The organism is Mucilaginibacter sp. P19, from assembly GCF_050632265.1.
Taxonomy (GTDB): domain Bacteria; phylum Bacteroidota; class Bacteroidia; order Sphingobacteriales; family Sphingobacteriaceae; genus Mucilaginibacter; species Mucilaginibacter gossypii.
The window spans coordinates 2,537,549-2,652,625 of record NZ_CP192586.1; the positions used below are offsets into that span (position 1 = coordinate 2,537,549).

General features: G+C 43.3%; 119 protein-coding genes and 5 pseudogenes (2 of these 124 only partly in view). 87 read left to right on the plus strand and 37 right to left on the minus strand.

Going from position 1 to position 115,077, the window contains the following annotated elements:
• The 19 genes and pseudogenes from ACQ86K_RS12195 to ACQ86K_RS12285 form a co-directional block, all read left to right on the plus strand.
• Positions 1-645, plus strand: the 3' portion of a protein-coding gene (locus ACQ86K_RS12195; protein WP_157526476.1) for a relaxase/mobilization nuclease domain-containing protein. 612 nt of this gene lie to the left of the window's left edge; the window shows 645 of its 1,257 coding nt (coding positions 613-1,257); its start codon lies beyond the left edge, outside the window; it ends in the stop codon at positions 643-645.
• Between the two features lie 11 nt (positions 646-656).
• On the plus strand, positions 657-2,594 hold the full coding sequence (gene mobC / locus ACQ86K_RS12200; protein WP_157526475.1) for a conjugal transfer protein MobC: 1,938 nt from the start codon (positions 657-659) through the stop codon (positions 2,592-2,594).
• A 96-nt stretch (positions 2,595-2,690) separates the two neighbouring features.
• A complete protein-coding gene (locus ACQ86K_RS12205; protein ID WP_157526474.1) occupies positions 2,691-2,924 on the plus strand; it encodes a helix-turn-helix domain-containing protein in 234 nt (77 codons plus the stop codon).
• A gap of 258 nt (positions 2,925-3,182) precedes the next feature.
• A pseudogene (locus ACQ86K_RS12210) lies at positions 3,183-3,930 on the plus strand (RteC domain-containing protein).
• 150 nt (positions 3,931-4,080) lie between these two features.
• Positions 4,081-4,611 carry a hypothetical protein gene (locus ACQ86K_RS12215; RefSeq protein WP_431200446.1) on the plus strand — a complete coding sequence of 177 codons (531 nt, stop codon included), beginning with the start codon at positions 4,081-4,083 and terminating at the stop codon, positions 4,609-4,611.
• Positions 4,612-4,644: 33 nt separating this feature from the next.
• Positions 4,645-4,983, plus strand: coding sequence for a DUF4134 domain-containing protein (locus ACQ86K_RS12220; RefSeq protein WP_157526471.1), 339 nt, complete (start codon positions 4,645-4,647; stop codon positions 4,981-4,983).
• Positions 4,984-4,993: 10 nt separating this feature from the next.
• Positions 4,994-5,308 (plus strand): DUF4133 domain-containing protein, encoded by a 315-nt coding sequence (locus ACQ86K_RS12225; RefSeq protein WP_157526470.1) that lies wholly within the window; start codon positions 4,994-4,996, stop codon positions 5,306-5,308.
• A gap of 2 nt (positions 5,309-5,310) precedes the next feature.
• The gene (locus tag ACQ86K_RS12230; protein ID WP_157526469.1) at positions 5,311-7,800 is read left to right on the plus strand and encodes a TraG family conjugative transposon ATPase; all 2,490 of its coding nucleotides are present in this window, start codon (positions 5,311-5,313) and stop codon (positions 7,798-7,800) included.
• Positions 7,801-7,816: 16 nt separating this feature from the next.
• Positions 7,817-8,194 (plus strand): hypothetical protein, encoded by a 378-nt coding sequence (locus ACQ86K_RS12235; RefSeq protein WP_157526468.1) that lies wholly within the window; start codon positions 7,817-7,819, stop codon positions 8,192-8,194.
• Positions 8,195-8,311: 117 nt separating this feature from the next.
• The gene (locus tag ACQ86K_RS12240) at positions 8,312-8,935 is read left to right on the plus strand and encodes a conjugal transfer protein TraI (RefSeq protein ID WP_431200447.1); all 624 of its coding nucleotides are present in this window, start codon (positions 8,312-8,314) and stop codon (positions 8,933-8,935) included.
• Positions 8,922-9,614 (plus strand): hypothetical protein, encoded by a 693-nt coding sequence (locus tag ACQ86K_RS12245; protein WP_157526466.1) that lies wholly within the window; start codon positions 8,922-8,924, stop codon positions 9,612-9,614. Before ACQ86K_RS12240 ends, ACQ86K_RS12245 begins: the two co-directional genes overlap by 14 nt.
• Before the next feature lie 11 nt (positions 9,615-9,625).
• Positions 9,626-10,273, plus strand: coding sequence for a TerB family tellurite resistance protein (locus ACQ86K_RS12250; RefSeq protein ID WP_157526465.1), 648 nt, complete (start codon positions 9,626-9,628; stop codon positions 10,271-10,273).
• Between the two features lie 10 nt (positions 10,274-10,283).
• A complete protein-coding gene (gene traJ, locus ACQ86K_RS12255; protein ID WP_157526464.1) occupies positions 10,284-11,501 on the plus strand; it encodes a conjugative transposon protein TraJ in 1,218 nt (405 codons plus the stop codon).
• A gap of 24 nt (positions 11,502-11,525) precedes the next feature.
• Positions 11,526-12,140 (plus strand): conjugative transposon protein TraK, encoded by a 615-nt coding sequence (gene traK, locus ACQ86K_RS12260; protein WP_157526463.1) that lies wholly within the window; start codon positions 11,526-11,528, stop codon positions 12,138-12,140.
• Between the two features lie 5 nt (positions 12,141-12,145).
• Positions 12,146-12,481: a hypothetical protein gene (locus tag ACQ86K_RS12265; protein ID WP_431200448.1), complete on the plus strand. Its 336-nt coding sequence runs from the start codon at positions 12,146-12,148 to the stop codon at positions 12,479-12,481.
• Positions 12,478-13,749, plus strand: a complete 1,272-nt coding sequence (gene traM, locus ACQ86K_RS12270) for a conjugative transposon protein TraM (RefSeq protein ID WP_157526461.1) — start codon at positions 12,478-12,480, stop codon at positions 13,747-13,749. Before ACQ86K_RS12265 ends, traM begins: the two co-directional genes overlap by 4 nt.
• Positions 13,750-13,760: 11 nt before the next feature.
• Positions 13,761-14,594 (plus strand): DUF4138 domain-containing protein, encoded by an 834-nt coding sequence (locus tag ACQ86K_RS12275; RefSeq protein ID WP_157526460.1) that lies wholly within the window; start codon positions 13,761-13,763, stop codon positions 14,592-14,594.
• A gap of 103 nt (positions 14,595-14,697) precedes the next feature.
• Positions 14,698-15,393 (plus strand): hypothetical protein, encoded by a 696-nt coding sequence (locus ACQ86K_RS12280; protein ID WP_431200449.1) that lies wholly within the window; start codon positions 14,698-14,700, stop codon positions 15,391-15,393.
• Between the two features lie 61 nt (positions 15,394-15,454).
• Positions 15,455-15,940 carry a hypothetical protein gene (locus ACQ86K_RS12285; RefSeq protein WP_166583903.1) on the plus strand — a complete coding sequence of 162 codons (486 nt, stop codon included), beginning with the start codon at positions 15,455-15,457 and terminating at the stop codon, positions 15,938-15,940.
• Here the strand turns inward: ACQ86K_RS12285 and ACQ86K_RS12290 are convergent.
• Together ACQ86K_RS12290 and ACQ86K_RS12295 are read right to left on the minus strand one after the other, a co-directional pair.
• The gene (locus tag ACQ86K_RS12290; protein WP_166583904.1) at positions 15,927-16,193 is read right to left on the minus strand and encodes a hypothetical protein; all 267 of its coding nucleotides are present in this window, start codon (positions 16,191-16,193) and stop codon (positions 15,927-15,929) included. The genes ACQ86K_RS12285 and ACQ86K_RS12290 overlap by 14 nt on opposite strands.
• A gap of 7 nt (positions 16,194-16,200) precedes the next feature.
• Positions 16,201-16,620: a helix-turn-helix transcriptional regulator gene (locus ACQ86K_RS12295; RefSeq protein ID WP_157526456.1), complete on the minus strand. Its 420-nt coding sequence runs from the start codon at positions 16,618-16,620 to the stop codon at positions 16,201-16,203.
• A 179-nt stretch (positions 16,621-16,799) separates the two neighbouring features.
• Here ACQ86K_RS12295 and ACQ86K_RS12300 point away from each other — a divergent pair, with 179 nt between their 5' ends.
• The 3 genes from ACQ86K_RS12300 to ACQ86K_RS12310 all read left to right on the plus strand — a co-directional run bounded on the left by ACQ86K_RS12300 (position 16,800) and on the right by ACQ86K_RS12310 (position 19,143).
• On the plus strand, positions 16,800-17,318 hold the full coding sequence (locus ACQ86K_RS12300) for a hypothetical protein (protein WP_431200450.1): 519 nt from the start codon (positions 16,800-16,802) through the stop codon (positions 17,316-17,318).
• Positions 17,269-18,255: a HEPN domain-containing protein gene (locus tag ACQ86K_RS12305; protein ID WP_431200451.1), complete on the plus strand. Its 987-nt coding sequence runs from the start codon at positions 17,269-17,271 to the stop codon at positions 18,253-18,255. The genes ACQ86K_RS12300 and ACQ86K_RS12305 overlap by 50 nt, the downstream gene beginning before the upstream one ends.
• A gap of 231 nt (positions 18,256-18,486) precedes the next feature.
• A complete protein-coding gene (locus ACQ86K_RS12310; RefSeq protein ID WP_157526452.1) occupies positions 18,487-19,143 on the plus strand; it encodes a hypothetical protein in 657 nt (218 codons plus the stop codon).
• Between the two features lie 300 nt (positions 19,144-19,443).
• Here the strand turns inward: ACQ86K_RS12310 and ACQ86K_RS12315 are convergent, their stop codons facing one another.
• Positions 19,444-20,163: a hypothetical protein gene (locus ACQ86K_RS12315; protein WP_157526450.1), complete on the minus strand. Its 720-nt coding sequence runs from the start codon at positions 20,161-20,163 to the stop codon at positions 19,444-19,446.
• 606 nt (positions 20,164-20,769) lie between these two features.
• On the opposite strand from ACQ86K_RS12315, the gene ACQ86K_RS12320 reads away from it, so the two are divergent.
• The 3 genes from ACQ86K_RS12320 to ACQ86K_RS12330 all read left to right on the plus strand — a co-directional run bounded on the left by ACQ86K_RS12320 (position 20,770) and on the right by ACQ86K_RS12330 (position 22,954).
• Positions 20,770-21,504 carry a hypothetical protein gene (locus ACQ86K_RS12320; RefSeq protein WP_431200452.1) on the plus strand — a complete coding sequence of 245 codons (735 nt, stop codon included), beginning with the start codon at positions 20,770-20,772 and terminating at the stop codon, positions 21,502-21,504.
• A 210-nt stretch (positions 21,505-21,714) separates the two neighbouring features.
• The gene (locus ACQ86K_RS12325; protein WP_166583813.1) at positions 21,715-21,882 is read left to right on the plus strand and encodes a hypothetical protein; all 168 of its coding nucleotides are present in this window, start codon (positions 21,715-21,717) and stop codon (positions 21,880-21,882) included.
• A 4-nt stretch (positions 21,883-21,886) separates the two neighbouring features.
• A complete protein-coding gene (locus ACQ86K_RS12330) occupies positions 21,887-22,954 on the plus strand; it encodes a DUF932 domain-containing protein (RefSeq protein WP_157526446.1) in 1,068 nt (355 codons plus the stop codon).
• A gap of 302 nt (positions 22,955-23,256) precedes the next feature.
• Here ACQ86K_RS12330 and ACQ86K_RS12335 read toward each other — a convergent pair whose 3' ends face one another.
• The gene (locus ACQ86K_RS12335; protein WP_157526444.1) at positions 23,257-23,811 is read right to left on the minus strand and encodes a hypothetical protein; all 555 of its coding nucleotides are present in this window, start codon (positions 23,809-23,811) and stop codon (positions 23,257-23,259) included.
• 11 nt (positions 23,812-23,822) lie between these two features.
• Positions 23,823-24,029 (minus strand): hypothetical protein, encoded by a 207-nt coding sequence (locus ACQ86K_RS12340; RefSeq protein WP_431200453.1) that lies wholly within the window; start codon positions 24,027-24,029, stop codon positions 23,823-23,825.
• A 332-nt stretch (positions 24,030-24,361) separates the two neighbouring features.
• Here ACQ86K_RS12340 and ACQ86K_RS12345 point away from each other — a divergent pair, with 332 nt between their 5' ends.
• The 6 genes from ACQ86K_RS12345 to ACQ86K_RS12370 are packed head-to-tail and all read left to right on the plus strand — an operon-like array spanning position 24,362 to position 32,935.
• Positions 24,362-24,682, plus strand: coding sequence for a DUF6660 family protein (locus tag ACQ86K_RS12345; protein ID WP_157526440.1), 321 nt, complete (start codon positions 24,362-24,364; stop codon positions 24,680-24,682).
• A 44-nt stretch (positions 24,683-24,726) separates the two neighbouring features.
• Entirely contained in the window at positions 24,727-27,978 is a 3,252-nt protein-coding gene (locus ACQ86K_RS12350; protein ID WP_431200454.1) for an efflux RND transporter permease subunit, read from the plus strand.
• Complete coding sequence (locus ACQ86K_RS12355; protein ID WP_431200455.1) at positions 27,950-29,158, plus strand: TolC family protein; 1,209 nt, start codon at positions 27,950-27,952, stop codon at positions 29,156-29,158. The genes ACQ86K_RS12350 and ACQ86K_RS12355 overlap by 29 nt, the downstream gene beginning before the upstream one ends.
• Positions 29,155-30,405, plus strand: a complete 1,251-nt coding sequence (locus tag ACQ86K_RS12360) for an efflux RND transporter periplasmic adaptor subunit (RefSeq protein ID WP_157526436.1) — start codon at positions 29,155-29,157, stop codon at positions 30,403-30,405. The genes ACQ86K_RS12355 and ACQ86K_RS12360 overlap by 4 nt, the downstream gene beginning before the upstream one ends.
• A gap of 48 nt (positions 30,406-30,453) precedes the next feature.
• A complete protein-coding gene (locus ACQ86K_RS12365; protein WP_157526434.1) occupies positions 30,454-30,888 on the plus strand; it encodes an RNA polymerase sigma factor in 435 nt (144 codons plus the stop codon).
• A gap of 10 nt (positions 30,889-30,898) precedes the next feature.
• A complete protein-coding gene (locus tag ACQ86K_RS12370; RefSeq protein WP_183549007.1) occupies positions 30,899-32,935 on the plus strand; it encodes a heavy metal translocating P-type ATPase in 2,037 nt (678 codons plus the stop codon).
• A gap of 59 nt (positions 32,936-32,994) precedes the next feature.
• Here the strand turns inward: ACQ86K_RS12370 and ACQ86K_RS12375 are convergent, their stop codons facing one another.
• Complete coding sequence (locus ACQ86K_RS12375; protein WP_157526432.1) at positions 32,995-33,714, minus strand: TylF/MycF/NovP-related O-methyltransferase; 720 nt, start codon at positions 33,712-33,714, stop codon at positions 32,995-32,997.
• Between the two features lie 174 nt (positions 33,715-33,888).
• On the opposite strand from ACQ86K_RS12375, the gene ACQ86K_RS12380 reads away from it, so the two are divergent.
• The 26 genes from ACQ86K_RS12380 (at position 33,889) to ACQ86K_RS12505 (ending at position 59,412) form a co-directional block, all read left to right on the plus strand.
• Complete coding sequence (locus ACQ86K_RS12380; RefSeq protein ID WP_157526430.1) at positions 33,889-36,123, plus strand: heavy metal translocating P-type ATPase; 2,235 nt, start codon at positions 33,889-33,891, stop codon at positions 36,121-36,123.
• A 10-nt stretch (positions 36,124-36,133) separates the two neighbouring features.
• Complete coding sequence (locus ACQ86K_RS12385) at positions 36,134-36,349, plus strand: heavy-metal-associated domain-containing protein (RefSeq protein ID WP_157526428.1); 216 nt, start codon at positions 36,134-36,136, stop codon at positions 36,347-36,349.
• A gap of 105 nt (positions 36,350-36,454) precedes the next feature.
• A complete protein-coding gene (locus tag ACQ86K_RS12390; RefSeq protein WP_157526426.1) occupies positions 36,455-36,928 on the plus strand; it encodes a hypothetical protein in 474 nt (157 codons plus the stop codon).
• 111 nt (positions 36,929-37,039) lie between these two features.
• Positions 37,040-37,561 (plus strand): helix-turn-helix domain-containing protein, encoded by a 522-nt coding sequence (locus tag ACQ86K_RS12395; RefSeq protein WP_431200456.1) that lies wholly within the window; start codon positions 37,040-37,042, stop codon positions 37,559-37,561.
• 322 nt (positions 37,562-37,883) lie between these two features.
• Entirely contained in the window at positions 37,884-40,319 is a 2,436-nt protein-coding gene (locus ACQ86K_RS12400) for a multicopper oxidase domain-containing protein (RefSeq protein ID WP_431200457.1), read from the plus strand.
• A 36-nt stretch (positions 40,320-40,355) separates the two neighbouring features.
• The gene (locus ACQ86K_RS12405) at positions 40,356-41,021 is read left to right on the plus strand and encodes a DUF305 domain-containing protein (protein WP_157526420.1); all 666 of its coding nucleotides are present in this window, start codon (positions 40,356-40,358) and stop codon (positions 41,019-41,021) included.
• Between the two features lie 27 nt (positions 41,022-41,048).
• Entirely contained in the window at positions 41,049-41,666 is a 618-nt protein-coding gene (locus tag ACQ86K_RS12410) for a DUF305 domain-containing protein (protein ID WP_157526418.1), read from the plus strand.
• 206 nt (positions 41,667-41,872) lie between these two features.
• On the plus strand, positions 41,873-42,040 hold the full coding sequence (locus ACQ86K_RS12415; RefSeq protein ID WP_243749164.1) for a four-helix bundle copper-binding protein: 168 nt from the start codon (positions 41,873-41,875) through the stop codon (positions 42,038-42,040).
• A gap of 105 nt (positions 42,041-42,145) precedes the next feature.
• The gene (locus tag ACQ86K_RS12420; protein WP_431200846.1) at positions 42,146-42,565 is read left to right on the plus strand and encodes a DUF305 domain-containing protein; all 420 of its coding nucleotides are present in this window, start codon (positions 42,146-42,148) and stop codon (positions 42,563-42,565) included.
• 138 nt (positions 42,566-42,703) lie between these two features.
• Positions 42,704-43,285 carry a hypothetical protein gene (locus ACQ86K_RS12425; protein ID WP_431200458.1) on the plus strand — a complete coding sequence of 194 codons (582 nt, stop codon included), beginning with the start codon at positions 42,704-42,706 and terminating at the stop codon, positions 43,283-43,285.
• On the plus strand, positions 43,263-43,592 hold the full coding sequence (locus ACQ86K_RS12430; protein ID WP_431200459.1) for a hypothetical protein: 330 nt from the start codon (positions 43,263-43,265) through the stop codon (positions 43,590-43,592). The genes ACQ86K_RS12425 and ACQ86K_RS12430 overlap by 23 nt, the downstream gene beginning before the upstream one ends.
• 32 nt (positions 43,593-43,624) lie before the next feature.
• Positions 43,625-43,951, plus strand: a complete 327-nt coding sequence (locus ACQ86K_RS12435) for a hypothetical protein (protein ID WP_431200460.1) — start codon at positions 43,625-43,627, stop codon at positions 43,949-43,951.
• 108 nt (positions 43,952-44,059) lie between these two features.
• On the plus strand, positions 44,060-44,437 hold the full coding sequence (locus tag ACQ86K_RS12440; protein WP_183549009.1) for a hypothetical protein: 378 nt from the start codon (positions 44,060-44,062) through the stop codon (positions 44,435-44,437).
• 72 nt (positions 44,438-44,509) lie between these two features.
• Complete coding sequence (locus tag ACQ86K_RS12445; RefSeq protein WP_157526409.1) at positions 44,510-45,010, plus strand: DUF3347 domain-containing protein; 501 nt, start codon at positions 44,510-44,512, stop codon at positions 45,008-45,010.
• Between the two features lie 72 nt (positions 45,011-45,082).
• Positions 45,083-45,664, plus strand: a complete 582-nt coding sequence (locus ACQ86K_RS12450) for a DUF3347 domain-containing protein (protein WP_157526407.1) — start codon at positions 45,083-45,085, stop codon at positions 45,662-45,664.
• A 6-nt stretch (positions 45,665-45,670) separates the two neighbouring features.
• Entirely contained in the window at positions 45,671-45,955 is a 285-nt protein-coding gene (locus tag ACQ86K_RS12455) for a heme-binding domain-containing protein (protein ID WP_431200461.1), read from the plus strand.
• On the plus strand, positions 45,939-46,127 hold the full coding sequence (locus ACQ86K_RS12460) for a heme-binding domain-containing protein (protein WP_431200462.1): 189 nt from the start codon (positions 45,939-45,941) through the stop codon (positions 46,125-46,127). The genes ACQ86K_RS12455 and ACQ86K_RS12460 overlap by 17 nt, the downstream gene beginning before the upstream one ends.
• Positions 46,128-46,137: 10 nt before the next feature.
• Positions 46,138-48,891, plus strand: coding sequence for a multicopper oxidase domain-containing protein (locus tag ACQ86K_RS12465; protein WP_166584879.1), 2,754 nt, complete (start codon positions 46,138-46,140; stop codon positions 48,889-48,891).
• Between the two features lie 12 nt (positions 48,892-48,903).
• A complete protein-coding gene (locus ACQ86K_RS12470; RefSeq protein ID WP_243749165.1) occupies positions 48,904-51,003 on the plus strand; it encodes a heavy metal translocating P-type ATPase in 2,100 nt (699 codons plus the stop codon).
• 904 nt (positions 51,004-51,907) lie between these two features.
• A complete protein-coding gene (locus ACQ86K_RS12475) occupies positions 51,908-52,171 on the plus strand; it encodes a hypothetical protein (RefSeq protein WP_166584880.1) in 264 nt (87 codons plus the stop codon).
• Between the two features lie 121 nt (positions 52,172-52,292).
• Positions 52,293-52,541 (plus strand): heavy metal-binding domain-containing protein, encoded by a 249-nt coding sequence (locus ACQ86K_RS12480; protein ID WP_157526397.1) that lies wholly within the window; start codon positions 52,293-52,295, stop codon positions 52,539-52,541.
• 49 nt (positions 52,542-52,590) lie between these two features.
• Positions 52,591-53,865, plus strand: coding sequence for an efflux RND transporter permease subunit (locus ACQ86K_RS12485; RefSeq protein WP_157526395.1), 1,275 nt, complete (start codon positions 52,591-52,593; stop codon positions 53,863-53,865).
• Positions 53,862-55,754: an efflux RND transporter permease subunit gene (locus tag ACQ86K_RS12490; protein WP_157526393.1), complete on the plus strand. Its 1,893-nt coding sequence runs from the start codon at positions 53,862-53,864 to the stop codon at positions 55,752-55,754. The genes ACQ86K_RS12485 and ACQ86K_RS12490 overlap by 4 nt, the downstream gene beginning before the upstream one ends.
• A complete protein-coding gene (locus tag ACQ86K_RS12495) occupies positions 55,754-56,977 on the plus strand; it encodes a TolC family protein (protein WP_157526391.1) in 1,224 nt (407 codons plus the stop codon). The genes ACQ86K_RS12490 and ACQ86K_RS12495 overlap by 1 nt, the downstream gene beginning before the upstream one ends.
• Positions 56,952-58,211 carry an HlyD family efflux transporter periplasmic adaptor subunit gene (locus ACQ86K_RS12500; RefSeq protein WP_157526389.1) on the plus strand — a complete coding sequence of 420 codons (1,260 nt, stop codon included), beginning with the start codon at positions 56,952-56,954 and terminating at the stop codon, positions 58,209-58,211. Before ACQ86K_RS12495 ends, ACQ86K_RS12500 begins: the two co-directional genes overlap by 26 nt.
• Positions 58,204-59,412 (plus strand): efflux RND transporter periplasmic adaptor subunit, encoded by a 1,209-nt coding sequence (locus tag ACQ86K_RS12505; RefSeq protein ID WP_157526387.1) that lies wholly within the window; start codon positions 58,204-58,206, stop codon positions 59,410-59,412. Before ACQ86K_RS12500 ends, ACQ86K_RS12505 begins: the two co-directional genes overlap by 8 nt.
• A gap of 8 nt (positions 59,413-59,420) precedes the next feature.
• On the opposite strand, the gene ACQ86K_RS12510 is transcribed toward ACQ86K_RS12505, so the two are convergent.
• From ACQ86K_RS12510 to ACQ86K_RS12545, 8 genes and pseudogenes are all read right to left on the minus strand, one after another.
• Positions 59,421-60,065, minus strand: a complete 645-nt coding sequence (locus ACQ86K_RS12510) for a metallophosphoesterase family protein (protein WP_157526385.1) — start codon at positions 60,063-60,065, stop codon at positions 59,421-59,423.
• Position 60,066: 1 nt separating this feature from the next.
• Positions 60,067-60,825: a metallophosphoesterase family protein gene (locus tag ACQ86K_RS12515; protein ID WP_157526383.1), complete on the minus strand. Its 759-nt coding sequence runs from the start codon at positions 60,823-60,825 to the stop codon at positions 60,067-60,069.
• Complete coding sequence (gene arsB, locus ACQ86K_RS12520) at positions 60,822-61,904, minus strand: ACR3 family arsenite efflux transporter (RefSeq protein ID WP_157526381.1); 1,083 nt, start codon at positions 61,902-61,904, stop codon at positions 60,822-60,824. Before arsB ends, ACQ86K_RS12515 begins: the two co-directional genes overlap by 4 nt.
• Positions 61,905-61,947: 43 nt before the next feature.
• Entirely contained in the window at positions 61,948-62,574 is a 627-nt protein-coding gene (locus tag ACQ86K_RS12525) for a hypothetical protein (RefSeq protein ID WP_157526379.1), read from the minus strand.
• A gap of 63 nt (positions 62,575-62,637) precedes the next feature.
• The gene (locus tag ACQ86K_RS12530) at positions 62,638-63,060 is read right to left on the minus strand and encodes an arsenate reductase ArsC (protein WP_157526377.1); all 423 of its coding nucleotides are present in this window, start codon (positions 63,058-63,060) and stop codon (positions 62,638-62,640) included.
• Positions 63,057-63,482, minus strand: a complete 426-nt coding sequence (gene arsN2, locus ACQ86K_RS12535; RefSeq protein ID WP_157526375.1) for an arsenic resistance N-acetyltransferase ArsN2 — start codon at positions 63,480-63,482, stop codon at positions 63,057-63,059. Before arsN2 ends, ACQ86K_RS12530 begins: the two co-directional genes overlap by 4 nt.
• A gap of 10 nt (positions 63,483-63,492) precedes the next feature.
• The gene (locus ACQ86K_RS12540) at positions 63,493-64,065 is read right to left on the minus strand and encodes a DUF6428 family protein (RefSeq protein WP_157526373.1); all 573 of its coding nucleotides are present in this window, start codon (positions 64,063-64,065) and stop codon (positions 63,493-63,495) included.
• 70 nt (positions 64,066-64,135) lie between these two features.
• A pseudogene (locus tag ACQ86K_RS12545) lies at positions 64,136-64,448 on the minus strand (ArsR/SmtB family transcription factor).
• A gap of 85 nt (positions 64,449-64,533) precedes the next feature.
• Between ACQ86K_RS12545 and ACQ86K_RS12550 the strand changes: the two are divergent.
• Together ACQ86K_RS12550 and ACQ86K_RS12555 are read left to right on the plus strand one after the other, a co-directional pair.
• Entirely contained in the window at positions 64,534-65,157 is a 624-nt protein-coding gene (locus ACQ86K_RS12550; RefSeq protein WP_157526369.1) for an ankyrin repeat domain-containing protein, read from the plus strand.
• Between the two features lie 3 nt (positions 65,158-65,160).
• Positions 65,161-65,568, plus strand: a complete 408-nt coding sequence (locus tag ACQ86K_RS12555; RefSeq protein WP_431200463.1) for a bleomycin resistance protein — start codon at positions 65,161-65,163, stop codon at positions 65,566-65,568.
• 6 nt (positions 65,569-65,574) lie between these two features.
• On the opposite strand, the gene ACQ86K_RS12560 is transcribed toward ACQ86K_RS12555, so the two are convergent.
• The 3 genes from ACQ86K_RS12560 to ACQ86K_RS12570 are packed head-to-tail and all read right to left on the minus strand — an operon-like array spanning position 65,575 to position 66,760.
• Complete coding sequence (locus ACQ86K_RS12560; protein ID WP_166584882.1) at positions 65,575-65,790, minus strand: GDCCVxC domain-containing (seleno)protein; 216 nt, start codon at positions 65,788-65,790, stop codon at positions 65,575-65,577.
• 2 nt (positions 65,791-65,792) lie between these two features.
• Positions 65,793-66,395, minus strand: a complete 603-nt coding sequence (gene merTP / locus ACQ86K_RS12565) for a mercuric transport protein MerTP (protein WP_157526365.1) — start codon at positions 66,393-66,395, stop codon at positions 65,793-65,795.
• Entirely contained in the window at positions 66,392-66,760 is a 369-nt protein-coding gene (locus ACQ86K_RS12570) for an ArsR/SmtB family transcription factor (RefSeq protein WP_157526583.1), read from the minus strand. The genes merTP and ACQ86K_RS12570 overlap by 4 nt, the downstream gene beginning before the upstream one ends.
• 796 nt (positions 66,761-67,556) lie before the next feature.
• On the opposite strand from ACQ86K_RS12570, the gene ACQ86K_RS12575 reads away from it, so the two are divergent.
• The 4 genes from ACQ86K_RS12575 (at position 67,557) to ACQ86K_RS12590 (ending at position 71,181) form a co-directional block, all read left to right on the plus strand.
• Complete coding sequence (locus tag ACQ86K_RS12575; RefSeq protein ID WP_091170556.1) at positions 67,557-67,877, plus strand: hypothetical protein; 321 nt, start codon at positions 67,557-67,559, stop codon at positions 67,875-67,877.
• A gap of 152 nt (positions 67,878-68,029) precedes the next feature.
• Positions 68,030-68,758, plus strand: a complete 729-nt coding sequence (locus ACQ86K_RS12580; RefSeq protein ID WP_091170560.1) for a hypothetical protein — start codon at positions 68,030-68,032, stop codon at positions 68,756-68,758.
• Between the two features lie 177 nt (positions 68,759-68,935).
• Entirely contained in the window at positions 68,936-70,186 is a 1,251-nt protein-coding gene (locus ACQ86K_RS12585; RefSeq protein ID WP_431200464.1) for a hypothetical protein, read from the plus strand.
• Positions 70,135-71,181, plus strand: coding sequence for a sensor histidine kinase (locus ACQ86K_RS12590; RefSeq protein ID WP_431200465.1), 1,047 nt, complete (start codon positions 70,135-70,137; stop codon positions 71,179-71,181). The genes ACQ86K_RS12585 and ACQ86K_RS12590 overlap by 52 nt, the downstream gene beginning before the upstream one ends.
• 307 nt (positions 71,182-71,488) lie before the next feature.
• Here ACQ86K_RS12590 and ACQ86K_RS12595 read toward each other — a convergent pair whose 3' ends face one another.
• From ACQ86K_RS12595 to ACQ86K_RS12630, 8 genes and pseudogenes are all read right to left on the minus strand, one after another.
• Positions 71,489-72,949 carry a hypothetical protein gene (locus ACQ86K_RS12595; protein WP_091170566.1) on the minus strand — a complete coding sequence of 487 codons (1,461 nt, stop codon included), beginning with the start codon at positions 72,947-72,949 and terminating at the stop codon, positions 71,489-71,491.
• A 146-nt stretch (positions 72,950-73,095) separates the two neighbouring features.
• Positions 73,096-74,235 carry an MFS transporter gene (locus ACQ86K_RS12600; protein WP_431200466.1) on the minus strand — a complete coding sequence of 380 codons (1,140 nt, stop codon included), beginning with the start codon at positions 74,233-74,235 and terminating at the stop codon, positions 73,096-73,098.
• Positions 74,236-74,245: 10 nt separating this feature from the next.
• On the minus strand, positions 74,246-75,484 hold the full coding sequence (locus ACQ86K_RS12605; RefSeq protein ID WP_431200467.1) for a thiamine pyrophosphate-dependent enzyme: 1,239 nt from the start codon (positions 75,482-75,484) through the stop codon (positions 74,246-74,248).
• Between the two features lie 32 nt (positions 75,485-75,516).
• A complete protein-coding gene (locus ACQ86K_RS12610; protein ID WP_431200468.1) occupies positions 75,517-75,984 on the minus strand; it encodes a thiamine pyrophosphate-binding protein in 468 nt (155 codons plus the stop codon).
• A gap of 385 nt (positions 75,985-76,369) precedes the next feature.
• Complete coding sequence (locus ACQ86K_RS12615; RefSeq protein WP_091170571.1) at positions 76,370-76,741, minus strand: DUF1634 domain-containing protein; 372 nt, start codon at positions 76,739-76,741, stop codon at positions 76,370-76,372.
• Positions 76,742-77,578, minus strand: a complete 837-nt coding sequence (locus ACQ86K_RS12620; RefSeq protein ID WP_091170574.1) for a sulfite exporter TauE/SafE family protein — start codon at positions 77,576-77,578, stop codon at positions 76,742-76,744.
• A 145-nt stretch (positions 77,579-77,723) separates the two neighbouring features.
• The gene (locus ACQ86K_RS12625) at positions 77,724-77,924 is read right to left on the minus strand and encodes a hypothetical protein (protein ID WP_091170577.1); all 201 of its coding nucleotides are present in this window, start codon (positions 77,922-77,924) and stop codon (positions 77,724-77,726) included.
• A gap of 245 nt (positions 77,925-78,169) precedes the next feature.
• Positions 78,170-79,131: pseudogene (locus tag ACQ86K_RS12630) on the minus strand (SLAC1 anion channel family protein).
• Between the two features lie 434 nt (positions 79,132-79,565).
• Here ACQ86K_RS12630 and ACQ86K_RS12635 point away from each other — a divergent pair.
• Positions 79,566-80,354, plus strand: coding sequence for an alpha/beta hydrolase (locus ACQ86K_RS12635; protein ID WP_091170583.1), 789 nt, complete (start codon positions 79,566-79,568; stop codon positions 80,352-80,354).
• A gap of 59 nt (positions 80,355-80,413) precedes the next feature.
• On the opposite strand, the pseudogene ACQ86K_RS12640 reads toward ACQ86K_RS12635, so the two are convergent.
• The 6 genes and pseudogenes from ACQ86K_RS12640 to ACQ86K_RS12665 form a co-directional block, all read right to left on the minus strand.
• Positions 80,414-81,268, minus strand: a pseudogene (locus tag ACQ86K_RS12640) (SDR family NAD(P)-dependent oxidoreductase).
• Positions 81,269-81,489: 221 nt separating this feature from the next.
• A complete protein-coding gene (locus ACQ86K_RS12645) occupies positions 81,490-81,957 on the minus strand; it encodes a Crp/Fnr family transcriptional regulator (RefSeq protein ID WP_431200469.1) in 468 nt (155 codons plus the stop codon).
• 276 nt (positions 81,958-82,233) lie between these two features.
• Positions 82,234-82,569, minus strand: coding sequence for a putative quinol monooxygenase (locus ACQ86K_RS12650; RefSeq protein WP_091170590.1), 336 nt, complete (start codon positions 82,567-82,569; stop codon positions 82,234-82,236).
• A gap of 40 nt (positions 82,570-82,609) precedes the next feature.
• Positions 82,610-83,050, minus strand: coding sequence for a nuclear transport factor 2 family protein (locus ACQ86K_RS12655; protein ID WP_091170594.1), 441 nt, complete (start codon positions 83,048-83,050; stop codon positions 82,610-82,612).
• A gap of 191 nt (positions 83,051-83,241) precedes the next feature.
• Entirely contained in the window at positions 83,242-84,030 is a 789-nt protein-coding gene (locus tag ACQ86K_RS12660) for an SDR family NAD(P)-dependent oxidoreductase (RefSeq protein ID WP_091170598.1), read from the minus strand.
• Positions 84,031-84,084: 54 nt separating this feature from the next.
• Positions 84,085-84,498, minus strand: coding sequence for a nuclear transport factor 2 family protein (locus tag ACQ86K_RS12665; protein ID WP_091170602.1), 414 nt, complete (start codon positions 84,496-84,498; stop codon positions 84,085-84,087).
• A gap of 520 nt (positions 84,499-85,018) precedes the next feature.
• Between ACQ86K_RS12665 and ACQ86K_RS12670 the strand changes: the two genes are divergently transcribed.
• From ACQ86K_RS12670 to ACQ86K_RS12720, 11 genes and pseudogenes are all read left to right on the plus strand, one after another.
• Positions 85,019-85,327, plus strand: coding sequence for a carboxymuconolactone decarboxylase family protein (locus tag ACQ86K_RS12670; RefSeq protein ID WP_431200470.1), 309 nt, complete (start codon positions 85,019-85,021; stop codon positions 85,325-85,327).
• Positions 85,302-85,559 (plus strand): hypothetical protein, encoded by a 258-nt coding sequence (locus ACQ86K_RS12675; protein WP_431200471.1) that lies wholly within the window; start codon positions 85,302-85,304, stop codon positions 85,557-85,559. Before ACQ86K_RS12670 ends, ACQ86K_RS12675 begins: the two co-directional genes overlap by 26 nt.
• A gap of 80 nt (positions 85,560-85,639) precedes the next feature.
• Positions 85,640-86,599 carry an MBL fold metallo-hydrolase gene (locus ACQ86K_RS12680; RefSeq protein WP_091170610.1) on the plus strand — a complete coding sequence of 320 codons (960 nt, stop codon included), beginning with the start codon at positions 85,640-85,642 and terminating at the stop codon, positions 86,597-86,599.
• 210 nt (positions 86,600-86,809) lie between these two features.
• Positions 86,810-87,154: a DUF983 domain-containing protein gene (locus tag ACQ86K_RS12685; RefSeq protein WP_369596631.1), complete on the plus strand. Its 345-nt coding sequence runs from the start codon at positions 86,810-86,812 to the stop codon at positions 87,152-87,154.
• A gap of 89 nt (positions 87,155-87,243) precedes the next feature.
• Positions 87,244-87,745, plus strand: a pseudogene (locus ACQ86K_RS12690) (DUF417 family protein).
• The gene (locus ACQ86K_RS12695; protein ID WP_091170620.1) at positions 87,723-88,214 is read left to right on the plus strand and encodes a DUF302 domain-containing protein; all 492 of its coding nucleotides are present in this window, start codon (positions 87,723-87,725) and stop codon (positions 88,212-88,214) included. Before ACQ86K_RS12690 ends, ACQ86K_RS12695 begins: the two are co-directional and overlap by 23 nt.
• 523 nt (positions 88,215-88,737) lie before the next feature.
• A complete protein-coding gene (locus ACQ86K_RS12700; RefSeq protein WP_091170624.1) occupies positions 88,738-89,022 on the plus strand; it encodes a sigma 54-interacting transcriptional regulator in 285 nt (94 codons plus the stop codon).
• A gap of 243 nt (positions 89,023-89,265) precedes the next feature.
• On the plus strand, positions 89,266-91,716 hold the full coding sequence (locus ACQ86K_RS12705; protein WP_091170628.1) for a tetratricopeptide repeat-containing sensor histidine kinase: 2,451 nt from the start codon (positions 89,266-89,268) through the stop codon (positions 91,714-91,716).
• 1,060 nt (positions 91,717-92,776) lie between these two features.
• Positions 92,777-95,557, plus strand: a complete 2,781-nt coding sequence (locus ACQ86K_RS12710; RefSeq protein ID WP_218134467.1) for a sigma 54-interacting transcriptional regulator — start codon at positions 92,777-92,779, stop codon at positions 95,555-95,557.
• A 120-nt stretch (positions 95,558-95,677) separates the two neighbouring features.
• Positions 95,678-96,682 carry a sigma-54-dependent transcriptional regulator gene (locus tag ACQ86K_RS12715; protein ID WP_431200472.1) on the plus strand — a complete coding sequence of 335 codons (1,005 nt, stop codon included), beginning with the start codon at positions 95,678-95,680 and terminating at the stop codon, positions 96,680-96,682.
• Complete coding sequence (locus ACQ86K_RS12720) at positions 96,679-97,032, plus strand: hypothetical protein (protein ID WP_431200473.1); 354 nt, start codon at positions 96,679-96,681, stop codon at positions 97,030-97,032. Before ACQ86K_RS12715 ends, ACQ86K_RS12720 begins: the two co-directional genes overlap by 4 nt.
• 68 nt (positions 97,033-97,100) lie before the next feature.
• Here ACQ86K_RS12720 and ACQ86K_RS12725 read toward each other — a convergent pair whose 3' ends face one another.
• Entirely contained in the window at positions 97,101-98,252 is a 1,152-nt protein-coding gene (locus tag ACQ86K_RS12725) for an MFS transporter (RefSeq protein WP_431200474.1), read from the minus strand.
• Here ACQ86K_RS12725 and ACQ86K_RS12730 point away from each other — a divergent pair.
• Complete coding sequence (locus ACQ86K_RS12730; protein WP_431200992.1) at positions 98,223-98,348, plus strand: hypothetical protein; 126 nt, start codon at positions 98,223-98,225, stop codon at positions 98,346-98,348. The two genes, ACQ86K_RS12725 and ACQ86K_RS12730, sit on opposite strands and share 30 nt — an antisense overlap.
• Positions 98,349-98,392: 44 nt before the next feature.
• Here ACQ86K_RS12730 and ACQ86K_RS12735 read toward each other — a convergent pair whose 3' ends face one another.
• The gene (locus ACQ86K_RS12735) at positions 98,393-98,656 is read right to left on the minus strand and encodes a hypothetical protein (RefSeq protein ID WP_431200475.1); all 264 of its coding nucleotides are present in this window, start codon (positions 98,654-98,656) and stop codon (positions 98,393-98,395) included.
• A 174-nt stretch (positions 98,657-98,830) separates the two neighbouring features.
• On the opposite strand from ACQ86K_RS12735, the gene ACQ86K_RS12740 reads away from it, so the two are divergent.
• Genes ACQ86K_RS12740 through ACQ86K_RS12750 form a run of 3 tightly spaced genes read left to right on the plus strand, consistent with a single transcriptional unit; the run spans position 98,831 to position 101,395 of the window.
• Positions 98,831-99,892: an alpha/beta hydrolase gene (locus ACQ86K_RS12740; protein ID WP_431200476.1), complete on the plus strand. Its 1,062-nt coding sequence runs from the start codon at positions 98,831-98,833 to the stop codon at positions 99,890-99,892.
• A 26-nt stretch (positions 99,893-99,918) separates the two neighbouring features.
• Complete coding sequence (locus ACQ86K_RS12745; RefSeq protein ID WP_256337477.1) at positions 99,919-100,977, plus strand: alpha/beta hydrolase; 1,059 nt, start codon at positions 99,919-99,921, stop codon at positions 100,975-100,977.
• Positions 100,978-100,996: 19 nt separating this feature from the next.
• Positions 100,997-101,395, plus strand: coding sequence for a hypothetical protein (locus ACQ86K_RS12750; protein ID WP_091170646.1), 399 nt, complete (start codon positions 100,997-100,999; stop codon positions 101,393-101,395).
• Between the two features lie 188 nt (positions 101,396-101,583).
• On the opposite strand, the gene ACQ86K_RS12755 is transcribed toward ACQ86K_RS12750, so the two are convergent.
• The 3 genes from ACQ86K_RS12755 to ACQ86K_RS12765 form a co-directional block, all read right to left on the minus strand.
• Positions 101,584-102,210: a sensor histidine kinase gene (locus tag ACQ86K_RS12755; RefSeq protein WP_431200477.1), complete on the minus strand. Its 627-nt coding sequence runs from the start codon at positions 102,208-102,210 to the stop codon at positions 101,584-101,586.
• A gap of 204 nt (positions 102,211-102,414) precedes the next feature.
• A complete protein-coding gene (locus tag ACQ86K_RS12760; RefSeq protein ID WP_431200478.1) occupies positions 102,415-103,668 on the minus strand; it encodes a hypothetical protein in 1,254 nt (417 codons plus the stop codon).
• Between the two features lie 292 nt (positions 103,669-103,960).
• Positions 103,961-104,215 carry a hypothetical protein gene (locus tag ACQ86K_RS12765; protein ID WP_431200479.1) on the minus strand — a complete coding sequence of 85 codons (255 nt, stop codon included), beginning with the start codon at positions 104,213-104,215 and terminating at the stop codon, positions 103,961-103,963.
• An 875-nt stretch (positions 104,216-105,090) separates the two neighbouring features.
• On the opposite strand from ACQ86K_RS12765, the gene ACQ86K_RS12770 reads away from it, so the two are divergent.
• The 6 genes from ACQ86K_RS12770 to ACQ86K_RS12795 all read left to right on the plus strand — a co-directional run bounded on the left by ACQ86K_RS12770 (position 105,091) and on the right by ACQ86K_RS12795 (position 109,905).
• A complete protein-coding gene (locus ACQ86K_RS12770; protein WP_091170655.1) occupies positions 105,091-105,840 on the plus strand; it encodes a hypothetical protein in 750 nt (249 codons plus the stop codon).
• Positions 105,841-105,872: 32 nt separating this feature from the next.
• Positions 105,873-106,346, plus strand: coding sequence for an HNH endonuclease (locus tag ACQ86K_RS12775; RefSeq protein ID WP_431200480.1), 474 nt, complete (start codon positions 105,873-105,875; stop codon positions 106,344-106,346).
• Positions 106,347-106,476: 130 nt separating this feature from the next.
• A complete protein-coding gene (locus tag ACQ86K_RS12780) occupies positions 106,477-106,860 on the plus strand; it encodes a hypothetical protein (RefSeq protein ID WP_431200481.1) in 384 nt (127 codons plus the stop codon).
• Between the two features lie 213 nt (positions 106,861-107,073).
• A complete protein-coding gene (locus tag ACQ86K_RS12785) occupies positions 107,074-107,520 on the plus strand; it encodes a hypothetical protein (RefSeq protein ID WP_431200482.1) in 447 nt (148 codons plus the stop codon).
• Between the two features lies 1 nt (position 107,521).
• Positions 107,522-108,223, plus strand: coding sequence for a tetratricopeptide repeat protein (locus tag ACQ86K_RS12790; RefSeq protein WP_431200483.1), 702 nt, complete (start codon positions 107,522-107,524; stop codon positions 108,221-108,223).
• A gap of 11 nt (positions 108,224-108,234) precedes the next feature.
• On the plus strand, positions 108,235-109,905 hold the full coding sequence (locus ACQ86K_RS12795; RefSeq protein ID WP_091170671.1) for a hypothetical protein: 1,671 nt from the start codon (positions 108,235-108,237) through the stop codon (positions 109,903-109,905).
• A 21-nt stretch (positions 109,906-109,926) separates the two neighbouring features.
• Here the strand turns inward: ACQ86K_RS12795 and ACQ86K_RS12800 are convergent, their stop codons facing one another.
• A complete protein-coding gene (locus ACQ86K_RS12800) occupies positions 109,927-112,569 on the minus strand; it encodes a KAP family P-loop NTPase fold protein (RefSeq protein ID WP_431200484.1) in 2,643 nt (880 codons plus the stop codon).
• 194 nt (positions 112,570-112,763) lie between these two features.
• On the opposite strand from ACQ86K_RS12800, the gene ACQ86K_RS12805 reads away from it, so the two are divergent.
• Entirely contained in the window at positions 112,764-113,417 is a 654-nt protein-coding gene (locus ACQ86K_RS12805) for an SIR2 family protein (protein WP_431200485.1), read from the plus strand.
• A 47-nt stretch (positions 113,418-113,464) separates the two neighbouring features.
• On the plus strand, positions 113,465-115,077 hold the 5' portion of the coding sequence (locus ACQ86K_RS12810; protein WP_431200486.1) for a hypothetical protein. It continues 871 nt past the right edge of the window; only the first 1,613 of its 2,484 coding nucleotides appear in the window; it begins with the start codon at positions 113,465-113,467; its stop codon lies off the right edge, out of view.

Genomic DNA, 115,077 nt, shown 5'->3' on the forward strand with positions numbered 1-115,077 from the left:
TTAAATCAATACAATATCACCGCTGATCGTGGGTCAAAAGACTCAAGAATGTATGAAAAAAACGGTTTGGTTTATTGGGTGTTGGATGGAAAAGGCAACAGACTTGGGGTACCAATTAAGGCCAGCAGCATCTACGGCAAGCCTACTTTAAAGCACCTTGAGGATCGTTTCCGGCTAAATGAGGTGCTTCGCAAACCCTTGAAAGAGCGCCTAAAGACTGTACTTGACAAAGCCTTATTAACGCCGGTTTCAAAAGCGGCGTTTCAAAAGAAGTTAAAAGCGGATGGTATCCAGGTCATTTTCCGGCAGAATGAAGAAGGCCGTTTGTACGGGATAACCTTCGTCGATCACCAATCGAAAGCGGTGTTTAACGGTAGTGATTTAGGTAAAAATTACAGCGCAGCTGCGCTGATGAACTGGTTCCGAAATGATGAAATAAACCGTAGCGAAACCGTTTCGGCAAGAGAAACCAACAATAGAAATGCTCCTGGTTTTGCTGACAAATTTTCAGGCTCAAACCCAACAGGTGGTGATAGCGATTCACTGCTAAACATATTATTCAAAGAAGAACAACAGGATATGGCCGCACTCGGCAGACTGCAACAAAATAAGCGCAAGAAGAGAAGAAAAGGTAACTCACTTTAAAATATACCATTATGCAAACAGGTGAAAACGAACAAGCCCTTAGAAAGATTATTGACTTTACCAGGCTTTTAAGCATTGCTATTTTAATAGTCCATTTTTATTTAAGCTGTTACCCGGCTTTTCAGATCTTAGGTTTAACCAAACCTTTTGTAAATCATATTTTATTGCCGCTATCAAAAATGGTAGTTTTTGCCAAAGTGCTTTATGCTAAACTGGCGGCACTCTTGCTATTAATGATCTCCCTTGTAGGCAGCAAGGGGAAAAAGGATGAATCCATTAAAGCCAGCAGAATAATGATTTATTGTCTAACAGGCTTGATCTTTTATTTCATCAGTTCGCTATTCCTCACCCTTCGTTATCCGGCAACGACTATAGCATTATTGTACATAGGCGTTACTGCTATTGGTTATATGCTCCTGTTGTCAGGTGTGAGCTTGCTTTTCAGGATGCTTAAACTAAACTTAGGTAAGGATATCTTTAATAAAGAAAACGAATCGTTTCCACAGGAAGAGCGGCTATTAGAAAATGAATACTCAATCAACTTACCGGCAGTTTATAATCTGAAAGGTAAGAGCCGCAATAGCTGGATCAATATTATTAACCCTTTCAGAGGTACGCTGATCGGCGGCAGCCCAGGCGCTGGTAAGTCTTATTTTGTTATCCGTCACATCATCACCCAGCATATTGAAAAGGGATTTACCATGTTAGTTTATGATTTTAAATATGATGATCTAACAAAGATTGTCTACAATGCGCTGCTTAAATACGGCCACTTATATAAAGTGAAGCCTACGCAATACGTCATTAATTTGGAGAATATTATGCACCGGGCTAATCCCTTAGAACCGCATACAATGATCGATATAACTGACGCGATAGATTCAAGCCGCACGATCATGCTTGGCCTTAACCGCGAGTGGATAAAGAAACAAGGCGATTTCTTCGTTGAATCTCCGATCAACTTTATTACAGCGATCATGTGGTTTTTAAAGAAATATGAAGATGGGCGCTATTGCACATTGCCCCATGTGATCGAGTTGGCTCAGGTAGACTATAAAGATCTTTTTGAGGTATTACTTCAGGAACCCGAAATTGAAGTACTCATTAACCCATTTGTTTCGGCCTGGCAAAATGAAGCGTATGAGCAGTTGGAAGGACAGGTAGCAAGTGCCAAGATCAGCCTGGCCCGTTTGTCATCACCGCAGTTATATTATGTCTTGAGCGGCAATGATTTTTCGTTAGATATCAATAATCCGGATGAACCAAAAGTAGTGTGCCTGGCCAACAACCCGCAAAAATCACAAGTTTACGGAGCTGTATTATCTTTATACATTAACAGGATAAACAAGCTGGTTAACCGAAAAAATCAGCAAAAGTGCAGTATGATCTTTGATGAGTTCCCTACTATTTATTTCAATGGCATTGACAATCTCATCGCTACCGCCCGTTCCAACAAAGTCGCTGTTACCTTAGCCGTTCAGGATTACAGCCAGCTTAAAAAAGATTATGGCCGTGAACAGGCAGAAGTTATTTTAAATATTGTCGGTAATGTTGTTTTCGGACAGGTAACGGGAGATACTGCCAAGCAATTATCCGAACGCTTTGGCAAGATCAATCAGGAAAAGGAAAGTATTTCCATCAATAGCCAGGATACTTCCATTAGCAGATCAACGCAATTGGACTATGCGATACCTGCATCAAAGATATCGGGTTTATCTTCCGGTGAGTTTGTAGGAATGGTCGCAGATGACCCAGATAACAAGATCGAGTTAAAGACCTTTCATAACGCGATTCAGAACGATCATTGCGCCATACGCGAAGAAGAAGCAGCTTATCAGCCTATCCCTAAAGTGCGTGATGTTGACCAGGCAGAAGTTTTATTGGCCTACCATCAAATCAAGCAGGATATTAAATTATTGGTTGATAGCGTGTTAAGTAACCTATGTTGAATGAGGAAATAATTTCGCTTAATATTTATAAGCAAGAATAATACAACGCATCCGTTGTACTGATTTCAAACGCTTTATTTTTCTTTTATACTTCCGATGAATAAGGAAGTATTATTAAAAGACCTGGGTGAAAAGATCCGCATTGTCCGCAAGGATAAGGGGATCACGCAGGTACAACTTGCCCACTCCATCGGAAAAGACCAGCAATCAATTCAGCGCTTAGAAACAGGAAACATAAATCCTTCTTATATTTACCTACAGGAAATAGCAGAAGGCTTAAATATGAGCTTGTTAGATCTCCTAAGCCAGGAATTGCCTGCAAAAGCCTGATTAAAGAACTTTCCTGATTATTTAAATTATTGCAGACGCAGTAAAGCTTCGCTGTACATATTTAATCTCGTCCAATTAATCTTAAGCTGATTGAAAGATACTGACTAATTACTTACCGATCTAAACCTTACTATTACGATGAGAACATTTGCAGAGCGCTTCTACAGTGCTTTAGAGAACCAGTTAAATGAAGTTTCCATTAACGGCGATTCCTTAGCCGATCAGTACAAGACCTCCATAATGCTTTGCAAAAAGGCAATGGCCAAATTAAAGAACTACATATCCAGCTATGCCTTCGAAAACAAAGAAGATGAAATTTATTTCTTCAAAGTGCTAAAGCCACAGTTTTACAGCAAATACATCTTCTTTATCAATGTATATAACTTCATCATGCAGAAACCAACCGGCGGTGACGAGATCGTGAAGGAATACATAAACTACGAATTGACCGACCTGAAAAGGTTTTTCGACCATAATCATTCTTTTTATCAATATTATCGTTCAGGATCTACACAAATGGATGAGATCTACTTTACACGGGGCGGTTTTGACGTCCACGTTGAATTAGAAGATTTTGAGGAAGATGAGGTTTATTCAACCAGCCACGATTATAAGTTATCAAAGATCATCGCTAACGAAAAATATCAGGATTTTTAAATCTGGAATTGCAGAAGCTTATTGAACATAATGAAGAACCAACTCCAATGGCCCTTGAATTACCGTTAACCTGGACATTCAACAAAACGGATCTGATTGAATTGATCTATGCCCTTGTTGCTTTGGGCGTTTTCAATAACGGCAATACGGAAATTAAAACCGTAGTCAGTTTTTTCAAACGGCATTCCACGTCGATCTTGGCCAGTATTATCATAAGTACACCGACATTACCAGACGAAAGAAAGATCGTACCGCTTTCTTAGATAAATTGAAACTTGCTCTATTGCGTAGAATTGAAGATAAATTAGATGAAGACGGATCTTTTCAGCAAAAGATCAAATTTGGCTAATCTGTAATGTGCAGTTTTACCGCAGTTTAACAAGTTTAAAATAAAAATAACACCTACCTTATACATGAGGTGTGAAAAAATAATTTGCACTACTCCAACCTTTGCTTTCAGAATCGCCGCATGGTGCGGTGAGGATTAAAGCAAAGCAATATGTTGTCCTCTATTTCTTGGCAGCACTATCTCGCCGCCGTCGTTATCATTACTGTTTCCTATTACCTGTATATAGTGCTCAGGTATTACCAAAAGGAAATAGGTAATCTATTTAATCGCAAGCCACAAACCTCTAATTTCTTTTCCGGAGTTCAAGCACCTGCTTATGCTGTTATGGGCCAGGCCAAACCGGACAGTGGCGTAACCATCGGCGAAACACAAAACTTACCCTTTACAGACGTTCTGCCGGACGATCTTATTGAAGCCGTTACCAAGTCAACTGATTTGGTCAGCAATCAAAATGACCCTTCATCAGAATTAGTATCAGAAGCGGGAAACCTGATTGAAGCCTATAAAGACGTTGACAATAAACAGGAGTTTATCACACTCATTGGAATTTTAGTCGGCTCTTATAAACGGTTTCAGGAGCAAATAGACCTTCCGGCTGCACTTAGCCGTGTAGTGGAAATTTCCAAAGACAAATTAAAATTCACAGTTGCTTTATCAGACTTTCAAAACATCTGGGCGTAGGCAACATATCCCTTAACATCAAATTCAAATATTATGAAATCTCAAAAAACACACTTCCGCTCTGCGGTCGTAAACTTTCTCAGGCACACTTTGGCTACCATCACCTTGTTGATTATCAGCCTAAGCCTTTACGCACAGGATGGTAATTCAGGCATTACCGCTGCTACCACCCAGGTTAAAAGTTATTTCACTACTGGAACCAGCTTAATGTATGCTATCGGTGCCATAGTCGGGCTCGTAGGGGCTATCAAGGTATTCAAGAAGTGGAATGACGGTGAACACGATACCGGCAAAGTCGCTTCAAGCTGGTTTGGCAGCTGTATCTTTTTAGTAGTAGTTGCTACCGTATTGAAATCATTTTTCGGGGTATAAAATTCATATCATGGCATTATATCAAATCAACAAGGGAATTAATAAGCCTATCGAGTTTAAAGGATTGAAGGCACAGTACATCGGCTACCTGGCAGTTGGATTGGTGTTGTTGCTGATTGTGTTTGCTGTTATGTATATCGTTGGGGTTCCGGTAATATCATGTATTATCATTATCTCCGTATTAGGCAGCGGACTATTTTATCAGGTATTCAAACTAAGCCATAAATATGGCGAGCATGGCTTGATGAAGAAAGCAGCTAAAAGGTATTTGCCAAACCATTTAAAGTTTACTACACGAAATATCTTCTTAAAACTAAAGAAATAATCATGGCATCACATAGCAAAGCGGAACAGGTATTCCCTGTCTATAAGGTCGAGCACAACTGCATGGTGTCCGCAAACGGCGATCTTACCATTGGTTATAAAGTAAACCTGCCGGAGATCTTTACTTTGTCAAATGAGGAATATCTTGCATTTCACGAAGTAATTATAAAAGCGTTAAAACTGCTGCCTAAAAACACCGTGTTTCATAAGCAGGACTGGTTTGTGGGTGACCAATACGAAGCTGTTTTCGCGAAGGAAGGCCATCAGCAGGTTAAAACCTTTCTTTCTCATTCCAGTGAACGCTATTTCCATGAACGCGAGTTTTTGCATCATCACTGCCACATTTTTCTCACTAAAAAGCCGGATAAGTTTAAGCAGTATTCCAGCGCGGTTAGTTCCTTGATGCGTAAACGCATCGTGCCGGCACAAACAACCTGCGAGGAATTATTCAGGGACTTTCAGGATAGCGCAGGACAATTTGTAAGAGTGTTAGAAGATAGCGGCTTAATCTCTCTTTCACGGCTAAATGATGATGAATTAGCCGGTACATTGCAAAGAGCAGGAGTTTTAGAACAGTATTGCTTTTTGCTTAATCAAAACGAAGCGCCGGTATTAAAGGATATTCATATTCAGGACGAGATCAGGATCGGCGACAACCACTGTCAGCTTTATACTTTAAGCGATGCGGAAGACCTGCCGCCGTTATGCGGGCCGAGGATCACCTATGATAAATACAGTACAGATAAAACGAAGTTCAGCACCGGCTTCGCCACGCCTATAGGCACCTTGCTGAAATGCAACCATCTGTATAACCAATATATCTTTATAGGTGACAGTCTGCAAACGATCAAAAAACTGGAAGCAAAGAAATTGCGCTTACAATCGCTTTCAGCTTATTCACGGGAAAATGCCATTGGCAGGGATGCAACCCACGACTTTTTGAACGAAGCGATCAGTCAGCAGCGCTTACCGGTGAAAGCACATTTCAATGTTTTAGCCTGGACTGATAACCCTGCGCTTCTAAAGGACCTTAAAAACAAGGTCAGTTCCTCACTCGCTCAAATGGATGCACAGCCTAAGCAGGAAACCGACGGAGCCGCTCAAATTTGGTGGGCAGGCTTGCCAGGCAACGAGGCCGCTTTTCCAATGAATGACACTTTTGATACCTTTGTTGAACAGGCAACCTGTTTCTTAAATCTCGAAACAAATTATCAGTCAAGTATCAGCCCTTGCGGTATTCGCTTAGGTGACCGCTTATCAGGTAAGCCGGTGCATGTAGATATCAGCGATGACCCCATGACGAAGGGTATTACTACTAATCGCAACAAATTCATTTTAGGCCCATCGGGCAGCGGTAAATCGTTCTTTACTAATCACCTGTTGCGTAGCTATTTTGAACAAGGATCGCACGTGGTTTTGGTAGATGTGGGACATAGCTATCAGGGACTTTGCGAATTTGTCGGCGGTTACTATTTTACTTATACGGAACACGAGCCGATCAGCTTCAATCCGTTTTACATTGCAGACGGTGACGTTTTGGATACAGAAAAAAGGGAAAGTATTAAAGCTATGATTTTGGCTTTATGGAAGAAGGAAGATGAGGGCGTACAGCGGTCAGAATATGTGGCTATATCAGATGCTTTGTACCATTACTACGAGAAATTAAAACAAGAGCCCGAAATATTCCCCTGCTTTGACAGCTTCTATGAATTTCTTAATGGTGAATTTCATGAAACTATGAAGCAATCAAAAGTGAAGGATGAACGTTTTGATATAGATAACATGCTTTTTGTATTGAAACCATACTATAAAGGTGGTGAATACGCTTACCTCCTGAATGCTAAAGAAAACCTCGATCTTTTGCAAAGGCGGTTTATTGTCTTCGAGCTGGACAATATCAAAGACCATCCTATTTTATTCCCGGTAGTTACTTTAATAATCATGGAAACGTTTGTGTCCAAAATGCGCAAGCTTGGAAAAGATGTTCGCAAAATGATCTTGATTGAGGAAGCCTGGAAAGCCATTGCGCGTGAAGGGATGGCCGAGTATATTAAATACCTCTTTAAAACGGTACGTAAATATTTTGGTGAAGCATTGGTTGTCACCCAGGATATTGAAGATATTATCAGCTCGCCTGTGGTTAAACAAGCCATCATCAATAACAGCGACTGCAAGATCTTACTTGACCAGCGGAAGTATCAGAATGACTTTCCAAAAATTCAGCAGCTATTAGGGATTACCGATAAAGAAACGGCGCTTATTATGAGCATGAACCGGAATAATGACGAAAACTTGAAATATAAAGAAGTATTCATTAGTCTAAACGGCCAGCTTTCCAAAGTTTACCGCACGGAAGTAAGCCGCGAAGAATATTGGACTTACACAACCGAATCTTCGGAAAAAGCAAAAGTCCATGCTTACACTAAAAAATATGGAAGTGTTAAGCTTGCCATAGCCGCCATTGTCAGGGAAGAATTAGAAAAAGCAGCATAAACTAAAAACCATAATTATGAAAGCATTAATCATTTTGTTAGCAGTCGTCTTAGTATTTTCAATGGGCTGCAACAGTTCTAACAAGGGCAGTGAGGATATTGAAGGTACCTATGTGACACATTTTCAAAATGAGTATAATATCACTGACGATACTTTGATAGTTTCAGCGGTTAAATCTTCCGACAAAACGTATGATGTAGTAAGACAGACCGGATTTAATAAAATCAGAAATGGTAAGCCGCTACCAAAGGAATTTAAAAAGGTCCAATGGGTATCATCTTATAATACAGACAAGCAAGCTTTACAAGAAACTGATTTGGGCCGACAAATAAGTGTTTTACCAGACCGACATAAGTTGAAGCTTGGAGCATCTGAGTACACGAAAATAAAATAATCACTTCTATTTATTGGCGCTTAAATATTCGATCAAACGACCGGACAGGGAGGTTATATGAAAAAATTTAAAGTTATATACGTGTGTATTGTATTCATAATCATCAATTTGACTTGGGTGAATACCGTAAAGGCACAGTTCGTAATTGGCGAAGTAATAAAGCTTACGGTTACCAAAGTAATAAAGGCGATTGACCTGAAAGTACAGCGTATGCAGAATAAAACAATCTGGTTGCAAAACGCGCAAAAGGTCATTGAAAATCAAATGTCCAAAACGAGGTTAACAGAAATATCTGGTTGGACGGAGCAGCAAAGGCAATTATACAGTAGTTACTATACAGAATTAGGAAACATTAAAGCGACCATATCTAAATATCAGCGGATAAAGGATATTACTTTAAAACAAGCTGCCCTGGTCAGTGAATATAAAAAAGCCTGGGGCCTGTTTCGACAGGATAGTCACTTCAACCCCCAGGAAATCAATTACATGCAGCGTGTGTACACCGGCATATTAGATGCAAGTGTCAAAAACCTCGACGAGATCATGCTGGTCGTTAGCCCTGCTAAAACACAAATGACAGATGAGCAGCGCCTGGAATTGATTAACAAGGCCAGCGATCATTTAGACGAAAATTACAATGACTTGCACCAGTTCAATAACCAGGGCATTCAATTAAGCCTGCAACGCAGCAAAGATTTAAGCGATACCCAATCAATTAAAAAGCTTTATGGAATCAATTAATCAAATGAAGTTCCGGGCGGATCAGATCCGGCGCAAAAGCAAAAAGTTATTGGCGTTCACAGTAATGACATTAGCCGCTTCTGCACTGGCAACTACCGTTAGGGCACAAACCTTTGCTGAATGGTTCAGGCAAAAAAGCACACAAAAGAAATATCTGTTACAGCAGATAGCCGCTTTGCAGGTTTATGCCGCCTACTATAAAGTGGGCAACAATATCGCCCATAACGGCCTAAGCTCCATCACCGGCTATCTGCAATCCGAGAATGGTTTACACACCACCTATTATAATAACTTGACTAATGTCAGCCCTGTAGTTAAGAACAACAAACAGGTAAGCGATATACTGCAATGGCAAAAAGATATTTTAAAACGGATGACTTCGCTGGAAAAAACGGCCAACCTTAACGGCGGCGAGAAAAAGTACATCATCCAAGTTAAAACCGCTCTATTCAAAGATTGCGACCAGCAGATCACGGAACTACAAAACGTGGTGACGGATAGCAAACTAAAGATGAGTGACGAAGAACGGCTCAAGCATATCGGCGTTATACATACCGCTATGCAAAATAATTACCGCTTTGCTTCAGCCTTTGCCGACCAGGTAAAAGTTTATGCCGTGCACCGCGTACAAGAAAACAATAATGTGATTTCGGAAAAGAAGATTTACGGGGTCCAATAACATAAAGAAGTATGAAAAAGGATTTAAAGCATATGGTAGTTATACTCGTATTGTTCGTTTGCCTTGGTTCGGCAAAGCTTGCAAACGCCCAGGCACAGGAAATGCAGCAGCTAATTTTGGACATTGAAAAGCTTACTCAGCTTAAAGGCATTTTAAGTGATATGAAAACGGGCTACCAAATTTATCAGCAAGGTTATGGTAGTATTTCCCAGTTGTCAAAAGGAAATTTTGATTTGCACAGCGTTTACCTGAATGGGTTACTCTCGATAAACCCGACGGTGAAGGATTATGGCCGGGTTGCTGATATTATCACACAACAAGCCAGCCTGTTGAGCGAATACAAAAGTGCTTACAAGCAGTTTAAGCAAAGCGGCTTATTCAGTGCCAGCGAGTTGACGTACATGAGCAATGTATATGGTCAGCTGGTCAATCAAAGCCTTCAAAATCTCGACGATCTGACAAATGTCCTTACCGCAGGCAAGCTGCGTATGTCCGATGATGAAAGAATGCGGGCGATAGACCGGATCTACGCCAGTAGTTCTGATAAGTTACAATTTCTCCGGCATTTCAACCGGCAGGGCGTTTTACTGAATATCCAGCGCAGCAAGGACGCAGGCGACAACCGAACGATGAAACAGCTCTATGGTATAAATAACTAATCCCAATTTTATGAAAAAGAAGATTTATTTAACCGCAATTCTTGCGGTAACGGGGATAGCTTTTCCTTTATTTTCCAAAGCAGATGGGCTTGCAACTGATATACAGGGCCTGCAAGGCACCTTAAACGGCGTCTACAACGATATGCTGCCGATGTGCAGCCAACTAATCGGCGTTGGCAGAGCAATAGCCGGATTTGGTGCCTTATGGTATATCGGCAGCCGGGTTTGGCGGCAGATAGCCAGTGCAGAGCCGATAGACTTTTACCCGCTCATGCGGCCATTCGCTTTGGGTTTAGCTATCCTGTTATTTCCGACGGTCATCGCTATCATCAACGGTATCATGTCGCCTACTGTAAGCGCCACGGGTGGCATGGTGCAAAATTCAGATGCTGCCATTGCAGCATTACTGAAAGCAAAAGAAGCGGCAGTAGAAAAAACGGACACCTGGCAGATGTATGTTGGTGCTGATGGTGATGGCGACCGCGATAAATGGTATAAATACACGCATCCAGAAGATAAAGATGGAAGTGGTGAAGGAATGCTGGCCAGTGTGGGAAACGATGTGAAATTTGCCATGTCTAAAGCATCCTATAATTTCCGCAATTCGGTAAAGCAATGGATGTCTGAAGTGCTGCAGGTGTTATACGAAGCAGCGGCCTTGTGCATTAATACGATTCGCACATTCTACCTGATCATCCTTGCCATATTAGGGCCTATTGTTTTTGGCTTAGCCGTCTTCGATGGTTTTCAGCACACGTTAACCGTGTGGCTGGCTAAATATATTAATGTATTTCTATGGCTGCCGGTTGCCAATATTTTTGGTGCTATCATCGGTAAGGTGCAGGAAAATATGCTGAAACTTGATATTAGCCAGGTCCAAAATGCCGGTGATACTTTCTTTAGTTCAACCGATACAGCCTATCTCATTTTCTTAATTATTGGTATCATCGGTTATTTCACTGTTCCAAGCGTAGCTAATTATATCGTCAATGCAGGTGGAGGAAATGGATTGCTCCAAAAGGTCAATAGTATCGTGAGCAGTACCGGTCAGTCGGTTGTGGGTGCCGCTTCAGGAGGTAGCAATATGTCTGCGGATAGTTTCGGTAATCAGCGCTCAAATACCAGCCAAAGCATGGCGGCCAGCGCCGTATCAAAGCCTTATTTCCAGGATAAAGGCAGTAACCCAAATAATGGACGGGCGAGCAAGATCGATCCGCAGCAAGCCTAATTACTCACCTATAAATTCAAAATTATGTTTACTCATCTCAAAAATATTGAAACTGCTTTTAAGCACATCAAACTCTTCAGCTATTTCCTGATAGCAGCCTGCACCACCATATCCTGTTTCGCACTTTACAAAAGTTATCAGGCAGCAAATATTGCCGGCAGTCACATTTACATATTGGCAAACGGTAAGGCGCTGGAAGCTTTTGCAGCCGACCGGAAAGATAATATCCCTGTGGAAGCAAGGGATCATATCCGGATGTTCCACCATTATTTTTTCACGCTTGACCCCGATGAAAAGGTGATCGATGGCAATATCGGTAAAGCACTATACCTCGCTGATGAGAGTGCGAAAAATCAATACAATGATTTAAAGGAAAAGAGCTATTACAACAATCTGATTTCTGGTAATATCAGCCAGCAGGTTACAGTGGATAGCATCCAGCTGGATATTAATCAGTATCCCTATTACTTCAAATGCTTTGCGACGCAAAAGCTGATCCGCTCCACTTCAACCGCAAACCGAAGCCTGATCACCCAGGGATACTTGCGCAATGTAGCCAGGTCAGACAATAACCCGCATGGTTTCCTGATCCTGCATTGGGAAACCTTAGCGAACAGGGATACCACCATTCAACATTAAAAGCTATGAATTTATCAAACAGTAAAGCGTCAGCGCACTTGAGCGACAAGGTTGCAGCTTCGTTGGCAAAGAGAATTATCAATATCCAACTCTATTTTTCGGCCAGGCTTAATAAGTGGTTTAATGCTTATTCGTTACGGCAAAAGAAACAGATCGCGATTGCAATCGCGCTGCTAACGTCCATCATATTGATCAGCAGTTCGTTTTGCAGCTTTTATACTATTCCCAAATTAACACAAAACTATACCTCTGCCCATATCGGGCGGGCGTCAGAGTTTCCCGACCCCCATTTCATTAAACGTCAATTAACAGATTCATTAACTAAAAAAAGTAAATCATGAATGCAGCATTAAACAGCGGCCAATTGCCGCAGCATACTCCTGAATTTTTGAAGGAGCGCAAATTTTTGGTCATCATGCCCCTGCTGATCATCCCATTTTTAACGATGGCTTTTTGGGCATTAGGCGGCGGTAAGCAGTCGGCATCTGCCTATGAAAATTCCAATGTCCAGGGGCTAAACGCCACACTTCCGCAGGCGCAGTTCAAAGATCAAAAAGCCCAGGACAAAATGGGAATTTACCAAACAGTTAAGACAGATTCCGCGAGTTCAGCCAATAGCGGTGTTAGTGAAAGTTTTGTTAAATCGATGGGACTGGATGCGGCTAAAGCCGGGCATTCTGATTCGGCTACCCAACGTTCGACCGCTAACCTTACAGGTGGCCCAACGGTAGCAGATGTAAACGAAGCAAAAATCCAGGCGAAGCTTGCCGCTATCAACCAGCAAATTAACCAGCCTGAACCCGCGAATTACGGCGGCGGCGCATCATCGCCCCAATCCGCCGCCGATGTGAAGCGCCTCGAATTGATGATGAAAGCAATGAATGGCAGTGGCGGCGGCAATGATCCTGAAATGAAGCAGCTAACTCAGATGCTGCAACAAATTAATGATATACAAAATCCAGGTAATGTAAATAGCAGGCTGCGCAATCAATCTATGAAAAATCACGGTCGTGTGTATGCGGTAATGGCAGCGAACAACGATGACGACGACAATACCCCAACTGAAAAAATGCAGGTGAACTACGCTTCTTACGACGGAGGCGGTAAAGCGAAAAAGCACCGTTCCGCTACAGCTGAAGCTGGAAACACCATCCAGGCAGTTGTGCATGAGGATCAAACGCTGGTTAGCGGCGCGGTGATCAAATTAAGGCTGTTGGATGGCATTTATGTGAACGGCAAAATGATTCCAAAGGGAAGTTTTGTCTATGGAACCTGCGCTTTAAACAATGAACGCCTGGATATCAAGATTGCCAGTATTCGCTATCTCAATAACATCCTGCCCGTAGCACTTACAGTTTATGATTTGGACGGTATGGAAGGGCTATATGTTCCAGGATCAATCGGCAGAGACGCTGCAAAGAACGGCGTTGGAGATGCGGTTCAATCTATGCAGCTGATGTCAATGGATCAGTCTGTTGGTACACAAGCCGCCAGTGCAGGTGTGGAAGCCGCAAAGGGCTTATTCAACCACAAGGTAAAACAGATCAAAGTCAAAGTAAAGGCCGGTTACGAAGTCCTTTTAAAGGATAGTAACGACCGGGATAATTAAATAAAAATGCCATGAAAAAATCGTTCATTATCTTCATTCTTGGTGCGTGGGGAACAGTTTCCTACGCGCAGGATACGGCTTATGTGAGCCGTGACAAAACCACAGCTTTATTCTTTAAGTCTGCGGTTAAAATTATCAGCAAATCAACTCCGGATTTCGATCTGACACAGAAAGAAGATGCGCTGATTACCATTAAAGCACGCAATACCGACTTTTCACCCACCCGCATCAACGTCCAGGATGTGAGCACGGCAAAAATTTATCACATCCCGGTAGAATATTCTTATGGACGGGCAGGAAGACGGATTGAAGTTGATGGCGCAGCTCCTATGACTGTTAGGGTGATTAAAAGTGCCGAATTTAATTACAACGCAGTCCTTTCACAATTAGCCGCAGGTAAGCGAAAAGATGTGGTAGATCACGAAAAAACGGGAGGCGTTAAAGCCTGGGTCGATGAACTATCGCTTGCCGGTAACCGGATTTTCTTTAGGCTGGATATTCGTAACAAATCCAACCTTCCCTACGAAATTGATTTTGTGCGGTTTTACATCAGGGACTTAAAAGCCGTCGCCAGGATGGCAACGCACGAACAGGAAATTGTACCCTTAATTACAACACTGCATAAAAAGACTTCCATTGGTCATAAACAGGAGATCGCGAAAGTTTTCGGTTTTCACCGTTTCTCGCTTTCAGAAGACCAGGCGCTGAATGTTGAATTATACGAGCGGAACGGTAACCGTCACCTTTACCTCCAAATCAAACAAAAGGATCTGGACGATTTGAAAACAATAACGCCGGCAGTGCAGCAGCCGGTTAATGCAATAGCTGCAAATACAATTAATTAACCATTTTTTTCATTTTTAATCATTACGTTATGAATACTCAAAATGCTGAATTTCTAAAAAAAGTCTCCTAAATCTGGGATTTGGAGACAAACTAAACGCTGAATTGGACAGGCAAATCGCCGCCAAAGCGCCCGAGTTTAAGTTAGGGCTGCAACACGAGTTTAACCAAAAAACGGTTGACTACACATTACACTTTAAGGCCGGTGATAACCAGGATATGTATTTCTTTAATAAATACGACGCGACGGTTAACCACAAGGATGATCCTGCCAAGAATTCAGATCAAACCTTTTTTATCAATAAAGGCAGCGGCATCACCGCCAAAGAAGCTTTTAATTTGATGGAGGGCCGCGCCGTTCACAAACAGCTTTACAATTTAGAAGGTCAAAAATACCAGGCCTGGTTAACCCTTGATGATAAGAACCTAACCGACAATGGCAACAAAAAGATCAAGCATTACCATGAAAATTATGGCTATGATGTAGAAAAGGTTATTGCGGGTAAGGGTATCAAAGAATTGGAAGACCCGAAAGCAAAGGAGGAACTTTTGTACTCTCTGAAAAAAGGCAACGCCCAGCAGGTGACCGTTAGCGGTGAAGAAGGCGATAAAAAGTATTTCATCGCAGCTAACCCGCAATTCAAAACCGTTGACCTTTTCGATCACCAAATGAAGAAAATAAAACGGGAGGAATTGCTACAGACCGAACAGAAGCCGGTTAGGAATTTGAAACAACGTGAGCAGCAAAAGGAGGATGCTCCTGCAAAAAAGCAGTCGCGTAAAAGCAAAATGAGTGTTTAACATGTTTAGGCAACAGGTCAACAATGACCTGTTGCTAATATTTATTTATTCAAACTTTACTATGAAAACATTGGATGAGGCACAAAATGTATTATTGAACGTATCAGACAAGCAATGGCTAAAACTGGTTGAAATGCTTACATATGGCGTGTTAGAACTGAATTCCCGCACCTTGGAAAAAGTAGAGATCAAGTACAGCGTCGGCCATTATCCGGCAATGCTTTTTCGATTAACGACCATTTTAAATGATTCAGCTGATGGTAACCTTTCACCGCAGGTATCTGGGTTTCGGTTTGCCTTCGACCAGGACATTGATGATGATGTATATATAGAACCCCTTAGTTCAGACGGCTTTTGGGAAGACTATCTGGATAAAGAAGGCATTACACATGTGTTTGCCAGTAACGAAGTTGGAATAAGAAAGCTTTATCGTTTTATTAACGATGAACTGCATTTGTGGGATGATGTGCTTTTCCCTGGTGTCGAAAAGCCTGTGGAAGATACTTGGCGAACGTTGCTTGAACTTAATCCGCTTACTGATCAATAAAATGCTTGGTATATAAGTTAATTATATCTCTCTTAAGCTCTAATGGAAGATCATAACCTTCTTTCCAAATCAACTTGCCTGTAGGCACATCCTCCGGACTGGCTTGTATAATGTCGCAGCCTTCTAACACGTCTTCAATAGCATGAATGTCAAGATATGGTTCATACCTGATTTCCATCGCTTTCAGTTCGGGATCTGCAACGAGACTGAACATTCTTTCTCTGTATGGCTTTGAATACTGCTCCGCTGTCATAATCTTATCAGTTGTTTTTGCTTTTAAGAATTTCTACTTTTTCACGTTCGCTTGCGAGAAGTTGCTCGTAAAGCTTTTTATTTTCTTCATAAACCTCGATCAGTTTGTCTATAGGATTAAAAGTGGGATTATAATTTACAGCATTTAACATAGACGTATCGTTAAATGTATTTGAGATAATGTTGACTGCTTTCTCCTCGTCGAAGTTTTTGATTGCTTCAACAGGTACTTTTAGTATTGCAGCTACCTGAGCGAGAATATCCTCTTCAATGAGCTCTTTCCCTTCCAGTAATGATACTCTTTTTTGGCTCCAATCGTCACCTAAGGCTAAAGCCAGTGCTTCTTGTTTCAAGCCAAGCATTTCTCTAAAACGCTTAACATTGCGTCCTTGGTGAATACTTTTTTGCGAATCGGTAGCTGTGCTCATGATAGAAATGGTTGTTTAAGCAAATGTATGAAAATTTGAAATCTGAAATTACTTGTTTCTACTGGCTTATACAAGGATAAATTATGCCTCACTTTTTCTTCGTTAGAAATGATAAGAATAGCATAGAAATACACCCGTGCCGTCCTTTGTAATGCCGTCAACAATGCCGGTCCAATATCATGGGCACTTATCTGGGTAATATCGCGCCGTGGGAGCAATATCCTAAACATCTTCGTTTCGAAGAAATCATGAATCCGTTAAAGGTAGTTATTGATTTTTTTAGCTCCGGATGGCCGAAGGATCATCGGGAAGATCTGAAAGAGTGGCGCTATTTTGTCCTGAATGATAAGGTTTTCAAGGATAGACATGGTTCCGGTCACATTTTATTCATATACGATCAAAACATGCAATTGATTGAGGCTTTGCATTTATTATTACTAAAATTTAAGGATAGGTGGCCGCGTTTGGAAGACGTAACAAAAGAACAGATCACACAAGAAAGTAATGATTGGGTCTATTTCCCAAAGAACTTATCACAAAGCGAGCTGGCTAACCCATATAAGGCTATAAAGAAATGCTTTAAAAAGATCAGCCCACAGGAATATCGCGATTATCTGCATGAATGGCTTCACACAGCGCTATATAACAATGCTGCTGACGAGAACATTATCGGCAAGCGAGATCATCGACGTTTATGATAATATCCGTAAGCTCTATTCTGCGGCATGGCTCATTCATCAGCGTGAAACTAACGAAGCTATTACGCACAAATCTTGGGGGAAGAATAAAGATAAACAGTTGACCAATGCAGAAGACTTGACGCCTTTAAAAGACCTCAATCCAAAACTAAGCGAGGAACAAGAGGCGGTTGTTGATAAAATAAAGAACCTGATCATTGAAAGAATACCGGGTGTGAACTTGATCTACTTGATTGGTAAGAATGCAAAACCTTCCATTTACTATCTTTTGATATTAATAGACGATAGCGAAAAGGCGGTTGAACATGAAGTAGCTAACAAGATTGAAGATAACTGCCGTTTCCTGGGGACAGTATTTGCTATTGTTCATAAAAGATCTTCCACGAAGAAAGGATTAGATAATGATAAACGTTTCTGGCATAACACACTTTACAAAAGCATTAATTTGTATAAGGCACCGGAAGCAGAATTGTTGAACGCAAAAGCTATTGAGGATCACGTGTGGATTGAAAAAGCTCAAAAAGACTGGGATCGCTGGGGTCTACAAGGTAAAGAATTCATGAAAGGCGCGATCAGGTATATTGAAGATAACAATTGCACATTAGCGCTTTTTTCTTTACATCAAGCTACCGAGAGCTCGCTGATAGGAATCATCCATGGCATTACAGGCTACCGCCTTACTACACATAACCTTCCACGGATGATCAAAATAACGTTGCTATTTACAGACGAAATAAAGCGATCGCTGCAACTTAATACTACCGAAGGTTTACAGCTTTTCAATTTACTCCAATTGGGCTATTCTGAAACAAGGTATAAGAGTGACTTTGAACCGGATGAAGGTTCCGTAAAGCTACTAAAGGATAGAGTTGCCTTGGTAATGGATAAGATTGAACAAGTTTATCAGCAATTTATTAAATGCAAAACCAGTTCTTAATAATAGCCAAATAGTAGCAAGCGGCAAAGATTTTCTTATGCCGCCTTGCTTCCTTCCTTCCTTAATATCCGAGCACCGCTAAGCACCCAAAGTAGCAAGGCGGGCATATTTATGTCCGCCTGAGCTGCTGAGGTTAATTCGTTTGAGATATTGAACTCCCGCTAACATGCAAATTGCAAACGATTTTGACATAGAATTCACAGCTTCTAAAATTAATACCTGGTTTATAAAATGAAAACTTCTAAATATACGCCCTGGGAGCATGCCGTCGCCAATCTTGACTTTTACAAATTACTCCAATATCCGTTCGAGCCTATTACCGACTTTTTCGAATCAGCTACTCCCATCAGACATCTTCAGTATTTGCGAAATTGGAGATATTGCTCACTTACCGCTGATTATCAATTTCATCAGGATGAAGGTCCAGGTAAACTTGTTGGGATCTATTCCATGTATACCCGATTGCTAGAAATGCTTTACTTACTTACAGGCGAAAGATTGTATTACCGGAGTCTATATGGCACAGCAAAATTCGAGGGATTTACACCGGCACCAGATCTTGATGATGAAGAGCAATATTGGTTATGGTTTCCCGATAACCTCGACCGACAGTGGCTATTAACGCCTTATGATCTGTTAATGAAAATTTTCGACAAGCACCCGCTGCCATTACTGAAGTCGAACCTTTTGATAGTGCTTGAAATGGCCCTTTCCAAATATCAGATCTCAAAGCATCTTTCAAGCAGACAAATAAATAATTTATTTGATGTCCTGGAAAAAATATGCTCAATAGCTTGGCTGATCAATCAACGTGATGCTGATAATTGGTATACTAAAGACGGGCCGGCACCTGATGACGGTATTGACGAGGATATGGTTGTGCGATAGATGGTCTAAATTGTTCATTGAAACGCTGACAACCTTAAGATTAACCATGCTCTAATAAGAGGTAAGCGTCAATATTGAGGCGCTAAATGTTAATTCAAGTCAAGCAGAACTGGTTAAAAAAACCATTTTCTAATGGCTTGTATTTCTTTTTATTACAAATGGAAATTGGCAGCATGTCATCCTACAATTCCTTAAAATAAAAGGCGCTGACAATTACTTGTCAACGCCTCCATATCAGGTGTGTTCCTTAATTACTTTTTCTTAACGGTCGTGCTCGCAGTAGTTGTTGGACGAACCGTGTTAGGATTTACGCCTTCCCTTATCATTTGAGTTGGTGGAGGTGTTGGTTTTTTTACTTCTGCCATTGCAATGTGTTTTAATATTTAAACGTTCAACAGTGTCTTTATATTTTATGTTCAGGTTAACCGGTATGACCGAATCGATCTTAACCCTTTGAACCTTATCTTTCCCTTTATTGACCCCAAAATCAATGCCAAATGGAATGATTAACAAACTTAATGCAATTAAGGCATAAATCATATACTGGTGGCATTGAAATCGCTGGAAAATTTTAGACTTATTGTTTTTTTGATTGATCCCTGCACTCTTGATCAGTTCTTGCAGCAGATAGGCATCAAATTCTTTTTTTGCTTCAGCGATGCTACCGGCTAACGTGCTATTGGGCTGCGACTGATAAAAATTAACTAAACCTTGGTAGTAAGCGTCCAAAACATCTGTGTCATTCAGGTAAGCGTAATCATAACCGTTGTGGAAATCTGAAAACGCGCGTATCAGATGATATATTGATTTACCCAATAAACATATAGATACAACACTAATGACAATAAAGCTTATAGATAAGAACTTGTTGTCGCTGAAATCAAAATTTGTCGAGGCAAAGTACAAACCGGCCAACAATGCAGTGAGAATACCTATAGGAGTAGACAACGAGGTATTGATCTCGTTTTTACGGTCAAGCGTCTTGTCATATTGGTCCTTATAAAATGCTTCCTGCTCCATATCGCTGTGTTGGCGGTAATACAAATATAAATAATTATCAATTTAAGACCGATTTTAGTATCAGTCCCATGTCTAACATTAAGTACTCATTAAATTTCAGCAATATGTCTTTGCCATGCAAACCAACGTTCTACAGATAATAATTCAGTGCTATTTCAAATACCTGGCTGTCCCTCCGGCCAGGCTTTCCACTCTATCTTTTCCGGGAAAAGGATGCCGCTGCAATCCTTGACAGTTGACTTCCTGAAGGCTGATTGGTATCATATCCGCTGCTGCATTTTTGCTGCGCGGCAAAAGCATTCGCTGTTGCTATAACTACTGCCAATTCCAATTAAGCGCATCATTCAGGACTTCACTTGTTTACCCGCTGCGCTGGGAAAAGCTGCGCTTGCCTTCTCTCTGCACTTATTTTCCTGCTAAAATATCAACTGCTTTCAGGTGCTATTTTCCAAAGAAAACGGACAAAAGCGGCGTCAAGATCGGTCAGCCCGTTCGTACGAACGCATAATGTCCTCCGCTGCGCTGCGGCCACCCTTCGGGACTTATAGTTCTCCCGCCCAGGCTTTGCGACCGCCTTTTTGACTTTCTTTTTTACCGTTTTTTCTTTTGAAAAATAGCTTTTCAGGGAAAGTCTTCGGGAAAAAAGGGAAACGAAAAACAAATTTTTTAACCCTTTTAAATCATTTAAAAAATGAAAACAGCAGAAAAAATGCAAACGGTGTACAAGGTACAGCAGCAAAAAACAACCAATCAGTTAACCGTATTGAAAACCGCCCAAGCCTGACAGGAAAGGAAGCCAAACAAGATGAAACCGCTAAAGATCAAAAACCTGCGCAAACTCCGCAAGCTGAGAAAACCAACCCTGCCGAGGCAACGACCAGTAGCCCCGCTACAGTGGATAACCAACCCGCTAACGTTGCGCCATTTACCACAGGACACGGATTAGACGAAGCCCCAAAGAGCGAACCGGCCAAAGCGGAAGAACCAAAAGCCGAACCCGCCAAAGTGGAAGAGGTGAAAGCGGAGCCAAAAAAATTCGCTTTGAACTTAGAGCAAACTTTGAAATCGGTGGAGGGCTTACACCGCCTAAGCATTCAGCGTATTACCCTGTTATCCCGCATTAAGTTACTGGAAGATTTTGAGGTAAAACTGATCGAGGAAAACGACGAACTGGAAAACAATCCTTATCAGGGTTGCAAGCTGATTATCAAAGACGATAAAGGCCGGGAGTTTGTCACCAATACGCCAAACCTTATCCGCATGGTTTCCCAATTCATTTTTGATGCCTGCCATGAAAAACTGGCCGAGATCGAAGCAAACATCATTTTCCCCAATGCTTAAACAAATTATGCTCCCATCCCGAAAGCTATCGGGATGGTGAGCATTTTTTTATGGTTTCACAAAAAACAGCAAATCGGATGTACGAGCAATTTATAGAGTTAACCAACCAAATATTTTGGGATGGTTACGCCGAAACTTTAGCGCAGGAAAACCCCGCACGGTTTCAATTAGAATTAAGCGATTTTATGAATATATACCAATTTTAAAGCGATGGAGGATAAGATCTTTTTACTGGTGAAAGTCACCATTAAAACCGCGCATACGAGCATTCACGATGCAATACAGGAACTGCAAACCAAAACGGTTTTGCAGGTAAGCAGTACGCCGAACGTGGAAGTATTACAAACAAAAATTATTGAACTGAACACTAAAAAATAACATCATGGCACATCAAATAAATTTCAATCAGAAAACAGGCAAAAACAGCTTTATGAGTGTTAAGGAAAAAGCCTGGCACGGGTTAGGGCAAATCATAGACCGTTACCCAACTAGTAGCGAAGCCATACAGCACGCAGGTTTAGATTATATTGTAGAAAAACGCCCTTTGTTTACTTATGATACCGAAAACCATTTAGGCGATCCCGACAACGATATTATTATTCCCGAAATAGAGGTTCCTAATTTTTTTGCTACGGTTCGGGCCGATACCGAACAGGTTTTAGGGGTTGTCGGTAACGATTATGAAGTGGTACAAAACCGTGATGCGTTTTCGTTCTTTGATGCGATCGTAGGCGGTGGCGATGGTATTTTATACGAAACGGCGGGGGCATTGGGTAACGGCGAGCGGGTTTTTATAACTGCTAAATTGCCTGATTATATTCGGGTAGGTGTAAAGGACTGGATAGAACAGTATTTGTTTTTAACCACTACTCACGATGGTTTAGGAAGCATTACCGCAGCTTTTACGCCTGTTAGGATAGTTTGCAACAATACGCTAAACGCAGCGATGAATAATCATTCAGGGGCGATTAAAATCCGTCATACCGCCTCTGCTACCGAACGGCTAAAACAGGCACATACTTTAATGGGCATTAGTAAATCTTTAGGCGGCGAAATGGAGGGCTTATTTAATCAATGGGCTAAAGTACGTATCACAGATGCCGAGGTGAAAAAATTGATACAGATTGCAATGGCACCTAACAAAGAGGTTTTGGAAAACTTAGCCGGGGGCAAATTAGACCTGCTATCTACACACTACACTAACATTGTAGATAATGTTTATGAATATGCTTTAGGAAGTCAGACCCAGCAAATGGAAACGACCGCAGGAACTGTTTTTGGTGCATATAACAGCGTTACGGGTTATTTCCAAAATGTGCGCGGTTTTAAAAGTGATGAAGCCAAATTTAAATCCATCATGGACGGTACAGCGAAACAACGGGCACAAACCGCCTTTAATCTGTGTCGGGATTTTGCGACACAGGGAAGCGAAGCATTGATTTATAATTAATTGTTAGGGGGAGCAATCCCCCTTGTTTCTAAAATTGCCCGGCGGCGGGCTATCGCCCGCCCGAAGAACGCCCCCTGTTTTCATAGTGTTAAATGATTTTCGGTGAAAACAGGGTGCGCCTTGATTTACCATAAACCGACCTGAAATATCATTCATTTATTTTCCATCAAAAATTGTAGATTGCCACCCTTAATGGCAGGCATCCTTGCTTGCCTTGTGATAAGGTTTAGGTTGAAAGTCCCTTGCAGCGAGTGTTAAGGGACTTTTGTTATAAACCGCATTTTTTGATGAATCATTCAAACTTAGGCTCCAAGTTTTTCAAATAATTGCGAACATAGTGTTTGCAGGAGGCTGAGAAGGGGCTCTAACAAAAAGCGCTGGTATTCTTGAATGTCTTTATTACCATGAACCATATTGTTTCTGACTGCATATATGATTTTTAGGATTGCCATTATTTTAACGTCTGAAGATTCGGATTTTAACCCGAGAAGCAGTTCTTTATCTCGTTCTGATTTAGAATTTCCAGCCCGGTCAAGCACGATGTTAAAATAACCTTCTTCAATGATCCATATTAAAGAATGAATATCTTTTTCATTACCCCATTCCAAAAATTGGTTGTAAATATTTTCTTCCCCTAAATACTGTGCTACAAGATCAGTTGCTTTATGATTGTCATCGTCTTTAGCCCTTAATTTAACATTTTGCTTTGCAAGTGAAGCCGGGACTTCATTATACAGCATGTTATATCCGGTATAGGTTGTCGAATATTTATCATACAATCCGCTAATCGTATCGACATTATAACCGTCCGCTTTCTGGCGATGGTTGTTATATTTCTGTATTAACTCCTCAGTCATCGTTCGATTTACTACTGCTTAATCTTTTCCAGTTGTTGTAAGTTATTTAGCGCTACCTTTTGTGTCTTACCATTGGAAAAGTTAGTGAACAAAAACGCCGAGCCATCGAAGCCATCCTGAAACGAGCCAGTAAATCCTTCGCCTGTTTCGATCATTAGATAAATCAGATCACCAAACTGGAGGTGCAATTTTTGAAAATATATTTGGTCTATATACATGATTGAAGATACTAAACAATATGTTGTATAACGGTTTAAAAGAAAAAGGAAAAAAGAAAGCATAATAAATTACCCGCAATAAGGCAAATGGAAACGGAATAAGTCCCGTAGGGCGAGCGCGCCGCGCTAAGAAGGCGGCTCGTTATGCCGTAGTCTTTTGCGGATATATGAATTCTACGAATTGCGGGTAAAGCTTTGCTGTACTTTTTTTGTTTTAACCTGACCACACTTCTCTTGGTGTTCTATGCCCCTTAACAGGTTTAACATAAATTAACATTTCTATGAAGTTTAATTTTGTAATAATTGACCTGTAAATCATATGTTTGTATCAAATGAAGTATGTAGGAATCATATTCAGCGTTTACATGACCTTACTGGCAGTGTTGCCATGCAGGGACAGTGACGACTTTGGGGATATGGTGAAATCTTATACTACTTTTACTAAAAGCCATTCAGGTGACGAAAAAGCAGGCAAAGAAACCTGCACGCCGTTCTGCACCTGTTCCTGCTGTTCTACTGTTCGGACGCTAACACCCTACCATCACGTGGGGAGCGTTTTCATACAAGAAGTTAAAAAAACTTTCGGTGAGCCGACAGTTCCGGCGCTTCTTGAACAATCCATTTCTATCTGGCAGCCGCCTCAGATCGGTTAATACATTCGCTTCAATTTTGTTCGTGATGGGATAGCGTCTGCGCTATGCCACAAGCACGTTTACGTATTAACCATAAATCCATGTTTGATAAGATCATTGCGTTCTCGATCAGCAATAAGCTGGTCGTAGGGGCATTTATAATATTATTAGTAGCGGCCGGTATTTTTTCGCTTACACGCCTGCCAATTGATGCACAGCCTGACATTACCAATAACCAGGTTCAAATTATTACCCAGGCACCTACTTTGGGCGCTCAGGAAGTGGAGCAATATATTACCGCGCCGATAGAACTGGCGATTGCCAACGTGCCTAAAGTAATTGAAAAACGGTCAATTTCCCGTTCCGGACTGTCGGTGATAACGGTAGTATTTGAGGACAATGCAGATATCTATTGGGCGAGGCAGCAGATCAGCGAAGGTTTAAAGGAAGCTGAAAGTCAGATTCCCAAAGACACCGGCGAACCTATGTTGGCACCTATCACGACCGGCCTCGGGGAGATCTACCAGTATGTCATACATACAAAACCCGGCTATGAAAACAAATATTCCGCTACAGACCTGCGTACCATGCAGGATTGGATCGTCCGCAGACAACTGGCCGGAACCCCTGGAATTGCCGAAATCAGCGGTTGGGGCGGCTATGTGAAGCAATACGAGATCGCTATTGACAACGAAAGGCTGAACAGCCTTAATATTACGATCAGCGATATTTATACTGCACTTGAAAAGAATAACCAAAACACAGGTGGATCGTACATTGAACAGCGAAGTAACGCCTATTTTATCAGGGGGCTGGGTCAGGTTAAAACACTGGATGATATTGAACATATCGTGGTTAAGAACCGTGAAGATGCACCTGTGGTTATCGGTGATATTGCCAAGGTGCAATATGGCAGTGCTAACCGCTATGGCGCAGTTACCCGTAACGGACAAGGCGAAGTCGTTGCCGGTGTCGCCCTGATGCTAAAAGGTGAGAATTTCAGTGATGTTATCGAGCGCGTTAAGGAACGCATGGCCCAGGTACAAAAGTCATTGCCCGAGGGTGTGGTCATTGAGCCGTTCATTGACCGTACGGAACTTGTTGGCAGGGCTATGGGTACGGTAGAACGGAACCTTATAGAAGGCGGCCTTATCGTCGTTTTTGTATTGGTCCTGCTGTTGGGTAACTGGCGTGCAGGTTTAGTAGTTGCTTCCGTTATTCCCCTGGCCATGCTGTTCGCCGTAACGCTGATGTATCTCTTTGGGGTATCCGGAAATTTGATGAGCCTGGGTGCAATTGACTTTGGACTGATCGTGGATGGGGCGGTTATTATTGTCGAAGCCATCGTTCACCGGATCACAGAAAGCAACCGCTTCGCAGGCAAAGAAACACTTGATCAATCTGAAATGGATGGCGAAGTTTACGAAGCAGCATCCAAGATCAGGGACAGCGCCGCTTTTGGCGAGATCATCATCCTTATCGTTTATCTGCCGCTTTTCGCACTGGTAGGTATCGAAGGAAAGATGTTCCGGCCAATGGCAGAAACGGTAGCTTTCGCCATCCTGGGTGCTTTTATCCTTTCGCTGACCTATGTGCCTATGGCAAGTGCCTTATTTTTAAGTAAGAAAACCCACCATAAGCGGAATATTTCTGACCGGCTGGTTGATGCCATGCACCGCATTTATACGCCGGCGTTAAACGCCGTGCTGAAGGCTAAAAAGTTTACCGTTTTTTTGTCTGTCGTTTTATTAGCCATCGCCCTGTGGGCTTTTGCTAAAATGGGCGGTGAGTTCATCCCGACTTTAGAAGAAGGTGATCTGACGGTTGAAATTGCCATGATGCAAGGCACCTCACTATCGCAGGTAGTGCAGACCTTTGGAAAAGCAGAGAAGCTCTTAAAGCAGAAGTTCCCGGAGATCAAGCAGGCAGTAACCCGTATAGGAAGCGCGGAAGTGCCTACAGACCCGATGCCGTTCGAGCGTGGTGATATGATGCTATCTATGAAACCGAAAGATGAATGGACTTCTGCCGGTGATCGCGCTGAAATAATGGAGAAGATCGAAGAAACACTAAAAGATATTCCCGGCATTAATGTAGAAGTTACCCAACCTATGCAGATGCGATTCAATGAGCTGATGACAGGTATACGGCAGGATGTTGCCATTAAAATTTTTGGCGATGATCTGGACGTATTGGCTTCCCAGGCGTATCAAACTGCAAAACTGATCAGCGGCGTTAAGGGGGTAAGTGAACCAATGGTAGAAAAGGTAAGCGGCTTGCCCCAGGTAGCGGTTGTTTATGACCGCCATAAGATCGCCCAATATGGTTTGAACATTGAAGATGTCAACACGGCGTTAAGTACCGCTTTTGCCGGTCGGGTGGCTGGTGCGGTGTTCGAGGGTGAGAAACGTTTTGAGATCGTTTTGCGCCTAAGCCGTGAACTGCGTTCCGATATAGTGAACATCGAAAACCTTTATATCCCGCTTCCAAGCGGCAGCAAGGTTCCGTTAAGCCAGGTGGCATCGATCAGAACCGAGGATGCACCCTCACAGATCAGCCGTGAGGATGGTAAACGCCGGATCTACGTTGGCTTTAACGTCCGCGGCCGTGATGTGGAAAGTACGGTTAAGGAGATACAGGAGCTCTTAAATCAAAAATTAAAAATGCCTGCCGGTTATTACACGACCTATGGCGGACAGTTCCAAAATTTGCAGGAAGCCAAAGGCCGTTTAGCTATAGCTGTGCCGGTAGCACTGCTGCTGATCCTCGTGTTGCTGTATTTTACCTTCCGTTCCGTTAGAGAGACCCTCCTGATCTTTTCTGCCGTACCGCTATCAGCAATTGGTGGTGTTGCTGCCTTGTACTTACGAGGAATGCCTTTTAGTATCAGCGCAGGCGTCGGTTTTATCGCCCTTTTTGGTGTTGCCGTTTTGAACGGGATCGTTCTGATCGGTTATTTCAACCAGCTTCAAGCTGAAGGCATTACCGATATCATCGAGCGTGTAAAGAAAGGAACGCAGGTCAGGTTAAGGCCCGTGTTGATGACGGCCTCTGTAGCTTCGTTAGGTTTCCTGCCGATGGCTATATCGTCTACCGCTGGTGCCGAAGTGCAAAGGCCCTTGGCAACGGTTGTGATCGGCGGGCTAATATCAGCGACCTTGCTTACCTTACTGGTTCTTCCGGTGCTTTATATTCTTTTTACCAAAAATCATCCGCCAAAAACAGACAAGACAATGCCATTATCACCCAAGATCGGAGCTATCTTATTGTTTCTTACAGGCAGCTTAATTGCTTCTGTCGGTCAACGCGCAGAGTGATAAACCGCTTACCTTATCAGAGAGCATTGAGACCGCAATCCGAAATAATCCGCAATTGCGCAGAGCAACGCTGGAGATCGGTCAGAACCGAACTTTACAAGGTACGGCATTCGACCCCGCCAAAACCGACATCACCCTTACACAAGACCCTACATCCGGTGGGAATATCGATAATAGTTTGGGGATCACCCAAAGCTTTGCTTTTCCGACCGTTTACAGCGCTCAGGCAAAAGTACTCAAAGCACAGACCGCATTGAGCGAACGCTCAAAAGCTATTACCGAAAACGAAGTCGTCAAACAGGTCACAGCAGCCTATTACGAGGTTCAATATGCGCAGAATAAGTTACGGCAGCTTACCAGCCAGGATAGCTTATATAAACGCTTTTCAGAGCGGGCGGCTTTGCGCTATAAAACAGGTGAAACCTCCTACCTTGAACAGCTTTCGGCTACGAACGCTTACAAAGAGATCAGCGTTTCCAGGCGACAGGCGGAAGCGGATGTACTGATCGGCAGGCAGGAATTACAGCAGTTATTGAGCATTAACTATTTGCCTGCAATAACTGATGGGCCTTTAGAAAAGCTTTCTTTTATTGCTGCCGATAGTATTGTGACCAGCAATCACCCACAAGTAGCTTATTATGAACAACGAAATGCTTTAGCTGATGCACAACTGAAAGCGGAAAAAAGCCGTTATTTCCCTGACCTGACCATTGGTTATCGCCAACAACTTTTAGTCGGCGCGTTTAATCCTGCCAATATCAGCCGCAACTATTTTCCCGGCACCAGGGTTGGTGGTTTTGAAGTCGGTGTTTCGGTGCCATTATTTTTCGGTGCTCAAAAGAGCAGGGTTAAAGCCGCCCAGGTGGGACAGCAGATCGCTCAGGCTGAACAGCAGAACGCCAGCCTTTTACTCAACAAGCAATATAATCAGGCACTGCAGCAACTCGCTAAATATGAGGCGGCAGTCCGCTATTACGACGAAGGTGGTTTAAAGCAGGCAGCCGAGCAAATACGGATCGCCCAGTTTGCTTATAGCAAGGGTGAGATCGGCTATGTCGAATTTATTCAGAATATGACACAGGCCATGAACATCCGCCTGTCCTATCTTTCAGCACTTCGTGATTACAACCAGGCGGTTATTGAACTTACTTACCTCACTACAACATCGAAATCAAAATGAGACTATTCCGTTTAAAAAAATATAAAACAGCGTTCGCGCTGACACTTGTCGCAACTATCATTTTGGCGTCCTGCACACAGCAACCCAAGACAGAAGAAAAAGAAGCAGCGGAGAAGGAAAAACCTAAAAACAAAACTGTCGGTATAACCATTTCTCGAAGCCAGTTGGATGCCGTTGGTATTCAATTAGGCTATTTGGAGCAAAAGAATTTAAAGTCGGTCGTTAAGGCCAGCGGCCAGTTGGAGGTGCCACCACAGAATAAAGCAGAAGTTACCTTGCTGATGGGCGGCGTTGTCAATCAGGTGTTCGTTCTGGAAGGACAGCATGTCAACAAAGGTCAAAAATTGGCTGCTATAGAAAATAACCAACTGATCCAATTACAGCAGGATTATATGGCTGCACAAAGCAGTCTGATGTATGCTACCAAAGAATATGAACGGCAAAAAGAACTGAATGAGGCAAACGCCGGTACGGGAAAGGTGTATCAGCAATCACAAAGCGCGTTACAGACCGAACAAGCTAAGGTAGCTGCATTAAGCCGTCAGCTTCGGCAGGTAGGCGTAAGTCCTGAGAGTGCATCACATGGCCGTTTTATCACACAGATTCCGGTATACGCGCCGATCAGCGGTACTATCGGGAAGATCGTTATTCAGACCGGCTCTTATGCCGAACCTGCAAGACCGCTGATGAACATCATTGATAACTCAAAAGTGCATTGCGATTTGGTCGTGTATGAAAAAGACCTGTTTAAGGTTAAGGCTGGTCAGCATGTTTATTTCACCTTGACCAACCAGAATAACAGGGAGATCACAGGAAAGATCTACGGGGTGAACCAATCTTTCGAAAATGAAAGCAAGGCGATCATCGCCCATGCAGTGATCGAACAGGCTGCCAAAAGTAATCTTATCCAGGGAATGTATGTCTCCGCCTTAATTGACGTTGGCCAGCAATTGGCGACTGCCGTTCCAACTGAAGCCGTCATAAAAACCGGTGGTAAGGAATATATCTATTACTTAGTCAAGGTAATGGAGAAAGATAAAGACGAAACCGCAAAGGATAAAGACGATAAGCCAAAGCCGGGAAGAAAGTATGTGTTTGAAAAAGCAGAGGTCGTGACGGGCGTAACGGACCTGGGCTATACCGAAGTCAGGCTGGTGACGTCGCTGCCAAAAGATGTGAAGATCGTAACAAAGGGTGCCTTTTATATCCTTTCATCAGAAAGCGCCACAGGGGAAGACGAAGAATAGAATTGAACTTAAAAACGCAGGCAATTAGTCTGCACGAAGGAAAAGATCATGGAAACGATTGTAATTGCAGATGATGTCATATTGAAGGATTTAGTAAACGAGAAAACACGCCGGAAGGCTTTCGGCCAGTTGCTCGCTAAATATCAGCAGCAGATTTACTTCTTTATCCGTCACCAGGGCCTGGATCACGAGGATACTGACGAGGTCACACAGGACGTATTTCTGACGATCTATAGAAACGTTAGTGCATTAAAACTATTGGATGAACTCGACTGGATCATCTACGGGTTCGCAGCGGAAGCCTGTAAGAAGTATTTTAAATTGAAGCCCCTGGAAGAATGGCTCCCAACAATGACCGCTCACCTGAAACAAAAAGGTTTCAGTTTTAAGAACATCGCATTCAGGCTCGAATTACCGCTAAAAGAGGTCAAGTACGCTTATCATACGTTCCTGTCGAAACAAACAGCGGTGCAAAACGCTTAACTACCATATCATGAAAGAAGAACAAGAAAACCAGGTACGGCAAGAACAATTCAAATCGGATGAACATTTAGCCAATACCTCGGGCGCTGAAAAAGAGGCCCATGAGGCTGACCAACATGCCGCGTCTGAACACGATCATGATGACGAAGATGAATCTTTAGATCTTACGAAAGCACCGGCAGAGGAAGAAACCTGGCTGAGCCATTGGCCGCTGCTTACCGCGCTGCTTATTTTGATCGTCATGCTGACGCTCGAATATGGGTTTAAGTACCAACCGCCATTTCCCGTCAATCTGATCATTTTTTTGATTGCATTCGGGTTGGCTGGCTACAATGTTTTGGCTATGGCCTGGCGCAAGGCAAAGCATTTTGATTTTTTCAATGAGTTTTTCTTAATGAGCGTAGCGACCATCGGTGCTTTCAGCATTGGTTCCTACAGTGAGGGCGTTGCCGTAATGGTTTTCTATTCCATAGGCGAATGGTTTCAGGATGCTGCCGTGAATAAAGCAAAGAAAAGCATTAAGGCGTTGTTGGATATCAGGCCGGATAAGGTAACTGTTATGCGTGGCGGTAAGCCAACTGAAACAGACCCGAAAACTGTTAAGGTGGATGAGGTCATTCAAGTGAAAGCAGGTGAAAAAGTTGCGCTGGATGGTGAACTTTATTCAGATGCCGCCAGTTTCAACACCGCAGCCTTGACCGGTGAGAGTAAACCGGATACTAAACGTAAGGGCGAAAAGGTACTTGCGGGTATGATCAATTTGGACAAAGTGAGCGAGGTACAGGTCAAGGCGCTGTTTAAAGACAGTAAGCTCAGCCAGATACTGGAAATGGTGCAGGATGCGACCGCCCGTAAATCTCAAACGCAGCTTTTTATCAGCCGCTTTGCTAAAATTTATACACCGATAGTCTTTGCACTGGCCTTGTTGGTATGCTTTGCACCCTACTTTTTTACAGACCCTTATAACTTTCATCAATGGTTTTATCGGGCATTGGTGTTTTTAGTGATCAGCTGCCCTTGTGCGCTGGTGGTTTCCATCCCATTGGGCTATTTTGGAGGCATTGGGCTGGCTTCAAGAAATGGTATTTTATTCAAAGGCTCGAACTTCCTGGACGTAATGACCAAGATCAACACCGTCATTATGGACAAGACCGGCACACTTACTAAAGGCGTGTTTAAAGTACAGGAAGTTGTTACCGAGAATTTTGATAAGAATGAACTGATCAGAACCGCCGCTGCTATCGAAGCCAATTCTACACACCCTATTGCCAAAGCCGTCGTTGAATATGCAGGTCAGCAGGAAGGTCAATTAAAGGCAGAAAACGTCGAAGAAATATCAGGTCATGGTTTGAAGGGAACAGTTAACGGCAAAACGGTACTTGCCGGGAATGCCAAGCTGCTCAAAAAGTTTAATATAAGTTATCCTGCTGACGTAGATAATTTGGTTGACACCGTTGTGGTACTGGCCGTTGATGATAAATATGCGGGTTATATCACGATTGCTGACGAAATTAAGGAAGATGCAAAAGAGGCAATTGAGCGAATGCATGCTTTAAAATTGCAGACCGTCATGTTATCAGGGGACAAACAGGCGGTAGTAGATAAAGTTGCTAAGGCACTTGGCATCGATAAAGCTTTTGGTGATCTGTTACCAGACGGAAAAGTGGAAAAAGTACAAGGGTTCAAAAATGCGGGCAGTCGTATCGCTTTTGTCGGTGATGGAGTGAATGATGCGCCGGTAGTTGCGCTTGCTGATGCCGGCATTGCGATGGGCGGCTTAGGCAGTGATGCGACGATAGAGACAGCGGATATTGTAATTCAGAACGATCAGCCTTCTAAACTTACCTCCGCGATTGAGATCGGCAGGATTACTAAACGGATCGTATGGCAAAACATAACCATTGCCATGGTGGTAAAGGTCATCGTTTTGGTTCTTGGTGCTGGTGGTGTCGCTAATCTGTGGGAAGCAGTGATCGCAGATGTAGGTGTCGCTTTGCTGGCCATTTTAAATGCGGTGCGGATTCAGCGGATGACGTTGCATGAGTGAATGCAGGCGAACAAAGCAAAGTTTCACAGCGCTATTGGCGTTCGCTTAAAGTTCTTTCTTTAAGCCTTTCGGAAATAGGCATGGTTATATTGGTTACCCCAGAGGCAAACGATCTTTTCCGGCTTGTCCGCAAAAAATTCATCATAGGCCAATTTAACACCGGGATTGATATCAAGGCCTTCAGCACCTGCTTCGGCATCATAATAATCCATCAGGATACAAATAGCATTCTTGCTCATGCGTGGATAAATGCTTTCGAAACAATGGAGCATCACCGCTTTGTGTTCCAACTTGTCGCCACCAAAACCGCAATCAATATGAACAAACGCGATCTCCGCAGGTAACTCGTTCGGTAACGTGGTTTTAAAATCACCCTTATGAACAATGGGCTGCTTCAGTTTGGCCTTTTCAAAATTGGCTTTCAGTTGTTCCTCAACACTTCCTTTAACAGTGAAGGTGGCGAAAAAGCTGTCGTACAAATGAAGCTGTTTTGAAGAAGCGTTTAATTCAATCACTTTTTCAAAAATAAGCGCGCATTGACCTGTGAAGCAACCTAACTCTACAACATCACCCGCAACTCCGTTGAAGATCACGGAATCTAATAAGTGATAATAATTGATGCGCTGTTCAGGCGTATTCATATCTACATTGGTATCCAATTGTTTAACCTGGTAACCGGTACGCATGAACCGCAGTCCTTTGTTAACGAAATCTACCAACGCTGACCGTTTCAATTCATTTACGGCATACGGCTGTTTGACCAGGAAGTAATTGTCCATGAGGTTATAAGTTTACAAGGTGTTTAGACAATAGTTTAAACTATCAACCAATATTCAATAATAGTAAAATTGTGGCAAACGCTGAAACTTAAACGGTATTCTGTAAAATTTCCGCATAATCCTGTAACGCAAATTTTCGGTGGCCCCGTAATTTTGTACCATAAATAAAGAATAATGGCAGCGCAATCGATCACCACAATTACTTTTCCCGTTACCGGCATGACCTGTGCAGGCTGCGCATCAAGCGTTGAATCAATGCTCGGCGCACAAAACGGTGTTGAGCAAGCGGCTGTGAACTTTGCAACGCAAACCGTAAAGGTCGAATTTCACCCTGAAATCGTTGCACCAGAAGTGTTAAAACGTTCATTACAGTCGGTAGGTTACGACCTGCTCATAGATACAGCTAACGGTAAAGAACAGCAGGAACAAATCCGGGAAACTCACTACCGTGCATTAAAGAGAAATATCCTATGGGCTGGTGCCCTTACCTTACCCGTAGTGATCATCGGTATGTTCTATATGGACATGCCTTATGCCAATTACATCATGTTATTGCTGACCGCGCCCGTGCTTTTTGTTGCAGGACGTAACTTTTTTATCGGGGCCTGGAAACAGGCAAAGCATGGACGCGCCAATATGGATACGCTGGTAGCTATGAGTACGGGCATTGCTTTCCTTTTCAGCGTCTTCAATACCGTTTACCCGGATTTCTGGCACAGGCAGGCCTTGCACCCGCATGTATATTACGAGGCGGCCTCGGTTGTCATTGTCTTTATCATGCTGGGAAAATTGCTCGAAGAACGGGCAAAATCCAACACGTCTTCCGCTATCAAAAAGCTAATCGGACTCCAGCCAAAGACTGTTTTACTGATCACTCCGGCAGGTGAAAAGGTTATGCCGGTAGAAGAAGTCAGGGTTGGTGACTTGTTGCTGGTACGCCCTGGTGAAAAGATCCCCGTCGATGGTACGGTACAGGAGGGTCATTCCTATGTCGATGAAAGCATGATCAGTGGCGAACCTGTCGCTGTAGCAAAGCAAAGCGGCGACCCGGTTTTCGCGGGCACGATCAATCAAAAAGGCAGTTTTCAGTTCCGTGCTGAAAAAGTCGGCAGTGAAACGCTCCTCGGACAGATCATTAACCTTGTACAGGAGGCGCAGGGCTCTAAAGCGCCGGTTCAAAAACTGGTCGATAAAATTGCAGGTATATTCGTGCCGGTCGTAATGCTGATCGCGCTGATAACATTAGGTGCCTGGCTGCTATTCGGCGGTCAGCAAGCCTTAACGCAAGGGCTTTTGGCAATGGTGACGGTGCTGGTGATCGCCTGTCCTTGTGCGCTTGGCCTGGCTACGCCCACCGCTGTAATGGTCGGTATTGGCAAGGGCGCTGAAAATGGCATCCTGATCAAAGACGCGGAAGCACTTGAAATCGGTTATCAGGTGAATGCAGTCGTGCTGGATAAGACAGGGACGATCACGGAAGGCAAACCAGTAGTAACAGACCTGATCTGGGCGAATCAGGCGGCTGGTAAAGAAAATCCCTTAGCTGCAATACTGTTATCACTCGAACAGCAATCGGAACATCCACTTGCGACAGCAGTTGTAGCCTACTTAAAGGAGCAAAACACGGGAACTGTAGCGTCGAACTATTTTCACAGTCTCACCGGTCAGGGAATTGAAGGCATGTTCGACGGACAGCCGTTCTATGCCGGTAACCTGAAACTCGTAGATTCCTGTAAAACCAACTTGCCTGATGAACTTCGTGTTGCGGCAGAAGCACTATCTGGTTGGGGTAAAACGGTCATCTATTTCGCTTCACATCTTTCTGTACTGGCGATTGTTGCCCTGCAAGACCGGGTGAAAATTACTTCTGCCCAAGCGATTGCCGAATTACAAGGCAGTGGTATCACGGTCTATATGCTCACCGGTGACCACGCGGTTACTGCTGCACATATCGGTAAAGAGGCCGGTATCACTGAAATTATTGCAGGTGCTTTACCGGCCGACAAAGCGGAGTTTGTGAAGACCTTGCAAAGCCAGGGCAAAATAGTCGCGATGGTAGGTGATGGCATCAATGACAGCCAGGCGCTGGCACAGGCTAACCTTTCTATAGCAATGGGCCATGGTTCGGACATCGCCATGGATGTAGCTAAGATCACGCTCGTCTCTTCCGATCTCTTACAGATACCCAAAGCACTTAAACTGTCCCGGCTCACTGTTCGTACAATTCGGCAAAATCTGTTCTGGGCATTTATCTATAACCTCATCGGCATTCCGCTGGCTGCCGGCATATTGTATCCGTTCAACGGCTTCCTGCTTAATCCCATGATCGCGGGTGCAGCTATGGCCCTTAGTTCTGTATCGGTGGTCAGCAACAGCCTTCGGCTTAAATATTCAAAAATTAACATATAGCATAAAAACAATGGAAACTCTAAAATTCAAGACCACCATCAAATGTGGTGGCTGCATAGCAACGGTAACCCCGGTACTTAATAATTTGGACGGCGTACAAAAATGGGAGGTCGATACGGCTAACCCTGATAAGGTACTGACTGTAGATACAAATAAAGGTTTGAATCCTAATGAAGTGATTAGCGCATTGAAGGCCAAAGGCTTTCAGGCAGAAGTCATCAAATAAACCGATATTTGTAAGAGCCGCACTGAAAGGCAGGAATAGCGCTTTGACTATTAAGAAAAAACGGTAGCTTTTAAACAAATGTAACTTTTTTGTGTATCTAATATAATGAGAAAATTCGGTGCCTTCGGCTTGGCTGCGTTTTACCTGTTGCTGACAACGGGTATGTTCGTATGCCTGGTTCACTGCGGTGCCGAATTTTTATTGGAAAAGTCGGGCCACGAATTAACGGCGCTTGCGCTTGATGACCATATGGGCGATGGCCACGATGAAGAATCTCTTGCCGGACATGATAGCGACCATCATGAGGACAAAGAACATGGACACAAAAAATCTTGTGGTGAAGGTAAAGATTGCAGTTGCTGTAACCAGCACGGCAATTATGTGATCAAAGAAAACTCTTCCGCTTCGCTGGAATTTCAACTGAGCGCATTACAGGTCGCCGTGATTTTTTTACCTTATGATTCAGCAGCGCCTGTTCGGGGCATTTATGAGGCTAAAGTATCCTGGTTAAACGCCACGGGGCCGCCGCGGTCGGCTGTACAGCCTTTATTTCTTAAATACCGTTCTCTTCTGATCTGATTCAAGCATTGCCGCATTTCTGCGGCCTGAAGTAGTATTGCCTTCACTTTCTTTAGCTTGAATTAAAACATGACATTATATATTAAAAATATGGTTTGCGACCGCTGCATTATGGTCGTTAAACAACAACTGGAAAATTTAGGTTTCCGCGTCACTGCAATTGCTCTAGGCAGCGCGGATGTACAGCCTGAGCCGGATGCCGTTCAATTAAGTGCTGTTTCCTCCGCTCTGAAGCTGCTTGGCTTCGAACTGATTGACAATGAAAAAGACCGCGTTGTGCAGCGCATCAAAGACCTGATCATTGAAAAGGTCCATCACAGCGACCTTGCCGACAATCGCCTTAGTTTTTCAGATTACCTGTCCGATCAGGTTCATAAGGATTATACCTACCTCAGCCGGATGTTCTCGGAATCCGAGGATACCACCATAGAAAAATTCATTATTCAGCAAAAGATCGAAAAAGTGAAAGAACTGCTGGAGTACGGTGAACTCAACATGAATGAGATCGCCTGGAAAATGGGCTACAGCAGCAGCGCCCATTTGTCCACACAGTTCAAAACCATAACCGGGTTAACGCCGAGCCAGTATAAATCCTCCGATCAGCTGCCCAGAAAATCATTAGATAAGGTATAAAGCATTTGTTATGAAAAACCTGAAGACAGTACTCCTAATAAGTTATCTCTGCGTGACTTTGGTTGCCCATGCCCAACAACATGAAATGCCCGGTATGAACATGAATTCATCGCAGAAAAATCAGCCTGAAAAATCAAAAATTTCGCAAACAAACCCGAAAACGAAAGCGAGTACGGCGCAAAAGCGATCGAGGAAAAGAACGGCGAACAGGAAAGGTGTGGGTAGCATGATTGGAATGAAAATGAACCATTCCGATAGTGGTATAATGCCCGGAAGAAAAATGCCGGAAAAGTCCGCTGCAAATAGCATGCAAAATATGGACATGTCTGAGCCAGCACATGGAATGAGTATGGGAACAGGCAGCATGCCGGGCATGAAGATGACCGCACAGCCGGCGAATCCAGGCGATACCATTAAAAGTACGTCATCCACACTAAATGATCACCTTATTCATGCAGGCAAACGGGTATATTATGATCTTAATATCGGCGATACCATAGTTAACTACACCGGTAAGCGCGTCAAAGCCCTGGCTATTAACGGCCAGATACCAGGCCCTGTTTTAAGATTTACGGAAGGTGACACGGCTTATATCCGTATCCATAACCACCGAAAAACTACAACATCTATCCACTGGCACGGCTTGCTCGTACCCAATAAATACGATGGCGTACCTTACATCAGTACCGTGCCCATAGAACCAGGCACGACGTTTACGAACGTCATACCCATCCGTCAGACCGGTACCTACTGGTATCATACTCACACCGAGTTAGACGAGCAGGCTGGCCTATACGGCCCTATTGTGATACAGCCGCAGGTTCGCAAAGATAATTACCCGGAACAGGTCTTTATGTTGTCCGATTGGACCGATTACCGGCCAAAAGAGGTTTTAAGAATGCTTAAGCGGGGCAGCGACTGGTTCTCTATCCAGCGGGGCAGCGTACTGAGCTATGGCGGAGCTATAGAAAAGGGTTACCTGAGCGACAAATTGAAGCTGGACTGGATGCGTATGCCAGCGATGGACCTTGTGGATGTAAAATATGACCGTTTTCTGGCCAACGGGCAAGGCAATCAGGATTTTACACGGTTCAAGGCTGGGGAAACCGTGAAGATGCGCATCATTAATGGTTCAGCGTCCAGTTACTTCTGGCTTAATTATGCAGGCGGGTCAATGACCGTGATAGCTGCGGATGGCTTAGCTGTAAAGCCAGTTCAGGTCGATAAAATTTTAATTGGAACAGCTGAGACTTATGACGTGCTCATTAAGATACCTGCCTCCGGTAAATATGAATTCCGGGCCACGGCGCAGGATATTACCGGAAAAGTTTCGGCATGGTTTGGTAGCGGCAAAGAATTTAAAACCACGGACATTCCAAAAGTGCCCTATTACCGGTTTACCCATACTTTCAATCAAATGATGGGCATGATGAATATGCCCATGAACTCCGTTCCGAATTCCAAAGTAAAAAACGACGGTCTCGAGTTTTCAAAAAGTGATGGGATGATGAAGATGGGAAATATGAAGATGAATGGACAAGATCCCAGTCGTCAAAATATGCAGAAAATGAACATGCCCGGAATGAAGATGGATCAAATGTCCGGAATGGCCTCCGATAGTTCAAAGAATGGAAAGCAAGATAAGGAAAAAACGCCGGGTATGGCCATGCAGCCGGGAATGGACGATATGAACATGGGTGGGATGGCTATGAAAATGAAAGATGATGGGAAAGGAACGCCTATGGGGCCCGGCCAATCCATGCTGCTGGGTTTAGGCGGGAAAGGAAAAATTCTAAGCTATGATATGCTGGAGGCTAATTCTACTACAGCCATTGAAGGAAAACACACTGTTCGAACCTATCATTTATATCTTACTGGCAGCATGCTACGTTACACCTGGTTTATCAATAATAAACCGCTATCAGAAGCAGACAGGTTACTAATCAGGAAAGGAGAAATTGTCCGCTTTGTGTTTCATAATACGACGATGATGGAACACCCGATGCACCTGCACGGACATTTTTTTCGTGTACTGAATGCTAAAGGCGATTCCGCACCACTTAAACATACGGTGAGTATTGAACCGATGAAGGTACAAACGATAGAGTATCTGGCCGACGAAGCACACGACTGGTTTTTCCATTGCCACACACTTTATCACATGATGTCAGGTATGGCAAGGGTGGTACGTTATGAAGATTCGCCAAGTAACCCTGATGTAGCGAAATATCAGCCGAACAACCCGGTAATTAATGATGACCGGCAGTTTTACACCTGGGCGCAGCTGTCCTTTCATTCTCAGACCAACACCGGAAGCATCTTTGTCTCCAATACCCGTTATGAGTTCAATGCAAACTACCGTGCGAGCTACGATGGAAGATACGAATTTGAACCGCGCGCGGAACGTTACCTGGATAACCCGCAATACCTTGCGGCTTATATCGGTGGAAGCTTTGAAAAAAACACGAAGGGTGGCCGGTTCACACAGTATAGTGAAAATAGTGCAGTTGTAGGCTTAAGATACTTGTTGCCGCTATTTATACAAACGGATGCACGCGTCAGCTCAAAAGGAAAGTTCCGATTTGCTTTGAGCAGGGAAGACATCCCGCTTTCCAGCAGGCTTTATCTTGGTGCGTCTTATAATACTGACAAGGAATTCCAAATGGATACGCGGTATGTGCTCACCAAATATTTTGCGTTATCACTCAGTTACGATAACCAGTACGGCTTTGGAGGGGGCCTTACTGTCATTTACTAATTCAAACGCATTAAATTTTAATAATCAATAATATCTATGAAAACATCAATTGTAATGATTCCACTTTTTGCGCTAGGCGCAACAGGAATGAACGCCGAAATGGCAATGAACGGCCGATTAATGAGCAGCCACTACTATCCAACGACGGATGTATCAATGTTAGCTCAAATGCAAGGCGACCCGCTTATGGAAGCAATGAATAAAATGATGAAGGAGATGCATGCTCAGCAGATGAAGGGTAATATCGACCTTGATTTTGCAACTATGCTCAGAATTCACCACATGGGCGCAATTGACATGGCCAAGGTGGAAGTGCAGCAGGGTAAAGATGCCGTAATGAAAAGTTTGGCACAAAAAATAGTGGACGCGCAAACTAAGGAGGTTACAGAGCTTGATCAATTAATCCCTACCCTACAAAGCGGAAATAAAAATTATGATCCGGCCAATAAAAATTCAGGTGCGGGTAAGGCTATGAGTGACAATATGATGGCGATGATGAAAACTGGGAACATGTCCATGTCTTCCATAGATCATGAATTTGCAGATATGATGACCAAGCACCACAAAGACGGGTTGATAATGGCGAAAAGCATCTTAGCAAATGCAAAAAATGGCAAGCTCCGATCGATGGCTCAAAAATCCATTCCTGAACAAACCAGTGATATCAGTAAAATGGAACATTGGATGCAATCACATAAATAAATAAGGGGATAACTAAAAACTGAAACCATGAAAAACGTAATAAAATTGACCTGGCTACTGGTTATCGCAGGCTTTTTTGCTGCCTGTACGAAAGACAACAATGAAATCAAAATTCAGAATCACGATCAGGATCAGATGATGAGCATTATGCATCAAATGATGTCGAAAATGGATACCATGAAGATGACGAAAGATCCCGACAACGATTTTGCTATGATGATGCGCATGCACCATCAGGGCGCAATTGATATGGCCAATCTCGAACTGAAAAGTGGCAGCGATGCAACAATGAAACAAATGGCCCAATCTATTATGACCAGCCAACAAGCAGAAATAACGCAGCTTACCGCCTTTCTCGCCTCACATCCACCTCATACCAACGATCCTGATTTTGATACCATGCAGATGGATAACATGAAAAAAGCAGGAAAACAGGCGGATTTGCAGATCATAAACGGGGACATCGACCACGACTTTGCTATTCTAATGATCGGCCACCATCAAAGTGCAATTGAAAACGCTCGTCTCGAACTTCTGCATGGGCAGGAACAGCGTATGAAAACGATGGCTACCAATATTATCGATGCACAAATGAAGGAAATAGATCAGTTCCAGGACTGGCTATTGGCCAGGGGCAATAAATAATGTAATTCACTAAGTTTATAACTATAAAACAAATGATTATGTCACATCAAAAATTTCAGGATTGTATCGATGAGTGTGTTGCCTGTGCAGTGGCTTGCAGCCATTGTGCAACTTCATGCCTTCAGGAAGAGGATATTAAGATGATGTCCCGTTGTATCCAATTGGATTTAGAATGCGCGGCAATATGCCGGGCTGCAGCAGAGGTCATGAGTTTGGGAAGCGGGTTCAGTGCACACTTGTGCAGGGTCTGTGCAGATGTTTGTAAAGCGTGCGGAGATGAATGCGCCAAGCACGATATGGAGCATTGTCAGGCTTGTGCGGAAGCTTGCCGCAAATGCGCCGAAGCTTGTGAGGAGATGGCAACTGCCGCTTAATCAACAAATTCAGCCATTGCCCCGTTTCGGGGCAATGGCTATTTAATTCTTTAATCAAAATTTACCAAAAAATGGAAAAAGGAAATTATAAAAAATCTCGTCTTGATGCTGTTGGCATCCTACATCGTCATGTACGCCATCATGTACCTGGACGATGACCAAATTGACCATATTTATCTTAATATGACGCGGTTTTATATGACGCTCATCATGATCAGCGCGATGGCTCTCATCATGCTTGCCATGATGCGGATGATGTACCAGAATAAAAAGCTCAATGCGATCATTGTTATTTCCAGCGTCGCTGTTTTTGGGTTAGCACTGACAGGCGTTCGTACACAGGCCGGTATTGGTGACGTACAATACATGAAAGGGATGATCCCGCACCATTCCATTGCCATTATGACCAGTAAACATGCCAACATCAAAGATCCGGAAGTGAAAAAACTATCCCGTGACATTATTGATGCACAGGAAAAGGAGATTGCTGAAATGAAGCAGATTCTAAGTAGAATGGAAAAATAAATATCCGCAAAGGAAATTATCAATAGGAATATGAGTCGAGTGAAGAAAACATTGGTCTGGCTTTTTAAAGTGCTTTTCGTAAAAAAATGCTGTAGATAACATCTTCTCGCTTTTATAGTATATTAGTTTTTTTAATACATGAGCGATCACTTATTATCTATAATTCATCAGTATAAAAATGATCAGGAATCAGTTTACAATACCTGGTTTATCAATAATGAAGAACGCTTAAAAGCCTTCCGCTCGATCCGGCGGGGTGTATTGCAAGTGATCGAAGACATCAAAAGCAAGCGTTTCGGGAACGATTTTAAAGGCAGTTCCCTGGAATTTGTGCTGTCCTGCATTACGGAACAAAAGCAGGTTTTCGAGGGCGCTTCGCATCCCTTTTACTGGAAGCCCAAATTGAGAATTCCTGATATCTACGAAAATCAGTCGAATAAGATCGCTTTCGGGCAATTCCTGGAAAATTGCATCCATGCAAAAAATGAAGAGCAGGTGGTTAAAGAGATTGAAAAATTGGATGCGCTTAAGATCAAAGGCCTGGGGCCTGCGGTAGCGAGTATCCTGTATTTCCTGCACCCCACCTGGATACCGCCGTTCAATACCGCGATCATCAATGGGTTCAATTACCTTTTTAAGGACAAAAAAATTAGGCAGTTGGGGCGAATACCTGAAGATCAGGGAGGTCATTATGGACATGAACCGCCAACATTGCAATGAATTATCGCTTGACACCGGTGCGTTCTCTGGATTGCTATTTGAGATCGGCACCCAAAAACTGCTTTTAGGAAAAGATGAATACCTTTCAGAGACCGAGCGTAACCGGTTGGAAAAACTCATTGAAAAACGTCATAAAGAAAAGCGTGCGGAAACTGCCGATGAACATCTTCACAATGAAATGCAGTTCCATCTGCTAAAGATCGGGCATGCACTCGGCTACGATGTGATCGCCGCCTCTAACGACCGCTCTAAAGAGTGGAACGGAAATAAGTTCACCTTTATTTCGCTGGCCAACTTCCCCCGTTAGTTTTGGACAAAGAGGTACTGAACACCGTTAAGTTGATCGACGTTCTTTGGTTCCAAAAAGGCACCCCTAAAGTCATCGCCGCGTTTGAAGTGGAGAAAAGCACAAGTATCTATTCCGGGATACTGCGGCTGACCGATCTGAGTTGCAGCCTGAATAGCAAGGAGGAAGTATTATATCTCGTGGTGCCTGACCAACGCGAAAAAGATGTTGTTATGCAGCTTACCAGGCCATCGATCCGGCAAGGGAATATGGAAATGAAATACATTTGCTTTTCTGACCTTCGGCAGCATTGTGACGCGCTGTGCAAATTTGGCGACGATCATTCCATTATGCAGAAGATTGCAAAGGAAGCAGTGTAATGTTCGTAGCCTATAAAATATTGACGGAATTATATAAATGTTATTGCTAATGGTTTTTTAGTTTTGTATAGGATGAAAAGTAAAGCGCTTTTGTTACTCTTTATATTTATGCTGAATACCGTTGCCGGGTTTAGCTGCGCTTTACATATGTCCCACGATAACCATCACGAAGCTGTCGAAAGTCATGAACACCATCATGCTGCCGTTAAACACACGCATCGTCAACTGCTTCCCGGACAAACTACGATAGGCACTGATGAACCTTGCTGCCAAAGCGCGGTAAATAACTTTATTTCATTGGCCAAGCTTGTCCCGTCGACCGACCACCTGGTCTTAAAAGCGCCACTGTTATATACCAGCGACAACCTCATATTTTCGTTGGTGCCTGATCCTGGCGTTATTATTATACCCCGTATCGTTATTGACGAGCGACAGCGTCCCCCGACAAGAAATATTTATATCATTCATCGCAGCCTGTTGATCTGATTACGATTAAGTTTAAACCGTTACATGGCGTAGCCATGCCCGAATTTTATACTTTATTTTAATTCTCAGATCATGAAAAAGACATTTTTACTGGTTGCCTTCATTGCAACTGCGTTTACACAACAACTTTTTGCCCAGGATGCGAAAACATCATCCCTTTCTTCTTTATTGTCCTCTTATTACGGCGTCAAAGACGCGCTTGTCACCTCAAACAGCCCGGACGCAGCCACTCATGCTACCGAGTTCCTGAAAGCGATCAATGGGGTCGATATGAAGACGCTGGACAAGCCGGAGATGGACACTTTTATGCTTTTACAGGAAAAGCTTGCCTTTGATGCGCGGCATATTTCGGAGAGCAAGGATATCGCCCATCAGCGGGAACACTTTGCCAATTTCTCGTTGAACTTCTTCAAACTGGCAAAAGCAGTAAAATTATCGGATAAGCCGGTTTATTATGCTTATTGCCCGATGAAGAAAAGCTATTGGCTTTCTGCTGAAGCTGCGATCAAGAACCCATACTACGGAAACCAAATGCTCACCTGTGGCAAGGTTACCGAAACCCTTAATAAATAAGTTTATCCATAAAGCTTAACCGGCAAATGTTGATCATTTGCCGGTCATTGCTCATTACAAAATTTAGACATCATGAAAAATTTAATCATAGTTAGCTTAGCCATCACCGCAGTTTCATTCACAGCTTGCAATAACAATAAATCCACATCAACCTCCACGGCTACTGATTCAACCAAAACGGCAAATACGCCAGGACAATCCGCTACTTCTTCAAAGCCTGCTACAGCGGTAAATGGCCTCGTTGGCAGTTATTTGGAATTGAAAAATGCGCTGGCGCAAGACAACAGTAAGGACGCTGCAACGGCTGGTAAAGCCCTCGCTGATGGTTTTGGAAAGTTTGATAAGTCCGCACTTTCAGCCACCCAGAAAAAATCTTTCGAGGACATTGCCGACGACGCGCATGAAATGGCCGAGCACATTGGCGAAAGCGCGGGAAAACTGCCGCATCAGCGTGAACACTTTGATATGCTGAGCAAAGATATGTATGATCTGGTCAAGCTTTTCGGTGCGGGACGGTCATTATTCGTCGATCATTGCCCCATGTATAATGATAAAAAAGGGGCGATCTGGCTAAGTGAAAGTAAAGAGATCAAAAACCCCTATATGGGTTCAGGCATGTCAACCTGCGGAAATGTGAAGGAAGAATTAAAATAAATGACCATGAACAGGACGGTTAAGATCATCGGATCAGGGGCGCTGCTGCTTGCTGCTATGCAATTTTTCCCGCGCGACCATAACCAAGGAAAAGCTCCTGCCGGTAAAACGATGGCAGAGGTTATCCAGGTTCCATCAAACGCTCAGGTCATATTGAAACGGTCATGTTATGATTGTCATAGCGATCATACCAACTATCCCTGGTACGCGCAACTGCAGCCAGTCCGATATATACTGGATGGTCATATCAGGCGCGGCAAAGATGAACTGAATTTTGACAGAATTCGGTGATTACGCTGCCAGGCGGCAGCGAAGCCGCATAAGGGCAATCGGCGAAAGCCTGGAGGAAGGCGCTATGCCCTTGGGTTCCTATACAATGATACACCGTGATGCAATACTTACAAAAGAAGATAAGGCAACGTTGCTGAATTGGGCTAAAGAGACCAGCAGCACACTGCCGTAAAAGTTAAAAGATGAAAAATATAACACTTATGGTGCTGATACTTTTATTCGGGCAGATAGCGAAGGCTCAAACCGATATGCAGGGTATGCCGGGAATGCAGAAACAGCAGCAGGTCACTTATACCTGCCCTATGCATCCGGAAATCCATGACGCAAAACCTGGTAATTGCCCCAAATGCGGCATGAAGCTGGTTAAAGAAAAACCAAAGGCAGTTGCCCCAAAGACAGCCGCTAAAAACATGACACTAAAGGGAAAAAACCTGAAGGCGGATAACAAGCCGATGGAAAAAGCGCCTGCGGCAAGTGCTGTCAGTTATACATGCCCGATGCATCCTGATATTCATTCGGCCCAACCAGGCAACTGCCCCAAGTGCGGGATGAAACTGGTCAAAGAGCAACCAAAAGCTATGAATATGTCTGGACTGAACATGCCCGCAACGGACAGTGCGAAAACAGGTGGAAAAATGGAGGGTATGAAGATGGATGGTATGAAAATGAGCAGCGGACCGGCCGATATTCAAGCTGCAAAAGACCATTTAGGGTCTATCAAAACCATTAGCGCTAAATATCCGCCCCGTACGGTTCGGTATGACCTTTTTATAGCCGACACTACCGTTACCTATGGTGGAAAACCAAAGCGTGCCATTGCCGTAAACGGCAGTATTCCCATGCCGACATTGACATTTACGGAAGGCGATACTGCGGAAATCTATGTTCACAACAAACTGAAAGAAGAAACCTCGCTGCACTGGCACGGACTGTTTCTACCCAACCGTTACGACGGAGTGCCTAACATGACCCAGATGCCGATCAAGCCGGGTGAAACGCATTTATATAAGTTTCCCATCAAACAACATGGCACCCATTGGTATCACAGTCATACCGGTTTACAGGAACAGATCGGCATGTACGGTGCATTTATCATGAATAAACGCCAGGAATGGGACATTCCGACCATTCCGCTGGTATTAAGTGACTGGACGAATATGAATCCCAAGGAGGTTCAGCGGAGCCTTCATGCCGCTACGGATTGGTTCGCCATCAAAAAGGGAACAACGCAAAGCTACCTCGAAGCGATAAGATCAGGCAACTTCAAAACGAAGGTTGCCAATGAATGGAAGCGTATGACCGCCATGGATGTGAGCGATGTATACTATGATAATTTTCTCATCAATGGAAAAAATCAAAATGAACAACCACAATTCAAAGCCGGTGATAAAGTGAGATTGCGCATCGCCAACGGTGGTGCTTCCTCTTATTTTTGGTTGAAGTATGCAGGTGGTAAAATGACCGTGGTTGCAACGGATGGCAATGACGTAGCGCCTGTTGAAGTCGACCGGCTGATCGTTGCAGTTTCCGAAACCTACGATGTGGTGGTGACCATACCGGAAAATAAAAGCTATGAATTCCTGGTCACCCCCGAAGACCGTACGAAGTCCGCGTCACTTTGGCTGGGCAAAGGCGATAAAGTTTATGCCGGTAAAATGCCAAAGCTGAAATACTTTGCCGGTATGAAAATGATGAATGATATGATGGACATGAATGGTAATATGGTACAGATGGATGGCATGACCATGCAAAACCAGATCATGGATATGAACACCGTCATGTACCCGGAGATTACCGGCGAGGAAAAACCAGCCGCTAAAAAAACAAAAGCTACCATGGCTGGAATGCAAATGGCAAATGACCAAAGCATGTCAGGCATGAATATGGCCGCTGAAAACCCGGACATCGTAACATTGAATTATAACATGCTTCGCGACCCTGGAAAGACCAGCTTGCCTGCGGGGCCGTGGCGGGAGCTAAAGTTTGACCTGACAGGAAATATGAACCGTTATGTCTGGACACTGGATAATAAGACGGTATCCGAGTCTGATAAGATCCTGATCAAAAAAGGCGAGAACCTGCGGATCATCCTCTACAATAATAGCATGATGCGGCACCCGATGCACCTGCACGGACATGACTTCAGGGTGCTCAACGGGCAGGGCGAGAATGCTCCTATGAAGAATGTCCTTGACATTATGCCGATGGAGAGGGACACGATAGAATTTGCGGCCAATGAGCCTGGTGGTGACTGGTTCTTCCACTGCCATATCCTTTACCACATGATGAGCGGCATGGGACGCGTATTCAGCTATGAGAACTCCCCGCCGAATCCTGATGTGCCTGATCCGAAGCTGGCGCAGCGCAAGCTCTTTTGGGACGACCAGATGCCACACCTAATGGGAAAAGTCGGATTGGAAAGCAACGGAACAGACGGACAGGTAATGCTGGGCAGTACACGCTGGAAAGCGATGACCATGTGGCATCTTGGCACGGATGCCATGATGGGTTACGAAAGTGAAACGACGGTGGGCCGTTATATCGGACGGAACCAATGGCTTTTTCCATATGTTGGTTTTGATTATCACTACAAGAAGTTTAACCCAGATGAAAAAAATATTTTTGGCAGCGATTATAAGAACCTGTTCGGTCAGGTGAGCAACAAGGAAAACCGCCACACGGTAGTCGCGGGTGTTGCCTATACCTTGCCCATGTTATTTGTGGCGGACATGCGGATTGACGGGAACGGCAAACTGCGTTTCCAGTTAGGACGTGAAGACATTCCGGTTGCGCAACGGCTGCGTATGTCATTAATGATCAACACGGATAAAGAGTATTCAGCAGGATTTCGGTATATTCTAACTAAATACTTTTCATTATCCACGCACTATGACAGTGATATGGGTCTCGGCGGGGGTTTGACGTTAACTTATTAAAACATTAGAGGAATGGAAAATCAACACGATCATCACGCCATGACAGGGCACCAACAACCTGCCCGTACACAGGCAAATTATAACGCTGAAGCTGGATCAATGGATCATGGTAAAATGCTTAAAGGTCATGGTCCAAATATGGGAATGGCTGGTCATGATCATCATGCGATGATGATCGCTGATTTTAGAAAGCGTTTTTATGTGGTACTGGTATTGACGGTTCCGGTGATGTTACTGTCTATGCAAATTCAGCAATGGCTGCATTTGGATTTTCGGTTCGGCGGCTCAGGCTACCTGCTTTTTGGCTTGTCAAGCATCGTTTTCCTTTACGGCGGCTGGCCATTTTTGAGTGGGTGGTTTAATGAATTAAAGGCTAAAAACCCCGGCATGATGACCCTGATCGGCTTTGCCATAACAGTAGCCTACATTTACAGCGCGGCAACGGTTTTCGGATTGAAAGGAATGGACTTCTTTTGGGAACTTACCACGCTGATCCTGATCATGCTGCTCGGGCACTGGATCGAGATGCGGTCGGTAGCGGGAGCTTCCAGGGAATTGGAGCTTTTAGTGCAACTCATGCCGGCAGAGGCGCACTTAATTAAAGGCAAAGACACGACCGAGATTAAAACAGAAACCTTAAAGACAGGAGACCTGATCCTGATCAAGCCAGGTGAAAAAATTCCCGCCGACGGGATTATCGAGGATGGCGAAAGCTATCTGAATGAATCCATGCTTACCGGTGAGGCTACACCCGTACAGAAAACTAAAGGACAGGACGTGATTGCCGGGTCGGTCAATGGCAACGGCTCTTTAAAGGTTAAAGTCACGCATAGCGGCGCAGATTCATATCTGTCCAAAGTAATAACCCTGGTCAAAAATGCACAGGACGCCAAATCAAACACCCAACTGCTGGCTGATAAGGCCGCCAAATGGCTAACCGTCATCGCCCTTATTGCGGGGCTTAGTACCTTTGCTTTTTGGCTTGCGGATGGCAAAGATCTGGCTTTTGCTATGGAAAGAATGGTAACAGTGATCGTGATCTGTTGTCCACATGCTCTGGGTCTCGCCGTGCCGCTTGTGGTAGCCAAGTCTACTTCGCTTTCTGCCCAGCACGGGTTGTTGATCAAAAACCGTACAGCATTTGAAAACTCCCGCAAGATCAGCACCATTGTTTTTGATAAAACAGGTACGCTGACCGTTGGAAAATTCGAGGTAGCCCGGGTGGTTGTTATAGATCATCAAAGTAATGACAAAAAGCAAAATGAAAACGAACTGTTGCGAACCGTAGCAGCGCTGGAACAAAATTCAGAACACCCGATTGCCACCGGAATCCTCGCCGAAATAAAAAAACGTTCATTAAGCATTCCCGAAGTAAAAGATTTTAAGGCGATCACCGGTCAGGGTATTGAGGCGTTGGTAGAAGGCAAGCAACTCAAAGTCGTCAGCCCCGGCTATTTAAAAGAACACGAATTTTCCGAACCTGAAGACTTTGTCGCTAACGGTAACGAAACAGTTGTCTTTGTCATCATCAATGAGATATTATATGGTTATATCGCATTATCGGATACCATTCGCCCGGAATCAGCTGACGCCATACAGACGCTGCATAACAATGGCATTAAATCATTGCTGTTAACAGGAGATAACCAAATGGTGGCGGAAAGCGTGAGCAACCAGTTAAAAATGGATGGTTTTTTTGCTGAAGTTCTGCCACATCAGAAGCTGGATAAAATCAAAGAATTGCAGCAAAAAGGTGAGTTTGTTGCCATGACGGGCGATGGCGTAAATGACGCCCCCGCGCTGGCGCAGGCAGATATTGGGATAGCCGTAGGCTCCGGCAGTGACATTGCAGCGGAAACTGCAGGTATTGTTTTGGTTAACAGTAATCCAAAGGATATTGTTAGCCTGATATTATTCGGAAAAGCGACTTATCGTAAAATGATTCAAAACCTGGCCTGGGCTACGGGTTATAATGTGGTCGCATTGCCGCTGGCGGCAGGCGTGCTGTATAATCAGGGGATTGTTTTGAGCCCGGCAGTGGGAGCCGTATTAATGACGGTCAGCACGGTTGTTGTGGCTATTAATGCCAGCTTGTTAAAAGTAAAGACTTAGTACAATACGATATAAATTTTTGTCCGAATAGTATAAAATAATAAAAGCGTACTTCCTTACCTTGTCGCAGTAATAACGTGAAATTTATTGCACTATCTTTAAAAAATAAAAGTTTAACACATAATGAAAGCGATCGCTGTTTTCCTCACCGTATGTATCTTGTTGGTATCCCCAATGTCGCGGATGGCAAATACTTTGCATACTCAGGTACATGCGTCCTGCTACAAAAAAAGTGCGTACAAGGCTTGCGGTAAGCATCAAAAGCAGGCTTCAGATAACAGTTGTTCCAAAGGTACCTGTAATGCAATGCTATCTTGCAGTGCCTGCGGGTTTAGGATTATTCAATCTGTTTCCCTTTCACCAGCAATCATTGATTTGCACGATCAGACTACCCGGTTTTTTGCTTTAGGTGAATTATCGGATTACCAGGACAACGACTGGAACCCGCCGAAAGTTTAATAGTTAAATCCGAACCCTGTTAATCTTAGATTGACAAATCGTTTAATTATTAATCTTAAATATTCAAATCATGAAAAAGTTTCTTTTCATCACGATGGTGATGCTATTATCTGTTATATCGATTACTTATGCCAATACTCCTTGCTGCAACAGCAAATTCACCTGTTCTAAATGCGCAAAAGGCTGCGGGCCAAACTGCAAGGATTATTGCAGTAAAACCTGTAAGGATTCCGGGGAATGCAAGACTAAATGTAAAGTGTAACTAAACCAAGAGCCGCCCCTTAGCCGGGCGGCTCTTGTTACCTGCCTTTAATTAAATAAAAAATTGTAATTTCGATTTGTGAAACGTACCGCACTCATATTTTTAACGGCGATTTATCTTTTATCCCTTGTGGGTATCGGAATAAGTCGTTTTTATTGCTGCGGTAAACTTGCTGGCATAACATTGACCCTTGCTTCAGCCGATCATTCAGATAAGGATAACTGCTGCAAACATGAAAGCAAAAGTTTTAAAATAAAGGATAGCCATGTGTCGGTGAACGCCACGGTGCTAAACCCAATCACACCGGCTATATTGCCGGAGCCTGCTTACGGGATTGCAGTTAACATCCTTTCGGAATCAGCCATTCGTACCGGTTACCAGGCGAACGCTCCTCCGGGAGACCCTGATATACCCATCTATACCCTCAACTGCGCCTACAGGATTTGACCTGTACTTTTCATAGCCATACAATCCTGTACCGGCTATAATTCAATTAGAATCCATCTTAATTCATAATTAACGCATTGGCTTTGCCTGTGCTATTTATTCATTTTCAATTTTTTAACACATGAAAAAAGTAATGCTGATGGCTGTTGCCATCCTGTTTTCTGCCACGACCGTTTTTGCTTCCAATGGCACCAATGCTGTTTCAGACACGACTAAAACTAAAAAGGTAAAGCCTGCCCCAAAAGTGCAGTACACCTGCACCATGCACCCGGAAGTGCTGAGTGATAAACCCGGCAAATGCCCGAAATGTGGTATGACCCTGGTTAAAAAGACCGATAAAAAGAAACCGGCAGAAAAAATGAAAATGTAATTCATTCAACCCTCCGCTGTTTGGCGGAGGGTTGATTAAAGCAATTAAGATGATAAACCAATTGATCAGCCTGTCCTTAAAAAACAGGTATATCGTACTGCTGATCGCCATTGCCCTGTTTGCGTGGGGGGCTTATGCGGTCAAACAAAATCCGATTGACGCCATACCCGACCTGTCGGACAACCAGGTGATCGTTTTTACCGAATGGCAAGGGCGCAGCCCGCAGATCATGGAAGACCAGGTAACCTATCCGTTGGTTAGTAACCTGCAAGGTATCCCAAAAGTAAAAGCCATTCGTGCGACCTCTATGTTCGGGATGAGCTTTGTGTACATCGTTTTTGAGGATAAAGCCGATGTGTACTGGGCGCGTAGCCGGGTATTGGAAAGACTAAACTACGCACAGCGTTTATTGCCGGAAGGCATTACACCCACATTGGGGCCGGATGGCACAGGCGTCGGCCATGTGCTTTGGTACACGCTCGACGCCAAAGGCATGGATCTGGGCGAACAGCGCGCCCTACAGGACTGGTATGTGAAATTAGGCCTGCAAACCGTATCCGGTGTAAGCGAAGTGGCCTCTTTTGGCGGCTTTGAAAAGCAATACCAGGTCAGCATCGATCCGCACAAGCTGAATTATTACAACATATCCTTAGCGCAGGTGCTTAAAGCGGTTAAAAGCAATAACAATGATGTGGGCGGGCGTAAGTTTGAAATGAACGGCACCGGCTATATCGTTCGCGGCCTGGGCTATATTAAAAGCTTAGCGGATGTCGAGAACATGCCTATCGGTGTGATCAATGCTATACCAGTTAAGATCAAAGATGTGGCCACCGTTCAAATGGGCGGCGATGAACGTCTGGGTATCTTTGACCGGAATGGCGACGGAGAAGCCGTAGGTGGTATCGTCGTGATGCGCTATGGTGAAAATGCCGACAAAGTTATCCATGCCGTTAAGGATAAGATGGCCGATATTCAAAAAGGCTTGCCTGCGGGTGTAACGTTCAAGATCGCTTATGACCGCAGCGAACTCATTGAAAGCGCGGTTAATTCAGTGAAACATACGCTGATAGAAGAAATGGTCACCGTATCCATTATTGTCATCCTGTTCCTATTTAGCTGGCGAAGCGCTTTAAGTATCATTATTCAGATACCCATTACCATTGCTGCCAGCTTCATTTTGTTAAACTTCTTTGGTATCAGTTCTAATATTATGTCCTTAACAGGTATCGCTTTAGCTATCGGGGTTATCGTGGATAATGGCATCGTCATGGTCGAAAACTCGCACCGGAATTTATCCATCGCCCAACAACAAGAAAAATCATGACCACAGCAGAAAGAATAAAGATCATTGAAGCCTCCTGCAAGCAGGTTGGCCGTGGCGTGTTTTTCTCTACGCTCATCATCGTCGCGTCCTTCCTGCCGGTTTTTTTACTGGAGGGACAGGAAGGCAAATTGTTCGGCCCTTTAGCCTGGACAAAAACATTTATACTGGCCATTGACGCCATACTTGCAGTGACATTAGCGCCTGTTCTCATCTCTTTCTTTCTGAAAGGGAAGTTAAGGACGGACGACCATAACCCGCTGAACCGTGGCCTGGAAAGGGTTTATCGCCCGGTACTGGATTGGTGCGTGACCTGGCGTAAAACAACCATAGGTATCAATATCATTGCTTTAGTAATTAGCATACCCTTATTGCTTTCTTTAGGCAGCGAGTTTATGCCGCCACTGGATGAGGGAACGATCCTCTTTATGCCGGTTACCCAGCCGGACGTCTCCAATGCCCAGGCCAAACAGGTTTTACAGGTACAGGACAAGATCATTAAAAGCGTACCTGAAGTTGCTAACGTTTTGGGCAAAGCCGGGCGGGCGAATACCGCTACCGATAATTCACCGATCAGCATGACAGAAACCATTATCCTGTTGAAACCAAGGGAAGCATGGCGAAAAGGGATTAAGAAGGAAGATATTATTAATGAGCTGAATGCCAAACTGCAAATTCCCGGTGTGGTGAACGGCTGGACACAGCCTATCATCAACCGTATCAATATGTTGTCTACGGGTATCCGCACGGATGTGGGGCTAAAAGTTTACGGCCAGAACCTGGACACCATCAACACACTTGCAAATCAGATGAAGCAGGCTTTGAACGGCTTGAACGGCGTCAAAGACCTCTATGTTGACCCGATAACCGGCGGCAAATACCTGGATATCCAGGTCAATAAAGAAGCAATCGGTCGTTACGGTTTAAGCGCGGATGATGTCAATGAAGTCGTGGAAAGCGCCATAGGCGGCATGAACCTGACCAGGACAATTGAAGGCAGGCAGCGATTTAGCGTCAATGTCCGCTTTGCGCAGGATTACCGCAACAACCTGGATGCTATCAAACGCACGCTCGTACAAACGTCCGGCTATGGCCCCATACCACTATCATCCGTGGCGGATATCAGGATCAGCAATGGCCCGGCCATGATCCAATCGGAAAATGCTTTATTACGGGGCACCGTATTGTTTAACGTACGTGACCGTGACCTGGGCAGTACCGTCAAAGAAGCCCAGGACAGGTTGAATGCGATGGTTAAAACTTTACCAAAGGGCTATTATATCGAATGGAGCGGCCAGTATGAGAATTTGATCCGGGCAGAGCATACCTTGAAGCTGATACTGCCGATTGTCCTCCTTATCATTTTTGCCTGCCTGTACTTTGCTTTCCATTCTATCCGGGAAGCATTTTTTAGCCTGATCTCCATTCCTTTTGCCCTCATTGGCGGGGCTTATATGGTTTACTTCTTCGGCGTGCATTTATCTGTCGCAGTTGCGGTTGGCTTTATCGCCTTGTTTGGCATCGCTGTAGAAACGGGCATCGTGATGGTCATATACCTGAACGATGCCATGCAACAAATGGTCGCCCTGAAGGGCAACAGTAAAGAAACGATCACTAAATCTGATTTAAGGGAATATGTGATGAACGGCGCAGTAAAACGCCTGCGGCCAAAATTGATGACCGTTTGCGTGGCGTTATTTGGTTTAGTACCGGTGCTGTGGGCAACCGGGACAGGCAGCGATGTCATGTTACCCATCGTATTGCCGATGATCGGCGGGGTATTAACTTCTTCCACACATATCTTGCTCGTCACACCGCTTATCTTTTTGATGGTAAAGGAATATGAGTTGAAGAAATATGGCAAACTGGAAGTATTGGAGGTAAAGGAATAATGAAAAAGTATTATATTATATTAACGGCGTTGTTAGGTCTGGCCGGCTTTGCACAAGCACAGCGCTTCCCTTTAGACAGCGTGACCGCCCGTGTAAGCACCAACCCGGCCTTGCAGGCTTATGATGCCAAAGGCAGCGCACAGAATGCTTATGCTACGGGGGCAAGGAGTTTGGATGCCCCTAAGATCAGCGCAGGCCAGTACCAGGTGCCTTACCAGCTGAACCCCAGCGGCGGCTCATTTATGGTACAGGCAGAGCAAATGTTTACCAACCCGGCCAAGCTAAAAGCCAAAGAAGATTATATGAAAGGCCAGTCCCAGGTAACGGCAGCCGATAAGGGCTTTCTCAAAAATCAACTCATTTCCCAGGCCAAACAATACTATTATGAACGCGTGGTTTTGGAAAAGAAACTGGCCCTGTTACAGCACACCAAAGAATTACTGGATTATATGCTCAAAGATGCCAATATCCGGCTAACCTATAGCAAGGAGAAGCTGCCGAACATCTATAAGGCCAAGGCAGAGCTTTTTCAACTGGACAACGTCCGTGAGCAGTTGACCAACGATATCAGCCAGAAGAATATCATGCTCAATACCTTGATGAACCGGGATAAACAAGCCGCTTTTTCGGTGGACACTACTATCATTTTAAAAGATTACGAAACCATCATAACGGACACCGCCCGCCTTGCTGCCGGCCGGAGCGATATTAAAGGGATCAACCGCAATATTGACCTGCAACAATTAAATGCAAAAATGGAGTATGCCAAACGCAAACCCGATTTTGGCATTCAGGCGGGACATATGCAAAGTTACGGCGGGTTTGCGAATCAATATATTTTAATGGGTACCGTAACCATTCCAATTGTGCCCTGGGCAGCTAAGGAATACAAAGCGAACCTTAAAGGTATCCGCTATGAGGTGGAGGAACTGCAACAGAAAAAACTGGATATCCTCAACCAGGCACAAGGTCAACTCGCGGCATTAAGAACGGATATGGGCAGCAAAAAAAGGCAGTTGAAAAACTATGAACAGAACATCATACCCGCTTTGCAAAATAGCTATAAAACGGCACTGCTGGCCTATGACCAAAATACAGGCGATCTCCCGTCGGTTTTAGATGGTATCAAAAGCCTGCAAACCGTACGCATGGAGGCTTTAGACCGATTACAGGAATTGTTAACGTTACAGGTAGCTTATGAAAGGGAATATGAAAGCAATTAAAATCCTCCTGATCGCTTTTGTGGCCGTCATGAGCGCCTGCACGAATCCAAAAACGACTGCTGTCGCGAACCAGGCAAAAAGCGAAGTCAAATACACCTGCCCGATGCACCCGCAGGTACTCGAAGATCATCCCGGTAGTTGCCCGATCTGCGGCATGACGCTGGTTAAAAAATCTGGACAGGCCAGTGAAGGTGCCGGCATTAGTTTAAATACCGTGCTTCAACCGGTCAATTCTACGGTCGTTTCTTCGGTTAAGACGATTACACCCGAGCAAAAAGAAGTACCAACCACAATTTCGGCGGACGGTTACCTTGATTTTGATACGCGGACGTTCAATAATATCGCCTCTCGCTTTTCAGGGCGCATTGAAAAGCTTTACATCAAATATGCCTTTCAGGAAATCCACCAAGGTCAGCGCATTTTCGACATTTACAGCCCGGAAATGGTAACGGCTCAACAAGACCTGCTCTACCTCAGCAAAAATTCACCTGCGGAAACAGCCTTGCTGAATGCAGCCAAACAAAAGCTATTGTTACAGGGCATGACCTATGAACAGGTGAAGCAGGTCATAAAAAGCGGTAAGCCGTATTACAGCCTGCCGGTTTACAGTCCTTATGAAGGCCATGTACATGATATGCCGCATGGCCAGATGGGCAGCACGGCAGATACGCGCCCAGTAACGGAGTTTGCTAATAACCTGCCTTTAGCCATCAAGGAGGGCATGTATGTCCAAAAGGGGCAAACCTTGTTCAATGTGGTTAACCCGCATCAGTTATGGGCGATCATCAAAATTGACCCTTCGGATATGGCGGCTTTAAAATTGAACCAGCCGGTTAAGATCACGTTACCCGATCTGCCGGGCAAAAAGATCAGCTGCAAGGTGAACTTCATTGAACCTGTTCTACAGAATGGAGATAAGACGACAAGCATCAGGGTTTACCTCGACAACATGGATCACAATCTAAAAGTAAACAGCCTACTTAAAGCCGAAATCCAAACCGGGCGGACTAACGGCTTGTGGATACCGCGTTCTGCTGTTATTGATCTGGGCCGGACACAGATCGTATGGCTGAAACAAGGAGCAGCATATCAGGCAATTCAGGTAAGCACCGGTGCGATAACTAACAATCAAATACAAGTGACAAAAGGTTTAACTGCTACTGATACCTTGGCAGCAAACGCCCAATATTTAACCGACAGCGAAAGCTTTATTAAAACGGAAAGTCATGACTAAATTGAAAATTTTATTGCTGCTCTTAATTTTAGTAGCGACTGCGTGCAAGCAAAAACCGCAGCAAGTAGTTCAGCAGCAAACCAAAGCTTATTATACCTGTTCCATGCACCCCCAGATACATGAGGATCATCCTGGTAATTGCCCGGTTTGCGGCATGAAACTGATCAAAGTGGAACTTACCGGCTCAGGTAACACCGCATCAGATAAACTCACCCTGACAGCAACGCAGATTGAATTGGCCGGAATCCGAACCGATACCGTGCGCGAACAAAATACAGGTAATGAAAAAACGCTCACTGGCACAGTAACCACTAATGAAAACACAGCTGCCGAATTGAGTGCAAGAATAGCGGGCCGGGTACAGCAGCTATTCGTAAGAACCGTTGGAGAAAAAGTCGACGTCGGGCAACCCGTGTATGCTTTATATAGCGAGGATTTGCAGGAAGCGGAAAAGGAATACCTGTTGGCTAAACAGCAGCAAAAGCTTTTACATAATCCTGATGTAGACTACCTACAACTGATCAGCGCCGCTGAAAATAAACTCAAATTATGGGGTTTAACCGCCGCACAGATCAATAAGCTGGCCGCTTCAAACAAAGTAGCTGCTACAACCACCGTATTAAGTCAAGTCAGTGGAACTGTAAGCGAAATAGCGGTGCACGAGGGAGATTATGTGACTGAGGGGATGATGGTATTGAAAACTCAGGCATTGAACAGCTTATGGGTGGAAGCCCAGTTATACGCCGGTGAGGCCGGGAGCTATAAATTAAATGATCGGGTAAGCGTCTCCTTTCCTGATCTGAATGGACAAGTAATCAATGGCAAGGTAGCGTTCATTAACCCTGAATTATCGGATGCGTCCAAAGTTGATCTGATCCGCGTCAGCATTCCTAATCCACAGGGGCTGATCCGGCCGGGTATGCTGGCTTATATTTCACTTGGTGGTAATGGTGCACGTTCGTTAGCTGTTCCGACATCTGCGGTATTAAGTGACGGCAAAGGCAGTAAGGTATGGGTAAAAAATGCAGAAGGCAGCTTTTCACCAAGGATGATTAAACCTGGCCAAGCCAATCAAAACTATGTGCAAGTGCTATCCGGCTTAGATGCAGGTGCCATTGTCGTTACCAATGGAGCCTATTTATTGAACAGCGAAGCGACCTTCAAGAACGGGAATGATAACATGGCTGGCATGAAAATGTAAGTCGATCTCTAATAAGCTTTTCGTAACCTGTCCGCCAACTCGTCCGGTAAGGGGCTTGCTTCAACAGCGTTAGCGGCTCTTTCTATATCGTACGCAAATCTGATAAATTCAACCTTGATACTGTCTTCTATAGTTAATAGCACGTAACAACCGTCGGGGTTGCCATCTTTGGGTTTGCCGACCGAGCCGATATTAACGACATGTTTTTCGCCAATGATCCGGTGGTATGGTAAGTGCGAATGGCCTACGCAAAGCACATCGGCTTTTGCTTCACTCATCATCCCCAGCACATAGCTTTCATCCAGGTCTTCGAGTACGTATTCATTAATGCTACGAATGCTACCGTGTGCCAGTACAATATTCACGTTTGAATATTCGAGCCTGATATGAGCCGGTAACGTATTTAGGTAAGCGCGGTTATCAGACGACACCAATTCATAGGCATGCCCTTTTATTTTTTGGTCGTGATTGCCTGCTAAAGTAGCGATACCACGATTACGTATTTGCGCAATGACTTCATTCGGCCAGATGTTATAACCAATCATATCGCCTAAGCAATAAACCGCATCAACTTTACGGCTACCCAGGTCGGTCAAAAACGCTTCAAATGCCGGTAGGTTGGCGTGTATATCTGAAAAAAGTGCAATCCTCATCTTAACCGTTCTTTAACATGTCTGCGTACTCGTTAGGTAGGGGGCTATCCTCAACCGCTTTCGCTGCTTTTTCAATATCATAATCAAAGCGGATAAACTCAACCTGGATGCTATCCTTAGTTGTTTTAGAACTATGCTCGTTGATATGCAATAACACATAACCGCCACGCGGGTCTTTATCTTTCGGCTTACCTACGGAACCGATATTGATAGCGTGATAAAACTGGTCATTCGCTGTCAGTATTCGGTGGTATGGCTGATGGGTATGGCCAAAGCATAGCACGTCCGCATCCGCAGTTTCCATAATGCGCAGCATGCTCTTTTCGTCCCGGTCTTCAAACAAGTACTCGTTCACTTTACGGGGACTGCCATGTACGAACATTACATTAAGCTTGTCGCCATTCAGTTGGTATTCTAACCTGATATGTGCTGGCAGTGTACGCAAATAAGCGCGCTGTTCATCTTTTATAACTTCGTTGGTATAAGCGATTGATACTTTACCTAAAGCCTTCTCCTCGTCTGTTTTATAGGCGCAGCCACAATCATCGCTATGTCTGCCGATACCAAAGTCGTAATTACCGGTTATGCACGGAATATTACGCTTACGTATTTCATCGATCACTTCGTTTGGCCAGATATTATAACCTACCAAATCACCGAGGCAATAAATGGCATCAGGTTGTTGTTTTTCTACGTCGGCAAAGAACGCCTCCAGCGCAGGCAGGTTGGCGTGTATATCAGAGAAAAGGGCTATTTTCATTTAGCTACAGATAATGGTTTGTTATAATATTTCTTACGGAAGTAAAAGGCCAGGTTCACTAAAGCGATCAGGGCAGGTACTTCAACGAGCGGGCCGATCACGCCAGCAAAAGCTTCACCTGAATTGATACCGAACACGCCGATGGCTACGGCAATAGCCAGTTCAAAGTTATTGCCGGTTGCCGTAAAGGCGATAGATGTAGAACGCGAGTAATCCGCACCGAACGACTTGCCAATAAAAAAGCTCAGCACGAACATAATCGTAAAGTAGATCACGAGCGGTAATGCTATACGAAGCACATCAAAAGGGATCTGCACGATCAGGTTACCTTTCAAACTGAACATCACAACGATGGTGAACAGCAAAGCAATCAGGGTGATCGGTGAGATAAAAGGCACATATTTGGTTTGGAACCATTCTTCACCTTTTAGTTTGATCAGCGTATAACGGCTGATGACACCCGCAGCGAAAGGGATGCCCAGGTAGATACCGACGCTTTTGGCGATCTCCCCAATTGTAATATTCACAGCCAAACCTTTCAGGCCGAACAATGGCGGTAATACCGTAATAAACAAGTACGCATAAACGCTATACAATAGCACCTGGAAGATACTGTTTAAAGCGATAAGGCCAGCAGCATATTCACGGTTACCTTCGGCTAGTTCATTCCAAACCACCACCATCGCAATACAGCGGGCAAGGCCGATCAGGATCAACCCAACCATATAGGCAGGATGGTCGCGCAGCAAAGTGATAGCCAGAACAAACATAAGAACCGGCCCAATGATCCAGTTGAGGATAAGTGATGCGCTCAATACTTTGGTGTCTTTAAACACTTCGCCCATGTTCTCGTATTTCACTTTTGCCAGTGGCGGATACATCATCAGGATGAGACCAATAGCCAAAGGAATATTGGTCGTTCCGCTGGAAAACGAATTGATGAAAGTGGACGACGAGGGAATGAAATAACCTACGGCTACCCCAATGGCCATGGCCAGGAATATCCAAAGCGTTAGATAGCTATCGAGGAAACTTAGTTTTTTACGTTCGGCCACCGGGGCACAATTGTTTGCTGACATAATTGATTGCGTATATCGGGTTTTAATGTGAATTGAATATTAATTATTTCCAGTTTTCTTTGAATTTAGAAGCGGCAAAAAGCATTTCTGCGGTCACCAATTTAGCCTGTGCCTCGTATTGTTCATCAGTTGCATCCGCAGCCAATGGCGCATATTGTAATTTCACCGCAAACTTATCTTTGCTGGCCAGCAGCGATGCCGAACTTTCCTGCGCCAGTACGTGAATAACTTGCGGATTAGATGCTGTAGTTTCTAATGTTACCGAACCGCCCTGGTCGTTGTATTTGATTTCATTGCCGTTTACTTTAAAGCCAAGTTTTGCCAATGCGGGTGCAACTTTCGCAGAGGTTGCCGAACCTGCCAAGACAATCTTAACATCGTTTATACCGTAAGAAGCCAGTGCTGCTTTTAATACCGCCATCGCTACAGGCGCACTAAAACCGTCATCGCCCAAAAATTCCACGATCACCGGCTGTTTCCGGGCCCTGGTCGTTATTCCCAACTGTTGTATGCCACCAAGTACATCCTGACGATCATAAGTGACAGCGTTACTCTTTTTGAGCAGTTTGAATGACTGTGCCAGTTCTGGAAAAACAGGTTCACCCACAGGGGCGAAAGCGGAACTTACTACCAGTAAAGCCGCTAAAAATACAAAGGAAAATTGTTTCATGATTTAGTTTTTAAGATTAATTGGTTTATTGCTATTTAACGATAGAATTGGTTAAAAAAACAGTTAGTTAACGTGTTCATTTACAAAGTCAGCAGCATAAACTTTGATCATATCCCTCACACGGCGAAACTCATTTATTACTTGTTCGGGTGTGCCGGTTGCTTTGGCCGGATCAGGAAAATTCTCATGGAAACGTTCTACCTTGCCGGGAAAGAACGGACAAGCTTCGTTCGCATTATCACAAACGGTGATCACCTGATCGAATGAGATAGCCTGATACTCATCCACGTGATTAGAGGTATGCCCGGAAATATCGATATGATCCTCAGCCATTACTTGCACAGCTTTGGGATTGACACCATGTGTTTCGATACCCGCACTGTAAACGTTGGCTTTATCGCCTGCAAAGTAACGAAGGTAACCTTCAGCTAACTGACTGCGGCAGCTGTTACCGGTGCAAAGCACTAATATATTTTTCTTGCTCATAATGTTTTTTTCATCACTATTGCCGACACCGGACAAACATGGCTAAATTCAGTTGATTGCTGTATTTCTTGGGGCACTTCGACCCTCGTTATTCGAACAAAGCCTTTCCGTTCAAAGTAATCAGGCGCGGTTTCCGTTAAGAGGTACAAAGCCGATAAGCCTTTAAGTTTACTCACTTTATCCAGCCGTGCCAGCACTTTGGCTGCTATCCCTGTTCCGCGATAGTCTGATTGGGTGGCTAAAGACCGAAGCAAGCCGAACTTCCCGTAAACTTCAACGCCACCAACTCCTACGACTGAACCATCTTGAATGGCTACGATAAAGTTGTCGAGTGTTTTTGGCAGATCTGCTACTGGCAGATTTTCAGCTGCCAGCAGTTCGATCACTTTATCTTTATAGGGTTGGGCCTCGTCGAGTATCATCTTTAATTTATTAGCAGCAGCCGCCACCTGGTGTGCAGCAAGCTTCAGCAGGAGCAGCAGCGAGGTTCACTAATTGTATTTTCGGTTTTTCGGCAACGGCAGGTGCACAGCATTCTTCACCGTTATCGTTCGTACCACAACTGCCACCACGGCTTATTGCTTTGCATTGTACTGCATCTGGGCGCAGGTCAACTGTTAAAGCGTTGCCATCAATGATCATTTCATTAGGAAACATCTGGCGGGTATCAAATTCGGAATTGCCGAATTCAATCTTCACCGTACCGTTCGGATTAAGCGGCAGCATTTTTTCAACAATATCAACGATTGATAAGGCCTTAGCAACTTTCATGGAGCGTAGCTGTTGCTCGCCTTCAGGAACCCATAGCTGGACGATGATCTCTGTCCAGGCATTCATTACACCACCACAGTCAACGGATGTAATCGGCGCTTGCTTAATTTCGGTGATATGGTAGGCCGCATCAACTAATTTGCCTTCTGCGTATTGAAATTGCAGGTCAAGATCAGGATGCTGTAATAAGGTATCTTTAAAGGTTTTCCAGTTAATCGCTTCTGCTTTATTCATGGCTTTCTATTTATTTAATATTGTAATATTACGATGGATGTATTCAAATTTTTTTAACAGCAGGTCGCTTTCACATCAAAGGCGGAAAAAAACTGCCCATCTGTTCTTTTAGCTCGTTCCAAACCGGTGGATTAATACAGTAACAAACGCTAACGCCTTCAATGGTGCCTTGTATCAAACCGGCGTTCTTCAGTTCTTTTAAATGCTGTGAAATGGTCGGCTGCGCTAAACCCAGTTCATCCACCAGGTCGCCGCAGATACAGGTATTCGATTTAATGATCTCCTGTAAAATAGCGATACGTGCAGGATGCGCAATGGCTTTCAGCATCACAGCTAACCTGTTTTGTCTCGTCGGTGAATATTTCTGTTTTTGTTAAGCCCATTGTTTATATTGCAATATTACGATTAATATTCAATAGCAAGAAACAAATTATCAAAATTTAATTAGCTTTGGGATAATGATATAAAATGCAAGCCAGCGAATTATATAAATTAGTTAACCAGGTGGATCTTGTGTCGTTGAGAACGGTACTTGAGGGCGACCCAAGCCTGGCTAATGGGGGTATTCCGTGCAGCGATGCTCAGCCGGAGATGAAAGGCCATCCTTTGCATCGGCTATGTGATTTGGTTTTTGCTAAGATCATTACTGAAGAAAAAGCTATTGAAATAGCAAAAATCTTACTTGAGTTTAATGCTGACATTAATGGTTATCAATCAAAAGGCGATAACAACACCCCATTGCTCGCGGCAGCAAGCCTCCACGCGGAGAAATTAGGAATATTCTACATTGAGCAGGGTGCGGATTTTTCTTACACCGATCATGACGGGGCCACGGCCTTGCATTGGGCGGCTTTTTGCGGAAGGGATCAATTAGTTGAAGTATTAATTGCAAAAGGAGCAAATATTGATCAACCCGATATCACCTTCAACTCCACACCGATAGGCTGGGCAGTACACACATTAACTTCCGGTGACAATGGTAACCAGTACCATCAGATCAATTGCATTCAACTGCTGTTGAAAGCGGGTGCGGATAAAACAAAACTGGATGCGGATACAATAGCTTATGTTAATACTTTAGCGGCGGTTTAAACGATGACAAAATTAAAAGGAAGCATCCCGGCTTTACCTGTGGTAAACATTCCCGAAGCTGTAGCTTTCTATGAAGGTAAAATGGGTTTTAAAGCGCGGCATCAAGAAGATCGCTTTGCTATTTTAACGCGTGATGGTTTAGATATACACCTTTGGGCGGCTTGCGACCACGATTGGCGATATAAGTTCTGGCTCGTTTTACGGCCCGTCAGTACCGGTGCGGAAAGTTTTTTGGCAGGCACTGCTAGTTGCCGAATAGAAGTAACCGGGATCGATGAACTTTACGAGGAGATGAAAGCCAGTGGCGTAATCTATAACGCCGAAACAGTAGTAGAAGATCAGCCCTGGGGCAACCGTGATTTTCCCACACTTGACCTGCATGGTAACCTGATCACTTTTTTGAGATCGTAAACTAACTTAGCCGCAGCAGGAAGTACCTTGCTGTATAGGCGGGCATTTTACGGTTCCATAGCTGCAAAAAACACAGCAATCACCAGCCAGCGGCTTTAGTCGGGCTTTACAGCTTTCACATTCGTAAAAATACTGACAGGCATCTGTCGGCATTTCTTCTTCTTTTTGAAAGCCACAGTTAGGACACATAATTACCGAATTGAGTTGGATGGTAGCAGCCATATTTAATTGTTTTTGATGAGCGTTGGCTGATAGCCTATTGCTTTGATTTTATGATCGATACTATCTGCATTGGTTTTGGCCGGATCGTATCGCACAATAGTTTGCGCTTTTTCAAACGATGTATTCGATGACGTCACACCGTATAGGCCCATTAATGAACCGTCAATATGTTTAGTGCAATCCGCGCAACCCATACCTTTAATATCTATACGAATGGACTTTAAGTTACCTTGCAAATCAACAAATTTTGTCTTCGGGGTCACTTTATAGATCATTGGGAAATAATAAGGGAAGGCCGTCAGTACCGCTGCGAACAGGGTAACGATCAACAGGAACTTTTTAGATTGCCAAAAGGAACGGTTGGCTGGTGTGCAGCAGTCTTTTTCTTTTATAGGCGTAAACACCAATTGCTCGTACCAGGCAAAAGCGAATACCAGTATCGTTATACCGATCAGATAAGGCCGGTAAGGTGCTATCCAATTAAAATAAGTAGCGGCGCTGCTTAAGCCGCCAAAGATGGATAACAAAGGCGCGATACAGCAAAGCGATCCGGCAATTGCAGCAAGCAAGCCACCTATCCAGCCTTTATGATCTGTTTTTTTCACGCTCTGACTTCGATTAAGGGTTCTTGTATAATCTGGAAGAATGGTTGGAGTAAGGTAATCTGCGAAGGGTCGACTGAATAGAAAACGGTTTGTCCCGACTTGCGTGATCGGATAACGCCACCATCCTTCAATTTGCGGAGGTGCTGCGACACTGCCGGGATCGTCATGTCAAGTATGTCGCTCAGATCGCAGGGGCATAATTCCTTCTCTTGTGTCAACAGGAATAAGATCTTCAAACGAACTTCATTACCTGCTAACGCCACCACTTGTGAAAGATCCGTAAAAGCCTGCTGATGTTCTTTTACCACATTACGGCAGATATTGATCTGCCTGCTGTCTGCAAATATCCGGGTGCAATTATCCATTGGGTCAAAGATAAGCATTTAAGCAACTGCTTAAATATATTTGACGTAATTTAATGGTTTTTTGTATATTTGTTTAGTCAATAGGGCGTGTTACCTATGTAACTACCTTAAACAACAAGAATAAAGGCAAATCATTGAAATACAGTGATTTAAGGAAATAGGTTCGAGCCCAGGTGGGCGCACTGAGTAGACAATCTCTACACCTACAAACCCCTTAAATAGCTTATTTAAGGGTTTTTTTATTAATTACCCCTCAATAACCCTCAAGAAACGTCAACTTCTAAGCACCTAATTTAAGTTTTTAACTTAGGTGCTCAGTTTTGATGTTATGTGTGGAGCCTTGACTAAGGCTAAGCACATTTTTACAGTCGCTTACCGTCTTTTTAATTTCGAAATCGCTTTTTGAAGAGGCTGGCGTGGTACGCTCTTAGAGTTGCAATGTCCCAACTGTATCTTGTTTGAAATTAGAAATGGTGCCCTGGCAATTACCCGGTAAGGATGTCAATCATAATTTATCCAAAATAAATTTTAAAATAGACTGTGCGCTAGTATCAACACAAACCATTGATCTATTAGGCACGAAGATGACAACACTTAGTGCATGCTCTCCCAGATACGGTTTATTGATATTTGGTTAATTATTTTAGAATAAGCGAAATGAAGCAAGCCGAGCTGTTTTTTTAAAGTGGTAATGTATTGATAGTCAGTTTGTTTTTCTGATGGCATAGGGATTGAATGTTTTGAATGATGCAGCACGGGCAGCTTTGACAATGCATTCACTCACATTTTCACCATTATGAATAATTACAGTAACAAGGAAGAGGCAATAATAGATCTGCAAAAGAAAGGCTATGAATTTGACTACGTCCTTAAAAGTGAAAACTTGCTTTGTGTCCAGAATAGGGAACTGCTAAATCCAGACGACTTCGAGATTGTAGAAACGCATCTTTTTGAAAGGGAAGCTGTAAATGATCGGGGCTGCGTTATTTATGCGATAGCTTCGATGCACAATGGGCTGAAAGGCATTCTCATGATCGCATTCAATACTTTTACGAATGGCCTTTCGATTCACCTCTGGTCAAAGCTTTCCGCGGCATTGATTTGCCAACCGACCTGATTCATCAGAAGCGTGTTGCGAAAACGAAGGCGCCTTACCGTTGGCATTGAGATCGAATGTTTGTTGGTCATGATGCCTGTTTAAATGCCAGAGTATCGTGAATAGCCTTAAGCAGACCTTTCCCTGTGTAATGTCTGGCCAACTGAAATGAAATGAAAGATCATAGTTATCATCGGTCCTTAAAACGTAAAAATGTCGTTGTCATAGGAGCTGAATCTCTTATCGGACAGGCTACTGCGATACTTGCAGCAGCAGAAGGGGCGCTTGTAACAGCGGTTTGCAGGAAGTTAAGCCCGGTATTAAAAAACAAATTCGTTCTGCCATTTGGCCGTAATATGAAGGAGAGCGAACTGGGGTGTGATGATTGTTATAAGGAATTATTCATTAACCGGGCTTCTTTAGATCACATGGTCATAGTTCTCCCCGAGCATATGATTCCCATTGGATCGGATGTATTGCCGGAAGTGGCAGAGCGGCATTTTATTACAACCTGTTTTATCAGTATATCTGCTGCTATTAAGTATGCTTTACCGCTCATGGGACCCGGTTGTTCGATTACCATTTGCTCAGTTAATCAATCGCCGGATCCCTGTATTAAAGATATATTACCCGATTATACGAAGGCAATGGCAGTTCCATTAGCGCCTGTTCGCTTGAACTGCGTTACAGTAGGTTTGCCTCGCCAGGAGTCTTACTACCGTACAATTACGGAACGCCCAACCAGAATTACAGCGGTCAATGATGTTCGATTCTTCGGCAGCTTCCGGGAACCGGGGGATGTGGCGCTCGCGCTGATTTATCTCATAAAGCACCCGTTTGCCACCGGGGAAAGCCTGGTAATCGACGAAGGCAGGTTAACAAAGCGGCTCCATGATAAATGATTGATTGAGGGCATCAGCAGTTTGATCTGAAAACGATGAATTGCGCTAAGCCCGGAGATTGTTGTAGATCCAAACATATCGTATTGATGAATATGAACTTAAAGTCATCATCTCATCCCGAGAAAGCATGAAAATTGAACTTTTAAACATTTTAGCTAATCAATTTATAATCAGATTATGAGAAAACCTATACTGCTATTTATCCTGGTTGGAACGATCTTTTTGTGCAGGGGCCAGGAGATCAAAAGGCAACAAGCAGACCAACTGCTAAAAATAGTCCAGCAAAAGGTTACAGATACCGCGCATATCCATGCTTTATTAACCCTTGCAGAATTCAATATATTCAAAAAAGGTCAATTGAAGACAGACCTGGACAGCGCGCGGTTGTTTATTGACCAGGCGAAACGCATGAATACAAAAATTAAATCCATTACGGCCTACGGATACACTTCTTTGGTAGAGTCGTATCTGGCAAGGAAAATCAAACAAGAGGAAATAGCAAAGGTTTTAAACGATAAAGCCATCCAGTTGTTGAGTGATGCTAAAAACTATTACCACCTGGGGCAGGCTTATTACCAACGTGCCACTTATTATAATCCTTACGATGATTCGGGCAGCAGTAAGGTCCTGGATCTATACACGAAAGGGATTGAGGCATTTAAAATGACGAATAATGTCGAAAGGCAGGCGTACGGATATAAGCGTCTGGGTGAGTATGACAACGCTGTGCAAACCACTTTAGAAAAACTTCTGAAATCACTGGCACTTTACAAATCTATCCATTATCAGGCGGTACAGGAAGTATATGATCTGATTGCTGTTGCTTATTTGTATGATACCAATCTGCAAAAGGCGCTGTCCTATGCATTACTTGCGCTGAAAACGGCAGAGCTGGACAAAGACACCACTATGCAATTGTGCGCCATTAATAATCACCTGGGTTTGATATTTTACAGGAAACATGATTATAAAAATTCAACATTCTATTTTGTCAAGGCGCTTAAAACTGCGGAAACATACAACGATGTTAATACCATCTATTTTCTATGTGTTAACATCGCAAACAGCTACCTCAATACCGAACAGCCGATCGCCGCAAAGCGGATTTTGCAACAAGTTTTGGGAAAATACCCGGCGCCGAAAAACGATATGGATCTTTCGAGGATAACCAATGAATTATTTGTGAAAATATATACGAAATTAAATCAAATCGGTAATGGCAGACCTTATGCCGAAGCGTTAAGGACTATTGACCTGAAATATAAAAACAAGCTGAATGTTGCTAAGCTGATTGAAGATAATTTCATCATGTCCAAGTTCTACCTGGCGGCGCAATCATTTGGTCAGGCAACCGATTATATGAAAAAAGTGAAGAATTGCTGGCCAAAAACGGCACTGCTTACGACCGGTCGGCGTTATATTCCCTAAAATTCAGGATTGACACGGCCAAAGGTAATTACCGGTCGGCGGTGCAGCATTTGATACATTTCAATAAGATACAGGATTCGATTTTCAACGAGCGCAAGGCGGTCGAGTTCCAAAAACAGCAAGTGCAATACGAAACGGAAAAAAAGGATCAGCAGATAAAGCTGCTGCAACAAAATGAGCTGCTGCAGCAAACAAAACTTAAACATGCGGGTCTGGTTCAAAACCTTACCATGGGGGGTATCATCGTGATGCTGATCATCAGTGCGCTGATCTACCGTATTTACAAGCAGAAGAAAGCGGCAAATGCCATCATCACACACAAAAATGAATTATTACAGCAATTGCTTACCAGCAAAGAATGGCTGCTGAAAGAAGTTCACCATCGCGTTAAAAATAACCTGCACACGGTTATCTGCCTCCTGGAATCACAGGCACAGTATTTAGAAAATGATGCCTTGAAAGCGATTGAAAGCAGCCAGCATCGTATTTATGCCATGTCGTTAATTCATCAGAAACTTTACCAGTCAGATGAAATTAAAACTATTGACATGGCCTTTTACATTCCGGAGTTGGTGCAATCTCTTCAGGACAGTTTTGATACCTTCGGGAAAATCCATTTTATCATTGATGTGGAAAAGATCGAACTGGGTATCTCACACGCTATTCCTTTGGGGCTGATCCTGAATGAAGCCGTTACAAATTGCATTAAGTATGCGTTTCCCGGTGATAGAAATGGCGACGTTTTCATTCTGATGTCGGAAAATGATGGCTTGATTAAACTCGAAATTATTGATAACGGGATCGGTATGCCGCAAAATCAATGTCAAAATGGAACTGAATCCCTGGGGCTTAAGCTGATTAGTGGCTTAAGTGCTGATATCCACGCCGATTACAGCTGCGAAGCTGAATATGGAACTAAAATTACCATATCTTTCAGGAATCAAAATCTAACAGATTCAGATCGTTACATGGAAACAGGTGCAGCTATTGTTTGATTAGACAGGCGCCCGGTAATGTCCTTGCTTAATGACCGCTGAATAGTCAAATGCGGGTGCCTTGATCTTTAGGATTGTATCTTTAGGCGGTTGTAGCAGTCATTATCCGTCAGATCAAATAGTAAGACGACCTATTGCCTCATAAGCCCGAATGTAAATATTGTTGCCCCTACCAGAGCACATGATGGATTGAATGCAACGGATAAAAAACGAAACGGATATTTGTTTTTGGTAAACAAATATCCGTTTGATAGATTTGCCCCCAATTCCTTTTTTGGGTTGATGTTAGCAGCCTGCTTTCTTAACTCTATAAAAATACCTGCGTTGCAATAACATAACTGCCCTTTGAAAAAGCTTGCTGATTATTAACAACGATAGGTCTGGTTTGATATTTAAAGGAGATTTTGGCATGATGGCCGTCAAGGTAAACGTTACCGCCGGCACTCCACCAGGTGAATTTTGAACTGCCGTACCTTTCAAATTGCTGCAAGCTGTATTCGGCAAATGGCTGTAAACGCACAACGTCTGTTTTTAAAAGCGTTTTGGGCAATAAAAGGCCAACCTGGGTAAACCATGATGAACCTGTACCAATAATCGGAGCAACGTTACCATAGCCGGCCTGTGATACAACTCCGGTATAGTTTTGGGCCGGTCCGACATTTTCATTCATGATCGATCCGTTTCTCAGGTAATTTGGCCCGAAGTCATCATGGTAATAAACACTATAGCCGGTAAATGCCCAGTTTTGCCGCTTGCCGCCAAAGGGTAGATCGGCAAATACGTCAGCCGCCCAAATGCTAATATTATGGTTAATTAGCGGAGATGTAGCTGTATTGTTTACTTGCGTGGTGGTACCCTTGCCGGTGTAATAGTAGCCGACACCGATATTCAGCACCTTTTTTGTACCAACATAGGTTCCAGTGGTATAAGGAACCAAGGTGTTTTCTTTATCAAAAAATTGCCAGGCTGCATATCCCGTAGTAGACAGGTTACCGTTTGCGTTGTTATCTACCGCATAATTTAATTCAGGGGCATTGGGCTTAGCATAGGCGACGGCGGGAGTAATAACAGTAAACGGCTTGTTAACCGCCCATCGGTAGGTAACAGGCCCTATAACACCCTTAAGATAAATACCCACCTGGCGTCCCAGCTGATCAGAATTATCGATCAGGGGCCAGTTGTAAATTGGCGCATCGATGGCCAGGAAGTTGAATGAGCTTAAGGATGACATGCGGCTGATACCAACCCAGTAATGCAAGCCCGTACCAATGTATAATGAGGCAAAGTTACGCTTATGCGTTGCAAAATCATTGTCTGGAACAATGGTATATTCATTCCATAACTCATGCACGTACAGGGAAGGCTTTTTGCCCAAAGTTCCGTTGAATGTTGCGCCGCCGTTTCCCGTATTGCCGCCTCCTGCCGAACCACCGCTGGAGAAGCTTTGATTATCTATTCCAATAGTTCCAAGTACCAGGTAGCGCTGGCTTAACTGGCTGTATAATGCAAATCGGAATTGGCGAACGCTGAAGTCCAGTATATTATCTTTAGCGATGCCGTTTACTGCAGTACCGGGATTCAACTCTGAATATCGGGCCCTGAAGTCTGTCCAGACCAGGAACCTGACATATTTTTGACCCGTGCTGTCCAGCTTAATGGTTAGCCCGTCAGTATAGGATGGCGAACCGCCTTGCCCGTAAGCTATGCCAATTGTCAAAGCCAGAATTACTGAAAATGAAATTTTTCTGATGTATTGTTTTGTTTTCATCGTCGTAACGTTTAGATATTTATATCATTTCTTTGCGGCAGAACCGGTTTCTTTGATGATCAGACTGATCAGAAATGCCATTCCGGTAGTTGCCAGCAGGAAAGTAACAGCCCCATTAAAATGAACTGCCGGGTCCGCCGCGGTCGTTAAGGTTTTTCCAAAAAGTGTGCGAACACCGGTCCCAGTATAGCGGTAACACCAAATGTCAGGAAGTTAATCCCGCCGGTCGCACTGCCTTTAACACTATCTGGGTTGGCTTCCTTGATGATGGAATATGGGATCATAGCCGTTCCAGAGGCTATGCCGAATATGAGCATTGTGACAAAAGCAGAGATCAGGCCTGGAAAGTAGGTAAATTGTATTAGGCAGATAACCATCAATATGATGCACAAAGATAATACAGGCTTTCTCCTACCAAGGAGATCAGAAAACCAACCGAGTAGGGGGGCGCCAATCACCCAGCCGAGCGGCACCATGGAGCAGGTAATTACTGCCAAACTATAGGAAAAACCTCGGTCATGTTGCAGGAAAGTAACTCCCCAGGTCATGGCAAAAATCGTGGTAGGAGCAAACAACAACCCTGAAATAAGTCCGCTCAAATAGGATTGAGGATTGGAAAAAACAACTCGGTAAGGAACGAGTATGCCCGAAAGAGTGTTTTGTTGCTGGTTACGCTTATTTTCTGCAGGCGTACTCAGGAAAAGCATTAGTGTGACTATACCGCAGGCAATGCCTATCCCAACCCAGAATACGGTAACAGGCAAACCTGACCTCAATAAGGGACCGGTCACGAACTGACCTGCCGATCCGCCAAGCATACCAATACATTGGGTTACCCCAATTGCTGTGGCCAGATAACAGGGGGCGAATCCATGGGCAGCGAGATAAACACATCCGGTAAAGGCAAATGCAGAACCTGCTCCCTGAAGTAAACGGCCAAAATCGCCCATGGCTGCAGACGGTGCAGCAAAAGCCAGGCAGCCTAAGAACAATATACCGGTGCCAATAGCGATAGGGTAGCGTGCGCCGAAACGGTCTAAAGACATTCCTGCTATTAAGCTGGTAACAGAATAGGTATAATAATAAGTACCTAAGATGCCACTTACACCCAAAGCGTTTACCTTAAAAAGTGTGCTTAACTGGCTGATCATTACAGCCGGTGCCGACCGAATGACATACTCCAGAAAATAGAAAATCAATCCGAAAACCCAGGCTATAATAAATGCGCGGTCCCGGAACATACGGCTCATAGTGGGATTAGCTGCCGGCGATGTTATGTTTTTCATGTCCTTCGTGTTAATTGTTCAGGTCTTCCAGATGCTTGTAATTGGCCCTCAGCGTGTCGATCACTTCTTCAAATTTTCCCCCAAGCATCATTTTGCCCATATACAGGGACATGCCTTTTACCATTTTGAAGTTTAGTTTTGGCGGCATGGCTAATGCATTGGGATCCGTAAAAACGTTCACCAATACCGGGCCCTGATGTGCCATAGCCTGGGTCATCGAACTTTCCAGCTGTCCCGGATCATGAATAGTAATTCCTTTAATGCCGGTGGCCTCAGCAACCATAGCGAAGTCGGGATTTTCCATGTCGGTTTGATAATCCATAATTCCGGCAACTTCCATCTCAAGTTTCACCATGCCAAGTGACCGGTTGTTGAAGACGATGATTTTTATATTGAGATTGTACTGTTTAATGGTTGCCAGATCGCCAAGTAACATGGAAATACCACCATCACCGCACATGGCGACTATCTGCCGGCCTGGAAATGCCAGCGCAGCGCCGATAGCCTGTGGCATTGCGTTTGCCATCGAACCATGTGTAAACGATCCAATCAATTTTCGCTTTCCGTTGGCGGTAATGTAGCGCGCGCCCCATACGCAGCACATACCTGTATCGACAGTGAACACCGCATCATCCGTTGCGAGTTTGTCCATAATGAAGGCCACTGCTTCCGGATGTATAGCGTCCGTTTTGCCCTTGTCATTTACATAAATCAGTAGGTGGTCTTTTACCTTTTCATGTACTTGCAACTGGGCTTTCAGGAAACTATTATCTGTTTTTCTTTCGAGGAGGGGCATCAAAGCTGTTATGGTAGCCTTCACATCCCCCCAAAGCCCTATGTCTAATTTCGCCCGTCGTCCCAAGCGCTCCGGCTGAAGGTCAACTTGCACCAGCGTCTTATCCTGGGGAATAAACGGAACGTAAGGAAAATCAGTTCCCAGTAGCAGGATCAGATCACTTTCGTGCATGCTGTGGTATGCGGCTGGTAAACCCAGAAGCCCGGACATACCAACCTCATTAGGATTGTTGTGAGCGATACTCATCTTTCCACGGAAGGAATAACCAACCGGCGCTTGTAAGAATGACGATAGCTCAACAACTTCTTTATGGGCTCCGGCGGCACCAATGCCGCAGAAAATACAAATCTTTTGATGGGAATTGATCAGTTCGGCTAACTCCTGAATTTCTTCTGCTGACGGTTGAATAGTCGCCGTCGTAAAGTAATTCCTGTCAGCGGATATGTTATCCACGGCCGGTAATCCCGCCACGTCTCCTGGAAGCCCTAAAACGGCAACTCCTTTTTTTGTATGGCATGCTGAATAGCTGCCTGTGCCATTCGGGGAAGCTGATGGGCAGTATTAGCGATCTGGTTATAATGACTGCAATCGTCAAATAGCCTGGTCGTGTTGGTTTCCTGAAAATAGCCTGAGCCGAACTCCCCGGTGGCGCAGGTTGATACAATAGCAAGTACCGGCACGCCCGAACGGTGCGCGTCATACAACCCATTTACTAAATGGACATGCCCGGGGCCGCTGCTTCCCGCACAGCAGGCCAGGCCTGTAAGTTCTGCATCCGCAGCGGCCGCGAAAGCACCCGCCTCCTCGTGCCGCACGTGGATCCATTGAATGTTCCCATCTTTCCGGACTGCGTTATTAAACTCGTTTAAGCTATCCCCGGTAACAGAATAGATACGCTTAATGCCCGCTTTAACCAAAAGCTCAACAAGTTGTTGTGATACGTTCTTTGTCATTTGTTGCTTTGTTTAATTGTTAGGTGAATCCTGGCCGGATGTCTTCCGTCCATCATCAACAAGGAGATAGGGAATGTAGTGCCAGTTAATAATTAATTGATATTCAATTATTTAATTCAAATTCGAGAAAATGAAGGTAGCGATATATCGAAGTTTAGGCAGTTGTGATTGAAATGCCGATAATAGGCGGCGATTAAAGGAATCTGCTGTAGATCTCGTTCAGATAATAGCTGGCGAACGCTTAAAAAACGGTTAATGACCAAGTATCGCTGACAAAATAATGAACAGGACTAAAGAAAAGTTCTTGCCGGAGCATCAGGTGGATTGTACCGTGGGATAAGGTCTTGCCATTTGCTATGTATGTTAAACTTGCGGGAATTAGTCTTCAGGAGCTATGCCCGCTAATGATACTGAATAATATGATGAGCAACACCAGGATGGTGATCACGGTGTAGAGGGAATCTTTAGCTAATACAAAGCTCAGTAAGGCGAGCACCACCCTCATCACGGGGGTAGCGATAAGCAACATGATGCCAAAGTTAATGATGGCGGTGCTTTGGAAGGACAAAAGCCCCTGGAAGACCGCTGGAAATGATAGCCTGCTTACACGGAAGGCGCTGAATGCGGCAGGTTCTTCACTGCGGCTGGATAAATATCCTATGCCGCCTGCAACCATAAAAATCAATGACAGGAAGACACCCAACCGAAGGGCGCCGCCAATCAGCTGGTTGATGTTGTTTTTATTGAACTTATCCATTTAATGATGCGCTTTAAGGCCGTTATAGATCATTTGAACCGCAAGCAGGGAAACGACAATTGCAAACAGCAGGCGCAGGATCTGCGGTGAATTAATTTTTGTCAGCAGCTTGGCACCTGTCAGTGCCCCGAAGACTACCCCCGTTGCGACAGGCACTGCGATTACAGGATCAATGTAGCCGTGCTGGAAGTAGATCACTGCGCCGGCGGCAGCAGTTACGCCAATCATAAAGCTGCTGGTGCTTGTGGAAACTTTAAATGGAATATTCATTACGGTGTCCATGGCGAAAACTTTTAATGCTCCCGACCCGATGCCCAGCAAACCGGAAATAACGCCGGCAAAGAACATGGCGATGAAGCCGCCTGTAATATGCCTGACCTTATAAGGAATGACCTGTGAACCATTGTTATAAGTACCGTTCAGCTTCAGGCGCTCACCTAATTTAGATACCTGTTTTGATGGGTTATCGTTTTTCTTGCGTAGTGACATGACTGAGGAAAAAATCAGGATAGCTCCGATCATGACGGGTATTAAATGTGCCGGGACGAGGGCTGCGTATAAAGCACCCACGATCGCCCCAAGCGTTGTTGAAACTTCTAAAAACATAGGAAGGCGAAAGTTAGAAAGGCTGTCTTTAACGTGAGCAGCGCCTGCACCGGAAGAAGTAGCAATGACAGAGATCAGAGATGCCCCAACTGCGTAATGAATGTTGACATGCAGCAGTAAAGTCAATAACGGAATAACAATAAAGCCACCACCCAACCCTGTCATCGAACCTATTAAGCCTGCCAGGTAAGCTCCGGCTAATATGAAAAAAGTAAATGCAATTAGCGTCATCGGTTAAATAGGTGATTGCCGTTTGTAAATAGAGAAGCCTTGCACGGTGTGCAATCCATGTGCGCCTTCTGGCTTGGGGAACAGGCAAGGCCCCGGGAAGCCGCCCTAACAACAGCTTCCGGGTTGTACTTCACCTGTCCTGTAATTAAAAAATTCCTGGTTCATGATCGATCATACGGTGCGAAGATCTCCCGTGGTCCCTGGTTACGAAATCCCCTACTATACGGCCGACTCCCGGAAATTCATGGTCGGGATTGGGCATTTCCTCTTCCAGGTAGGTTTCATGATGATCATGCCCCTCTGGTGCCTCGGCGACTGTTTTCTTTTCCTTCTTTTTTGTTTTCATGATTGAAATCTTTAAGTCTGTTTATGTAAATCACTGTTGTTAATTACTGAAGAGGTATCAATGAAAGTGCCATGTTTTAAATAGTTGTAAGTCAGTTGTTTGTTGTTTTTTATGAGCGTGTACAAGTGCTTTATATCGCTAATCCGGTCTCCATTGTTGATATATTGTTTTTTACCAGCATTTTATCGGTTTTATAGTACGGCCGTGCTTGTTGCCAGGCTTACGGCCGACCCAGATTTTTGGACTTAAAATGTCTTAGTGGCCACCCGGAACATCGTCATGACAGACAAGTAGGAGATAACGATAGTGGCTAACAGAAGCATTCCGGCGGCAAAGAGCTGATGGGCCCAGTCGGGTTTATTTTCCACATAGGTAAGTGCTGTGATAGAAAGTGCCGATAACGGAAAGCTCACCGACCACCATGAGATTTTAAAGGGACATGCTCGGGGAATTAGAAAAATCTTACTGCCCAGCAGCAGGGCCAAAAACAGATTAAAATAGAATAAAGTTCCGGCTGTAATATCCAGCTTCATCGTCAACTGGTGGTAAACCGTGAAAGCAAGTGCTAATGGCGCAGTTAAAATAAAAAGGGATGGTTGCAGGCCCTCCGGTAAAGGTGCCTGGAAAATCAGCCTGGAGATAAGGATCACGAGAAGGACCAGCGCGAATACTGAACCGATCCCGAAGGCCATCATTGTTATTTCATGGATGCCGGGCAAAGGCAATTGATTACCGATTATAGGTATGTCCAAAGTACCTACGATGGGAAGGACCCATGCAGGCATGGCTGAGTCAGGTTCCTGCCGCTCATCCAGCCATCTTCTCAGCATATACCATGCAAAAAAAGCATTAATATGGCTCCGGTACACCAGATGACGATGGCCACCCTAGGAAAAAAATCGATGACGACCCCGGGTAGGAGCAGCAAGCAGATGATATAGGTTGCGAAAAAGCAAATCGTTTTCGGCGACCGGAACTCCTCTATAATTAATTTTCGGAACTTGTACCATTTGACCAGATAACAGGCTGATAAGGCTATAAAGGCCGCAATCGCGAACAATCTGAAAATCAAGTACGGCAATTCCCAAATGTTCCAGATCACTGCAGCCCGCCGCCAGGCAAAAGATAAACCGCATAAGCCCATTACGCTGCCGAATATGCTCACCGGCATAAATTCAATAAAGCTTTCTCTTGTGGAGGTTATCATATGGCTAATAAATTAGTTGATACAGTTATGCGGGACCGGGTATGCTAATCCTTTATGATGACACCGAATAAAAGGCGTGCCAATTATTAATTAATTGTTAATCAGTTATTTGTTGTTTGTTGCGCATTCGCCGTATCGCGGTATTACGCTAATTGGTTTTCGTCATTGATATGCCGCTAATTATGAGGTGCTACGGATCCCCACACTCTTTTGACTTATGTAACAATGGATGGATCAATAATAACCTTCTCGACAAGGTCAATTCCGGGTGCCGCTTTGTCTCTATTTAATCAATGGCCCGGACAAAAGTGATATATCGTTATCAATTGAAATAATTGTTCTATTTAAGTTGTTGATAGTTAGTTTATTGTGAGGTGGTATGGGATTGGTTAGATGCTTCGTAAACTAAATCGTTAAATTTTAAACCAATCAAAATGAAAAGTAAAAGATTGACCAAATGGTGTAGGCTGCTGGTATTACTGATGGCAATTGCCTCAGGTTTTACCCTGATCGGTAAAACATACGCGCAGGCCCTAAAAGTTAAAAATGTCGTGATTGTACACGGAGCCTTCGCCGACGCTTCGGGCTGGCAGGGGGTATACAGGGAACTGACCCAAAAAGGATATAATGTGACGCTTGTTCAGAACCCTTGCACCTCGCTTAAAGAAGACGTAGACGCGACAAATTTCGCTATCGACAAAATGGACGGCCCTGTGATACTTGTAGGTCATTCGTGGGGAGGGACCGTTATTACACAGGCCGGTGTTCATCCGAAAGTGGCAGCGCTTGTTTATGTTAATGCCTTTCAGCCAGAGATTGGCGAAAATACAGTAAAGCTGGCTTCAAGTGCACCGCCAAAACCGGAAAACGGTTTATTGCCACCGGATGAAAAAGGAAATGTATATTATTCAAAAGAAAAGTTCCATGCCGGTTTTTGCGCTGATGTTAGTGATGAGACCGCTGAATTTATGTTCGCTTCATCCGGTTTTATTCCCGCCGAAGCATTTGGAACTCCTGTAACGGAGGCCGCCTGGAAAAACAAACCCACCTACGGCATCTCATCTGAAGACGACAAAAGCATCAACCCGGTCATTACGATGAATGGCTATGAAAGGTCAAACAGTATCGTCACCCGCCTGAAAGGAAGCCACGTTGTTTTTATGACGCACCCACAGGAAGTTGCGGCAGTAATCATGACTGCGGCCCAACAGATCAGCAAATAGCCCCAAGAAAAGAAAAATCCCTGGATTGATGTTGTCCAGGGATTTTTCTTTTCTTGGGGCTAAAAATCGATACCGTATTTGGCTGCCCATTTGCGCTTGATCTTTCTTTTCGCCGTAATAAATTCTTGGTCCGTTCCTTGTGCTATGGCGTCAATAGGATATCGCAGCGGCCGGGAGCCTTTTTCCATATCGATCAGGGCTTTGATACCATCAGCAATTGCTTGCGGGTTCATGTTAGATTCCTGCATTTTGCTGAACATTGCCATGCCCAGTGCGGCGATGCGCGGTTCAAAATCAGGATATGCCGTAGCTATTTCGGTACGGTCGGCATTATGCCTGCCTTTATCGCCCATACTTGTGGGATAAACTCCGCAAGGAATGGACACGTTTTCAATTCCAAAGTCACGCAGCTCTGAATCAATACCCTCAATAAATGTTTCCAGGGCGAATTTGGAAGCCATATAAGGAACCACATAGGGAACTGAAAAACCACTCGCCACGGTCGACAGGTTGATGACCAGTCCTTGCTTTGATTTTCTCATCACCGGCAGAACGGCCTGGTATGTTCGGATAGCTCCATGAAAATTTATTTCAAAGATTCATTTATACGCACCGATTGAATAGCCCTCAGCCACACCAAAGCCCGTTACAGCTCCGTTATTGATCAATACATCAACATTGCCATATTTGTTGATGATGTAATTAAATGCATTGATGACCGATTGATCATCGGCCACATCCATATCGATAACTTCAATATTATCAGTTGCAGCAAGTTCATCTGCAGCATTCTTGTTCTTTTCTATCGTGTTCCGCATAGTAGCCATCACGGAATGACCACCGGCCGCTAGTGTCAGCGCCGTAAGTTTTCCAAAGCCTGTACTTGTTCCTGTTATTACTATTACTTTTGACATGGCATACTTTTTTACAATGATCGCGCTTCTGTGATAAACAACACTTGATTTTTAATAAGAACGGAATTGATGAAAATCAATACCGGGGGGATATCGGGTAAGCTGTTTAGATTTTTTTGTGTTAAGCTGTTTTCGGATCCGGCTTAATGTTTCCGGCGTCATGCCAAGATAAGAAGCCTGCATGTGCAATGGGACCCGGTTTGCCAAAAGAGGAGAGCTTTTTAAAAAAATAAATATTTTTCTTCTGCTGTCGACATGATAGCAGCCAGTATGCGTGCATGGGCCGCATTCAAGCTCTTTTGCAGAATCGAATTTACAAGGTCCCTGAAATGTGGTATTTTTTCGAAGATCCGTTGAAAATTGTCTTCGTGAATTAGTAATACGACAGAATCGTCCAGGGCTTCGATATTGTATTTTGAAGACGTGTCGTTCATCAGGCTTTCGCGATCACCGGTCCACCAGTTTTCAACAGCGAAATATACCGTGTGTTCCTGTCCTTTTTCATCAATACTGAATTTCCTGAGCAGTCCTTCGCAAACGAAGGCATTTAATTTCCATTTGTCTCCCGAATTAAGGAGAAACTGATGCTTCTTCAGGCGCCTGATGACACTGACCGATTCAATAAATGCCAGGTCGGCTTGGGAAACGTTAATTTTGTCTGCCAGGTATTTGCGGAAAACTTCAAACATGATGCCAAAATCCCAAAGTGAGAAAATACAGCAAATTGCCCCTGCGTTGTGCCTGTTGATGGTGTTGTAATGCGCTGAAATTCAGGATATTAAAACAGTGTCAATACTAAAGAGTTACAAGCGTCCTTCAGCATTGAATATCGGCGCTGGAACGGTCTGCTGGCTAAATCAGCGCAGCGGTAACGCCGCCATCGATAACCGGTGCTCAAGGATTTCAGAAATTCCCGGTCCCACCTCAACAACAGAGGGGGGATAATTATCCCCCTCTGTTGTTGGTCAGTTAGTAGTTTCAGGAATGATATCTGTTTCGCCGGAAACAGTGTAAAGTGTGCCATGTCTTTCAAGGATGCGCACATGTTCTATCACAGCTTTTAAAGCCGCCTGGAACATTTCGCTTTTCAGATGATCGTCAAGGGCTTTTTGATTTACCCAACCTTCGGCCAGTACACAGGTATTAGGATCTACCATATCCCATGAAAAGTGGTAATACACGTTGCCTTCTGTTTTCCTGGTAGCAGATATGTGCGACAAAACCGCGTTGGTGAAAATTTGCTTATCTTCCGGATGAATGGTGTAAGTGGTGTGTACAACCAATACTGCTTTCTTACTCATGATGATCTAATTTATTTGATATGTAGGATGGATTAATAATTTATTTCTGGCTTTCCGAAAAAGCCGCATTGAGTTTAACCGGGTCATAGTATTCATACATTTCTATGATCTTCCCGGCTTGTTCCGTGAACATGGTAATGTAGTTTTGTTCATATTCCCTGCCCGTTGCTGCTACCGTGACACAAGCTTCATAGGTTGCAAAGGCCTTGTGCGGGTCCAGAGTCGGATAAACGACCGGGTTGTTAAAGCGGATACCAGGTACCATTTGCAGGAAGGATGCTGTTGCTTTTTTTATTACATCCTTTCCGGCAACCACTACAGGCAGGCCCGCCGACTCTGCATACGGAAATACCAATACAGCATCATCGTGTAAAAGATTTAACCATTCTGCTGGGTCCCGGGTAGCTGTGTCCAGAAATTTTAAAACAAGGGAGCTGATGTCTGCTGTGCGGGTACCGTTATCTTCTATCTCCGTTTCCATATGATTTTTATTTTACTCGTCACCATCCAGATTTATTATTGAAAACTACCTTTCGAAAAATCCGTGGTTTGATCCGGTTGCAAATGTAAATCGTCTCTTACCCTCCGGCGGTTGACATTTGATAGGAAATGATTTGACAAATGTCAAGCGACGGCGTGCCGAAACATAACTCATGACAACCGCCGCGTTTACTATACCTGCGCCTGTCCGCCATCAACAAATATTTCGCTTCCCGTCATGTAAGTACTCTCATCCGATGCCAGAAAGACCGCGACAGCTGCTATTTCATCAGGGTGTCCTACACGGCCAAGCGGCGACTCATCGCTGAAAGCCTGCATGGCCTGGTCCTGTATACTGCTGTCGAACAAGCCTAAAAGACCGGGAGTGGCCGTGGCGCCAGGAGAAAGCACATTGACTCTGATACCTTTGCCACGCAGGTCCAGTGCCCAGCTACGTGCAAAATTTCTGATGGCCGCTTTGGTTGCACTGTAAACGCTGAAGGCTGCGGTGCCTCTGGAACCGGTAGAGGATCCGGTCAGGATAATGGATGCTCCCGAAGATAAAAATGGCAGCGCCTTTTGTATCGTAAATAACGTCCCCCTTACATTCACATTGAACGCCAGGTCGAAGCCGGCCTCGGTGATACTGCCTAGTGGCTCAAGAGTACCCAGCCCGGCATTGGCAAATACGATATCCAACCGGTTGTGACCGGCGCGGATAACTTCGTAGATTTTATCGAGGTCGGCAAGGTTACTGATATCACCCTGGATCGCCGTGGCGTTTTGTCCGATTGAACTAATGGCTTTATCAAGTTCTTCCCGGCGTCGGCCCGTGATGTATACATAAGCTCCCTCGGCAACAAATCGTTTAGCACTTGCCAATCCGATACCGCTGTTGCCGCCGGTAATCAATGCGACTTTCCCTTCAAGCCTTCCTTCAGCTATTGGTGTATCCGACCATTCGTTAAGTTCATTTTCCATATTAAATTTTTTAAGTGTGATTTATTGAAATAATGTTATTGTAGCCGGATATGATCAAAGCAACCGCCTTTCTGCTTCAAGGATCGCTACGTCATTGATGCTTGCATAACGCTTCCGCATGAGCCCGTTTTCGTCAAACTCCCAATTCTCATTACCGTAAGCGCGGAACCATTCACCTTTTTGGTTATGGTATTCATATTCAAAGCGCACGGCTATACGATTATCCGTATATGCCCACAGCTCTTTTTTTAACCGGTAATCCAACTCTTTTTCCCACTTCCCCTGTAGGAAATGAATGACCGCTTCCCGGCCGTTTATAAGTTGATCCCGGTTTCGCCATTCTGTATCTACAGTATAAGCCATAGCAATTTTCTCAGGGTTCCGCGTATTCCACGCATCTTCTCCGGCTTGTACTTTGATGAGCGCAGTTTCCAGGGTAAATGGTGGGAGGGGGAGTTTTTGTGTCATAACCTCGGTAGTTAATTTATTAGCGTTTGATATAAGACTTCAGCAAGGGCAGATCAATTGTTCATGATGCTGAAGATAAAATCAAGTGCCATAATTTAAAATATTGAAAATCAGATATTTAATTTGTTTTGTTTTTAAGCTTCCATGCGATATATCAGGTAAATACAAGCGGTTCTTGAAATAGCGCTAATAGAAATCTTGTTTATGGCAATGATCACGAGTATCTATGGAAAGTTGTTCGCGCTTTTTAGTGCCGGTTCGTTCTGAATTACTGTAAAGCGCCCGAATAATCTGTCTCTGCACTCGGCTTTGAGATTGCCTAGTATCACAAGACTATCGGGATTTCATTTTTCTAGTTCCAATTAGCGAAATAACGTGAGGTTAGGGTTGGAGATTTACTTGTAATATTTTGATATACAGTATTTTATATTATTGGCATCAATATTATTTCACGCTTCTTGTCTATTTCCGATGCCTATCGTCATCCGGAAGGGGACATATCTTAAAACACAAAATAATTATGGAAACAATCAAAGTTCCTACCCGGGAAGAAGTAAGCCCGGAGTCACGGGCAATGTTCGATCATATCACTCAGAAAATTGGCAAACTGCCAAATTTGTACGCAGTAATTGGCTATTCTCCTGCCACTTTAAAAGGTTTTCTGCAATTTGATTCAGCGTTAAGCAGCGGTGTATTCAGTTCAAGGGAACGTGAGGCAATTTACCTCGTTGTATCAGAAGTGAATGAATGTCGATACTGTCTGGCAGCACACACCGTCACCGCAAAAAACAATGGTTTTAACCATGACGAGAACAATCAATATCCGTAAAGGTATCAGTTATGAAACCAGGCTGACCACTGTCATCCGCTTGGCCAAATACATCGCTGAGAACCAGGGCCAGGTAGACCCTGTACTGCTTTGTGACTTTTTCGAAGCCGGTTACAACGAAGACGCACTGATCGAACTGATTGGTTTGGTTGCGCTGCGGACTTTCACCAATTACGTTTATGCGGTAACTGGAGTACCGCTCGATTTCCCCGAAGCCATCAGCTTAAAATAATAAATAAGAATGGCTTGCCGGTTCAGGACAAGTCGCATATATCCATAAACCAAATTGCTAACAAAACTAAATAGATTATCATGAATGCAAATGACACACACATCAACCGTCGCAGCTTTTTAGCGAGTGCCGGCCTTTTAACCGCAGGCGCTATCCTGTCGCCAAGGTTATTATTCGGGCAAAAAGTAATCGATGGTCCCGTGCAGCAGATCAACAGGGCTGCTGCCACTGCCAAAATCAATGTAACCAAACTGAGAGGCAATATTTTTATGGTGGAAGGTTCTGGCGGTAACATTGCCGTTTTGAACGGCCCCCAGGGAAAACTGCTGGTTGACGCCGGTATTGACGTATCAAAGGCCCACGTGGCAGCGGCGCTGAAAACCATCAGCAATAAGCCGATCAAAGTTCTGATCAACAGTCACTGGCATTTTGATCATACCAGCGGAAATGACTGGTTGCATGATGCCGGTGCAACAATTATCTCGCAGGATATTACCCGTGATCACCTGACCAAACGCATTTTCCAGCCCGAATGGAATTACACCTTTGAGCCCCTGCCCAAAGGTGGTATCCCAACTATTACCTACAAAAATGAATATAAGAAGCATTTTAACGGAGAAAATATCCTTGTAAAAACCTATCAACCGGCTCATACCGACGCAGATTCCTCAATTTATTTCCCCAATGCCGACATCCTTCACGTAGCGGACACCTTCTGGAATGGCTATTATCCTTTTATAGATTATGCCACCGGCGGCAGCATTGACGGCATGATTACTGCCGCGGCCCGGAATGTTGCAAACACCAACAAACATACTATCGTTATTCCCGGCCACGGGCCGATAGGTAATCACGCGCAGCTTGTTCAGTTTCATGATATGCTGGCCACGATACGTGAAAGGGTAGCGAGCCTAAAGAAACAGGGTAGAGATTTAAAAGGAGTGATCGCAGCGAAGCCTACTGCTTCATTTGATCCCGTGTTTGGCAATTTCGTTATCAAAGGTGATTTTTTCGCCAAGCTGGTATTTACTGGCGTTTAACCGGGGGAGCTGTTGGGAGAACAGCAGGACTTTGTGCTGTTCAACCCGACAGATGAATATGTTTCTGAATCAATCCCAGAGTAGTAATTATAGTTTATGAACAACGCTAACAAATGGCCGCTATGGCCAGCCGTGATACATGCAAAATGCCCCCGCTGTCGCCGGGGAAAAATGTTTGCGAATGCGATGTACGGATTCCACGGACAACAGATGCTGAAGCAATGTGATCATTGCAAGCTTACCTATGAAATCGAACCTGGTTATTTTTATGTGGCGATGTTCGTCAGCTACGCCATGAATGTTGCGGTATTGGTTACGCTTTCCGTCGCCTTGTCGGTTCTTACTGGAAGTACTAACCCGTGGCTGTATGTAATAGTATTGCTAACCGCTTCATTAATCTTGTCCCCATTTAATTTCAGGTATTCCAGGGTAATCCTGCTTTACTGGCTCACCCCTGGTCTCAGTTATCAGCCGGAGTACAGCGCTGATAAGCCCGAATCAGTTTTGCCGGCATCTGACCCCGGCGACAGCATAGTGCCGTTAAATTTAAATTAGTAATATGCAAAGTTCACTCCTTTCTTTTATCGCAGGCATGGAGCAGGCTGGACGAGAATGTTATCCGCGCTGGTATCGTCATTGTATTTCTGTGGATTGGCTGCCTTAAATTTTTCACCTATGAAGCTGAGGGTATCGTTCCGTTTGTAGCGAACAGCCCGATCATGTCTTTTTTATAATGATCCTGCAGCCTACAAAAAACATGTCAATAAGGAAGGTGAACTGTTGCAGAAAAATCATGTCTGGCACACTGGTAACGGTACTTATCAATTTTCGAGGGTGCTGGGCGTATACCTGGTTGGTGTAGCCGTGTTTGTGGCGCTATACCGCGTATGGCCAACACCAAGTATGATTGCCAGCATCCTGATTTTCCTGATGACCGCGGTAACGCTTTCCTTTCTGGTCACCACCCCCGAAGCCTGGGTGCCAAATCTTGGTGATGCTGATTGGGGATTTCCATTTTTATCGGGCCGTGGCAGGCTGGTACTCAAAGATACCGTCATCATGGGCGGCCCGATTATAACCATGAGTGAGTCTGCGGCTATTTACCTGGATCGTCATCAAAAAAATGATACAGGCACAATTCAATAAGAAACCTGGCCGCAGGCAATTTTTGCAAATGGTTTCACTCGCCGGAATTGCTATATTTTCACCTTCAAATATTTGCGTTATGTTCGAACCTAAAGGTGTATTTATTGAAAAAAGTCGTTTTACTGCTGAGGCAACTGTGGTGCGTCTCTGCTCCGTACTGAAAAGTCGCGGTGCAAAGGTCTATGCAGTAATTGACCAGCAGAAAGAATTAAGTACTGTTGACATTGCTATCCCACCGATGCATCTAATATTATTCGGGAATCCTAAAGTGGGCGGCAAGGTACTTTCAGAAGTTGCCGTTTCCGGTATTGACCTACCGTTAAAAATCCTGGTGTGGGAAGATACGGCACATAACATATCAATTGCCTATAATACTGCAGCATATCTGCAGGAACGATTTAACCTGAAACCGGAAGTCGCTAAACTGTTTGACCTAAGCAGTGTTATTCAATCTGCGTTAAATGATTAGGATAGCAATTTATCCAACATTAAGGTTGCGCTAAAGTAATTTCATTATTATAATTATATGGCCAATTATCAATGATTGGATTCCCGGTGTTAACCGAAATTTTAATTGTTGCTATAGATTATTAAAAATGGCTTGTAATTTTAATGATTAGAACTTTAAAAGGTGCGGATCTAAAAGAAGAATGGAACAATTTTGTCTTCTCAGAAGATGAGAATTCTTTTTGACGCCCTTTATACATACTATTTTAAATACTTATACTACATTGGCCTTAAGAAAGAATTCCGTACCGATAGGACCAAGGACGAAATCAATGACCTTTTCCTTTAATTTGGGGAATACCGGGAAACCTTAGCCGGCGTACTCCACTCTCATAATTGTATCATCAGATGTTTTCTTTGTCGACTGTACCGTAAAGACAAGCTTAAGTTTGATGATAGCGTATTGCTTGCAAAGTGCCTTGACCTTTTTGTTCAGCCATCAGCTGAAAGCCTTCTGCGAGTGCGGCAATCGATGGGGACCTTAAATGAACCTGCACGATAAATATGGTGTTGATGGCAGAAAGGGAGATGTCCGCGTCATTGCGGCCAACAACAAGAATCTCGAAGAAGAAATCAGTGTCAGCCGTTTCCTACTGAACTTATACTACAGGCTGAACATTTTTCTGATTTTGTTACCGAAACTACGTGAAAGGCAAGGCGACATATTGTTGCTGATCGATTGTTTTCTGAAAAAATACGCAGGTAAACAAGAAAAATCAATTACCGGCTTTTCCGACAAGGTTATCGCGCAAATCCGGAATTATATTTAAATCAAAATCGCCCCAATGTTGGCACATTTGCTATTTTCAAAAAAAGCGTTTAATTTTATTAGGTGGACCTTTCAGTCCCCGAAGAGTTAAAATGTTCTTTGTGTCTGTTTTCGCTTTTTTTGCAATTGTCAGCCATGTCTAAGAAAAATTAATTTGATGCACCTGTATTCGAAGGAGTCAATGTAAGGCTATTGATGGCATTTTGCTGTGTTTTTTCCGAACCGTCGATAATATTGAAGTGCCATGGCCAATAAATTTATGTTGTTGAACTTGCTGGTATACTTTATTATCTATCCAGTAACGATTTATGCCCAGACTTCCCGACTAAGCTCCGAAAAACAACAACTTTGGTTACAGTTAAGTTTAAATTTTTATACGGTTGTAAAGGAGGGACAGGTAGACCAGGATAGCAGTCTTGTTCTGGTAAGCCGAAAAGGCAGATTAAGCAGGTGGACGGTGATTACAGATGGCTTTAGCGATGATATCGCTAAAGAGGATAATAAATGGATAGATACCCGGCAAACCCGGCAAGTCGTAAAAATATTGGGCACTTTGCATGGGATAGACCATGTTAAGTTGCTGGTACTATTAGGCTCTTATTATGCTTTCCAACCAGGTTACAGCCAAAATGACCGGGACAGTGCTCAATATTTTCTATCAAAAGCCAAACAGGAGAGCGAGGCGCTTCATTCAGCATTCTGGTCAAACCAAAGTCTTTGTTTATTGGGCAAAAACTATTTCAAAGGTAACCAGGTAGAAAAAGGGACAAAGTGCTTTACGGACCTGATTAATATTTGCCAGAGAGCGAATGACAAGGTAACGGAGGCAAAAGCCTGGGATTACCAGGGCACCTATTGCCCACCGTTACCTGCTACTATTATGTTGAAAATAAATAGCTTAGCGAAAGCCAATATTTTGTATCAGCAGTTGAATAAGCCTGCGAAGCAAGTTAATACATTAACGAATTTGGCGTACCTGGCCTTTGTTTTAAAGGATATCAAAGGAGCCGAAGTAAATGCGTTGAAAGCGCTTCAACTGGAAAATGCCATGGCTTTTCCCTACACTCATTACAATTACGATCTGCTTTCGTTAATCTGCAAGGTTAATGGTAACGATGATAGAGGCACTAACTATGGGCTAAAGGCTGTTAGAGCATCGCAGGAAACTAAAGATAGTATTGGATTGGGATATTTTTACGCAAGAGTTGCCGATTTGCATTATGGGAATAAAACAATATCCGCATTTGCATCCTATTGGTTCAAAAAAGCGGTGGAGGAATTAAGTAAGAATGGCGATCCTGCCATATATCGAGCCCTTTTTAATTATACCTCTTATCTAAATGAGAGCGGCAAGTCAAGAGAAGCGATACTTCTGTTATCAAATACACTTAAAACTATTCCTCCTGCAAGTCTTGTCGATAAACAAATGGCGTATTTATCGATAGCCGCAAACTATAAAGATATAAACAACTATAGGCAGGCTGAAAAATATTTTTTAATGGCTGATCATCTTTCGGATCAAGACAAATTAATTACAAAAGATTTCCGTTCGGCTCAAATTAAACTAAAAATAGGAACATTTTATTTTGAAATAAAACAGTACGATAAGGCAAAAAGTTACCTTCAGAATTCTTTAGCAATCCCCGTTATTAAAATGAACGAACCAATAACTTTTTCTGCAGCCAATTGGATGCTCTTTAAGATTGATTCGCTCCAGGGAAATTACGAATCTGCGGCAAAACATCTCCTACAATATGTAACGTACTATAAGAAACTAGTTGAATTAAATGATGCCAAAAATATAGCAGGTATGAAGATTCAGTTGGAGATGACCCAAAAGGAAAAAGATCTCCAGATTCTTCGAGCTAAAAACGCGCTTCAAAACCAACAAGCCGATAACGTTAGGAAACTAATATATATCGGTGTGGCTCTGACTTTTTTAATCATAGGAATGATTTATTATCGATATTATATTAATAGGAAAAACAATGAAAAGCTACAAGCTCAAAAGGATGAAATAGATCATAAGAACCATCTGTTAGAGAGCTTGCTACACGACAAAGATGTTCTCCTGCTGTCAAAAGAATGGTTGCTGAAAGAGGTGCACCACAGGGTTAAGAACAATCTGCACACCGTAATATGCCTTTTAGAGTCGCAAGCAGCTTATTTGGAGAATGATGCGTTGAAAGCCATTGAAAACAGCCAGAATCGCATTTATGCCATGTCGTTGATTCATCAAAAACTTTACCAGTCGGAAGATATAAAAACGATCGATATGTCTGTTTACATCCCCGAATTTGTAAGTTATCTTAATGATAGTTTTGGAACCACCAGTCAGATCCGTTTTGAACTCGATATTCAACCGCTGAGGTTGGCTGTATCCTATGCAGTACCTTTGTCACTGATCATTAACGAGGCCGTAACCAACTCCATAAAATATGCTTTCCCTGGTAAAAAATGGGGGGCTATAAGTATTACTATGTATCAAATTAATGAACAGGTTGAATTAATAATTGCGGACAACGGTATCGGAATAAACGCGCATAAATCTGGAAGCCATTCAGGGGCTTTAGGCTTGAAGCTGTTGCGTGGTCTTTCCGAAGATATAAAGGCGGAAATCAGTATTGAGAACGTTAATGGAACAACAATTACGCTTAAATTTAAAATAGACGAGATGATATACGCAATGGCTTGAAATTAAAGGAACAATCTGCCTCTTTTTAATTTCGCTCAATAGCGTTCTCAAACTGCGTAACACATTGAGCCGCTACTCACTTCAAATCACTCAAAAACTGATTCGATAAATGCCCAGGTGGGCGCACTTTAATAAAAAGCCATTTATTTGTATAGGAAACGGCTTTTTCTTTCCATGAGCCTATTTTAAGCTATCTGTGCCTCATACATTTGGTGACTCAAACGTCAGGGTTTACAAACTTTCTTTCTTCACGTAGCGGATACCTTCTGGAATGGCTATTATCCTTTTATAGATTATGCCATCGGCGGCATGATTACTGCCGCGGCGCAAACACCAATAAACATACTATCGTCATTACCGGCCGCGGCCCGATAGGCAATTATGTTTAGCTTGCTCAGTATCATGAAATGCTGGCTATGGCTAGTTGTGATACACGCAAAATGCCCCTGCCACCGGGTGGAATATTTGTAAACGCAATGTATGGACTCCAAGGACAGCAGAATGCTAAAATAAAGTGATCATTGTAAACTCACCTATGAAATTGAAACAGGTAATTTTTATATGGCGATGTTCGTCAGCTACGCCATGAATGTTGCGCTATTGATTAAGATTTCCGTCGCCCCGTCGGTTCTTAGGGTAAGTACTGGTCCATGGCCGGATGTAATGACCCGCCTGACCGCTTCATTAATTTTGTCCCCTTTTAATTTCGGGTATTCCAGGGTGATCTTCGTTTATTGTTAATGTTTACGAGAGCGGGTCCGAAGTCAGAACAGCTCTGGTGGGGGAGGAGCAGCAACCGAAATCGGCATCGTTATCGCTGCCTGGAAGGTCCCCATTTGGAAAACGGACGACATCATTAAACTATACATAAACAAGCGATTAGTGAAATATCACCAATGCCGTTCAGGGTTGATGATATTTCGTCAACGTTCAAATAGAAAATTAAATTAATGCACTTAAAATCAACAGTTTATTTTATGGTACCGGAATTGTAAATTGCTTTTCGGCTAATCTCATTTCCAGGTTAAAACAGTTTTAAACCCTATTAAAATATTTAGTTATGTTGAACTCCATCAAACATGCCGGAACTGAAGAAGTCAGATACAGAGCACTTTCGGATATGCTGAATGAACACCTGATCAGCATGGAAAGTCTGTCTGAAAAATTTAAGGATGCGATTTTAACACATCTGCTTTCAGCAACATTACATGCAAACGACGACGAAAAAGCAATTCTGCTCAACCTGAGTAGCGAAGTCGCCGCATCCAGAAACAGCGAAGACCTCCTGGAGGCAGTACATGCCAAACTGGCTTCATTTTTTGATATTGAAGGGCTTACCATTATCCTGCACAGCGCGGAAAATGATAGCTATCAATTTCATGAATATGAGAAAGAACGAACCCCTGCGGGTGATATACAATTAAAGGTAAACAGGCGGCATGAACATAATTTACAGCTGAGACCTGTGATCAACGAAATGGCGGATGCCTTAACGGACCTGTCTTTTGATACCGCTGAGTTTGTGGAGCGATATCCGGAAGTTGATCTGTTTAAATCCTGGGAGGCAAAAGGCTGGCAAAACTTTGCAGCGGTGACATTGAAAGTCAGCGGGGAAACGTTGGGCCATCTGATCCTGCACATGTTCCCGCATGCGGTTGCTTCGCTGCGTATCAATTTATTAAGGGGAATCAGCGCTCAGCTTTCGGTCGCCCTCTCTAATATCAAAATGGTAGAGGAAACGATGCGCCGAAGAAATGAAATGGAATTGTTGCTGGCCATTAATATTGATATTGCTTCTGTCCGCGGTACGGATGAACTGGCCAGGTTTATTAAGGATAAATTTAAGCAGCTATTGGGCTGCAGTCACACCATGATCGCTGTCCGGAATAACGACGGGCTCACCTATAGTGCTTTCCTGTTGGATGAGGATGCCCGTGCAAAAACACACTTGTCTAACCTCAGTGCCCGTGACAGTAATAAAATCAACGGCCCGGTACTGAACCAGGCAAGGCAGACCAGTATCCCACTGTTGTTCGATCTCGATGAATTGGCTTTACAGGAATATCAGCCGTTATATGTCAAGATTAACCGCCAGCTTCAGCAAAAGACCTTGCTGGTGATCCGTCTTGCTAAAGGCGAAGAAGTATTCGGTTTTTGGCTGATTTACTTCAAGGACCGCGACATTATTACCACCGGTAAACTACAACTGATCCAAAGTTTATCTTTGCAGCTTTGCATTTCCGTGGCGAATATCCTGGCGAACCAGGAAATCAAATCACGGGAGGAGGAGAAAGGGCGTTTATTAAAGTTCAGTAGCGCTATAGCACCGGTCAGGGACCATAAATTGCTGGCTAAAATCCTTAAAGTGCAGTTTCAGGAATTGTTCGGAATTGAAGATTATGTCATCCATTTATTTGACCGGGAAAGTCAAAAGTGCATGCCGTTTCTCTATGATGCGTCACAAGCTGGGGCTGAACCGGATGAACTGGCAGATAATTTGAACACGCTGATGACCTTCCCGGAAAGTATTCTTGACCTAATTACAGAGATTGACAGCCCGGTATTGTACGAAGTAAACGATAGCTGCCTGACCTTGCTTCCTGGTCCAATGACAGCAGACGCCCAGTCAGACAATACGCGCATCGGCATGTTCATACAAATCGGGTCGGAGGGGATTGCCGTTTTAAGTTTTCTTCACCCCGATTTTCGCCAGGTCAAACAACAGGAGGTTTTACTAAAAAGCATTTGTTCACAGTTGTCAATCGCCATATCTAATATATTGGCCAATGAAAAGGTGAACCAACAACTCATAGAAATTGACCGTTACAAACATCAACTGGAGGAAGAAACAATTTATCTGAAGGAAGAAATAGAGGTAAATCAAAATTACGCAGAGATTATCGGTGAAAGTCAGGTGATGCAAAAAACGTTTCGCATGGTTACACAGGTTGCTTCTTCAGACAGTACGGTGTTGATACTGGGCGAAACAGGGACGGGAAAAGAACTGATAGCCAGGGCTATTCACAACAATTCTCCGCGCAAGAACAAGCTAATGGTGAAGGTCAATTGCGCAGCGCTTCCGGCAAACCTTATCGAAAGCGAGCTTTTTGGTCATGAAAAAGGCAGTTTTACAGGTGCAACGGAACGCCGCCTGGGCAAATTCGAGCTGGCAAACAATGGCACCCTGTTTCTGGATGAGATAGGAGAGATGCCCCTTGAGCTCCAGGTAAAGCTGCTGCGCGCCCTACAGGAGAAAGAGATTGAACGTGTGGGAGGGCGTGGCACGATCAAAGTAGATGTTAGGATTATCGCGGCGACGAACCGCGACCTGGAAAAGGAGGTTGATGAAGGCCGCTTCCGCAGTGATTTATATTACCGTTTGAATATTTTTCCTATCGAATTGTCGGCACTGCGCGACCGTAAGGAGGATATTCCGATCCTGGCGACGCATTTTATCCACCGTTATGCTAAAAAAACAGGGCGTCAGATAACTACGCTCGGCAGCAAAGCGCTGCAGGAAATGGTCCACTACAGCTGGCCGGGAAATATCCGGGAACTTGAACACTTAATTGAACGCAGTATATTACTGAGCACCGGGCCAATGCTGAAAAATATCCATTTACCAACTAATAAACCCAAAGGAACGGCCGCCACCTCAGCAGGAGAAATAGCGCTGAAGACCATTGATGAAAATGAATGCGACCATATTTTAAAAATCCTCAAATACTGCCAGGGGCGTATATCCGGACCAGGTGGTGCTGCCGACATACTGGGCGTGCCGCCAAGTACGCTTAACTCGAAAATTAAGCGGCTTGGTATCAAAAAGGAACATTTAATATGATGCTAATAACATAATTGATGATTATAGAGCGATTAAACCACACAAAGTTGACCATCAAATAATATAAACGTGAGAACAAAAATATTGATTGTTGAAGACCAGTTTATTGAGGCCAACAACATGCAGGGGATCCTGGAAAGGGCAGGCTACAAGGTGACAGGAATTGCCCGTTCGGTGCCCATTGCTTTAAAAATGGTTGAAAAAGAAAAACCAGATATGGTTATGCTGGACATCCTTTTACAAGGAAATCTGACGGGTATCGACCTTGCGGGAAAACTGCGCGAAATGAATATTGCTTTTGTTTACTTATCTGCCAATTCCAATAAGGAAATACTGGATGCAGCCAAAGCTACCAAACCTTATGGCTTTCTTGTAAAACCGTTCCGGGCAAAAGATGTACTGATTATGCTGGATGTTGCCTGGTATCTGCATCAGCAGGTAGAAGAGGAGGCAAAAAACCGCGAAGCTTATCTTAAAAGGGCTGGTTCTGCGGTATCAGGAGGCCTTCCCGAAATCATCGGCAATAGCCCGGCCATTGCGCGCATTATGAACAGCGTAAAGATTGTCAGCCAATCAAACACGGCCGTGCTGATTTTAGGAGAAAGCGGCACTGGCAAGGAATTGATAGCCCAGGCGATACACAAGTTGTCTGACCGTAAAAATAAACCGCTGATCGTTGTTAATTGCGGGGCGCTGCCCGCAAATCTGATTGAATCCGAACTTTTCGGGCACGAAAAAGGTTCCTTTACCGGCGCGTTCAACAGGCGTGTAGGTAAATTTGAACAGGCCGACGGTGGCACGATCTTCCTGGATGAGATTGGTGAGCTCCCGCTTGACCTGCAGACAAAGTTCCTGCGGGTTTTACAGGAAAAGGAAATCGAACGGATCGGCGGCAATTCGAAGAAAGTGGATGTGCGCGTCATTGCGGCCACCAACAAGAATCTTGAAGAAGAAATCAGCGCCGGCCGTTTCCGTCTGGACTTGTACTACAGGCTGAACATTTTTCCGATCTTGTTACCGCCCTTAAGGGAAAGACAAGGTGATATATTGTTACTGGCCGACTATTTCCTAAAAAATACGCGGTTAAACAGGGAAAGTCGATCACCGGCTTTTCTGACGACGTGATCACGCAAATCCGGAATTATAGTTGGCCCGGCAATGTCCGTGAACTGGAAAATATGATGGAGCGAAGTGTGCTGCTTTCGATGGGAACGCTGATCACCAGTTTGGTGCTTCCTAAGGATAAACGGAAAGCCTCGATTGAAATTGAAGCAGACAGGCAAAAAACTATGGAGGAGAATGAGCGCGACCACATCCTTGCCACTTTATTTAAATGTGACTGGAAGGTTTTTGGTGAAGGAGGGGCGGCCGAACTGCTGGATATTAACGTATCCACATTAAACTCGAGAATGAAAAAACTGGGGATAAACAAGAAGCACTATTTTAAAAATAGCGGTGAAAACAAAAATGACTGATCTGAACTTACAACTGTGTTTCGCAGCCGGCATTAATGTCAATTTTTGTGATGCCCAGATTGTAATATTCAGATCTTGTTCGTTTCACGCTTGAAAACCTTAAAGCCAAATAGTGCTATGGTTAGTTGAAAAGTTGTGAAAGTGATCAAGGCCACGGCCCAGCCGTAAGGGACCATAGCCCCGAACAAGAGACTTCCTAAACCAAATCCCATGAATAAGGTAAAAACATTAAGCCCCATTGCCTGCCCCGGCTGATTTTTCCCCAAATCAGTCACTATCCCGGCCAGAAGAGGCTGGCTGAGGTCATATCCCAATGACAGGATGGTTATAAGTAAACAAGCCATCCACAACGGCAGGTGCAATGCAAGCAGTCCGACGCTCAGCGCACTTAAAAGGATTCCCGAAGGTAATAAGCGTTTTCGGCCGTTTTTATCGGCCGCCCTGCCAATAAAGGGGCCAAAAATAAATCCGGGTAAGCCATAGCCCATCAATGCCAGCCCTATCTGCCACTCATTAAGACCATAGTTGTCTTTTAAATACAATCCCAACCAGGTAAAAACGCCTGAATGAAAAATACCGTTGCAAAAAACGTAAAAGTAAGTCCTGAGGCCGCGCCTTTGTGCAAGAAGGTTATAGTAGCCGTTTATGATGGCAGTTAAGGTGATCCCGGTAGTAATGGGTTTGGGTAGCCGAAGCTTTTTGATACTAAAAATGAGCAACAATAGGGCTATACTTGCAAGGATAGCCAACCCTATGAATAAAAATCTCCAGCCGACAACAGGTGCGACGGCTACACCCAGGGTAGATCCTGCGGCGGCTCCACCAGCCATGGCGCCAAAAAGCAGGCCCAGCGGCCTGCCCCTCTCCTCAAAACTGAACAGTCTGCCTGTTAGTGATACGGAGATCGGAATGACACCGCTGGATCCTACACCGGTTAAAAACCGCCATAAAATAAATTGATCCATGTTTGCTGCCGTAGACGTAAAAAATGATAAGGCCACAAAAGCAGTCAGCGAGGCGGTAATGATCGAGGTAGGCCTGAACCGATCTGCCAACAGTCCGAAAAAAGGGTAGAAACTGCATAAGGAATGAGGTAAGCCGGAATCAGTATTCCTGTCAGTTGCTGGGACACACCGAAAGTCGTTGCCAGGCTGGGTATCAATGGCGCAATCATATAGGCCTGAAAGAAAATGATAAAGGTTGCGGAGGCAAGCAGCCAAAGCAATTTTTCGCGGTTTTTGTCAGATATAGCGGGTGTGGTTAATAAGTTGTTCATGAGCGGCGATCTGAATATTAATGAAGTAAATGCCAGTTGAAAGTTTCTTAACAGAAAGGTTGGCTCCGGTCATATTCACGGATTTCAATTCTGATGCCTGTTTTTTAGTTTTCTGTTAATGAGTGTTTTATGATTTAATATTTGTTTTAATTCATGCGATATACCGCTAATTAGCCTGCTATTAGCGATTTCCATAACGCAAACAGCTTTAGTTAAATATTGATCTAGGTCTGCCCTACCAAAGGATTGACAAAGGGGGCGGTGAATACCTGTGTGTTTGTTTTTAGCCGAATATAGCCCCGCCTGATAATCATTCGCTATGCCGATTTCCTGCAATGGTGCAGTCATTCTTGATATCTAAATAAAAAGCCTTCATAAAGTGATATTTCGTGACTTATAAATTGAGGGTTATAAAATAAGTATCTGATTGTTAGTTATTTAAATAGTGGCACCAGTTTCGCCTATCCAGATAGCAATAATGGCTGCAATTCGTGAACTAACGCAAGTTCACTATCAACAGCCATGACCCAACGGGCACAATCATTTATTAAAATCAAAACAATGAAAACAATTAGCAATGATGGTAATGTGGTCATACCACCATATGATCAGGATCCGAGACTTTCAAAAGAGGTGAGGGAATTTCTTAAAGCTTTAAACGCCCCAGGTAACGTAGCGATTGAATCAATGCCCCCGCTGGAAGCACGAAAAGTGCTGGAAAATGCCCAGCTATCTGTACCCATAGATATGTCAGGCATCGAGGAATCGGAACGCACAATCAATGCTGACGGCTATGAAATTGTGCTGAATATTGTACGCCCCGAAGGCATGAGAGGGGTTTTACCGGTATTTATTTTTATTCATGGTGGTGGCTGGTTGTTAGGCGACTACCCAACACATAAAAGAATGGTGCGCGACCTCGTCGTGTTATCCGGAGTGGCCGGCGTATTTGTGAATTATACACGTACGCCCGATGCTGCTTATCCACAGGCGATCAATGAGATCTACGCGGCTACCAAATGGGTAGCGGAAAACGGTCAAGAGATCAATGTGGACGGCAAGCGTCTGGCAATTGCGGGAAACAGTGTTGGAGGCAATATGACCGCAGTGACCACCTTGAAAGCGAAGGAGAACAACGGTCCGGAAATAAAATTGCAGATCATGATGTGGCCGATCGTTGACGCCAATTTTGATACTTATTCGTATCAGCGATTTGGTCAAGAGCGATTTCTGACTACACCACTGATGAAGTGGTTTTACGATATGTATATCCCAGATCCTAAGCGCCGCAACGTAATATACGCATCTCCATTGCAGGCCACTAAAGAACAGTTGGCAGGCTTACCGCACGCATTGATCCAGGTAGCAGAGAACGATGTGCTGCGTGACGAGGCCGAAGCCTATGGAAGGAAACTAGACGAAGCCGGCGTAAGGACGACGGTAGTGCGTTATAACGGCATGATCCATGACTTTGGATTGCTTAATCCGCTGGCGTATATCCATCCCACTCGTTCACTGTTTGAACATGCTGCCGCTGAATTGCGCAACCACCTGATCAAGACAGATAATAACCTCGGAAATTAATAATAAGCTTAACTAAAATTATAAAAATGAAAAATCTATTCATGACCTCAACGAAACCGACAGGATACCTGGCAGGTATTCTGTTATTAATTATCAGCAGCGCTTTTAATGCGCACAGCCAGGTAAAAGATTATGCAACTGATGACCATCTCAGCCCTGGGGTTAAGACTTTTCTGAAGACGCTCAATACCGGCGGACCCGGGTTGGAAACACTCACACCTGAAAAAGCCCGCGAGGTTTTGGTCAATGTACAAAAAGCTTATCCGGTTGATATGTCCGGCGTTACCATCTCAGAAAAAACGATCAAAGTTGATGGCAAGGACCTCCAATTAAATATTGTGCGTCCTGAAGGTTTAAAGGGAAATCTTCCGGTGTTTATTTATATACATGGCGGCGGCTGGGTATTAGGCGACTTTCCGACTCACAAGCATATGGTAAGGAACCTCGCCGTACTTTCGGGTTGTGTAGGGGTTTTTGTCAATTATACCCGCACGCCTGATGCTGCTTACCCTACGCAAATCAATCAGATTTATGCCGCAACCCAGTGGGTTGCCGAGCACGGCAATGAGATCAACGTGAATGGTAAAAAGCTGGCGGTTGTGGGCAATAGTGTTGGTGGCAATATGACTGCGATAACCGCTATTAAGGCCAAAGAGAACAACGGCCCGGAGATCAGCCTGCAGATCATGATGTGGCCAATACTTGATCATAATTTTGAAACGGATTCTTACAAGGCTTATGGTCAGGACCGGTTCCTGTCAACACAAGTAATGAAGTGGATGTATAATATGTATATACCTGAAGATAGCAACAGAGATGACATACATGCTTCACCCGTAAAAGCCAGCCCCGACCAGTTAAAGGGTCTGCCTCCTGCACTGATTCTGGTGGCAGAGGAAGATATCTTACGCGATGACGGCGAAACCTACGGCCGTATGCTGGAGCAGGCCGGTGTGCCTGTAACAACTGTTCGTTACAATGGCGTTATTCATGACTGGGGCCTGCTGACCGGGTTAGCAGATCTTCCGCAGACTAAATCTCTTTTTATTCAGGCGGCCGCAGAAATGCGTAAATATTTAAAATAAGCAACAGATACCTGGCAAAATGAAAACAACAGTATTGATTACCCGCTTGTTATTGGGACTGATCTATTTTGTGTTCGGCCTGAATTTCTTTCTCAAATTTACGCCGGTTCCGCAAATGGGAAAGCAAGGAGATGACTTTCTTAAAGCACTGATTTCTTCAGACTACTTTTTTCAATTTTTGAAAATAGTGGAAATTGTAGGTGGTTTCTTTTTATTGATCAACCGGTATACAGCGTTGTTTTTATTAGTGCTGTTGCCGGTAAGCGTAAATATTTTCTTGTTTCATATCATACTGGCACCGGCTGGGGTACCTATGGCGGTTGGTGTTCTTTTATTAAATGTTTTTTTATGCCTTGCCTATCTGAAATATTATCTCAGCGTTCTTACGGTCAAGCCTGATTCCGGCTGGTTATCCTGACCCTGTGTTACTTATACATTAGGTCTGTGAGTTTATCAGCATTAACCTCATCAAACGCAGTTTACTCCTAAGGAGCTAAACTGCGTTCCTGTAAACTGTCCGGCTGGAGGCTGATCCTTAAAGTGATCTGACTCAGATGCCCTTGAACAAGCAATTAAATGATTTTGACAGACACAGTTACAAAATATTTAACCGTTCCGTGCGATTTCCGTCTCGGTCAATGCGTCATTATTGTAGGTTACCGGTTCGATTTGAAACTCGATCATGATGGAAGTCCCATTTCGATTTTGGATTTCGAGGCTGCCATTGATATCATCGGCCAATCCCCTGATAAGTTTGAGGCCAAGTGAATTGGACGGGCCTTGAAGATGGTCATGTTGTATGCCGATTCCGTTATCGGAGATAATCAATTTAACCTTAGGCCCGGAAGTATACATCTTAATGGATATTATGCCATTTGTTCGCCCTTGAAACGCATATTTGATCGCATTGGTCACGGCCTCATTGATGATCAGCGAGAGCGGTATGGCGAGTGATACTTCAACTTTTATCAGGTCCACTTCAAGCTCAAAATATATCTTGTTGCCGGTGCCGGTACTGTCTTTAAGATAACCGATGAACTCAGGTAAAAAAATTGCCATGTTAACCGTTTCAATATCTTCCGACTGGTAAAGTTTCTGATGGATAAGTGACATGGCGTAAATTCGGTGCTGGCAATTTTCAATCGCATGTAAAGCGTCATCCTGTAAATTGATCGCCTGCGATTCCAGCAGGCAAACGACCTTATGCAGGTTGTTTTTCACGCGATGGTGCACCTCTTTTAATAACCATTCCTTCTCCTTTAAGAGATGCTCCAGTAATTCGTTTTTCTTTAAAATGATCAGGTTGTTTTTTTACGGATAGTACTTTGCCGGTAGAATAAGGCGGCAATGACCACTACGAGGAAAATACCGACGATAGTCACGTTTTTGATTAGATTTAGACGTTGTAGTCTTCCCTTTTCTAAAGCGGAATTTTGGTTAAGTATTTTGATCTGGTCTTCCTTTTTTTGTCTCATATTTAATACTCAATTCCTGAATGTCTTTGTTCTTTTTTTCGGTTAAATAAAAATTATCAAGTTGTTTGTTACGGCTCAGGTGTGCTATCGCAGATTTGTAATTACCAGTTGCTGAATCAACCTTAAAATACATGTACTCGATCTCGCTACGCGTAGATATTTTAAGTTTTTGTTTTACCTCGTTAGAAATCCGGTCAAGATAGGGCCGAGCTTTGGCATAGGACTGCGTCTCGACATAGAACTGTGCCATCTCCTGATGATCGGCCCGAAAGGCCTCGTGTACGCTGTTCAAATAATTATAAGCATTGAGTAAATGCCTTTCAGCCTTTCTAACGTTTATCTTTTGGTAACAGCGGCCTAACTCACTTTCATAGCGCGCATTTTCTGATCCTGTTGCTGGAAACTCTCGCATTCCTCTTTGCAGGTAGTCAATCGCTTCGCCGTAACGCTTCATGGCTCGTAACGCGGCCGACACCTGGGTAACTAATTTAGGAGCATCATCATTGAACATGCTGGGATGGACCTTTTGTGCATCAATCGCTAGCTTCAGATATTCAATAAACTTTTCCGGTTGTTTGTTACTGTTATAAAAATTTGCAAAAGCGCCGTAACAGTCAGCTAATGCAAGCGGATCATTTAATCTTTTCTCAAGTTCCAGGGATCTTTGGGCTAGTTCAAAACCTTTTTTATAATCACCAGTAGCCATGTAATAAACGTACATTGGCAGGTACACGTACTCGAGATAGGGATGATGTGCCGTTTCACTATCTTTAAGCAGGGCTGTAAAGTCTGCTTCTATCCCGGTATAATTACCATAATAGCGGAAATAGGTCAACAGGACCCTGGCGATGATTTCTTTTTCTTTATCATTTGCCTTAAGGGACAAATCCCTGGCCTGCCGTGCATATTTCAGCGCATCACCGTAATAGCCATCCGTAATTTCATTAGCTTCATAAAAATTTTTGTAGCTTAAAGTCAGCAGCATGTTAATCCGTTCGCCACCTGTAACGGATGGCAATAAAGCATCTGCTTCGGCAACACGGTGACGATCACTTAATATTTCAGCCATCCGGATCTGGGCGAGGGAAAAACCCTGCGTATATTTAAGTTGTCCGCTTAGCTTTCCTGCCCGTTCCGCATAACCTTGGGCAGTGTTTAGATCAGACTGTTTTCGCAAGGGTTTATTATAATATAGGTTAGCCAGATCTAAAAGCACCTTTACCTGGTTTAAGTCGGGCTTGCTATGTTTTAGCTGTAACTGTAAATAGCTTTCCATGGCCGCAGGTATAGGCTTTGGATAGCCATAGTATTGCCCCCGGACCTTTGCAGGCAGAAAAATCGCAAGCCAAACGCATGTGATCGCAAAATAAAGATAAAATGGTCTGCTTGACTTTGCTCTGGGATTTCGGATCATTAGCGCTTAAAATATTTTTAGGGCATAATTGAAGGTTTCTGGTCTAAGATAAAATTTTTCCTTTGATTCGGTTGTGCTGATAAGCCGTTAAAAGCTATTTTTTTCTTTCAAAAAGCGTATACCTGATGCTGTCTGTCCGGTTGTCTGAACTAAGCATTTCAACCGACAATAATTCACCCGGGATGTTATTTCCGTACCAATAAGGATTCTCCTGCTGTTTCCAGGTTACCAAAGCCATGGCTAATCCCCGTGCACCTCTCAGCCTGCCTGACCGGGCTGCACGCATGGCGATATCATTTGCATAAAGGGTGGACATGGTGCCAGCTTTTTTATCAATCAGCGTACTCATAACTTTATAATTTGATGGATCAAACCCGGCGTTCTTGGGTATTGTTGCCCTGGTATTCGATTGTTGATCCACAAAGGGTGCCCCGGCACAGCCGGCTATAGACAGAGCCACAGCAACTCCACACAAATCTATGCCATGGTGCTGCTAAAGAAAATCAGTGATGATATGGGGCAGCTCAAAAAGATCGTTGAAAATAACCAGACAAGCAACGAAGATGAATAACGTTTGCGTTCCATTTGTCGGGATAGACATGGCCTTTAGAGGAGATTTCGATGCGTACGCCATCAACAGTGATACGCAGTTAAACAGGAGCGAGGCCTTCGGAATTTGTTTTTGATCTCTTTACGTAAAAGAGCAGGTTAAAAGATTTGTTCATCGCTGAAGCTTTTAAGTGAACAAAATTAGTTGCATATCCTCCTGTTATCAAGATGTTTAAATACTAAACAAGTTCAATAACAATGACTTATAAGCATCCCGGTGACCTGCGAAAGTACCATAAAAAAGATCACCGGCAGGTCACCGGAACAAAGCGATTGATTGGTTTAATTTGGTGAGGTCTAAAAACACAAAGCGCCATAAATAATTCATTTACAGCGCTTTTTATCTTAATCGAATAATACTTGATGCGGGGATAAAGGGAGCCGTTTAGAACATCTTTCTGCCATTTTATCAATTGTAAAACAAATTTTAGAAAAAAGAGGAACAAATAATCCCTGATATTTAACAATTTGTGATTAGTAATTAACTCGATCTCCGACGTCTACTAACGAATAAAGTTCACTTAAGAATGTAAACGCAATATCAATGGAATGTTCATTTGAGGGGCTTTTTCTTTTCACAACTGATTGGTACATTTGAATTTAGCAAACCTTAACATGATTGAAGACTATGCTCTAATCTCAAAAGAACTTTTTCAGGTTTTACAGAAGAAAAACGTTACATATCTCTACCACGCGAATACCGTCGCCACGTCATTGACATTCATTCGCGCCAAAGCATTACTTTCCAGGTTCCAAGTTGAGGCCGATGGCCTAGCCCAAACTTCACAGACATCCGATCAAAAAGATAAAGATCATGATGTATGGGATCATTTATATCTCGATGGACAGGATCATCATAAAGAGTATAGCAGAGCAAATCACTACGGGCCTGTGGTATTTATCTTTAAAATAGAGCTATTAAATGAAGATGAATTCAAACAAGTGTATGTAATGAGAAGCAATCCAGCCACTTGGGATGAAAACACAACGGAAGTGGAAAAATTTTACAATGATATTGACGAAGTTGAGCGTGATTATAAAACAAATACGAAGCTTGATTCCCAAATTATGTTCACTTTCCGCCATCAGGCTTATAACCTAAATCTGGAAAAATACCTTTTTGCTATTGGCATAGACGAACCGATTATAGCTGTTAAAGTTGAGAGTGGCGTACAAATTGGAAAGCGTGTAAATATCAGAGCAATTATGAAACAGGCAATGGAAAAAAATGGACTTGTAGATTTGCCGCTGTTACGAAGACACAACAAGGTATTGCATGGTTGCCAATGTTTCTTTCAATACAACTATATGTACAATTTCAATAAGAGTAAATTTCTGAAGTTGTTTGATCCAAAGTATGTTTAGAGATTATAGGTAAATAAATCTTATTGTTCGTAATGCTAAATATTTCGAAAAAATGTATCTACTGCGGAAATACTTACACTGGTAAAGATGGCGAACATGTATTTCCATTTGGTTTAGGTGGACAAAATCTATATATGGACTGCGTTTGTGAGAAATGCAATAATGCCTTCTCTGCGCTAGAACTTGAACTTTACCAAAAATCTTTTGTTGGCCTTGTTAGAAGTGTTGAAGGTGTCGAAGGATACAATCCCAATAAGCGTAATCCAGCTCCGTTTAAAGCGCCAGTGTTATTGATATTCGATGAAAAAAATAATGTTGTTTTTGAGGTCGGGCAACAAGTGAGAATGCAAGTTTTCATTCGACCGCAGTTATTTAAATTGAATAAAAAATTTTACGTAGAGGCGGACAATGTAGAAAGTCAACGATTATTTGCCGATACTTTTGTAAAATGGAAAAAAGATAGCGGCATTTTTATCACCCGGAAAAAAACAGCTAACCTATATTAAATTTAACCTTATAAACAGTAAGTATAGTCGATCCCGCCTTTTCGAAAAGAAAGGGAGCAAATCTGCTATACAGTTTTGTACTCTTCCACAAGATCATACTCTATATCAGAATTTGTCACCAAGGCTGTTTATGGATGATGAAGGGAAACTAAAAGTCCGGGCCAGGACTATAGTGGAGGCGGAAGTATTTCTCGAAGATTTATTGAATGATACTCTGATCAATAATTCATATGGGAGTTTTAAAGACTATGATCTAAGTTCTCCGATTGTGCACGTTGGCTTTAGCTTTGATGGAGTAAAAATGGAAAGAGCATTAATTAAGATCGGGATTAACGCTCTTATACATTATTTTCCACAAGTAAAGGGGCATAGAGCTCTTACCCCATATATCAACTATGTATTACTTGGCACAGATGGTTTCCGGGGTGGTATAGAAAAAAGGATCAAATTATTAACACTGTACCGGATACCCACACTGTCTTTTTTCCTCTTGGCAAGGAAATTTAAGAATTAGGATCAGTTTGTTTGGCGGTAGCTTTGTTTTTGCTTTTTGGGTAGAGCAATTACCATTGGTTGGCTATAGCGAATATTACCGATTAATCATTGACTATCGGCTTCGTCAGCATGTTTTTCAGGATACAGCAGCTTTTTTGAATTCATTTCCAATAAAGTCTGATAAAGAGAAAACCGTCTCCAATAGTTAAATTTGGGTTCTTAAACTATTGATATGAGCCTTATCGTCGTCAGAAAAGAACAATCAAAAATTTACATTGTCAGCGATACAAAACTTACTGCTCCGACGGGTCATGTGTTTAATAAAGGTCAGCAAGTAAGTGCTGGAGAAACAGTAATTAAAACAACTATCATAAACGCGCTTTCCTGTGTTAGTTTTGCGGGAAACATAGAGTTTGCTGAGATCGCCCTTAAATCTCTTTCACCGGGTAATTCAGTGAAAGCAGTTACGGATAATTTATTGGCAAATCATTTACTGTCCGATCAAGCGACCGAGTATATTTACGCTGTTGTTGAAGATGGTCGCCCTTACATTTTCGAAATCAAAAATGGACTCTGTAAAGAGGTAGAAAGCTCCTGGATAGGTTCACAACCAGCATTCTCCCGATTTCAGGGTTATATGCTTGGTGAGAAAAAAATATCCCAAACAGAATTTTCTTAGTGTGACAAATGCCGATGCGGGAGACTTATTGCTTCGTCTGACGGAAGCAATGGATGGAGTAATAGAAGACGAGGATCTGCCGGAAGTTGCGGGTTTTAAGATAAAGGTTTACTTCGATGGGAAGCAATTTGTTTACGAGGGGTATTTGGACACTTACTTTCCTGCCCAGCAAATGCAATTTCATTTAACCCCAGGCGCTATGGTACCTATTACTCATGCAAATGCAGCACAAGGCGGTTATACAATTAATTTTTTCAATAGCCGCGACAACTATAATTATGTAGGTCTACATGTCAAGCAAGGGAATTTTGGAATTGTATTCGAGCGAAAAAATCATGGTTTACTATACCCGCATCTTTTAGAAAATACGGATGAATTGGATTTTTTAGATGCAGTGAAAGAAAAGTATAAAATTTGGCCATCCGGTACTACCCAAAGCGCTACGGAAAAATTCGGCAATTTGGGGAAGCAATATTTTGATCAAAAAAACTATTCTGCTGCTATAGATACTTATAGTCAGGGTTTAAAACATCTATTTAGTGGGGAGAAAGCAACATTTTATTTTAATATTGCCATCTGTCAAATCCATTTAAATAACATTCCTAGTGCAATCGAGAATTTTAGCGAAGCTGTCAAACTCGACCCAAATCGCCAGCGAGAGGCCACAAAAATAATGCAGAGTGTTTTCAGTAGTCGAAAATAAAATCAAAACAAATGAAAGCAGGCAGGGATGATTTCAGCGTGGATACGAAACGGATATTAGGCAGCAGGGTTGCTTATAAGTGCTGTTATCCTGGATGCAATATAACCACGATTGGGCCTGATACCAACAATAATAATAAAGTCGTCAATGTTGGCAAAGCGGCGCACATACATGCTGCAGCCCAGGGAGGTCCCCGCTACATTCCAGATATGAGCATCGAAGATCGGCGTTCTGTTAATAATGGCATTTGGATGTGTGGAAACCATGCCTGGCTGATAGACGCAAATTATGGTAACTATTCAGCAGAAACATTGCTGCAATGGAAGCATACGGCTGAAGCCGAGGCATATCGAAGATTAAAGAACATGGAAAAGGAGCAATTTCCTGACCCAACTACTATTGTGTGTCTTAGTCCTGATTTGATGTTTGAGGGAATATGGAAAGCGGCCAATCAGGACACATGGAAATTTTCTGTTAGTGAATTTGTTTGTGGGAATATAGAAAGCTTACGAGATTATAGTGTTGAATTGACCGATAGGCCCTCAAGTTATATCATTATTGAATCGCAAGGCGATGGCAGATTAATTAATGGTGCGTTCCAATGGGAACAGAGCAAAACCGACCTGGAAATTTGTGTAAAAGTAGCTCCACCGGTCATCAGGCGAAACCCCAACAATATTGGCAGTGATATTTCAACCGGTATGGACGGTGATCTCACTTTTGAAAATGGTGATTTTAAAATTGTATCAGGAAAAGATTTAGCTAAAGAGATTATCGAGCGAAATTTGAGCATGCCATTAGGTGCAGTAATATCCAATCCACGGGCAGGCTCATTTTTTAATAAATACTATCAACAGTATCGCAATAATTCAGCTTTATTGAATAGGATAGTAAAAATAGAACTTACTCGACTAATCACCATTCCGTTTAAGCCGGAAGATCCCGCTGACCAGCCGGAATTAAATTTTATTAACCGTATTCACGAGGTAAGAGTATTGGAAGAATTAAACGGAATCGTACCGCTGTTCGTCGCGTTAGAGTGGGGTGATGGTTCGTTTTGGAGCGATACTATTCATGTTCGGCTATTTCCGCCATCATTTAATCGGGGACAAGTGGCAGACGTATTGCCTGATAGTTTAACAAATGTTCTTAACGAAGAACCCATTAATCAATTAAAAAGGTTAGCTGCTCAGTTTACGAACCAGGAGGAATTGAAGGAAAAAGTAAATGCGGCGGCAATAATGCGCCTGTTCAAAGAACTACTTCCGGAAATCATGACCAATGCGGATACAGCATTGGAAAGCGAGATTTATCCGCTTTTTAATAGTCATAACCTCTACCGCACCTTCGATAACAACAGCTTCGAATACAATACTTCTTACGACTTGGAACTTTATCTGTACCAACGAGGAACTGCTCAACAGTTGGGAGTAACCATCAGTTTGAAGGGCTTCAAAAAGGCTGGTGTTGAAGCTTTTGATGTAATCGATGATCTGTTTATATTTTTCAATGATTACAACTATATGATTGGTAACAATAAAACTCATCCCTGGTTGGTGAAAATGTACCACCAAATGCCATCGTCAGATGAAATCATACGAGTTGCCAATCAGTTGATCGACAGTTTAATTACAAAGATCAATCGTAAAATACTTGCGGTCGATACACAGTTATTGAAATAGCGCAAGCGAAGCAGTTGATGATTACATACTTCTCCATCTGACAGGGATTAGCTGTTTAAAATCAAACTTGATGGAATTAAAATTGTTGACTTTGATCTTATTAACAAAATCAACAAACTCTAGATACGCGGGATGTTGGCGGTCAAGCTGTTCGGCTTTGGTTAGCCAGTTTTCCAGTTCCTGAAAATCATTAAAAAAGAAGTTCAAATTATCAGGGCTGAAATAATAGTAGTCTGAGTCTGGGTTAGTTTGGTTGATCAACTGTCCCAATTTCTCCGTAGAGAGATGGGCCAAATAATAATCGATACATAACGTTTTTGCCTCTGCATTTTTTTCTTTTGATAAGCCGTCACTCGCTTTCATTTTGCAGTTATGAAACAAGTTCCAGAACGTATTCGAAATATCTCCCTGTTTGTTCAGATAACTTTGAAAATATTGCATATTAATAGTTGCCAGTTTGGAGAAATCCAATGGAAATTCATATTGGTAAGAAATAATCTGGTTAATAAGGTTGCTTTCAAATTCCGCCGGAAATTTTGCTTGTTCAAATAGGTCCAGCAAAAAGTCTTGATAGCTAACGAGATCTGGGTACAATCTAATATCAGTAGTTTTCAGACTAGTCGCAGGATATTTTAAAATTTCCATGAGATGTTTATAATCAAACCCGAGTTGCCTGTCATTTGATACATAATCTTTACCAACTTTAAATAAGGCTAAGACGTGATTTTCAAATTCTTGTTGATTAACAAATACCCTGATTTTATATAACTTATCTAAAAAGGCCCCGTATTTATTGTCACTTACCCATTCATTTATAATCTTCTCGTAGTCCTGAAATGACAATTTCCTTGCCTTTTCAAAATCCTTAGCAGAGATTTCCCCTTCTAATAACTGAAAGGCAAAATATTTAAAAAAATTATTAGGATGAACAAAGGCTTTGTATGATTCATTTTCTAAGTTTTGCAGCACCCGATCGGCATTGATCAACTCTTTGATTAGCAAATTGATATTACTGATGTCTTTATCGTTATAACCTATCTTTTGCTTTAATTCGTTTAGGTAGTTTGCAAATATCTCGGTATTTTGATTTTTATCATTGTTATACTCTGCATTCTTTTTCACCGGATCAAAATAGCCCGAGATGCCCCCTGTTTCTTTATTACGTTCACTTTCATTTCTAAACCGGAAATAATTTTCATTTTTCTCGTGATAAATGATAAAAAATGTGTCCCAGGATTGGATGATATCATTATACACAATTGGGTATTTTATCTTTAACAATTGCAAAAGATAAAAATCATAGAATAATATATCGTCCTCAATGTCCTTTATTTCAAACAACAAAGAATTAGATAATCTTATAGCTTCTCTATGGGTTTGTATTAGTTCATCGTTTATTTTTTGCGCCTTGTAACCACGCGAGTCCAGAACGATCAACAATTGTTGCTTGAAGCCCTCCGAAAGTTTCGGTTCCAGTAACTCCCTGATAAATTTGCGTATAAGAACAGACTCATACAATGGTAGGGAAAACTCAAATTGGAATATTTTCTCAAGAAAGGACGCATGGTTGTGGGGATTGAATGATTTTACCGCTTCGAGGACATATCCTTTATCATAGGCTACCAAATAAATCACATTGTTGAAATTTGCTGTGTTACGGATAATGCGCAACACTTCTAAAATCTCGGACTTATCAAGACGGTCCAAGTCGTCGATGAAAATTACGATCTGTTTATAAATAGTAGCAATTGAACGATTTACTGCATCGTACAGTTCGTTCTTATTACGTTCTTCAAAGTAATCCGATACGCCTTTCAGTCCTTTGGTAAATTTATTTTCATCTATTTGAGTGAGAGTTTTTGCATATCGATAAACATTACGTGAAAGATTTGGATCATATTTGCTGAGAATACCGATTAATAATTCAAAAAAATCTTCAATGATCTTAGAGGAACTGGAGCTACGCCACGGATTAAAATGAACTATAATTCGTTCTTTGTCTAAATTTTCAAGAACCATATAAGCGAAAGATGTTTTACCAGATCCCCAAGGTCCAGTAATTCCTATTGCCAATGCACCTGCATTTTCTTTAACGATCTTCGATTGAATTTTTTCGGCAATTCTCTTTGCGAATTGTTTTCTGTTTAGCAGGTCGTCCGATGACCGGCGGATGGGTAGATCAGCAATAAACGGGTCTTCATAATAATTTACAGGGTATTTTGGTGACAACCACTCTAAGCCCTTTAACGCGATCATTCCAGAGCAAAACAAAATGACAATATCTGCATATTTTATCTGTCGAAACAATACGAATGGTGTATAATCATAATGTACACCTTGGACTCTGAAATACAAATAAGCCGTCAACAAAGTTAAAGCGGCTAAAAAAAGAAAAATATGAATGCGGGTATTTTCGCCTAAGAGCTTAACGATAAGGATAATATAAATTAAAGTCAGTAATATCAGCGTGACGTCTGAAAAAGCCGAACTTGTAATGTGACTTAAAAACGGTTTTGTTAATAAGTGGTCAAATACACTTATAATAGAAGTCCTTCCGATGATGCTCAGGGCAATAGCAGTGACAATAAATACTGTTTTTATATCAGTTAAAGAATTATAAAATTGACGGAGCTTCGTATGAAAAAGGTTTAAATTGGAAAACATAGTAAAAATCAATTGGTTAAAGTTACGGAATAACCAGTAAAAGAATTCTAATGCTTGATAGAACCGAATGGAAGAAGATAATAAACACTTTTGCTCTTATAAAATCTAATTATTTTACAATGTTAATATGTGTAAAATCGGATTACCCAGTCTGTAATTAAGTGGCTATATTTATTGTTTTCTAAATAATAAATATGAGTGACCTAACCTTAGAAGTTGATCAATTTTTACGTTCTGTTGAAATCAGTAAAACAGATTTTTTTACAACAATCGTTGGTGCAGGTGCCTCTATCAGTTCCGGTATTAAATCAGCAAGCGATTGTATATGGGAATGGAAAAGAGATATCTACGCCACCAAAGCAATTTCAAACTCTCAGTTAAAACTCGATGATCGTTCCGAACAAGTTCGTGAAACTATCCAAAACTGGCTGAATAATGAGAATAGCTACCCTTTATTAAATAGTGCGGAAGAATACTCCTTCTACGTAGAGAAATGTTATCCTATCGAGGCAGATCGGCAAAAATATTTCAAACGGTTATGTGAAAAGAAAGAACCTTCGGTAGGCTATAAATTACTTTGCCTGTTGCATGAATCGGGACTTATAAAATCTGTTTGGACAACGAATTTCGATGATCTTTGCCGCGACGCCGCCATTAAAACCAGCAATACTGTAATTGACGTCACACTGGATTCAGTAGACCGGGTAATAAGACCACTGAACAGCTCGGAAATGTTATTGATTAAATTGCATGGCGATTATAAATATGGGCCGTTGAAAAATACGGACAGTGAATTAAAAACCCAGGACGAGAACCTTCCGAACCAGACTGATCGACTATTTGAATGATAAACATCTGATTGTATCAGGTTACAGTGGACGGGACGAGATCGATCATGGCCGCGTTAAAGGAAAGCTATGCGAAAAGAGGTTCAGGAAGATTATACTGGTGTGGCTATGGGCATGATATTCCACCTTCGGTTAGAGAATTGCTACAGGTTGCCAGAGCCAATGGTAGGGATGCCTATTACATACCTACCGATGGCTTTGATAAACTCATGATAAGTCTATCAAAAATCGTTTGCAGGGATGATCAGTCATTATTGAACAAGTACGCAGAATATTTAAAGGGTGAGCAAGAAACTATTATTAAGTCGCCCTTCAAAATCGACGTGGGTAATCTGCATTCTATTATCAAAGGCAATTTATTTCCGATCAAATTACCTCAAGAAGCTTTTCAGTTCGAATCGGATTTAGCGACAGGCCTACAGCCATGGAAATCGATCAAAGAATTGGTAAAGCCATATAACATTGTCGCTGTCCCGTTTAAAGGTTATGTTTGGGCGCTGGGTACCTTAACCGATATTAATCAATGCTTTGCCGGACAATTCAAGAGCAGTATTGTTCGTGTACCTATTAAAGGGCTCAACCTTTGGAAAGATACGGCGATTTATAACCTATTGCTAACAGCTTTGACTAAAGCGCTCGCATCACCTAACGGCCTTCGTTCTAACGGCAAAGACCTCATTTGGAAATCGGCGACAACTTCAAATCGTATTATTCAGAACGTATTGTACTCTACGCATGAGGCTGTTCGCTTGTCGCTCAGTCACGATGGAAAAAGGCATTATTTATCTTTGGAGCCCGATTTTCGTATCGAGACCGCCGATTCTGACCAGCGGATCAGCAAAGAAATCAGGCAAGATGTGGGACGTACGTATTTCGACAAGCTTAGGAATAATTTTTTTGACGAATATATCAAGGGATGGAGAAAGCTGCTATTTACCGGTAAGGAAGATAAGTTTGTTGTGGAATATCCCCTTGCCTCAGCATCTGGTTTTAGCTTTGAAATTTATAGGCTACCGTTATTTGCGAAGATATTCAAACCATCATCGAATGCACCCTTACAACTCAGTGCAGATTTCCCTAAACAAGTACTTCACTTTAAGGGGCTGCAATTTGCAGAACCTGAGCTGGAGTTTTCCAGTAAATATCCAGGGATGAATGTTACACCTGTAGATTTTCATCCGATGCGTGGCCTTACCCGAAATAGCCCTTATGATAGCGGTTTGACCGGGGTCTTGTTTGATAATAAGATCAATCTGGCTGCTATTTGTCCCTCGGCAGAAGCACAGGAATTTTCAAACTTCTTAAAACTGGAGGTGGTTAAGATTGGCTCGAACAAGGTTAATGAAGATTATCTGATCGACTACCCCGGTTTTTTCGATGCCTATGGCGTTAGTCTCAATGTACCGGATGTAAATAGCGAAAACTGGTTTACGTGTCCAGAACCGTTGACTAAACAAACGCTCCAAGAAACAGCCTTTGATCTTCGGGATAAAGTGATCAACCGTATAGATCAGAGTCTCAAAAATGAGATAAAAAAAGTCTTGGTGATTTATATTCCTGACCGTTGGCTGACTTATACCTCCTTCCATATTGAAAACGAACATTTCGATCTACATGATTATGTAAAAGCTTATTGTGCAGAACACGGTGTGGCCACGCA

What these genes read in the sequence shown, in the direction of transcription:
- ACQ86K_RS12530 (WP_157526377.1), bottom strand. Translation starts at nt 63,060, where the DNA reads ATGAGCAAGAAAAATATATTAGTGCTTTGCACCGGTAACAGCTGCCGC.
- ACQ86K_RS12695 (WP_091170620.1), top strand. Translation starts at nt 87,723, where the DNA reads ATGATACAGGCACAATTCAATAAGAAACCTGGCCGCAGGCAATTTTTG.
- ACQ86K_RS12540 (WP_157526373.1), bottom strand. Translation starts at nt 64,065, where the DNA reads ATGAATAAAGCAGAAGCGATTAACTGGAAAACCTTTAAAGATACCTTA.
- ACQ86K_RS12615 (WP_091170571.1), bottom strand. Translation starts at nt 76,741, where the DNA reads ATGGATAAGTTCAATAAAAACAACATCAACCAGCTGATTGGCGGCGCC.
- ACQ86K_RS12775 (WP_431200480.1), top strand. Translation starts at nt 105,873, where the DNA reads ATGCTAAATATTTCGAAAAAATGTATCTACTGCGGAAATACTTACACT.
- ACQ86K_RS12555 (WP_431200463.1), top strand. Translation starts at nt 65,161, where the DNA reads ATGACAAAATTAAAAGGAAGCATCCCGGCTTTACCTGTGGTAAACATT.
- ACQ86K_RS12705 (WP_091170628.1), top strand. Translation starts at nt 89,266, where the DNA reads ATGGCCAATAAATTTATGTTGTTGAACTTGCTGGTATACTTTATTATC.
- ACQ86K_RS12575 (WP_091170556.1), top strand. Translation starts at nt 67,557, where the DNA reads ATGAATAATTACAGTAACAAGGAAGAGGCAATAATAGATCTGCAAAAG.
- ACQ86K_RS12385 (WP_157526428.1), top strand. Translation starts at nt 36,134, where the DNA reads ATGGAAACTCTAAAATTCAAGACCACCATCAAATGTGGTGGCTGCATA.
- ACQ86K_RS12445 (WP_157526409.1), top strand. Translation starts at nt 44,510, where the DNA reads ATGAAAAAGACATTTTTACTGGTTGCCTTCATTGCAACTGCGTTTACA.
- ACQ86K_RS12375 (WP_157526432.1), bottom strand. Translation starts at nt 33,714, where the DNA reads ATGGACAATTACTTCCTGGTCAAACAGCCGTATGCCGTAAATGAATTG.
- mobC (WP_157526475.1), top strand. Translation starts at nt 657, where the DNA reads ATGCAAACAGGTGAAAACGAACAAGCCCTTAGAAAGATTATTGACTTT.
- arsB (WP_157526381.1), bottom strand. Translation starts at nt 61,904, where the DNA reads ATGTCAGCAAACAATTGTGCCCCGGTGGCCGAACGTAAAAAACTAAGT.
- arsN2 (WP_157526375.1), bottom strand. Translation starts at nt 63,482, where the DNA reads ATGATACTCGACGAGGCCCAACCCTATAAAGATAAAGTGATCGAACTG.
- ACQ86K_RS12480 (WP_157526397.1), top strand. Translation starts at nt 52,293, where the DNA reads ATGAAAAAAGTAATGCTGATGGCTGTTGCCATCCTGTTTTCTGCCACG.
- ACQ86K_RS12390 (WP_157526426.1), top strand. Translation starts at nt 36,455, where the DNA reads ATGAGAAAATTCGGTGCCTTCGGCTTGGCTGCGTTTTACCTGTTGCTG.
- ACQ86K_RS12455 (WP_431200461.1), top strand. Translation starts at nt 45,671, where the DNA reads ATGAACAGGACGGTTAAGATCATCGGATCAGGGGCGCTGCTGCTTGCT.
- ACQ86K_RS12675 (WP_431200471.1), top strand. Translation starts at nt 85,302, where the DNA reads ATGACGAGAACAATCAATATCCGTAAAGGTATCAGTTATGAAACCAGG.
- ACQ86K_RS12220 (WP_157526471.1), top strand. Translation starts at nt 4,645, where the DNA reads ATGAAATCTCAAAAAACACACTTCCGCTCTGCGGTCGTAAACTTTCTC.
- ACQ86K_RS12595 (WP_091170566.1), bottom strand. Translation starts at nt 72,949, where the DNA reads ATGAAAACAAAACAATACATCAGAAAAATTTCATTTTCAGTAATTCTG.
- ACQ86K_RS12365 (WP_157526434.1), top strand. Translation starts at nt 30,454, where the DNA reads ATGGAAACGATTGTAATTGCAGATGATGTCATATTGAAGGATTTAGTA.
- ACQ86K_RS12400 (WP_431200457.1), top strand. Translation starts at nt 37,884, where the DNA reads ATGTCTGAGCCAGCACATGGAATGAGTATGGGAACAGGCAGCATGCCG.
- ACQ86K_RS12285 (WP_166583903.1), top strand. Translation starts at nt 15,455, where the DNA reads ATGAAAACATTGGATGAGGCACAAAATGTATTATTGAACGTATCAGAC.
- ACQ86K_RS12635 (WP_091170583.1), top strand. Translation starts at nt 79,566, where the DNA reads ATGAAAAGTAAAAGATTGACCAAATGGTGTAGGCTGCTGGTATTACTG.
- ACQ86K_RS12680 (WP_091170610.1), top strand. Translation starts at nt 85,640, where the DNA reads ATGAATGCAAATGACACACACATCAACCGTCGCAGCTTTTTAGCGAGT.
- ACQ86K_RS12410 (WP_157526418.1), top strand. Translation starts at nt 41,049, where the DNA reads ATGAAAAACGTAATAAAATTGACCTGGCTACTGGTTATCGCAGGCTTT.
- ACQ86K_RS12500 (WP_157526389.1), top strand. Translation starts at nt 56,952, where the DNA reads ATGAAAGGGAATATGAAAGCAATTAAAATCCTCCTGATCGCTTTTGTG.
- ACQ86K_RS12525 (WP_157526379.1), bottom strand. Translation starts at nt 62,574, where the DNA reads ATGAAACAATTTTCCTTTGTATTTTTAGCGGCTTTACTGGTAGTAAGT.
- ACQ86K_RS12295 (WP_157526456.1), bottom strand. Translation starts at nt 16,620, where the DNA reads ATGAGCACAGCTACCGATTCGCAAAAAAGTATTCACCAAGGACGCAAT.
- ACQ86K_RS12430 (WP_431200459.1), top strand. Translation starts at nt 43,263, where the DNA reads ATGAACCGCCAACATTGCAATGAATTATCGCTTGACACCGGTGCGTTC.
- ACQ86K_RS12495 (WP_157526391.1), top strand. Translation starts at nt 55,754, where the DNA reads ATGAAAAAGTATTATATTATATTAACGGCGTTGTTAGGTCTGGCCGGC.
- ACQ86K_RS12425 (WP_431200458.1), top strand. Translation starts at nt 42,704, where the DNA reads ATGAGCGATCACTTATTATCTATAATTCATCAGTATAAAAATGATCAG.
- ACQ86K_RS12765 (WP_431200479.1), bottom strand. Translation starts at nt 104,215, where the DNA reads ATGAGTACGCTGATTGATAAAAAAGCTGGCACCATGTCCACCCTTTAT.
- ACQ86K_RS12805 (WP_431200485.1), top strand. Translation starts at nt 112,764, where the DNA reads ATGAGTGACCTAACCTTAGAAGTTGATCAATTTTTACGTTCTGTTGAA.
- ACQ86K_RS12585 (WP_431200464.1), top strand. Translation starts at nt 68,936, where the DNA reads ATGAGAAAACCTATACTGCTATTTATCCTGGTTGGAACGATCTTTTTG.
- ACQ86K_RS12645 (WP_431200469.1), bottom strand. Translation starts at nt 81,957, where the DNA reads ATGTTTGAAGTTTTCCGCAAATACCTGGCAGACAAAATTAACGTTTCC.
- ACQ86K_RS12360 (WP_157526436.1), top strand. Translation starts at nt 29,155, where the DNA reads ATGAGACTATTCCGTTTAAAAAAATATAAAACAGCGTTCGCGCTGACA.
- ACQ86K_RS12440 (WP_183549009.1), top strand. Translation starts at nt 44,060, where the DNA reads ATGCTGAATACCGTTGCCGGGTTTAGCTGCGCTTTACATATGTCCCAC.
- ACQ86K_RS12225 (WP_157526470.1), top strand. Translation starts at nt 4,994, where the DNA reads ATGGCATTATATCAAATCAACAAGGGAATTAATAAGCCTATCGAGTTT.
- ACQ86K_RS12265 (WP_431200448.1), top strand. Translation starts at nt 12,146, where the DNA reads ATGAATTTATCAAACAGTAAAGCGTCAGCGCACTTGAGCGACAAGGTT.
- ACQ86K_RS12740 (WP_431200476.1), top strand. Translation starts at nt 98,831, where the DNA reads ATGACCCAACGGGCACAATCATTTATTAAAATCAAAACAATGAAAACA.
- ACQ86K_RS12450 (WP_157526407.1), top strand. Translation starts at nt 45,083, where the DNA reads ATGAAAAATTTAATCATAGTTAGCTTAGCCATCACCGCAGTTTCATTC.
- ACQ86K_RS12795 (WP_091170671.1), top strand. Translation starts at nt 108,235, where the DNA reads ATGAAAGCAGGCAGGGATGATTTCAGCGTGGATACGAAACGGATATTA.
- ACQ86K_RS12315 (WP_157526450.1), bottom strand. Translation starts at nt 20,163, where the DNA reads ATGGAGCAGGAAGCATTTTATAAGGACCAATATGACAAGACGCTTGAC.
- ACQ86K_RS12350 (WP_431200454.1), top strand. Translation starts at nt 24,727, where the DNA reads ATGCCACAAGCACGTTTACGTATTAACCATAAATCCATGTTTGATAAG.
- ACQ86K_RS12735 (WP_431200475.1), bottom strand. Translation starts at nt 98,656, where the DNA reads ATGACTGCACCATTGCAGGAAATCGGCATAGCGAATGATTATCAGGCG.
- ACQ86K_RS12715 (WP_431200472.1), top strand. Translation starts at nt 95,678, where the DNA reads ATGCAGGGGATCCTGGAAAGGGCAGGCTACAAGGTGACAGGAATTGCC.
- ACQ86K_RS12230 (WP_157526469.1), top strand. Translation starts at nt 5,311, where the DNA reads ATGGCATCACATAGCAAAGCGGAACAGGTATTCCCTGTCTATAAGGTC.
- ACQ86K_RS12710 (WP_218134467.1), top strand. Translation starts at nt 92,777, where the DNA reads ATGTTGAACTCCATCAAACATGCCGGAACTGAAGAAGTCAGATACAGA.
- ACQ86K_RS12345 (WP_157526440.1), top strand. Translation starts at nt 24,362, where the DNA reads ATGAAGTATGTAGGAATCATATTCAGCGTTTACATGACCTTACTGGCA.
- ACQ86K_RS12485 (WP_157526395.1), top strand. Translation starts at nt 52,591, where the DNA reads ATGATAAACCAATTGATCAGCCTGTCCTTAAAAAACAGGTATATCGTA.
- ACQ86K_RS12745 (WP_256337477.1), top strand. Translation starts at nt 99,919, where the DNA reads ATGAAAAATCTATTCATGACCTCAACGAAACCGACAGGATACCTGGCA.
- ACQ86K_RS12505 (WP_157526387.1), top strand. Translation starts at nt 58,204, where the DNA reads ATGACTAAATTGAAAATTTTATTGCTGCTCTTAATTTTAGTAGCGACT.
- traJ (WP_157526464.1), top strand. Translation starts at nt 10,284, where the DNA reads ATGAAAAAGAAGATTTATTTAACCGCAATTCTTGCGGTAACGGGGATA.
- ACQ86K_RS12370 (WP_183549007.1), top strand. Translation starts at nt 30,899, where the DNA reads ATGAAAGAAGAACAAGAAAACCAGGTACGGCAAGAACAATTCAAATCG.
- ACQ86K_RS12420 (WP_431200846.1), top strand. Translation starts at nt 42,146, where the DNA reads ATGCTGTTGGCATCCTACATCGTCATGTACGCCATCATGTACCTGGAC.
- ACQ86K_RS12620 (WP_091170574.1), bottom strand. Translation starts at nt 77,578, where the DNA reads ATGACGCTAATTGCATTTACTTTTTTCATATTAGCCGGAGCTTACCTG.
- ACQ86K_RS12405 (WP_157526420.1), top strand. Translation starts at nt 40,356, where the DNA reads ATGAAAACATCAATTGTAATGATTCCACTTTTTGCGCTAGGCGCAACA.
- ACQ86K_RS12490 (WP_157526393.1), top strand. Translation starts at nt 53,862, where the DNA reads ATGACCACAGCAGAAAGAATAAAGATCATTGAAGCCTCCTGCAAGCAG.
- ACQ86K_RS12800 (WP_431200484.1), bottom strand. Translation starts at nt 112,569, where the DNA reads ATGTTTTCCAATTTAAACCTTTTTCATACGAAGCTCCGTCAATTTTAT.
- ACQ86K_RS12465 (WP_166584879.1), top strand. Translation starts at nt 46,138, where the DNA reads ATGAAAAATATAACACTTATGGTGCTGATACTTTTATTCGGGCAGATA.
- ACQ86K_RS12670 (WP_431200470.1), top strand. Translation starts at nt 85,019, where the DNA reads ATGGAAACAATCAAAGTTCCTACCCGGGAAGAAGTAAGCCCGGAGTCA.
- ACQ86K_RS12660 (WP_091170598.1), bottom strand. Translation starts at nt 84,030, where the DNA reads ATGGAAAATGAACTTAACGAATGGTCGGATACACCAATAGCTGAAGGA.
- ACQ86K_RS12600 (WP_431200466.1), bottom strand. Translation starts at nt 74,235, where the DNA reads ATGAAAAACATAACATCGCCGGCAGCTAATCCCACTATGAGCCGTATG.
- ACQ86K_RS12560 (WP_166584882.1), bottom strand. Translation starts at nt 65,790, where the DNA reads ATGGCTGCTACCATCCAACTCAATTCGGTAATTATGTGTCCTAACTGT.
- ACQ86K_RS12205 (WP_157526474.1), top strand. Translation starts at nt 2,691, where the DNA reads ATGAATAAGGAAGTATTATTAAAAGACCTGGGTGAAAAGATCCGCATT.
- ACQ86K_RS12245 (WP_157526466.1), top strand. Translation starts at nt 8,922, where the DNA reads ATGGAATCAATTAATCAAATGAAGTTCCGGGCGGATCAGATCCGGCGC.
- ACQ86K_RS12515 (WP_157526383.1), bottom strand. Translation starts at nt 60,825, where the DNA reads ATGAAAATAGCCCTTTTCTCTGATATACACGCCAACCTGCCTGCGCTG.
- ACQ86K_RS12550 (WP_157526369.1), top strand. Translation starts at nt 64,534, where the DNA reads ATGCAAGCCAGCGAATTATATAAATTAGTTAACCAGGTGGATCTTGTG.
- traK (WP_157526463.1), top strand. Translation starts at nt 11,526, where the DNA reads ATGTTTACTCATCTCAAAAATATTGAAACTGCTTTTAAGCACATCAAA.
- ACQ86K_RS12415 (WP_243749164.1), top strand. Translation starts at nt 41,873, where the DNA reads ATGAGTTTGGGAAGCGGGTTCAGTGCACACTTGTGCAGGGTCTGTGCA.
- ACQ86K_RS12785 (WP_431200482.1), top strand. Translation starts at nt 107,074, where the DNA reads ATGAGCCTTATCGTCGTCAGAAAAGAACAATCAAAAATTTACATTGTC.
- ACQ86K_RS12730 (WP_431200992.1), top strand. Translation starts at nt 98,223, where the DNA reads ATGATAAAGGTTGCGGAGGCAAGCAGCCAAAGCAATTTTTCGCGGTTT.
- traM (WP_157526461.1), top strand. Translation starts at nt 12,478, where the DNA reads ATGAATGCAGCATTAAACAGCGGCCAATTGCCGCAGCATACTCCTGAA.
- ACQ86K_RS12275 (WP_157526460.1), top strand. Translation starts at nt 13,761, where the DNA reads ATGAAAAAATCGTTCATTATCTTCATTCTTGGTGCGTGGGGAACAGTT.
- ACQ86K_RS12750 (WP_091170646.1), top strand. Translation starts at nt 100,997, where the DNA reads ATGAAAACAACAGTATTGATTACCCGCTTGTTATTGGGACTGATCTAT.
- ACQ86K_RS12655 (WP_091170594.1), bottom strand. Translation starts at nt 83,050, where the DNA reads ATGGAAACGGAGATAGAAGATAACGGTACCCGCACAGCAGACATCAGC.
- ACQ86K_RS12395 (WP_431200456.1), top strand. Translation starts at nt 37,040, where the DNA reads ATGGTCGTTAAACAACAACTGGAAAATTTAGGTTTCCGCGTCACTGCA.
- ACQ86K_RS12250 (WP_157526465.1), top strand. Translation starts at nt 9,626, where the DNA reads ATGAAAAAGGATTTAAAGCATATGGTAGTTATACTCGTATTGTTCGTT.
- ACQ86K_RS12570 (WP_157526583.1), bottom strand. Translation starts at nt 66,760, where the DNA reads ATGGATAATTGCACCCGGATATTTGCAGACAGCAGGCAGATCAATATC.
- ACQ86K_RS12665 (WP_091170602.1), bottom strand. Translation starts at nt 84,498, where the DNA reads ATGACACAAAAACTCCCCCTCCCACCATTTACCCTGGAAACTGCGCTC.
- ACQ86K_RS12510 (WP_157526385.1), bottom strand. Translation starts at nt 60,065, where the DNA reads ATGAGGATTGCACTTTTTTCAGATATACACGCCAACCTACCGGCATTT.
- ACQ86K_RS12335 (WP_157526444.1), bottom strand. Translation starts at nt 23,811, where the DNA reads ATGACTGAGGAGTTAATACAGAAATATAACAACCATCGCCAGAAAGCG.
- ACQ86K_RS12650 (WP_091170590.1), bottom strand. Translation starts at nt 82,569, where the DNA reads ATGAGTAAGAAAGCAGTATTGGTTGTACACACCACTTACACCATTCAT.
- ACQ86K_RS12325 (WP_166583813.1), top strand. Translation starts at nt 21,715, where the DNA reads ATGGAGGATAAGATCTTTTTACTGGTGAAAGTCACCATTAAAACCGCG.
- ACQ86K_RS12770 (WP_091170655.1), top strand. Translation starts at nt 105,091, where the DNA reads ATGATTGAAGACTATGCTCTAATCTCAAAAGAACTTTTTCAGGTTTTA.
- ACQ86K_RS12340 (WP_431200453.1), bottom strand. Translation starts at nt 24,029, where the DNA reads ATGTATATAGACCAAATATATTTTCAAAAATTGCACCTCCAGTTTGGT.
- ACQ86K_RS12700 (WP_091170624.1), top strand. Translation starts at nt 88,738, where the DNA reads ATGAACCTGCACGATAAATATGGTGTTGATGGCAGAAAGGGAGATGTC.
- ACQ86K_RS12235 (WP_157526468.1), top strand. Translation starts at nt 7,817, where the DNA reads ATGAAAGCATTAATCATTTTGTTAGCAGTCGTCTTAGTATTTTCAATG.
- ACQ86K_RS12610 (WP_431200468.1), bottom strand. Translation starts at nt 75,984, where the DNA reads ATGACAAAGAACGTATCACAACAACTTGTTGAGCTTTTGGTTAAAGCG.
- ACQ86K_RS12290 (WP_166583904.1), bottom strand. Translation starts at nt 16,193, where the DNA reads ATGACAGCGGAGCAGTATTCAAAGCCATACAGAGAAAGAATGTTCAGT.
- ACQ86K_RS12330 (WP_157526446.1), top strand. Translation starts at nt 21,887, where the DNA reads ATGGCACATCAAATAAATTTCAATCAGAAAACAGGCAAAAACAGCTTT.
- ACQ86K_RS12305 (WP_431200451.1), top strand. Translation starts at nt 17,269, where the DNA reads ATGCTGCTGACGAGAACATTATCGGCAAGCGAGATCATCGACGTTTAT.
- ACQ86K_RS12215 (WP_431200446.1), top strand. Translation starts at nt 4,081, where the DNA reads ATGTTGTCCTCTATTTCTTGGCAGCACTATCTCGCCGCCGTCGTTATC.
- ACQ86K_RS12780 (WP_431200481.1), top strand. Translation starts at nt 106,477, where the DNA reads ATGGATGATGAAGGGAAACTAAAAGTCCGGGCCAGGACTATAGTGGAG.
- ACQ86K_RS12625 (WP_091170577.1), bottom strand. Translation starts at nt 77,924, where the DNA reads ATGAAAACAAAAAAGAAGGAAAAGAAAACAGTCGCCGAGGCACCAGAG.
- ACQ86K_RS12310 (WP_157526452.1), top strand. Translation starts at nt 18,487, where the DNA reads ATGAAAACTTCTAAATATACGCCCTGGGAGCATGCCGTCGCCAATCTT.
- ACQ86K_RS12380 (WP_157526430.1), top strand. Translation starts at nt 33,889, where the DNA reads ATGGCAGCGCAATCGATCACCACAATTACTTTTCCCGTTACCGGCATG.
- ACQ86K_RS12470 (WP_243749165.1), top strand. Translation starts at nt 48,904, where the DNA reads ATGGAAAATCAACACGATCATCACGCCATGACAGGGCACCAACAACCT.
- ACQ86K_RS12300 (WP_431200450.1), top strand. Translation starts at nt 16,800, where the DNA reads ATGGGCACTTATCTGGGTAATATCGCGCCGTGGGAGCAATATCCTAAA.
- ACQ86K_RS12685 (WP_369596631.1), top strand. Translation starts at nt 86,810, where the DNA reads ATGCTGAAGCAATGTGATCATTGCAAGCTTACCTATGAAATCGAACCT.
- ACQ86K_RS12580 (WP_091170560.1), top strand. Translation starts at nt 68,030, where the DNA reads ATGAAAGATCATAGTTATCATCGGTCCTTAAAACGTAAAAATGTCGTT.